Genomic DNA, 110,404 nt, shown 5'->3' with positions numbered 1-110,404 from the left:
GATCGGGCAGGGCGCGGCGACGCGGACCACCTCGAGCAGGACCCCGCCGATCTGCAGGCGTACGCCGGGACCGCGCGGGACCGGCCCCGAGATCGTCACGTTGCGGCGGGTGGCGGCCGGGAGCACGGGGCTCCCGAGGCGCTGCGCGGCGTCGGCCAGGGCGTCGGCCGACTGCACGCTGACGTGCCGGTGCCGGCTGCCGTGGAACCGGTCCCCGACGATGCCGGCGCCCGCCTCGACCTCGATGCTGCTCCGGGCCTCCATGGGCCCGTGCCGGTGCCGGGCGACGTACAGCGCGGTCACGAGCACGTCCTCCGCCATGCCCCCATCCTCCCCGATAGCCTCCAGGCATGCCCACGCTCGCGGACGTCGTCGCCCTGCTGCACGGGTGGTACCCGCCCGACACCGCCGACTCCTGGGACGCCGTCGGGCTCGTCTACGGCGACCCCGCGGCGCCGGTGCGCAAGGTGCTGTTCGCGGTCGACCCGGTGCTGCCGGTGGCGCAGGAGGCGGCCGCGTGGGGCGCGGACCTGCTGGTCACCCACCACCCGCTGTTCCTCAAGGCCGTCCACGGCTTCGCGGCGACCACGCCCAAGGGGCGCACGCTGATGACCCTGGCCGGTGCCGGGTGCGCGTTGCTCGCGGCCCACACCAACGCCGACCAGGCGGTGGGCGGGGTGTCCGAGGCGATGGCCCAGGCCCTGGGTCTCACCGACGTCGCCCCGATCGTGCCCGCCGCCGCGGACCCTCTCGACAAGCTCACGGTCTACGTCCCCGCGGGCGATGCCGAGCGGCTGCGCGCGGTGCTCGCCGAGGCCGGGGCGGGCCGGATCGGCGACTACGACCACGCGTCGTTCTCGACGCCCGGCGAGGGCCGGTTCCGTCCGCTGGCAGGCGCCCAGCCCACGATCGGCACCGTCGGCGAGGTCGAGGTGGTGGACGAGGTGCGCATCGAGGTCGTGCTGCCGCGGCACCGGCGTACGCCGGTCGTGCGCGCCATGCTGGCCGCGCATCCCTACGAGGAGCCGGCGTACGACGTCGTCGAGCTCGGCGACCCGGGGCTGACGAGCACCGGCACCGGCCGGATCGGATCGGTGCCCGAGATGTCGCTGGAGGAGTTCGCCGCCCGGGTGGCCGCCGCCTTGCCGGCGACTGCGCAGGGGGTGCGCGTGGCGGGTGACCCGTCACGGCCGGTGCGCCGGGTCGCGCTGTGCGGCGGGGCGGGCGACTTCCTGCTCGACACGGTCGCGCGGACCGACGCCGACGTCTACGTCACCAGCGACCTGCGGCACCACCCGGCGAGCGAGTTCGTGGAGCGGGAGGGGCCCGCGCTCGTCGATGTCGCGCACTGGTCCGCGGAGTCGACCTGGCTCCCGGTCGTGGAGGCGCGACTGCGCGGTGCACTGGACGGGGCGGCGGGCGATACGGTGGAGACCCGGGTGAGCACCATCCGGACCGATCCCTGGCAGTTCCGCATCTGAGGAGCACACCCTGAAAGCCGACCCGTCCGCCCAGCTCCAGCTCCTCGACGTGCAGGCGCTCGACGCCCGAGCCGACCTGCTGCGCCACCAGCGGGCGAGCCTGCCCGAGATCGCGGAGATCGCGACCCTCCAGGCCAGCCGCACCGACCTCGACAACCGCGCCCGCGACGCCCGGATCACCGTCGACGACCTGAGCGTCGAGCAGGAGAAGGTCGACGCTGACGTGGAGGCGGTCAAGTCCCGCCGGCGCCGCGACCGTGACCGGATGGACCAGGGCCTGGTCACCAACCCCAAGGACCTCGAGCGGATGGGCCACGAGCTGGAGTCCCTCGAACGCCGCATCTCCTCCCTCGAGGACGAGGAGCTGGAGCTGATGGCCCGCCTCGAGGACGCCCAGCGCGACCTCGACGGCCTGACCGCCCAGGTGGCCGAAGCCGACCAGCGGCTGGCCGAGCTGACCGCTGCCCGCGACGAGCGGCTGGCCGTCATCGACACCGAGCTCACCGCGCTGCAGGCCGAGCGCGCGCCGGCGGTCGAGGGCCTACCGGCCGATCTGTTCACGCTCTACGACAAGCTGCGCGCACAGAAGGGCGGCATCGGTGCCGCCGAGCTGCGCCAGCGCCGCTGCACCGGGTGTCAGCTCGGCATCGACAACGCCGAGCTCGCGGTCATCAAGGCGAAGCCCGCCGACGACGTCGTCCGATGCGAGGAGTGCAGCCGGATCCTGGTCCGCACGCCCGAGTCCGGGTTGTGACCGAGCGGTCGATCACGCGCGTCGTCATCGAGGCCGACGGCGGGTCGCGCGGCAACCCCGGCCCGGCGGCGTACGGCGCGGTGCTGCGCGACGCCGACACCGGTGCGGTGATCGCCGAGGAGGGCACGACCATCGGGGTCGCCTCCAACAATGTCGCGGAGTACTCCGGGCTGATCGCGGGGCTGCGGTTGGCCGGGCAGTACGCGCCGGACGCCGAGATCGAGGTCCGGATGGACTCCAAGCTCGTCGTCGAGCAGATGTCGGGCCGCTGGAAGATCAAGCACCCCGACATGCGGCCGCTGGCGAGCCAGGCGACCGAGTTGGCGCCGTTCGGCACGACGTACACCTGGGTGCCGCGGGAGCAGAACACGCACGCGGACCGGCTGGCCAACGAGGCGCTCGACGGCAGGCGCAGCGGGGTCAGCGTCGCGGGCGAGGCGCAGGAGCCGGACTCGTTGATCGAGGAGGTCGAGGCGCCGGCGGCGTCGATCCAGACCCAGTCCCGCGGGTGGGGCGGCGGCGGTGCGCCGACGACGGTCGTGCTTGTCCGTCACGGCGTCACCCCGCACACGACCGCGAAGCGGTTCTCCGGTGGCCTCGCCAGCGCCAACCCCGGGCTCAGCGACGAGGGCAAGGCGCAGATCCGCGCGGTCGCCGAGTGGCTCGGCCCGATCGCCGAGCGCATCGACGCCGTGGTCGCCTCGCCGGTGCGGCGCACGCAGGAGTCCGCCGCGATCATCGCCGAGGCGCTCGGCCGCTCGGTGGAGACCGAGCCGGGGTTCGCCGAGATGGAGTTCGGCTCCTGGGACGGGCTGACGTTCGCCGAGGTGGGGGAGCGCCACCCCGAGCAGCTGAACGCGTGGCTGGGCTCGCTCGACGTCGCGCCCGGTGACGAGGGGAGCGGCGGCGAGTCGTTCCGCGTCGTGCAGGAGCGGGTGCTCGCCGGGCTGGCGCGGCTGCTCGAGACCCACGCCGGCAAGACCGTCGTGGTCGTCAGCCACGTCACGCCGATCAAGACCCTGGTCGCGCACGCGGTGGACGCCCAGCTCGACGCGGTGTTCCGGATGGAGCTCACTCCCGCCTCGGTGACGGTCATGTCCTACTACGACGACAAGCCGTCGCTGCGGATGTACAACGCGCTGCCGCCCGGCAACGACGTGTTCGCGGCCGGCGCCACGAAGTGGTGACTACAGCTCGCTGACCACCACGTCCAGGCGGCTGCCGTCCTCCTCGACCACCCAGCCGAGATCGCGCAGCGCGTCGGCCAGTCGCGCGGGGGTGCGCGGATCGGCGCCGGACTCGAGCAGGGCGCGGACGATCCGCCCCTTGGTCGCCTTGTTGAAGTGGCTGACGACCTTGCGTGTGCCCGCGTGCTCGTGGAGGACCCGCACGGTCGCCGTACGGACCCCTTCCGGGCGCCAGAAAGCGACGTACGTGCCGCTGCGCAGGTCGACGAGCAGCCCGCCGCCGACGGCCTCGGTGAGCACCGGCCCGAGCTGCTCGCGCCACACGCCCGCGACCGGGCCGAGGCCGGGCAGGGTGGTGTCGCCGGAGAGCCGGTACGCCGGGATCCGGTCCGCGGTGCGCACCACCCCGAACAGGCTGGACGTCACCGCCAGTCGGGTCGCCGCGCGGCGCTTGGCCGCTGCCGAGAGCGTGGCGACGTCCAGAGCGTCGTAGAGCACACCGGTGTAGACCTGGTCGGCCCGCTGGGTCGGCGCGGTCCGCAACCCGGCGTTGAGGCTGACGAGGTCGTGCTGGGTGGCGCCCAGGCCGAGGGTCTTCGCCGCGACGTCCGGGTCGCCCTCGCACAGCTCCTCCAGCGCGCCGAGCACCCGCTCGCGCGCGCCGGTCAGGGCCGGGAACGACAGGCTCTCGAGGTCCAGGGCACGCCCGCGGCGCGCGCCCGCCTTGCCCTCACTGGGCGGCAGCAGCATCAGCACGGTGGTTATGGTGCCGGTATGCCGAGTAGCCGTGTCGTCCGGGTCCGCTCCGTCCGCGACGGGGTGGCCGCGGCCGCGCTGCGCGACGGCATCGCACAGATCCAGGCGGATCTCGAGGTCACCGCGGAGTTCGCGCCCGAGGTCGAGGCGGCGGCCGCCGCCGCGGCCACGGCGCCGCGACTGCCCGAGCTGGATCGCACCGAGGTGCCGTTCCTGACGATCGACCCCGCGGGCGCGCTCGACCTCGACCAGGCGCTGCACCTCGAGCGCGACGGCGACGGGTACGTCGTCCACTACGCGATCGCCGACGTCGCTGCCTTCGTCACCCCTGGCGACCCGGTCGACGTCGAGGCCCACCGGCGCGGCGAGACGCTCTACGGCGCGGACTCGAAGATCCCGCTGCACCCGCGCAGCCTGAGCGAGGACGCGGCGTCGCTGCTGCCCGGCCAGGTCCGCCCGGCCCTGCTGTGGACGATCCGCGTCGACGCCGACGGCGGCCGCACAGACGTGCACGTCGAGCGGGCGCGGGTGCGCTCGGTCGCCCAGCTCACCTACGAGGAGGTGCAGCGCGCGATCGACACCGGCACCGGCGCGCCCGTGTTGGCGCTCCTCAAGGAGGTCGGCGAGCTGCGGCTCGCCCGGGAGGCCGCCCGTGGCGGGGTGTCGCTGCCGCTGCCCGAGCAGGAGGTCGACGTCGAGGGGGAGGAGTGGCGCCTGGAGTTCCGCGAGCAGCTTCCGGTGGAGCAGTGGAACGCACAGATCTCGCTGCTCACCGGCTTCGCGGCCGCCTCCCTGATGGTCTATGCCCGGGTCGGCCTGCTGCGCACGCTCCCGCCGCCGGACCCGCGCGACGTGCAGCGGTTGCACCGCACCGCCCGCGCGCTCAAGATCGCGTGGCCGGCCGAGCAGCTCTACCCCGACTTCATCCGCTCCCTGGACCCCTCGATCCCCAGCCACGCCGCGATGGTCAACGCGTGCACTCGGCTGCTGCGCGGCAGCGGGTACGTCGCGTTCGACGGCGAGGTCCCGGCTGACCCGCAGCACTCCGCGCTGGCCTCGGAGTACGCCCACGTGACCGCGCCACTGCGCCGGCTCGGCGACCGGTATGCCGGCGAGGTCTGCCTCGCGCTGTGCGCCGGCACCGACGTGCCGGCGTGGGTGCTCCAGGCGCTGCCGGGTCTGCCGAAGACCCTCCAGGCCTCCGCGGCCAGGTCCCGCTCCTACGAGCGCCAGGTGGTCGACCTGGTCGAGGCCGGTGTGTTGCGCGGACGGGTCGGCGAGGTCTTCGACGGGGTCGTGGTCGACGTCGACGAGTCCGACGAGCGCCGCGGCGTGGTCGTCATCCACGATCCCGACGTCGAGGCGCCGGTGGTCGGCGGCGAGCCGCTCCCGCTAGGCACCGACGTGCGGGTCCGGCTCACCACAGCCGACCTCGCCACCCGGAAGGTCGAGCTCACCCTGGAGTGAGCACCGGCCAGGCGAGCTCGGTGCGCCAGGAGGCGGGGTCGGGGTCGTCGTGCGGTCCGATCAGGTAGATCTCCTGGACGGGCCCGTCGGTCCCGATCGAGTGCGTTGCGACGTGGGTTCCGAGCGCAGCGTAGGACACGTCGATGTCGTCGTGGGCTCCGAGGTGGGTGACCACCGCGACCTGGCGGTCGGGGAGCGTCAGGCGCTCGGCGCGGCCCCCGGCCGGGTCATCCTCGGTGGGCACGTAGACGAGCGCCTGGCCGCGCCCGTGGGTGAACAGCTCGTGGTCATAGCACCCGCCCGGCGGGCCGGTGCGGGTCAGTGGCGCCAGCTCGGCCATGGCGCCGTCGTACCAGTCCAGGACGGACTCGTGATCGACGCTCTCCCGCACCCCGACGACGTGCGTGGCAGGCATGTACCGCAAAGTGACCTCGAGGTCGGGTGCAGGCGCCAGGATGCGGCGCAGGGCGTCGACAGCCAGGCGGGTGCGGTCGAGCTGGTCCTCCAGGCGGGCGAGGTGCGCGCCGAGGACGGCGTCCCGGTCCGCCGTGCTCGCTGCCGTCAGCAGCTCGCGGATCTCGGCGATCGGCAGCCCGAGCTCGCGGAACCGGTGGATGCTCAGGGCCGCCGGGACCTGTGCGAGGGAGTAGTGGCGATAGCTCGAGAACGGGTCCACCTCGTCGGGGACCAGCAGGCCGGTGTCGTGGTATCGCCGGAGCTGACGGATGCTGAGGTGGGTGACCTGCGAGAACTCGCCGATGCTCAGTCGCCTGCCCGGTTCATCAGTCACGGACGGATCGTAAGGGCCGCGATCCGGCCGTCGTCGTCGAAGCGGAAGGTGTAGTGGAGGTCGACGGGGCTGCCGGGGAAGTCGCCCGTCACCTCGGCCACCGCGTGCCAGGCGTTCCCTGCCGGCTCCACCCGCCGGACGGCGTACGTCACCGGCGGGACCTCGCGACGCCAGGCGCGGACCGCCTCGACGCCGTGGTGCTCGTGGCCGTCGTCCACGACCACCACCTCGGGCGCGAAGAGGGCGACGTATGCCTCGCGGTCGGGGTCGACGGCGCGGGCGAAGTGCTGATCGATGAGTGCGGGTGCGTCCATGCCCTCAGCCTGGGGTCTCTCCCCGGGGGAGACTCAAGGGGAGTCGCTCGCACCTGCCGCAGCGGCTGTCTTCCTGCGGCTACCCGTTGGCGGTCGACCCCGAGCGGTCGACCACGAACGCGACCGCCGAGCCGAGGGTCGCCAGCGCGGGGTAGTCGGTCTCGTCGATGCGGACGCCGGCGCGGGTGCTCAGCTGCTCGACGAAGGAGAGGAAGTCCAGCGAGTCCAGCTCGAGCTCGTCACGCAGCGGCGCGTCCTCCGGGACGGTGTCGATCTGGGCGTCCGGCACGATCGCGGTCAGCGCCGCGGCCACGGCCGCGCGTGCGTCCTGGGCGTTCATAGGTCCTCCGGTTGCTGTAGGTGGCGGTCGATCAGGTCGAGGAAGCGCGCGCCGGTGAACCCGTCGGTGACTCGATGGTCGGCGGAGAGCGTCATCGTGGTGACCGGTCGCGCACCGACCATCCCGCCTGACGCCCACGGACGCTCGACGACCCGGCCGACGCCGACCAGCGCCACCTGCGGGGCGTGGATGACGCCGAAGACCGCCTCGACGCCCTGGTCGCCCAGGTTGGTCACCGTGATGGTCGGCTCGTTGAGCTCACGGCCCCGGAGCCGACGGCCCCGCGCCCGGACCACCAGGTCCTTGAGCCGCGCCATCAGCTCGTCGAGCGGCACCTGGTCGGCGTCGAGGAGTGCTGGAGCGACCAGCCCGCCGCCGCGCAACGAGATCGCGACGCCGAGGTGCACGCCCGACCCGGGCTGGAACGCGCCCTCGATCCAGAACCCGTTGAGCGCGGGATTGGCGGCCACGGCGAGGGCGGTGGCCTTGAGCACCAGCGCGGCCGGCACCAGTCGGCGGTCGACCGGGAGGTCCTTGTTCCGTTCGTGCATCCAGCCGAGGGCGCGGGAGAGGTCGACGGTGTTGGCCAGGTAGTAGTGCGGCACCTCCCGCTTGGAGCGACTCATCGCGGCCGCGATCGTGGCACGCATCGGGTCCGCGGCGGGCGCCGGCCCGGGAGCGGGGGTGCCGGCAGGGGCGGGGGACGGCGGCGGCGCAGGGGCGGGGGAGACCTGACTCGCCGCGCGGACGTCCTCCGCCCGGATCGTGGTGCCGTCCGCCGCGCGCACGGTGTCGAGGTCGACCCCGCGCTCGGCGGCGAGCCGGCGGGCGTACGGCGTGACGCGTGCCCGACCGTCCGTGGGAGGCGGGGCTGCGGACTCGGCGGCGTGGCGGCGGACGTCCTCGCGGGTGATCTCCCCGCCGTCCCCGGTGCCGTGCACCCGGGCCAGGTCGACGCCGAGGCGCTCGGCGTCGCGGCGCACCAGCGGGGAGTGGACCCGCGCAGCCTTGGTCCCGCGCCGTGTCCCGGTCGCACGCTTGGCCGGGGGCGCGACGGGAGACGGTTCGGCCGGCGCTACGACCGCAGCCTCGGGCACGGTCTCGGGCACGAGTTCGGCTGCCGGTCCGGGCACGCGAGCCGATGGGCTCGGTGCCTCGCCGGGTGCCGCGAGCGTGGCGAGCACGGTGCCGACCGGGACGGTGGTGCCCGGCTCGACGAGCAGGGCGTCGACGACACCGGCCACGAAAGACTCGACCTCGACCGCCGACTTCGAGGTGTCGACCACGGCGAGCACGTCCCCCTTGCGGACCGTGTCACCGGGGTGCACCAGCCACTCCAGCAGGGTGCCTTCGTCCATGTCGGCGCCCAGCGAGGGCATCGTGAACTCGGCCATGGTCAGCCCTTGGTCCGGTGCGCGGCCGCGACGATGTCCTCGACCTGGGGGAGCGCGGCCTGCTCCAGGTGGCGGGCGTAGGGCATCGGGACCTCGGCGGAGCAGACCCGCTCGACCGGCGCATCGAGGTCGTAGAACGCCTGTTCCTGAATACGGGCCGCGATCTCCGCGGAGAGGCTCCCGGTGCGCCAGCCCTCGTCGACGACCACGGCGCGATGGGTGCGGCACACCGAGCCGAGGATCGTCGCGTCGTCGAGCGGGCGCAGGGTCCGCAGGTCGACGACCTCGGCGGAGAGACCCTCGGCGTCCAGCGCCTCGGCCGCCTCGAGTGTCCGGGCGAGCATGCCGCCGTAGGTGATCAGCGAGACGTCGGTGCCCGGGCGCCGGACGGCCGCGTGATCGATGTCGACGATCCCGGCGTCCTCGGCGAGCCGTCCCTTCATCGGGTAGAGCGATCCGTGCTCGAACAGCAGCACCGGGTCGGGGTCCGCGAGTGCCGCGGCCAGCATGCCGCGGGCGTCCTCGAGGGTGGCCGGGGTGACGATCCGGAGCCCGGGGATGTGGGCGAACCACCCCTCGAGGCTGTGGGAGTGCTGGGCGGCGAGCTGCCGCCCGGCACCGGTGGTCATCCGGATCACCAGCGGCACGTCGTACTGCCCACCGGACATGTGCAGCAGCGACGCGGCGTTGTTCATGATCTGGTCGAGCGCGAGGAGGCTGAAGTTGACCGTCATCACCTCGACGATCGGGCGCATGCCCTGCAGGGCGGCGCCGATGCCGGCGCCGACGAACGCGGACTCCGAGAGGGGCGTGTCGCGGATCCGCTCGGGCCCGAACTCCTCGAGCAGGCCGAGGCTGACCGCGAAGCAGCCGCCGTAGCTGCCCACGTCCTCGCCCATGAGGAATACCCGTTCGTCGTTCTGCAGCGCCTCGCGCAACCCCGCGCGCAGTGCGTCGCGGTAGGTGGTCTCCACCATCCGGGTCATCGCGCGCCTCCCGCCGCCGTGGCCGTCGAGCCGTCGGAGTAGACGAAGCGGGTCAGGTCCTCGACGGGCTCCTCGGTCTCGGAGGCGGCCTGTTCGACCGCGGCCGTGATCCGGGCGGCGATCTGCTCGTCCATCACGGCCAGGCTCTCGTCGGTCAGCCGGCCCGCGGCGCGCAGCTGCTCGCCGAGCGCGTCGATCGGGTCACGCCCGCGCCACTGGGCGACCTCGTCCTTGCTGCGGTAGCGGTCCGGGTCGTACATCGAGTGTGCCCGGAACCGGTAGGTCTTCAGCTCCAGGAACACCGGTCCGCCGCCGCCGCGGATCTCCGCGACCGCCTGCTCGGCGGCCGCAGCGACCGCCACGGCGTCCATCCCGTCCACCGGCCAGGCGGCTGCGCCGTACGACGCCGCTCGCAGCGCCAGCTCGGTGCGTCCGTGTTCCTTGCCCAGCGAGGTGCCCATCGCATAGCCGTTGTTCTCGCAGCAGAACAGCACCGGCAGCCGCCACAGCACCGCCAGGTTGAGGCTCTCGTGGAACTCGCCCTCGGCCATCGCGCCGTCGCCGAAGAAGCAGGCGGTCACCGCCGGCCGGTGCTGCAGGGCGTCGCCGAGCGCGAGACCGACGGCGAGCGGCAGGCCGCCGCCGACGACGGCGTTGCCGCCGACGAAGCGCCGGGACCGGTCGAATAGGTGCATCGACCCGCCGCGGCCCCGACTGCACCCGGTGACCTTGCCGAACATCTCGGCCATCAGTGCCTCCGGGTCGGCCCCGCGGGCGAGCGCGTGCCCGTGCTCGCGGTACGTCGAGACCACGGAGTCCTCGGCGCCCAGGGCACTGCACACGCCGGTGGCGACGGCTTCCTCGCCGACGTAGAGGTGCAGGAAGCCGCGGATCTGGCCGCCGCTGTAGAGCTCCGCGCAACGCTCCTCGAAGCGGCGGATGAGCAGCATCGTCGCCAGCAGGTCCAGCGGGTCGGCACTCATGGCTGACGCTCCATCGTCGACACGTCGCCCTCCGGGAGCCCGAGCGCGCGGGCCTTGAGCACCCGTCTCATCACCTTGCCGCTGCTGTTGTGCGGCAGGTGCTCGTCGAACACGATCTCCTTGGGTGCGAGCCCACCGAGCCGCCGCCGCGAGAAGGCCACGAGGTCCAGCCGCAGCTCCTCGTCCGCTGCGACCCCTGCGCGCACCGTGACGTAGGCGCGGACCAGCTCGCCCGCCAGCTCGTCGGGCATGCCGATCACCCCGGCCTCCACGACCGCCGGGTGCTCGAGCAGCGCCGACTCGACCTCGAACGGGCCGATCAGGTGGCCGGCGGACTTGATCACGTCGTCGGCGCGGCCCACGAACCACAGGTAGCCGTCGGCGTCGATGCTGGCCAGGTCGCCACTGAGGTACCAGCCGTCGGCGAAGCACGAGCGGTAGCGCTCCTCGTCGTCGAGGTAGGTGCGGAACATCGACGGCCAGCCGGCGCGCACCGCCAGCTCCCCGGACTCACCGACGGCCGCGGGGGTCACCCGGCCGGCCTCCACCCGGGCGCGCCCGTTGTCGCCGAGCGCCAGCGTCGTCACCTGGACGCCGGGCATCGGGCGACCCATCGAGCCGGGCCGGATCGGCATGCCGGGGTAGTTGCTGACCATGATCGCGCCGGTCTCGGTCTGCCACCAGTTGTCGTGGATCGGCAGCCCCAGAGCCTCCTGGCCCCACCGGACGACCTCGGGGTTGAGCGCCTCGCCGACGCTTGCCACGTGCCGCAGCGCGCTGAGGTCGTGGGTGCGCGCGAGGTCGGCCCCGTAGCGCATCAGCATCCGCAGCGCCGTGGGCGCGGTGTACCAGACGTCGACCTGCTGCTCGGCGAGGATCCGGTACCAGGCCCCGGCCTCGAACTCGCCGGCGTAGCTGACGAGCGTGGCGCCGATGGTGAGCGGCGCGATGATGCCGTACGACGTGCCGGTGACCCAGCCCGGGTCCGCGGTGCACCAGAAGACGTCGCCGGGGCGCAGGTCGAGGGCCAGCGCGGCGGTCACCCGGTGGGCGATCACCGCGTCGTGCACGTGGACCGCGCCCTTGGGCAGGCCGGTGGTGCCGCTGGTGAAGTGCAGGAGCGCCGGGTCGGAGGGATCGGTGGGCGCGATGACGTACTCGGTCGGCTGCCCGGCCATCGCGTCGTCGAAGCCGATCAGCATTCCGTCCGGAGCGGTCTGACCGTGCGCGGGTCGGCCCACCAGCACGACGTGGCGCAGGTAGGGCAGCTGCTCGAGCTGGGGAGCGATCTTGCGTCGGTAGAGCGACTCGGTGGTGACCAGCACGGGAGCGCGGCTGCGCAGGAGCCGCTCTCGGACCGGGTCGGGTCCGAAGGAGGAGAACAGCGGGGAGAAGACCGCGCCGGCCTTGAGCGTGCCCAGGCAGACGACGTACTGCTCGTGCTGGCGGCCGAGCAGCGAGACCACGGGCTCGCCGCGTCGCACTCCCAGGGAGCTCAGGAGATGGGCGAACCTGCTGGTCTCCTGGCGCAGCTGCGCGTAGGTGATCGGTGTCATCGCGCCGTCCGCGGCGACGCAGCGGATCGCGACCTGGTCTCCGCGGCCCTCGTCGACGTGGCGGTCGACCGCCTCGTGCGCGATGTTGAGTCCACCCCCGCCCGGGAGCCGGGCGAGTGCCTCACGGGCACGCTCCCACGTGAAGTCCCGGTTGAGTTCGGCGTAGTCGGGTGCTGCCGACTGTGCCGGGTCGAGCTCTGGTCGGGTGCTGGACATCGCCTCCGACCTCCTTCGGTCGTCTCTCGCCAGTGTGCGAAGTCACAGCCGCCGATCGGCAAGAGGCGAAAGTCCTCGCTCGACGGGCGCGTGGGGCCCGGATCGGCTGGAGCCGCCGACGCGTGGCCGTGGGGACCTAGGTCTCCCGGGCCCCGGGCCGCGGGCCCCTGTCGGCGTAGCCGGGGGAGGGCGAACGTGGTGACAGAGGTCTCACGATGCTCCTCGCCCGCCCCTCGTCCGCGACGCATGTGCTCGATGAGCCCGCACATCCGGCGGGTCTCGGGAGGTCGCGCGTGACCTCGTCCGAGCCCACCTTGCCTCGGCGGTGGCGCTCGGCGCCCACGAGAGGAGACGACGATGAGTGTGTGGCTGACGGTGCTGGTCGTGATCGGGGTGCTCGCAGTGGTCTTCCTGCTGGCATCGCTGCGGGTCGTGCAGCAGTACGAGAAGGGTGTGCAGTTCCGGCTCGGCAAGCTGCACCGGGTGCGCGAGCCCGGCCTGCGCCCGATCATCCCGGTGATCGACACCATGCGGAAGGTCTCGCTGCGGACCGTGACGATGCCGATCCAGTCCCAGGGGATCATCACCAAGGACAACGTCAGCATCGACGTGGCGGGGGTGGCGTACTTCCACGTGATGGACGCCGTGAAGTCCGTGCTAGCGATCGAGAACGTCGGCTCCGCGATCAACCAGATCGCCCAGACCACGCTGCGCAACGTCGTCGGTCAGCACACGCTCGACCAGACCCTGACCGACACCGACGCCATCAACGTCAACATCCGCGAGATCCTCGACCGCACCACCACCGACTGGGGCGTCCTGGTGACCTTGGTCGAGCTCAAGGACATCACGCTTCCCGAGAGCATGAAGCGGGCGATGGCCCGCCAGGCCGAGGCGGAGCGCGAGAAGAGGGCCAAGATCATCGCCGCGGAGGGTGAGGCGGCGGCCGCCGCAGCCCTCGGCGAGGCCTCGGACATGATGGTGGAGCACCCGCTCGCACTGCAGCTGCGCAACCTCCAGAGCCTGGTGGAGATCGGCGTGGACAAGAACACCACGGTGGTCTTCCCGGCGCCCCTGATGAGCACGATCGGGGACCTCGGGGCCTTCCTGCGCCGTGAGACGCAGGCGGCAGGCGAGACGGCCGCGGCAGCCCCCTTGCGGGCCGCCGTGTCCTCCGCGAACGGGTCCGCCCAGCCCGTCGAGTAGTCCCTCGGGGCGGCGCCGGAGGCCCCGCCAGGTTGGGCAGAAGGTCTCGGGCCCCTGGGCCGTGGGGCTCTGTCTGGCTTCGGTGGCCCCGGGAGACCGTGGTGAGGACAGGGCAGGAGGTGTCCCAGATGTTCCTCGACCGGATCGATGGTGGTCGTCGGCTGGCTGCGCTGGTGTCCCACCTGGCGGGCACCGACGTGGTCGTGCTCGGGCTGCCCCGGGGAGGCGTGCCGGTCGCTGCCGAGGTGGCTCACGAGCTGCGCGCGCCCCTGGACGTGATCGTCGTGCGCAAGCCCGGCCTGCCCGGCGAGCCCGAGCTCGACGACCAGGAGCGGGCGCTGCTGCGCGATCGTGCGACGCAGCTGCGCAGCGGACGCGCCCCCCTGGACCTGACCGGTCGGGTGGCCCTCATCGTCGACGACGGCATCGCCACGGGCGCCACGGCCGCAGCCGCCTGCCAGGTCGCGCGCGAGGTGGGAGCGGCGTACGTCGTGGTCGCGACGCCGGTCGTCGCGCCGGGCATCAACGCGCGCTCGCTGGGGGCCGACGAGGTCGTGTACGTCGAGATGCCGGCGGAGTTCACCACCGTCGCCGCCCACTACCGGGACTTCCGGACCACCACCGACGACCAGGTCGTCCGGCTGCTCGATCAGGGCCGCGGAAACGGCTCCGACCCGGGCGGTCGGACGGTCCGCATCTCCACGGGGGGCGCGCTGCTCGCCGGCACGCTGCGGATCCCCGACGACCCGCGCGGCATCGTGATCTTCGCCCACGGGAGCGGCAGCAGCCGGCACAGTCCCCGCAACGTGCACGTTGCGCGGCGGCTCTCCCGCGCCGGGTTCGCCACGCTCCTGCTCGACCTGCTGACGCCCGCCGAGGAGTCCTCGTGCACGCGCGTCCTCGACGTGGACGAGCTCGCGGCCCGGCTCAGCGCCGCGACCCGGTGGCTCGCGGCCTCCCCGGAGCTCGCGGGGCTGCCGGTGGGCTACTTCGGCGCCAGCACCGGTGCCGCGGCCGCCCTCCGCTCGGCTGCCGAGCTCGACGGGCTCGTCCGGGCCGTCGTGTCCCGCGGCGGTCGCCCGGACCTGGCCGGCGACGCGCTCGCACGCGTGACCGCACCGACCCTGCTGGTCGTGGGGAGCGCCGACCCGACCGTGCTGGAGCTCAACCGCTGGGCGGCGGCACGCATGCAGTGCCGCACCCGCATGTCGGTCGTCTCCGGGGCCACCCACCTGTTCACCGAGCCCAACGCGCTCGAGCGGGTCTGCGAGCTCGCGAACGACTGGTTCGCCTCGCACCTGGCGGCCGCGCCGGCCGCCCTGAGCGCCACCAGCTGAGCGCCACCAGCTGAGCGTCGCCCAGCCGAGCCGGCGACGGGCGCCCGCGCGGGCCCGAAGGAGCCCCGGCGGGTGAGCCGTGAGCGCGCACCGGGCCGGGGCCCGACAGCACCGACTAGGGGCGGCGCCGTCGACTTCCATGCTCGTCCTGGACCTGCCCGGTGTCGTCCCCCACATAGGGGATCTCGAGCACCTCGGCAGAACTGCCCGGAGGGCCCCGCTGGTGCGAGGACTCGGGCCTCGATGGCCTACATTCGGCGACCGTGAGTGCCCAAGCCCCGTCCGCTGTCATCCTGGTCCGCGCCGAGCGATTCGTCCCCAACCCGGCCACGGCCGCCGACAACGCGTTCCAACGCGACGTGCCCGCCGGCCAGTCCGAGGACGCGACGTCGACCAAGGCGCTGGCCGAGATGGACGCGCTGGCGCAGGCGCTTCGCGACGCCGGCGTACGCGTCCACGTGTTCCGCGACGAGGACCACACCCGGCCCGACAGCGTGTTCCCGAACAACTGGCTCTCCACCCACGCGGGCGGCTATGTCGCGGTCTACCCGATGTACGCCTCGAACCGCCGCCACGAGCGGCGCGCCGACGTGCTGGAGATGCTCAAGTCGGAGTACCGCACCCAGACCATCGTCGACTACTCGGGTCTCGAGCCGGACGGCATCTTCCTCGAGGGCACCGGCGCGATGGTGCTCGACCACGTCTCGCGGGTCGCGTACACGGCCGTCAGCCACCGCGCCGACACCCACGTCCTGGAGCGGTTCTGCAGCGACTTCAACTACGAGCCGATGGCCTTCGAGGCCGTCGACTCCGACGGCGTACCCGTCTATCACACCAACGTCCTCGCCTGCGTCGGCACCGACGTCGCGCTGATCGCGCTGGAGATGATCCCTGACCACCAACGCCGCGAGCAGGTCCGCGAGCGGTTGAGCGTCAACGGCCGCACGATCGTGGAGCTCACCGAGCAGCAGATCCGCGACTTCGCCGGCAACGCGGTCGAGCTGTGCGGGCGTACGCCGGAGGGCAAGCGCCGCTACGTGATGGCGATGTCCGGCCGCGCCCGCCGCAGCCTGCGGCCCGAGCAGGTCGCGGCGATCGAGGAGTCCTGCGAGATCCTCGCCGTCGACATCCCCACGATCGAGCTCGCCGGCGGTTCGGTGCGCTGCATGATCGCCGGCATCCACCTCGACCGCCGCCCGCAGGCCACCGACGTCGAGCTCACCGAGGCCGTCGAGGCGATCAACGAGGAGCACCCCACCACTGCCGACGGGCAGGACGTCGCCGAGGCGGACGTCGAGGGCTGAGCGGGCCGGCGAGAACCTTCGCCGAGCGCGTCAGTCGCGATCCCAGGGTGCGGTGTCGTCCATCTTCGCGTAGTACTTCGCCAGGTGGCTCTTGACCCGGTCGACATCGCGATCGGGCAGGTCGACGCCACCGCGGGAGCCCTGCATCACGTTCCCCGCGGCCATCACGCCGCGCGGGACCGCAGTCAGCCTGCCGTCGACGACGTCGGCGATCAGCAGCTTGTACGCCGTGAAGTTGTCCTTGTTGTCCGCGTCGTACCAGACATGAGCATCGCGGTACTTCTCGTTGGGTTCGTCCTCGGCGCCCGCCCACTGGCGCACCCGCTTCTCGGCGGCCGCGCCGTCCCACTCGCGCTCGCGGTCGGCCAGGGGCAGGTCCTGGAAGCTCGTGACGGCCATCTCGATCTCCTCTCGTCGTGCCGGTCTGATGAGCACCCAGGTACCCAAGATGCAATCGGGGAACCGTCCGAACGGTGACAGGCGATCGCCGAGGTCGAGCTCGTCGGCCGTGCAACCCGCCGTACAGCCGGGGCCGTACGTCGGCCCGCGGGTCGGCTCCGGTTGCGGTGGTTGAAGAACGAGGAGACGTGGTCGCCGTTCGCTGTGGTCACCCGAGGGTGGTCGTCGTCGGCGCTTGGCACGAGGTGGGCGTGTGGTTGCTGTGCTGTGGTCGTCGTTGCAGACCCGGGATTCCTCCTGCCGATTCCACCGCGTCGGGGCGTCCGGTTGGGTGACGGGGTTTCGAGGCTCGCTTCGCTCGCACCTCAACCGCCGTCGCGGTGCCGGAACACGGTGGTTGAGGTGTGAGGAGCGCTGATGAGCCTCGAAACCACGCTGGCGGGCGCCGTCGGGGCGGGGGCATGGGAGTGGCCCCGCGGGCCGTGGCCGGCGGGGTCGGGTGGGTCAGGTATGTCGGGTGTAGGTCCGGCCGTGGGGGCTGGTCCACACCAGCAGCCGGTGGCCGACCCTGTGGAGGGTCCAGCCGCCGTGGGTCTTCAAGCGGTGGTGGAACCGGCACTCGGGCACCAGGTTGCAGCTGCACGTCGGCCCGCCCTCGTCCCAGGCGATGACGTGGTCGAGGTCGCAGCCACGGGAGGGGCGGCTGCAGCCAGGGAACAAACACGTCGGGTAGGTCGCGATGATCTGCTCGCGCAGGGTCTTCGAGGGCGTGTAGCCGGGGACCTCGATGTGCTCGTTGAGGTCGAGGACCGGTCGGATGGTGACGGGTCCGCTGGCGGTGGCGCACCAGCCCTCGACCTGTGAGACCACCACGTGGGTGCGGGTGTTCTCCACCCCGGCGAGCGCGGACTCTGAGAGGTGCACGTAGACGACCAGCTCCCGCTGCTTCCTGGCCGGCTGGACGCTCACGGCCGTGGTGTCGGGTGCGAGCATGAGGTCGCCGCGGGCCAGCGCTCCGGCGGCCAGGGCGCGGCGCACGTTCAGGGACTCGGTGCAGCCGAGGTCGGCGAGCTGCTGCGCACCCGTGGCCAGGGCGTGGTCGAGGTCGAGGGCGTCGGCGAGGTCGAGCTCACCGCGGATCGTGGCGGTGCCCTCCAGGGTGGCGTGGTGGGTGTCGATGTCGAAGAACCGGCCCTCCGCGGCCAAGAGGCGTTGGTGCTCGGCCTCGATCGGGTCGAACAACCCCCGGGCCGCTTCCACGGTCCGGTCGAGCTGGGCCCAGGTGAGCCGGTGCGCGAGCGGGGCGAGGTGCGTGTCGACGTGGTCGGCCGCCTCGGGCGGGAGGGACATCGTGCTGGTGGCGATCCGCCGGGCCCGCCACACCGGCACCTGCCCGGCCATCACCCGGGCCCACAGGCGGGGGAGCCGGTGGCGGACCTCGACCGCATCCCCCAGATAGGAGCGGCCGGCGTCGGTGGTCATGCCCAGGGCGAGGGCGAAGTCCGCGACGCAGAACTCCGCGACCAGGGGTGCACCGGGACCGGCGATCGCGAGCTCACCCTGTGTGCCCTCCACGGTGGCTGCGTCGTCCAGGGCGTCGGCGGGGTTTGCGGTGGCCCAGTCGACGGCCATCTCGAACTGGCGGACTTCCCGGTCGGTCAGCTCTGCGTGGTTGGTCTCGAGGGCAGCCAGGACCCGGGCCGGGGTGTCCGGTCCGGTGGTCTCGATCGGGGTGGCTGCCATGGACCTATCCCAGCACTGGCCGCCGACAGTCGAGGGCCCAGAACCCGGGTATCCACAGGGTTCTGGGCACTCCGAAGGTAAAATCCGCGAGTACCCGTCGGGGTCAGGGTCGGCAGGAGGAATCCCGGGTCGTCAACGACGACCACAGCACAGCAACCCACCACGGACCTGGTGCCGAGAGACCGCGGTGACCACCCTCGGGTGACCACAGCGGACGGTGACCACGTCCCTCGCCTTTCAGCAACGACGACCCGGGCGTACCTGTAGGCCGGCGTGCATCCGGCGCCCTGCCGACGCTGCGGTGGTTTCGAGGCTCGGGCCTAGCGGCCCTCGCACCTCAACCACCGTGCTCCGCGGGCCTAGCGGCCCTCGCACCTCAACCACCGTGCTCCGCGGGCCTAGCGGCCCTCGCACCTCAACCACCGTGGTCCAGCGCCCTGCCGACGCGGTGGTGGTTTCGAGGCTCGGGCCTAGCGGCCCTCGCACCTCAACCACCGTGACTCCGCGGGCCTAGCGGCCCTCGCACCTCAACCACCGTGACTCCGCGGGCCTAGCGGCCTCGCACCTCAACCACCGTGCCAGGGCCGGCGGCGTACGCGCTCATCTCGTGATCCACAGGTCAGCGTCCCAGCCGAGGCGTCTCAGCTTCTCCACGAGCTCCTGTCCCACCTGGGCACGGTCGGGGCCGGAGAGGTGGAACCGCCACCGCCATGGCTCGGTGCCCGTGCGCGAGTACCCGTGCCCCGTTCGCTGACCGGCCGCCGTGAGCAGGTCGGCGACCTCGCGCGGCAGATGCTCCTCCGACCCCACGCCTGGATCCACCGGCACCCGGGGCGTCACCGCGAGCAGGACGGTCGTGGACATGGCCCGCAGACTACGGCGCCCCGCGATGCCTGGTGCTCTTCGCCGGTGCAAGGTGGTGGTGCGGACGGGCTGGCCTGTAGGCCGGGTTCTGTCCCCGGCGAGCCGGGGGGCGACCATCCATCTACGGGTGCCGTTGCCGACACCCTCCAGCGGTCTACCCGCGCACTCGGGCGGGCCGCCCTCGAACATGCGCGCATCTCGTGCAAGCACGGGACTTCTTGACCTTGCTCCAAGTGGGGTTTACCGAGCCGGCCGGGTCACCCCGGTCGCTGGTGGTCTCTTACACCACCGTTTCACCCTTACCCCTCCTCGCCGGAGCGGGGAGAGGCGGTTTGTTCTCTGTGGCACTGTCCCGCGGGTCACCCCGGGTGGGTGTTACCCACCACTCTGCCCTGTGGAGCCCGGACCTTCCTCGGGGAGTTGCCTCCACGCGGTCGCCCGGCCAGCCCATCCGCGGCTCAAGGATAGCGGCGAACCCGGGCCTGCGCTTCGGCGTACGACGTCGCCGCGGGCGGGGCATCCCCGTCGCGCACCGCGGTAGCCACCCGGACGGCCGCGTCGATGGCGGCGCGGTAGGGCAGCGAGCCCGTGCTGACCCGGCGAACCCCGAGGTCAGCGAGGTCGCGCAACGCCAGGCCGGGGGTGACGAGCAGGTTCAGCGGCGCGGGTACGGCGGCCGCGACGTCGCGGATCGCGTCCGGATCGGTCAGGTCCGGCACGAACACCCCGTCGGCACCGGCCTCGACGTACGCCAGCGCCCGCTGCACCGTCGCGGGGACCGTGTCGTCCTCGTGGAACCAGTAGGTGTCGACGCGAGCGTTGACGAACACGTCCGGGCTGAGGTCCTTGACCGCAGCGACCTTGGCGGCGAGCAGGGCGGGATCCACCAGGCGGCCCGCGGCGCTGTCCTCGAGGTTCACCCCGGCAACGCCCAGCTCCGCCAGTGCGGCGACGTACGCCGCGACCTCGTCGGGATCGTCGGAGTAGCCGTCCTCGATGTCGACCGAGACATGCACCGGCAGCCGCGCCAGCCGCGCGGCGAGGACGAGGTTGGCCTCGCGGGTGACGCCGTCGCCGTCCGGATAGCCGGCGGACGTCGCCACCCCGAAGCTCGTCGTCCCGACGGCCGGGAAGCCCGCCTCGACGAACCCGAGCGCCGACGGCACGTCCCAGGCGTTCGGCAGCAGCAGGGGCAGCTCGGCGTGGTGCAGCGCGCGGAACGACATGGGAGGAGTCAACCAGCGTCAGGGGTGCAGCGCGCGATGCCGGCCGACCGCCCTCCTGCCGACCCGGTCGACCGGGCCGTGCGCGCGGCGGGCCAGCAGCCGCATCGCGATCACGACCACGATCGTGGTCAGCAGGCTGGACAACAGCACCTCGTCGCGGGTGAGGCCACCGACGTACGGCTGCAGGTCCTGCTCGGTCGACGACCCGAACACCCACTCGCTCGTGATCAGCCCGACGGCGAAGCAGGCGACGCCGTCGACGGCCACCGCCCTCGCCCGCCGCGAGCGGTCCCCACCGACCAGCAACGCGGCGGCAACGGCGAAGACGAACGCGATGGCGCCGAGCAGGGCCAACCCTTCCAGTCCCAGGTCCCACTGCATGGCAGTGCCTCCCTTCCGGGTCTCCTCCCAGCGTGGGCCTGAGGGCGGTGGCCGCGGTAGAGGACTACGGCCCGGACGGTCGCCGGAGGAGGGACGGCCGGCCGGTCGGGAATCGGCCGCCACCGGACGGGGTTGGAGGGTTGTGAACGACTTCGACCAGCAGATGAGCCAGCTCCAGGCGCCGGTCGTCTTCCCGGGTCAGACCGGCCCGGAGTCGGCGTACCGCACGGCGTTCGACCTCCTCGCCCGCCGGGCACCGCGTGAGGCCCTCGATGTCATCGAGCCGGCCCTCGCCGAGGACCCCGCCAACACCGGCCTGCGCACGCTCCGCGCGTGGGCGTTCCTGATGCGCGCCCAGCTGCAGCGCGCCGAGGCCGAGCTCGGCGACCTCGTCGACGAGAACCCGGCCGACGACTGGGTGCGCCACGCCCTCGGGCGTTGCCTGGAGCGCCAGAGCCGGTACGCCGAGGCACTCCCGCACCTGCGGCTCGCAGCGACCATGACCGGCGACCCCGAGCACGAGGTGGCCGTGCTGCGCGTGGAGCGCCGCCTCGCCGAGACCGGCGTGTCGTCGTACGACGACCTGGTCTGAGGCGGATCGGGTCGTGTGCCTGAGGACTGTCCATGGACCGTCCTCAGGCACACGACCCACCCATCGGTCGGGCGGGCCTCAGGGCAGCGTCAGCACCTCGGCGCCGTCCGGGGTGACCAGCAGCGTGTGCTCGAACTGCGCGCTGCGGCGCCGGTCGCGGGTGAGCACAGTCCAACCGTCGTCGGCCATGTCCCACTCGTGGGTGCCGAGGTTGAGCATCGGCTCGATCGTGAACGTCATCCCGCCCTCGATCACCGTGTCGTAGGCCGGGTCGTCGTAGTGCGGCACGACCAGCCCGCTGTGGAACGCGGTACCGATGCCGTGGCCGGTGAACTCGCGGACCACGCCGTACCCGAACCGCGCGGCGTAGGACTCGATGACCCGGCCGATGACGTTGATGCGCCGGCCCGGGCGGACCGCCTTGATGCCGCGAGCCAGCGCCTCGCGCGTGCGCTCGACGAGCAGCCGGGACTCCTCGTCGACCTCGCCGGCGAGGAACGTCGCGTTGGTGTCGCCGTGGACGCCGTCGAGGTACGCCGTGACGTCGATGTTCACGATGTCGCCGTCCTCGACGACGCGGTCGCCGGGGATGCCGTGGCAGACGACCTCGTTGACGCTGGTGCACAGCGACTTGGTGAACCCGCGGTAGCCGAGCGTCGAGGGGTAGGCGCCGTGGTCGCAGAGGAACTCGTGCCCCACCCGGTCGAGCTCGTCGGTGGTCACGCCCGGCGCGACGTGCGACCCGACCAGGTCGCGGGCCTGCGCGGCAAGCCGGCTCGCGAGGCGCATCCGCTCGATCGTCTCGGCGTCCTTCACCTCGCTGCCGTTGAACCGAGCGGGCGCGTCCTTGCCGACGTACTCCGGTCGCGGGATCGACGCGGGCACGGCGCGGAGCGGGGGAGTCACCCGACGAGTGTAGTTTCGGTCGGCATGAGCCAGTTCTGGTACTGCGTGCGCCACAAGCGCGTCGAGGACGAGTCGAACCTGTGCCCGCCGATCGACCGCCTGGGGCCCTACGAGTCCCGCGCGGAGGCGGAGCACGCGCTCGAGACCGCGGAGCTGCGCAACGAGGACTGGGACAACGACCCCAACTGGAACGACGACGTCGAGAAGTAGGTCCGGACGTGACCAAGCCGGGGCGGCGCCCCCGCGGGCGCCCCGACGTCTCCCCGTGGCCGTTCGTGGGGATGGCCGGGATGGCGTGCGCGTTCTTCCTGTACGCCGCGAGCGGGCTGGTCGCCCCCTGGTGGGCGGTCGTGGTGCTGCTCGGGGTGTGGGTGGTGCTCTTCGTGGTGGCCTGCGCCTGGTGGTCGCCGCACCCGCGCTGGGTGCCGGTCCTGGCGGTGTTCGCGGTGGTGTTCTGGTTCGCGGCCGTCACGCTCGGCGCCGCGGTCCTGGGCTGGAGCGCCTGAGGCGGCTGCCGGTGACTCAGGCCTCGTGCGGGCGCACGCGCAGCCGGGTGATCCGGTGCCGGTCGACGGCCGCGACCACCAGCTCGTGGTCGCCGACCACCACGGTGTCGCCGGGGACGGCGAGCCGGCCGAGGAGGTGGACGACGAACCCGGCTGCGGTCTCGTAGGGGCCGTCCTCGAGCAGCACGCCGGTGCGTTCGGTGAACTCCTCGATCGTCAGGCCGGCGTCGACCTCGCCGTCGACCTCGGGCTGGGCCAGGTCGTACTCGTCGTGGATCTCGCCGATCAGCTCCTCGACGAGGTCCTCGAGCGTGACGATCCCGTCGGTGCCGCCGTACTCGTCGACGACCACGGCGATGTGGCTGCCCTCCGCGCGCATCCGCGACAGCGAGGGCAGCAGCCGGTTGGTGGCGGGCAGGTGCGGGATCTCCCGGGTCAGCGCCCGCACCTGCAGCGCAGGGTCGGCACCGAGCAGGTCGCGCACGTGGAGGAAGCCGCGCACGTCGTCGAGGCCGGACCCGATGACCGGGAAGCGTGAGTAGGGGCTGGTGCGTGCGGTCTCGACGGCGTCGGCGACGCTGAGGCTCGCGGACAGGAACGTGACGTCGCCGCGCGGCCGCATCACCTCGCTCAGCGACCGGTCGCCGGCGTCGAACACGTCCGCGAGGATGCGCCGCTCGTCGTCGGCGAGCCCCTCGTGGCGGTCGACCAGGAAGCGCAGCTCCTCGTCGCTCAGGTCCTCCGCGGCCGCGCCGGGGTCGCCTCCGAAGACTCGTACGACGGCGTCGGTCGAGACCGACAGCAGCCACACCACGGGTCGCATCACGGTCGCGAACCGGTCCAGCGGCGCACCCACCAGGTAGGCGACGCCGGCGGCCCGCTGCAGGGCGAGACGCTTGGGGACCAGCTCGCTGAACACCAGCGAGAGGTAGGCGATGAACAGCGTGAGCAGGACCAGCGCGACGGTGTCGGCTGCGTCCTCGCCGAGCCCGGCGTGCTCGAGCACCGGCGCGAAGTCCGGCGCCAGCGTGGAGGCGCCGTACGCCGCCGAGAAGAACCCGGCCAGGGTGACCCCGATCTGCACGGCAGCCAGGAACCGGTTGGGGTCGCGCGCCACGGCGGCGACGCGGGCGCCGCGCGCCCCGCGCTCCGCGAGCGCGTTGACCTGCCCCTCGCGCAGCGAGACCAGCGCGATCTCCGTGCCGGCGAACACACCTCCCACCAGGACGAACAGCACGACCAGGGCGAGGTTGATCAGGGTCTGCTGGTCCACCGGGTGGTCGTCACCGCTCTCTCGTCGTCCTGATCAGGGTCTAGGACGGACAACGAGGATCGAGTCGTCACCGTTCCCGTTGTCGGTGGTGACGTAGATGACCGAGCCCGGGCCGTCGACGACCGTGCGGATCCGGCCGAAGTGACGCAGCGCGGCCGGGACCCGCACCTTCTGCAGCTTGCCGGCGGCGGAGAACTTCAAGAACAGCACCCGTTCGGCCTTGAGCGCGGCGACCGCGAAGCTGCCGTTGTAGGCGCCCCAGCCCTTGCCGTAGACGAAGCCGCCGCCGGAGGTGGCCAGGGTCGGGTCGCCCGAGTGCCACGCGGCGGGGATCTGGTGCCCGGGAAGCGACTGGTCCGTCATCGGCACGGACTCGTTGTAGCCGGGCACCGGGTTGTAGCCGTAGTCGCCGCCCGTGCGCAACCGGTTGACCTCGTCGTCGCGGTAGGTGCCCTGCTCGACCGACCACAACGTGCCGTCGCGACGCTGGTCGAGCCCCTGGACGTTGCGGTGGCCGTAGGTGTGCACGTAGCGCTTGTCGTGGTTGGCCGCCCGCACGAACGGGTTGTCCGGGCACGGCTTGCCGGTCTCGGCCAGCAGGCACAGGGTCTTGCCGCCGAGCGACAACTTGTTCTCCGGGTTGGTCCCGGTCGCGGCGTCGCCGGTGCCGACGTAGAGCCGGGGTCCGACGGCGAGGAGCCGGCAGCCGCCGTGCCGGCCGCTCGTGGCCGGGAACCCGCCGAGGAGCTCGCGCCCGCCGGTCACCGAGAGCAGGTCGTCGCTCAGCGTCCAGCGCATCACGCGTACGTCGTGCCCGCCGCTGGTGGTGCCGCCCTGGCAGGTGAAGAACCGGTGGTTGGTGGCGAATGCCGGGTCGACCTCGAGCCCCAGCAGGCCGGTCTCCCCGGACACCCACACCGAGTCGGTGGGGAAGTCGCGGATCGTGCGCGCCCGGCCGTCGGCCCACAACGACACCGTCGCCCGGTCACGCTGGGTGAAGAGCAGGCGGCCGCCGCCGATCGGGCGCACGTCCCAGGGGTGGTCCAGGCCCGTGACCAGCTTCGTCACGCGCAGCGTCGGCACCGCGGCCCGGTCGGCTGTCTGCCGAGGTGCACGGTCGGGGGCGGGGGCCTGCGCGTGGACGGCAGGCGTGATCAGCGTGGCGGCCAGCGCGGCCAGGGTTCCGAGAGCGAGGGTGCGCATGGTCCGACCGTTCCCCGTCCGCGACGTCATAACCATCCGTTGCCCTCCGCGGTGATGACGGCCTCGGCCCGGTTGGTGGCGCCGGTCTTGCCGATCGCGGCCGAGAGGTGGTTGCGCACGGTGCCCTCCGAGAGGAACAGCCGGGTGGCGATCACGGCCACCGACGAGCCGTCCCGGGCGGCCTGGAGCACCTCGGTCTCCCGTGCCGTCAGCGGTGACTCGCCCGCGACGAGGCTGTCGGTCGCCAGGGCCGGGTCGACGACGCGCAGTCCGGCGTGCACCCGGCGTACGGCGTCGGCGAGCTGGGCCGCCGGGGTGTCCTTGACGACGAACCCCGAGGCGCCGGCCTGCAGGGCGCGGCGCAGGTAGCCGGGCCGGCCGAACGTCGTCACGATCAGCACCCGGGTCTCCGGGGCCGCGCGCCGGAGCTCCGCGGTCGCGGTGATGCCGTCCATGCCGGGCATCTCGACGTCGAGGAGCGCCACGTCGGGATGGTGGGTGAGCGCGGCCGCGACCACCTGGTCGCCCGAGCCGACCTCCGCGACGACTTCCAGGTCGGGCTCCAGGCTGAGCAGCGCGGAGAGCGCGCCACGCACGAGAGCCTGGTCGTCGGCGAGCAGCAGCCGGATCATCGGAGCACCTGCAGACTGAACCCGGGGGAGAGGTCCCGGGTGACCACGGTGGCGCCGATCGCGGCCGCCCGTTCGCGCAGACCGGCCAGGCCCGAGCCGCCGGCGGCCGCGCCGGGGCAGCCCTGTCCGTCGTCACGCACCTCCGCGGCCGACGGGGTGAGCCGCACCTCGCACGTGCGGGCGCGGGAGTGGCGGATCACGTTCGTCACGCCCTCGCGCACCGTCCATGCGAACAGCTCGCGCAGCTCGGTCGGCACTTCGTCGGCGGAGTTCGGCAGCCGGGCGTCGATCTCGGCTGCCGTGAGAGCGGCGCGGGCGCGGGCCAGCTCCCCGGGCAGCGTCAGGTCCCGATAGCCCTCGACGGCACGGCGTACGTCGGCGAGCGCGTCGCGGCTGAGCCGCTCGAGGTCGGCGAGCTCCGCCCGGGCCCGTTCGCGGCCCTCGAGCGTGTCCTGGTCGAGCAGCCGCTGGGCGAGCTCGGCCTTGACCGTGATGACCGTCAGCGAGTGGCCCAGGATGTCATGGAGGTCGCGGGCGAAGCGGGTGCGCTCGTTCTCGACCGCGAGGCTGGCGTTCTCCTGCTCGGCGCGGAGCAGCGCGATGTTGCGGCGCATGACGGTCCGCATCCCGAAGATCGCCACCGAGGCCGCCATGATGCCGAAGGCCAGGCCGATCTGGCTGCCCCAGTCCTCGACGGCACTGAGCCCGAGCGACCCCGCCATCAGGGCGACGACCACCGGCACCGCCAGCCGGAGGGGGAAGACCATGACCGCCGCGACCGCGATGTAGACGACGCTCGCGAGGCCCTTCTCGCCCAGGCACGCGACCATCACCGCGCCGAGCAGGGCGAGCGTTGCGAGGTAGGGGGCGGTGAACGACAGCGGTGGCTCGCCGTCCAGGCGGGTGCGGTCGTAGCGCATGCGGGTCCACAGCGTCATGTAGACCGTCGCGAACACGACCGTGGACACGATGCCCAACACGCCGCTCAGCTGGTCGCGGTGGGTCCACCCCTCCAGCAGCGGGTCGACCAGGAAGAACAGCCAGATGCCGGCGAAGAGTGGTGCCGCCCGACCGGCGCGGTTGGGCGGCACCTCGCTCATGCTCGGAAGACTAGTCACCTCGATGCCTCAGACGCGGGCGGTGTCCTTGCTCATCCGCCACGCGGCGCCGATGACGAACACCAGGAGCCAGCCGACGGCGTTGACGAGCGCGTACCACGGGAGCTCGTGGGTCAACGGGGAGCGCGCGACCTCGGCGACGCCGTACATCGGGGTGAAGACCGCGACGTGCCACAGCCCGCTGCCCTCGTTGAGTGGCCAGAAGACGCCACCGAGGAACGACAGGAGGGCCAGGCCGGGACCGAGCAGCTGCATGGCGTTCTCGCCCGGGACGATGTAGCCGATGAACACGCCCAGGGCGGCGAACGTCAGCGTGCAGCACAGCGTGACGGCCGCCGCGCCCAGCCACACACCGCTCGGCATGTCGGCACGGCCCTGCAGGACACCGCAGGCGTTGACGACCGCGATCGCGAGCGCGCCCATCACGAGGGCCACCAACGCCTTCATCGTCACGTAGGCGACCGGGTTCAGCGGGGTGAGGCGCAGCTGGCGCGACCAGCCCAGGGCCCGCTCGGTGGCGACCATCGCGCCGCACGCAGCCGCGATCAGCGCAGCGCCGTACAGCGACATCGAGATCAGGATGTACGCCGCCTCGTTGCCCGACCCGATCGGGGTGTTCCAGGTCGTGTCGCTGCCGGTGATCGCGAAGTAGAGCCCGGCCGGGAAGATCATCGTGAAGATCACCGTCCGGCGGTTGCGCAGCATGCGCAACAGCTCGATGCGCAGCACCTTGCGGCTGAAGCCGCCGAGCGGGGGCACCCGCCGGGCGGTCGGGTCGATCGTGATGGCGCTGGTGGTGGTCATCGGGCGTCTCCGGTCAGGCTGATGAACGCGTCCTCGAGGCCGTGCGAGGTGATCTCGAGGTCGCGGGCGGGGGTGTGGGTCAGGAGGTGGCGGGCGACGGCGTCGCTGTCGCGGGTGTGCACGAGCACGGTGTCGCCGCGGAGCTCGACGCCGGTCACGCCGTCGATCGCCGCGAGCGGTCCGGGGTCGGCACCGGGGAGCGTGGCGCGCACGGTCCGGCCCGAGGCCAGGGCCTTGATCTGCGAGGCGGTGCCGTCGGCGACGATGCGGCCCTGGCTGATCAGCACGATCCGGTCGGCGTACTGGTCGGCCTCCTCGAGGTAGTGCGTCGCGAACAGCACCGTGCGGCCCTGCTCGGCGTCGCGCCGGATCGCGGACCAGAACGCCCGGCGGCCCTCGACGTCCATGCCGGTGGTCGGCTCGTCGAGCAGCAGCAGCGCGGGGTCGGAGAGCAGGGCCATCGCGAAGCGCAGCCGCTGCTGCTCGCCCCCGGAGCACTTGGCGACGCGGCGGTCGGCGATCGCGGTGATGCCGGCGTCCTCGAGCACCTCCGCGGCCGGGCGGGTGTCGGCGAACAGGCTCGCGGTGTACTCCACGGTCTCGCGGACCGTGAGGTCCTTGAGCAGCCCACCGGTCTGCATGACCGCGGACACCAGGCCGCGGGCGATGGCCTCGCGCGGCTGCAGCCCGAGGACCTGCGCGGTGCCGGTCGTGGGGTGGGAGAGCCCCAGGATCATGTCGATGGTGGTCGTCTTGCCGGCGCCGTTGGGGCCGAGGAACGCGACGATCTCGCCCTGCTGGAGCTCCAGGTCGATCCCGCGCACGGCGTGCACGGAGCCGAAGTCCTTGGTCACTCCCGACAGGCGGACCGCCGGGTGCGGGCCGGATGCGGCCCGCTGGGAACCCGTGGTGAGGGTGTCGGTCGAGGTCATGGCCCCAGCCTGGCGGCTGCGACCGGCGCGACCCTCGCCCGAGCGTCACGAGGACGGCATGACAAATGTCAGGCAACTTCCGCGGCCAGGGGCCCGTCCCAGCGGCATGGTGCGCGCTCGGGCTCTGGCCCTGTTCCTCTCCGTGGCTGCGGTCCTGAGCTGTGCAGCGTGCCAGGACGACCGGCCGACGGGTCCCGCCACGACGGTCGCCGACCAGGCCCGGTCGCTCGTCGTCTCCGAGGTCGCGTCCTGGCCGGTGGACCCGCACCGGGTGCAGGTGCTCGGGCTGGGCCCGACGTACGTCGCGTGGCTCGTCGCCCGCACCGACGACTGGGGGGACGGGGCGCGGCGGGTGGTCGTGGCCGACCTCGACGGCGGCACGCCTCGCACTCTCTACCGCTCGGCGTACGACGGCGGGGAGATCACCGGGGCGGCGGAGCTCGCCGGCCGGGTCCTGGTCGTGGACACGCGGCCGGGGACGCTGGACGCCGGTCCACCGGCCGCGTGGAGGCTCGTGGCCGTCGGCCTCGACGGTGGCCGGCGGGTGCTCGCGCAGTCCGTGCCGGGCATCTCGAGCTGGGCACCCTCGCCGGTGACCGCGGACGGTGGCGCCGGGTGGGTGCTGCAGCCGAGCGACCCGTCGCTGGGCGGGGTCGCCTACACGTGGGAGCCCGGCGCGGACCCGCAGCGTCGGGGGAGGGTCGGCCGGTCGAACCTGGTCGGCATCGTCGACGACGCGATGGTGCTGGAACGGATCTCGAGCGTGGAGGTGCGGGGGATGGACCGGGAGGACCTGGTGCTGCGCGCGCGGGGCGGCGTACGGGATCTCACCCGGGACGGGCTCGTCGTGGAGGCGGACGTCGACGGGTCGACGCTCACCTGGTCCGAACGTGCCGACGGCGGGCACCAGCTGGCCGACCCCGTGACGATCCACTCCCTCGACCTGGCGCACCCGGATCAGGCCGCGGTGGTCCGCACCGCTCCGACGGGGTACGCACTGCGCGCCGGCGACGGCTTCGTGCTGTGGTCGGCGCCCGCGCAGGGTCTGCTCGTCGCGCCGGCGGGGGGTGGCGACGCCGTACGGCTGCCGGGGGCCCGCGTGCCCGGAACCGTGGGCGCACCGGTCGCCGACGGCCACCGGGTCGCCTTCGTCCGCCGGTCCGACGACGGCGTGCGGCTGGTCGTGCTCGAGGTGCGCTGAGCGCTAGAAGGTGTGCTCGGGGCCGGGGAAGGTGCCGGCCTTGACGTCCGCGGCGTAGTCACGGGCAGCCTGGAGGAGCACACCGTGCAGGTCGGCGTACTGCTTGACGAACTTCGCCATCCGGCCCGAGCGGAGGCCGAACGCGTCCTGCCAGACCAGCACCTGACCGTCGCACTCGACGCCGGCGCCGATGCCGATCGTCGGGATCGAGACGGCCTCGGTCACCTCGGCGGCCACGTCGCCGGGCACCATCTCCATCACCACCGCGAACGCCCCGGCCTCCTCCATCGCGCGGGCCTCCGCGACCACCTTCGCGGCCGCGTCGCCGCGCCCCTGGACCCGGTAGCCGCCGAGGTTGTGCTCGGACTGGGGAGTGAAGCCGATGTGCGCCATCACCGGGATGCCGCCCTCGGTGAGCTTGCGCACCTGGGGGACCATCTCGATGCCGCCCTCGAGCTTGACCGCGTGGGCGTTGGCCTCCTTCATGAACCGTACGGCGGTCAGGTAGGCCTGCTCGGGCGAGGCCTGGTAGGAGCCGAAGGGCAGGTCGGCCACGACCAGGGCGCGGCGCACGGACCGGGTGACCGCGCGCGCGAGCGGGATCAGCTCGTCGACGGTCACCGGCAGCGAGGTCTCGTTGCCGTAGACGTTGTTGGAGGCGCTGTCACCGACGAGCAGCACCTCGATGCCGGCCTCGTCGAAGGTCTGCGCGGCGTACTGCTCGTAGGCGGTGAGCATCGCGAACTTCTCGCCGCGCTGCTTCATCTCGCGCAGGTGGTGGGTGCGGATCCGCTTGATCGGCGCGGCGCCGGCGGTCGATGCGGTCGAGACCCCGGAACCGTACGGGGGCGTCTCTTCGGTGCTCATGCGTGCTCCCTGACGTCATCTCGCAGCTCCCTGGTGGAGTCCACGGACCGCTCGTCAGGCTAGCCGCGTACCGGCGGGTTCACTCCTGTGTCGATCGTCACCCGGCGGTGCCGGCGGCGGCATCGGCAGCGGCCTCCATCTCGGCGATGACGATCTTCTCCATCTGCATCATGGCGTCGGAGGCGGCACCCGCCCGGGCGCGATCGGGGTCGGACAGGAGCTCGTAGAGCCGGGTCGGGATGATCTGCCAGGACAGTCCGAACCGGTCCTTGAGCCACCCGCACTGATCGGGCCGGCCGCCGTCGACCAGCGTGTCCCAGTAGTAGTCGACCTCGGACTGGTCGGCACAGCTGACGCTGATCGAGATCGTCTCGGTGAACCCGGCGTAGATCGGGCCGCCGTTGATGCCGCGGAACGGCTGTCCGTCGAGGGTCCACTCCGCTGCGAGCACCCGGCCGTCGTCGTAGTGCGCAACCGATCGGATCTCGGAGTTGGGGAAGACCGCGGTGTAGAGCTCCACGGCCTCCATGAGGTTGTCGTCGAACCACAGGCAGGTGCTGATCTCGGGCATGACCGTCTGACCGGCGCGCCGGTGAGAACTCATCGCAACTGGCCCCAACCCGACGGGGGCGTGCGAGCGTTCAGGGAGTGAGGAGGCCGATGAACGAGCAGGAGTTCACCGCATGGGCGGCCGGCGTCGAGCGCCGGCTGCTGCGTTCGGCGTACCTGCTCACCGGTGATCTTCATCGAGCCGAGGATCTCGTCCAGGAGGCGCTCGTGAAGGTGGCGATGCGGTGGGACCGCCTGCGCGAGGGCAACCCGACGGCGTACGCCCGGACCATCCTCGTCCGTGACCAGATCTCGTGGTGGCGACGACGCCGGGAGGTCCCGGTCGAGGAGGTGACGCTTGCGGCGGTGGTCTCGAGCGACCCCGACGCTGCGATGGTCGTACGCCGCGCACTCCAGCGCCTCACCCCCGCGCAGCGGGCGGTGGTGGTGCTGCGCCACTTCGACGACCTGTCGGTCGAGGAGACCGCCGCGATCCTGCGGGTCGCGCCGGGCACGGTGAAGAGCCAGAACGCCGCCGCCCTGGCGCGCCTGCGCGACGGCGCCCCGGAGCTGCTCGACCTCATCGGGAGGACGCGATGAAGGGGCTCGAGGATCTGCTCGACCGGGCGACCGACGCGATCGAGTCGCACGTCGACCACGCCGGAGTGCTCGCCCGGGCGCGCCGCCGGCGTGCTCGCCAGCGAGGGCTCGTCGCCGGTGTCGCGGCGGCAGCGGCCGTAGTCGCGGTAGTCATCTCCCTGCAGGTCGTCGGCGGCGATGACCCGCAGACCCGCGAGCTGCCTCCTGCGTCGCACACCCAGTCGGACCCGGCTCGCGAGGCGCCCTGGGACCCGCGTGGGGTGGAGAGCCTTCCGGCTGCCGCGGCGGACGTGGCGACGCTGCTTCCGGATGAGCTGCAGGTCCCTGAGGTTGCACCACACGTCGAGGACGACCCGGTCGACGCGGCTGTGCTCGCCGTCGATGACGGCGCCGACGTCCTGCTCCTCGGCATCGACGGGCGGTGGCACTGCGTCGTGGTCGACGGCAAGACCCAGCCGTCACCGGCGCTGTCACCGGCAGGTACGCGGCTGGCGGTGGCGGACGCGACCGGCGTCGTGATGGTCGACCTCGCGACGGGGACTCAGAAGCACCTGCCGCTGCCGGCCGGTTACCGTCCGGCCCGCAACGTGCCCGGCCTGGGGATGCAGTGGCTCGACGAGGGAGACCTGCTGGTCACGGACGGTGACGGCGCGTGGGTGCTCGACGTCGATCGGGGGACCGACAAGCAGGCGACCGACCGCCTCGTGCGCGCCCAGGCATGGACCCTCGGGCTCCCTGTTCTCAGCGACGAGGCCGCCCGCTGGGACGTGCGGCCTATGAGTGAGCTCAACGACGGGTCCGCACTCCTACGCGTGGCCCCACCGACAGGCGGCGACCGCGCCCGATGGTGGGTCGTGCAATGGAACCCGGTCTCGGGTGACCTGGCTCTCGTCACGTCGGTGGACGGCGACCCCGACAGTGCGGCGAGCTTCGCCCGAGACCTCGTCACCTTCGCCCCGTCATGAGACTGGTGGGCGCGACGGTCGCGCTGGTGCTCACCGGCTGCTCGGCCGCAGCGCCCCAGGACCCTGCGCACCGGGTCGCGCCGCCGTCCGCCCCGACACCAACGGTCGCGTCTGCGCCCGGGCGGGTCGTCGCGCCGACGCACTTCGACCCGCGCGGCGTCGGCGACCTGCCGCCAGCACCCGCCGACGTCGCGCGTGGACTGCCGAGGGTCATCGACCCGCCGGCCGCCGCGCCGCGCCTGGCGGACCGGCCCGTCGCGGCCGCGGTGTTCAGTGCGTACGTCGGGGACGTGGTGCTCCTGCTGACCCCCGACGGGTCGTGGCGCCGGGTCCCCGCTCCGCCGAAGCGCAGCTTCGGGGGCACCGAGCTCACGCGGGACGGGACCCGGCTCGCGGTCGAGACCGCAGTGGGCGTTGACGTGTGGGACCTGGGCTCGGGTCGCCGCACCCAGATCCCGATGCCGGCACGCGCCCACCCGTGGGACTACTCGAGCTGGCGCTGGGTCGACCGCCAGACGCTGTTGCTCGACGACAAGGCGGGCGGGTGGCTGGTCGACGTCGCGTCCGGTGCGGCCGAGCGCACGCCGTACCCGAGCAGCTCCAGCTTCTGGTGGACGGTGGACCCGGACGGCGCCGTGGTCGAGAGCGCCGACTGGCGCTACCCCAACCGGCTCACGGACTGGGCCACGGAGGAGCCGCGCCGGGTCGTCATGGCTCAGACCGGACGCCTGATGCAGCTGCGGGCCGGACGTGCCGTCGTGGTGGGCACGTCGTACGACGGCCATCCGTTCGGGGTGTACGTGGCCGAGCGAGGGGACCTGACGCCGCGCCGTGTGCTCCGGGTGCGCGACCACGACGCGAACTACAGCAACGGGGGGCTCGGGGTGCTCGCGCTGCTCGAGGACGGCACCGTGCTGCTGCGGGTCGCGGTCCTCGGTGACGACCCCGGGATCCCGTGGCGGGTCGTGGCGTGGCAGCCCGCGTCCGGCCGCCTCTCACTCGTCAGCCGGGTCGCCGGGACCGTCGAGCTGGAGTCGCTGGCCCCTGACCTGGCGGGGTGATCGGGCTTACAGTCGCCCATGGCCTTCGACGTCGCCGCGGACTCCTACGCCCGCTTCATGGGTCGCTACTCCGAGCCGCTCGCCGACCGCCTCGTCGAGATCGCCGGCGTACGTGCCGGGCAGCGCGTGGTCGACGTCGGCTGCGGGCCTGGCGTCCTGACCTCCCGCCTCGTCGAGCGCTTGGGCCCGGACAACGTCGACGCGATCGACCCGTCGCCGTCGTTCGTCGAAGCCGCACGCGTGCGGTGCCCGGGGGTCGACGTCCGGTACGGCAGGGCCGAGGCGCTGCCGTTCGCGGACGCGGCGTACGACGTCGTGCTGGCCAACCTCGTCGTGCACTTCATGTCAGACCCGGTGCAAGGCCTGCAGGAGATGGGTCGCGTCGCGCGCGCCGACGGCCTGGTCGCCGCGACCGTCTGGAACCACGCGACGGCGACGGGGCCGCTCTCGACGTTCTGGCAGGCGGCCAAGGACCTCGATCCGGAGGCGGCGGACGAGGCGGCGCTCCCCGGCACCGGCGAGGGAGACCTCGGCACGCTCGCTCGCGAGGCAGGACTGCGCGACGTGCGGGAGGGGACGATCACGGTCACGGTGCCCTACGCCTCGTTCGAGGAGTGGTGGGAGCCCTACACGCTCGGGGTCGGCCCCGCCGGAGACCACGTCAACAGGCTGGGCGAGGAGGGGCGCGAGCGGCTCCGCGCGCGGTGCGCCGAGCTGCTCCCGGACGGTCCGTTCACCGTCGACGCCACCGCGTGGTCGGTCCTGGCGCGGCCGCCACACTGACGCCAACCAGATCGCCCTCCACGGCTGTCGGGTCGTGTGCCTGAGAACGACCCATGGCCCGTGCTGAGGCACACGACCCGGACGGGCTCGCGCACCGGCCCGTGGCCGCGTGACACCACGGGTGCGACCTGGCGCTCGCTGGACCACACGAGTCCGGCATGTGTGGGGGCCGGGCGCGTGGGAAACTCCGACTCGTGGACTTCTACTCCGCCTATGCCCATGGCTTCGCCCGGGTCGCCGCCTGCACGGTGCCGATCCGGGTGGCTGACCCCGCGACCAACGTCCGCGCCGTGATCGACCAGGCGCGCGCCTGCTCCGAGGACGGCGTCGCGGTCGCCATCTTCCCCGAGCTGTGCCTGTCGGGGTACGCCGTCGACGACCTGTTCCTGCAGGACACGCTGCTGCGGGCGGTCGAGGACGCGGTGGCCGAGCTGGTCGAGGAGTCCGCCGACCTGCTGCCGGTGCTCGTCGTCGGTGCTCCCGTGGTGCACGGCAACCGGGTGCTCAACGCCGCGGTCGTGATCCACCGCGGGCGGATCCTCGGTATTGCGCCGAAGTCCTACCTGCCGACGTACCGCGAGTTCTACGAGCGCCGCTGGTTCGCCCCCGGGGACGACGTACGCGGCACGACCGTGCTCGCCGGCCAGGAGGTGCCGATCGGGCCCGATCTGCTGTTCGAGGCCGAGGACGTGCGCGGCCTGGTCCTGCACGTCGAGGTGTGCGAGGACATGTGGGTCCCGATCCCGCCGAGCGCCGAGGCCGCGTTGGCGGGAGCAACCGTGCTCGCGAACATCTCCGGCAGTCCGATCACCATCGGCCGGGCCAGTGACCGGCAGCTGATGGCGCGCAGCGCGTCGAGCCGCTGCCTGGCGGCGTACCTCTATGCCGCGGGCGGCCAGGGTGAGTCGACCACGGACCTGTCCTGGGACGGCCAGACGATGGTCTACGAGAACGGCGAGCTGCTGGTCGAGACCGAGCGGTTCCCCGACGGGCCGCGAGCCTCGGTGGCCGACGTCGACCTGGACCGACTGCGCATGGAGCGGATCCGGATGGGGACGTTCGACGACAACCGGCGTGGTTTCGAGGCTCGCTTCGCTCGCACCTCAACCACCGAGTCCACTCGCTTCGCTCGCACCTCAACCGCCGAGTCCGCTCGCTTCGCTCGCACCTCAACCACCGGAAGCCCGTTCAGGACGGTCGGCTTCGAGCTCGCCCCGCCGGCCGGCGACATCGGGCTGCGTCGCAAGGTCGACCGGTTCCCGTTCGTGCCGGACGACCCCGAGCGGCTGGCCCAGGACTGCTACGAGGCCTACAACATCCAGGTGTCCGGCCTGGAGCAGCGGCTCGAGGCGATCGGGGGCGGGGACTTCCAGCCCAAGGTGATCATCGGGATCAGCGGGGGGCTCGACTCCACCCACGCGCTGATCGTCGCGGCCAAGGCGATGGACCGCCTCGGGCGACCGCGCACCGACATCCACGGCTTCACGCTGCCGGGCTTCGCGACCGGTGAGCGCACCAAGGGCTACGCCTGGCGGCTCGCGGACTCGCTCGGCATCACCATGGAGGAGATCGGCATCACCGGCGCGGCCCGGGAGATGCTCACCGACCTCGGCCACCCGTTCGCCCAGGGGCAGGAGGTCTACGACATCACGTTCGAGAACGTCCAGGCGGGCCTGCGCACCGACTACCTGTTCCGGCTCGCCAACCACCGCGGCGGCATCGTGCTCGGCACCGGCGACCTCTCCGAGCTCGCGCTGGGGTGGTGCACGTACGGCGTGGGCGACCAGATGTCCCACTACAACGTCAATGCCGGCGTACCGAAGACGCTCATCCAGCACCTGATCCGGTGGGTGGTCGCGAGCGATCAGTTCGGCCAGGAGACCAACGACGTCCTCATCGAGATCGTCGGGCAGGAGATCACTCCCGAGCTGATCCCGACCCGCGAGGACCAGCTGCCCCAGTCCACCGAGCAGTCGGTCGGGCCCTACTCCCTGCAGGACTTCTCGATCTTCCAGACGCTGCGCAACGGCTTCGTGCCGAGCAAGGTCGCGTTCCTGGCCTGGCACGCGTGGCACGACGCCGACGCGGGGGAGTGGCCGCCGAACTACCCCGAGGACCGGCGCGTCGAGTTCGACCTGGAGACGATCCGACGCTGGATGGTGGTGTTCGTGAAGCGGTTCTTCGCCAGCCAGTTCAAGCGCTCGGCGCTCCCCAACGGTCCCAAGGTCAGCCACGGCGGCACCATGTCGCCGCGCGGCGACTGGCGGATGCCGTCCGACGCGAGCCCGGCCGCCTGGCTCGCCGAGCTGGAGGCGAACGTCCCCCTGTCGTGACCGGTTCTCGATCGGGTGCAACACCAGGGCCGGGTCGAGGCGTCTCCCTCAAGTGGGCACCATCCGGTGCCCCAGGACACCAGGAGAGACACATGCGCACGATCTCGGGACGACGTACGGCGACCATGCTCGCGGCCCTGACAACGGGACTGGGGGCGCTGGCGGGCACCGTCGCCGTCGGCGGCACGGTGGAGAGCACCCACGCGGCCGCGGCCGCGCCGCGGCAGGCGGTCCACCGGACGGACCTCACCGTGGTCCTCCAGGGGTGTGACGACTGCTCGGTCGGCTTGCAGCACGCGATCAACGGCGCCGGTGACACGGTCTGGACCTCCCGGGTCCGCAAGGTCGGTGCCGACCACGAGGTCACCTTCCGGATGCCGACGCGTCTGACGCACGGGCTGTCGTTCGTGCTCGACGCCCCGTGGGCAGGCAGCATCGGCGCCGTGCCCAACATGGTCACCCGCTACGCCGGCCACTCGGTCGGCAGCGCGATCGGGCGCGCCGAGGCCCGCCACGGGCGTCGGGCCGAGGGCTGCTGGGCCGGCACCGCGGACGGCGCGGCCCGGCTGACGTTCCGCGTGGACCGGGTGCGGGCGAAGACCCCCGACGGCCACCCCACCCAGATCGCCCTCTCCTACAGCGCGCACACCCTGCCCAGCTGGAAGCCGATGGTGCGGACGTTCAAGGGCACGATCGGCAACCAGGACGCCTTCTACTGCGACAGTCCGCACTGATCCCGGTCGGGATGCAACCGAACGCCCGGGTCGGACGTCTCCTCGGTGACACACCGAACCACCACCTCCGAGGAGACACCCCATGAGCAGCATCAGCCCGGTCCGTCGTCGCGTCGCCGCAGCGGCCGCCGTGGTCGCCGGCCTGGCCGGTGCCGTGGCGACCGGCGGCACGGCTGCGGACGCGACCGCACCCGTGCCGTCCGGGGACCGCGCGGTGCCCAAGACGACGATCACCTTCGAGATGCCCGGGTGCGACGGCTGCCAGGTCCGCCTGGTGCAGGCGCGCTGGGACGACTCGACCAGCTCCGGCGTACGCGTCTGGACCAGCGGCCAGCGCACCGTCGAGGACGGCAGCGTCGTCTACACGGTGCCGAGCAAGCGCATCCAGGGGATGTCGATGACGGTGATGGCGCCCTGGGAGGGGCACACGGGCTACCTCACCACCACGGTCTTCCGGTACGGCGGCACGCGGGTCGGCGACGAGGTCGGGTTCGGCGAGGCGCGGACGAAGTCGCGGGGCACGGCGTGCTGGGCCGGCACCGACGCGGACGCCGTGTCGATCCCGCTGACCGTCCGCAAGGTGTGGGTCGAGGGTGTCCGGCACCGGGTCCGCGGGTCGATCGCCTACGCCGACGTGACCCAGCCGTGGATGGCCCCGATGCGGACCGTCTGGGACGGCGTGATGGGCTCCCAGGACGTCAACATCTGCGGGAAGCAGCCCCAGGGCTGACCCCATCTGTTGCGCGAGTCGGCGCGTCTGCTCGCGCTGAGGGGTCGAGTCGGCGCGTCTGCTCGCGCTGAGGGGTCGAGTCGGCGCGTCTGCACGCTCCTCTTGTCAGCTCACGCGTGCAGTTGCGCCGACTCGGGGGTGCTGACGCGTGCAGTTGCGCCGACTCGGCGGTGTGGGGCGTGCAGTTGCGCCGACTCGGGGGTGCTGACGCGTGCAGTTGCGCCGACTCGGCGTCTGGTGGGTGGCGGATGCGCCGATAGGGTGCGGCCATGGGAAAGCAGGAAGAGTTCGTGCTCCGCGCTCTCGAGGAGCGGGACGTCCGGTTCGTCAGGCTGTGGTTCACCGACGTCCTGGGGTTCTTGAAGTCGGTGGCGGTCGCACCGGCCGAGCTCGACGGGGCGTTCTCGGAGGGCATCGGGTTCGACGGCTCCGCGATCGAGGGCTTCGCCCGGGTCTACGAGGCGGACATGCTCGCCATGCCCGACCCCTCGACGTTCCAGATCCTGCCCTGGCGCGGTGAGGGACCGTCCACCGCGCGGATGTTCTGCGACATCGTGATGCCCGACGGCTCCCCGTCGTACGCCGACCCACGGCACGTGCTCAAGCGCACGCTGAGCAAGGCGGCCGACCAGGGGCTGACGTTCTACACCCACCCCGAGATCGAGTTCTACCTGTTCAAGGACTCGCCGGTGGCCGGCGCCGAGCCGGAGCCCGTGGACCGCAGCGGCTACTTCGACCACACCGCGACGTCGATGGGTGCGGACTTCCGCCGCGAGGCGATCAGCATGCTCGAGTCGATGGGCATCTCGGTGGAGTTCAGCCACCACGAGGGCGGCCCGGGCCAGCAGGAGATCGACCTGCGGTACGCCGACGCCCTGACGACCGCCGACAACGTGATGACGTTCCGCACCGTGATCCGCGAGGTGGCGCTCGGCCAGGGCGTGTGGGCGACGTTCATGCCCAAGCCGTTCACCACCCACCCGGGCTCCGGCATGCACACCCACGTCTCGCTGTTCGAGGGCGACCGCAACGCGTTCTTCGAGGCCGGGGCGGAGTACCAGCTCTCGACGACGGGCCGGCAGTTCATCGCCGGCGTGCTGCGCCACGCCAGCGAGATCAGCGTCGTCACCAATCAGTGGGTCAACAGCTACAAGCGGCTGATGTTCGGCGGCGAGGCGCCCTCCTACATCTGCTGGGGCCACAACAACCGCTCGGCGATGATCCGGGTCCCGATGTACAAGCCCAACAAGGGCCAGTCCACCCGCATCGAGCTGCGCACCATCGACGCGGCCTGCAACCCCTACCTCGCGTTCGCGGTCACGCTGGCAGCGGGCATGAAGGGTATCGCCGAGGGCTACGAGCTGCCGCGCGAGGCCGAGGACGACGTGTGGGCGCTGACCGAGCGCGAGCGCAAGAGCCTCGGCATCGAGCCGCTCCCCAAGAGCCTGTCGGAGGCGATCGCGGTGGCCGAGCACTCCGAGCTGCTCGCCGAGACCCTCGGGGAGCACGTGTTCGACTTCTTCCTGCGCAACAAGCGTGCGGAGTGGGAGGAGTACCGCGGCCAGGTCTCGGCCTTCGAGCGTGACCGCATGCTGCCGGTGGTCTGACGGTGCGGCCGACGGTCCTCGTGGTCGAGCACGATGCGGAGTGCCCGCCGGCGTGGGTGGGGACCTGGCTCACCGACGCGGGCTGCGACCTCGACGTACGCCGTCCCTATGCGGGTGATGAGCTGCCCGGGCCGTCCGAGGCTTCGTCGTACGACGCCCTCCTCGTGCTGGGCGGCCCGATGGGCGCGAACGACGACGCCCGGCACGCGTGGCTGGGACCGCTGAAGGAGCTCATCCGCGACGCGCGCGCCACCCGGCTGCCCACCCTCGGCATCTGCCTGGGGCACCAGCTGATCGCCGCCGCGCTCGGCGGCACGGTCGAGCGCAACACCCACGGCCAGCAGGTCGGCCTGCTGGACGTCGGCTGGACGGACGCGGCCGCCGACGACCCGCTCTTCCGGCCGCTGGCGACCCCGCGGCGCGGGGTGCACTGGAACGACGACGTCGTCACGGCGCTGCCGAGCGACGCCGTGCTGCTGGCGGCCGCACCGGACGGCGAGGTCCAGGCCGTGCGCTACGCCTCCCGGATGTGGGGGCTCCAGCTCCACCCCGAGGTCGACCTCGCGGTGCTGCAGCCGTGGGCCGACGACGACCGCGGATCGCACGAGACCCGCGGCATCGACACCGACGCGATGCTGCGTGAGATCGACGCGGCTCGTGCGGAGCTCGACGACGCCTGGCGGCCGCTCGCGAGCGGGTTCGCCGCGCTGGTGGCGGAGCCGGCGGGACGATGAGCCGGTCGGTGACCAGCACGGGCAACCTGCTGCGTCTGGGCTTCCGCGATCCCGAGGCAGCGCTGCCCGCGCTGGAGCGTGCGGGCGACGCGGCGCCCCCGCTGCTCGCGCTGCTCGCTCGCACCGCCGACCCCGACGAGGCGACCGCCGGGCTGCTGCGCCTGATGGAGGCGGTCAGCGACCCCGAGGAGATGCTCGGTGCCCTCGTCGACGACGAGGGCACCGCGATGCGGCTCCTCAGCGTCCTGGGCGCCAGCCCGGCCCTCGCCGACCACCTCGCTCGCCACCCCGACCACTGGCGCGAGCTGGCCGACCCGCTGCTGGGCTCGACGCGGCCCGCGGCCTGGGCGCTGCGCGAGAGCCTGCTGGCCGTGGTGGGCGCCGACGCCGGAGACAGCGAGCCCGTCGCGACGCTGCCGGACGAGGTCGCGGTCGACGCCCTGCGCGTGGAGTACCGGCGTCTCCTCCTCCGGCTGGCGTCGCGCGACCTGTCCCATCACCTCGGCGTCGACGACGTCGCCGCCGAGCTGTCCGACCTCGCCGCCGGCACCCTGGACGCCGCTCTCGCAGTGGCCCGGCAACGCGTCGGCGAGGACGCGTCCCTGGCCCGGCTGGCGGTGATCGCCATGGGCAAGTGCGGTGGGCACGAGCTCAACTACGTCTCGGACGTGGACGTGATCTTCGTGTGGGCACCGGCCGACGGAGTGCCTGACAGCGCCGTCGAGAACGCCGCTCTCCGGGCCGCGACCCAGCTCGCCAGCAACCTGATCAGGATCTGCTCCGACCACACCGGTGAGGGCACGATCTGGCCGGTCGACGCCGCGCTGCGCCCCGAGGGCAAGGCCGGGCCACTGGTGCGCACGATCGCCAGCCACCGCGGCTACTACGAGCGGTGGGCGAGCACCTGGGAGTACCAGGCGCTGCTCAAGGCGCGCCCGGTCGCCGGCGACCTCCCGCTGGGCCGTGAGTTCGTCGAGATGACCCGGCCGATGGTCTGGAGCGCCGCCGAGCGCGACGGCTTCGTCGAGGACACCCAGGCGATGCGCCGCCGGGTCGTCGACCACATCCCCGCCCGCGAGGCCGAGCGCCAGCTCAAGCTCGGCTCCGGCGGCCTGCGCGACGTGGAGTTCGCCGTGCAGCTGATGCAGCTCGTGCACGGACGGGCCGACGAGCACGTGCGAGCGGGCGCCACGCTGAGCGCCCTGGCCGAGCTGACGCGGGGCGGGTACGTCGGGCGCGACGACGGCGTCTCCCTCCACGAGGCGTACGCGTTCCTGCGCACCCTCGAGCACCGGATCCAGCTGCACCGGCTGCGGCGTACGCACGTCGTGCCTGAGGACGAGGTGTCGCTGCGGCGGCTCGGCCGGAGCCTCGGTTTCCTCAAGGACCCGGTCGGCGTCCTGGACAAGACCTGGCAGCACCACCGCCGCGAGGTCCGGCGGCTCCACGAGAAGCTGTTCTACCGCCCGCTGCTGGCCGCGGTCGCCAAGATCTCCGGCGACGAGGCCCGGCTCTCGCCCGAGGCCGCCGGCAAGCGGCTGGCCGCGCTCGGCTTCCTGGACCCGCCTGCGGCCCTGCGGCACTTGGAGGCCCTGACGTCCGGGGTGAGCCGGGCGGCGCAGATCCAACGCACCCTGCTGCCGGTGATGCTCGGCTGGTTCGCCGACGCACCCGACCCGGACGCCGGGCTGTTCGGCTTCCGCCGGATCAGCGAGTCGCTGGGCACGACGCCGTGGTACCTCTCCACGCTGCGCGACGAGGGCGAGGTCGCCGAGCGGCTGGCCCGGGTCCTGGCCACCTCCCGCTACGCCACCGACCTCCTCGAACGCGAGCCGCAAGGGGTGCGGATGCTCGGCGGCGACCTCACCCCGCTCTCCTCGGAGGTGCTGACCGAGGAGATGCTCTCCCTGGCCGGACGCCACGAGGCGGCCGAGTCGGCGGTGCTCGCCATCCGTGGGGTACGGCGCCGGGAGCTGCTGCGGATCGCCGCGGGTGACCTGCTGGGGCTCACCGACGTCGCGGTGGTGGGTGCCGGACTGTCCCGGCTCACCGACGCCACCCTCGAGGCGACCCTCGACGTGGCCGGCCGCGCCGTGCGCCGGCAGCGCGGACTGGCGGAGGCGCCGACCCGGATGGCGATGGTCGCGATGGGCCGGTACGGCGGGTTCGAGCTGTCCTACGGCAGCGACGCCGACGTGCTGTTCGTCCACGACCCGCAGCCGGAGGCCGACCCGCAGGCGGCGTCGTCGTACGCCCAGGCGGTCGCCAACGAGCTGCGCCGGCTGCTGGCCCTCCCCGGGCCCGATCCCGCGCTGGAGATCGACGCTGACCTGCGCCCCGAGGGCAAGCAGGGCGCGCTGGTGCGCACGCTGGACTCCTACGCCGCCTACTACGCCCGGTGGTCAAAGGTCTGGGAGGCCCAAGCCCTGCTGCGTGCCGACGCCGTGGTCGGCGACCTCGAGCTGCGCCGCCGGTTCGAGGAGCTGATCGACCCGTTGCGCTACCCCGCCGACGGGCTGAGCGCGAACGATGTGATCGAGGTGCGCCGCATCAAGGCGCGGGTCGACGAGGAGCGGCTGCCGCGCGGCGCCGACCCGCACACCCACCTCAAGCTCGGCCGCGGCGGCCTCGCCGACATCGAGTGGACCGTCCAGCTGCTGCAGATGCGGTACGCCGGTTCGGTGCCGGGGTTGCGCACCTCGCGCACCCTCGACGCCCTCGCGGCGGCCCGCGAGGCGGAGCTGGTCACCGAGGAGGACGCGGCGGTGCTCCAGCAGACCTGGCGGCGGGTGAGCCGGGTGCGCAACGCCGTGACGCTGGTGCGCGGCAAGGCCGCCGAGGAGCTGCCGCGCGACATCCGCGAGCGCGCGGCGGTGGCCGCGGTCCTCGGCTACCCGGCCGGCTCCTCGGACGCGATGGTCAACGACCAGCTGCGCTACACCCGGCTGGCGAGAGCGGTGGTCGACCGGGTCTTCTGGGAGTAGCGGCAGAAGGGCGCCGACTCGGCGGTTCGGAGACCTGAAGTTGCGCCGACTCGGCGGTCCTGGGACCTGCAGTTGCGCCGACTCGGCGGTCCCGGGACCTGGCTAGGCTCGGCCCATGAGCGACGACCAGATCAAGGCCAAGGCGACCACCCTCCTGCGTCTGCACCAGGCGCCCGAGCTCCTCACGGTGGTCAACGTGTGGGACGTGATCTCCGCGAGGGTGGTGGCCGACGTCCCCGGCACCACGGCTCTCGCGACCGCCAGCCACTCGATCGCCGCGTCGTACGGCTATCCCGACGGTGAGCAGATCCCCGTCGACCTGATGCTCGAGGCGGTCGGCCGGATCGTGGCCGCCACCGAGCTGCCGGTGACCGCCGACCTCGAGGGCGGGTACGGCGACCCGGCGGAGACGGTGCGCCGCGCGATCGGCCTCGGCGTCGTCGGCGCGAACGTCGAGGACCAGATGCGTCCGATCGCGGAGGCCGCGGCGAACGTCGAGAAGATCATGCGCGTGGCCGAGCAGGAGGGCGTCGACTTCGTGCTCAACGCCCGCACCGACGCCTTCGTCAAGGGGCGCGACCGTGACCAGGCCGAGGTGCTCGCCGAGGCTGCCGAGCGCGGCCGGGCCTTCCTCGACGCAGGTGCTCCCGTCGTGTTCGTCCCCGCGAAGCTCGACGAGCACCAGGTCACGACGCTCGTCGAGGCCTATGGGCCGCAGCGGCTCACGATGATCGGCATCCCCGGCGTGCCCGCCCTTGCGCGTCTCGAGGAGCTCGGCGTCGCCCGGGTCTCCTACGGTCCGATGGCTCAGAACGTGGCCCTCACCGCCCTCCAGGAGCTGGTCGAGGAGGTGCACCGCGGCGGGGGAGTGCCCGCCACGATGCGCATGCTGAACTGACGCGTCGCCGGCGTCCGGTGCCGGGGCGACCCCCGGCCTCAGGATCCTTGCTGGTTCCTTGCGCAAACCGCGCGCTTCGCCTGGAGGTCGCTTGAACCTGGCGGAGCAGAGTGCTGGTCATCACCCGAAACCGACCAGCAGCGAGACCCGCCGAGCTGGTCACCAGCAAAGGAATCAGCAATGCGTATCGGCACCCACACGATCACCGGCAAGATCTTCGCCTCCGTCGTCCTCGCCGGAGCGGCCGCGGGGGTGGCCGGCCTCGGCACCTACGGCTCGTTCACCTCGTCGACCAGCGCCACCGAGGACGTCAGCAGCGGGAAGGTGGTGCTGTCCGCAGCCGAGGGTGCGCACGGGCTCTCGATCGACGCCACCAACCTGGTGCCCGGCGACACCGTTCAGCGCTCGATCGTGCTGACCCGGTCCAGCGACTCCGAGCGCTTCGGCTCGGTCAAGCTCACCACCACGGGGTCGACCGCGAACCTGCTGACCTCCGACGCGGCCAACGGCCTGCAGCTCAAGCTCGAGCAGTGCACGGTCCCGTGGACGCAGGTCGGGACCACGCACGACCTGACCTGCGCCGGCACGGCGTCGACCGTGATCGCCCAGCGGGCGGTGATCGGGAGCGACCTCGACCTCGGAGCGGCGACGACCGCGCTCAACAGCGACGCGGCGACGGCGAACCTGCGCGCCACCGTGACGCTGCCGGTCTCGGCGGACAACACCTTCCAGGGTCTGTCCAACACCGTGTCCTTCGCGTTCCTCGCCACCCAGCGCGCCGCCGAGTCGCGCTGACCTGAGCCCGGCTGATCTGGGCCTGGCTGATCTGGGCATGGCTGAGTCTCCGGTGCGGTCGCTCGCCGAGCGGGCGGCCGCACCGGTTCGTCATCACGACCACCACGGAGGGACACCGCGATGAGCAGCACCACGCACACCGGACGGCACCGCGCCCCCGTCGTCCCGGACGCTCCGGCTCCGGCACGGCGTACGACGGCCCGCCGAGCACTCGCCGTGCTCACCGACCTGGCCCTGGTCGGCTGCCTCCTGCTGTTCGCGCTGCTCGCGGTCGGCCCGCACGTGCTGGGCTATCGCACCTCGACCATGCTCACCGGGAGCATGGAGCCGGGCATCTCACCCGGCGATGTCGTCGTGTCCGTGTCCAAGCCGGTCTCGCAGGTCGAGGTCGGCGACGTGATCACCTACCAGATCCCGGTGGAGGACCACCGGGTCGAGACCCACCGGGTCATCGAGGTGCTCCGCCACCACGACGGCACGGTCGCGATCCGCACCCAGGGCGATGCCAACGACGATCCCGACCCGTGGACCGCGACGCTCCAGGGTGACCAGGTCTGGCAGCTGCGGGCCGTGGTGCCCGAGCTCGGCTCGGCCATCCGCGTGCTCCGGTCACCGGCGGTCCAGCACGGTGTGTTCTGGGTGGCGTTCGGCGGCATGCTGCTGCTCGGGCTCGGCACCATCTGGCGCAAGGACCACGACGCCCCGGCCGACGAGGAAGGCCGTTCCCGTGAGGAGTGAGGTCATCGCCACGCCGCCCGTCTTCGACCCGGTCGCGCTCACCGGCCTGACCGGCCATGCGAACGACGGCGAGCTCGCGCTCGTCCTGGCCGGGCGCTACCTGCGCATGTTGCCGGGCCGGGTCGGGAGGGTCCTGGCGGCGCTCAACGCCTACGACCCGGACGAGGCCATGGACGCGGTGCTGAGCCTCAAGGTCTCCTCCGACACGCTGGGCGCCCACGAGCTCGCGTCCCTGGGTGCCGCCCTCGAGCGTCACCTGCGCGGCCTGGACCTGCCGGGCGCGCACGCGGCGGCTCGCGCACTCGGGCCCGCGGCCGAGCGGCTGAAGCAGGCGCTCGAGGCCTACCTCGCCGGCTGAGCGCGGCCACCCGCGCCGGGTCTTACGCCGGCAGGTCTCACGCCGGCAGCTCCATGCGGTAGCCGACCCCGCGCACGGTCCGGATGAACCGGGTGGTGCCGTCGGTGCCCTCGGCGAGCTTGCGGCGCAGGTTGCCGACGTGGACCTCGACCAGGTGGGTGTCGGAGGCCCAGTCGGTGCCCCACACGGTGCGCAGCAGCGCCTCGCGCGACCAGACCCGCGACGGCGTGCGCATCAGCTCGGTGAGCAGGTCGAACTCCGTGCGGGTCAGCACGAGCTCGTCGGCACCGCGGAACGCCCGGCGGCTCTCCACGTCGACCCGCAGCGGCCCGTGGAGGAGCACCTCGTGGGCGTCCTCGTGCGTCTCCGGCACGTGCACTCCGCCGACCGTGCGCGGCCGGCGGAACATCGCGTTGACGCGGGCCTTGAGCTCACGGGCGCTGAACGGCTTGGAGATGAAGTCGTCGGCGCCGGTCTCCAGACCGAGCAGACGGTCGATCTCGTCGGCGCGGGCGGTGATCATCACGACGTACGCGTCGCTGATCTCGCGGATCCGCCGACAGGCCTCGATGCCGTCGATGCCCGGCAGCCCGAGGTCGAGCGTGACCAGGTCCGGGCGGTGCTCCCGCACCGCCTCGACCCCCTCGAGACCCGACGTGACGGCGATCACCTCGAAGCCCTGCGTCTCGAGCGTGAACTCGATGAGCGCGCTGATGTCCTCGTCGTCCTCCACCACGAGCGCGACCCGTCCCTCCGAGACGGGCCCCACGTCGGTCTCCATGCGCCGATGATGTCATTTCTTGAGGGAGTCTTGAGACGGGTCCGCGGGCTCCTTGAACCGGCCGCGGCATCGTGGCTGGTGCAGCACCCCTCACGTCTGGAGCACGCCGATGACCAGGATCGACCACAGCCGCCGCCTCGCGGTGGTGGTGCTCGTGGTCGTGAGCCTGCTCCTGGTGCCCTCGGTCGCGACCGCGAGGTTCACCGCCACCCGGACGCCCACGCTCACAGTGGGCACGGACCGGATGGAGGTCCCGGCGGCGGTGACCGGCACCTACCGGTGCGCGCTCCCGTTCTTCACCGAGGGCGTCGACGTCTCGGTCACCTCGTTCACCGACGCCGGCCCGGCGGGTGCGTCGTACGACTACACGCTCACCGGCCGCGGCGTGTCGCGGAGCACCTCGTCGACGACCCCCCGTGCCTCGCTGTCCTCGGGGAGCGTGTCCAACGACCTCGCCGCGACCCAGTGGACCCTCACGATCCGCTCGCACCTCGGGGAGTGGACGGGGCCGGTGTACACCCGCACGATCAGCTGCCCGGCCGCCCGTTCGAGCAGCGGCTCTCTCTGACGAGCGGGCTCACGAGGCTGCCAGGGCCGGGCGAAGCCCGGCCGCCACCAGGTCGGTGAGGCGGCGCCGGGCGATGCTCTCGCACGTTTCCAGCTGCAGGTCGGGCGGGACCCGGTCGCGTACGACGACCACGTAGGCACGGCACACCGTGGCGGTCACCCGCCCCGGCGCCAGCGCGCCGCTGTACTCGACGACCAGGTGCTCCGCGAGGTCGCGGACCGCCTTGCGCCCGAGGGACCGACGCCGGTGCACATCAGCATCGGTCCCCCGGGCGGCCCGACGCTCGCCGCTCTCGTCACGAAGCGTATTCGTGGATCCCTGCATGCTGCCCTCCAGCGATGTGGGTCGGTGCGGTGCTGCGTCGGTGGTCCGACCCTGACCCGTGCCTCCGGGCCGAAACAGGGACCAAGGACCCTGGTCCGAGCGCCGCAGCGGCCCGGGTCGAAGGTCCCGGTGCGGGTGCCCGCCAGACACTGGTCTCCCCACGGAGCGGGCGGCACCCTGAGAGGTGAAGGCGCCGACCGACGAGGTGACGGCGAGATGATCAGGATCTACCTGCTCGACGACCACGAGATCGTGCGGCAGGGCCTGCGCTGGTTGCTGGAGAGCGACCCCGAGTTCGAGGTGGTCGGCGGATCCGGTTCGGCGGCGGAGGCCGCGGCCCGAATCCCGGCGCTCCGGCCGGACGTAGCCATCCTCGACGCCCAGCTCCCCGACGGCTCCGGCATCGAGGTGTGCCGCCAGGTCCGATCCGTGGACCCGTCGATCAAGGCCCTGATCCTCACCGCGCACGGCGACGACGAGGCCATGCTCGCGGCGATCATGGCAGGTGCTTCTGGCTACGTGCTGAAGTCGGCGAGCTGTGCGGGGCTGGGTGCCGCGGTGCGCGAGGTGGCGGCCGGCGGGTCCTTGATCGACCCCGTCCAGGCCGCCCGGCTCGCCGAGCGGGTGCGCTCGCCGATCCAGGTCGGCGGGCGTCTGACCCAGCTGTCACCCCAGGAGATCGTCGTGCTGCGGAACATCGCCGAGGGGTTGTCGAACCGGCAGATCGCAGAGCGCATGTTCCTCACGGAGAAGACCGTCAAGAACTACGTCTCCAACGTCTTCGCGAAGCTCGGCGTCGAGAGGCGCACGCAGGCAGCGCTCCTGGCGCGGCGGCTGCTGGGAGACGACCGTCGGCCCCCTCCGACTGACCCGGGCTGAACCGTGCGCGCCGCAGGCACGACCGGTCGCTCCCTCCTCGCCCCCGGGGTGAGGTGGCCGGCCATCGGCGCCTGGATGGGCGCGATCTTCCTGTTGTGTGTCGGCGCGATCCGAGCGACCCCCACTTCGGCGCAGATCGCCGCGTGGTGGCCCGCCGCGGGCATGTCGGTCGCGCTGCTGCTGCTCACCCGGCCGTTGCGCTGGCAGGTGCTCGTGCCCGCACTCGCCCTGGTCACCGCGCTCGGCAACCTGGCCGGCGGCCGCCCGCCACTGGTCGCCGTGCTCTTCGGTCTGGTGAACGCGACCGAGGCGGTGGTGATAGCGGCGCTGCTGACCGGCGGTGGACGCGGCGCGGCACGTCTGGAGACCTTGGCCGACGTCCGCCGGCTGGTCGTGGCGACCGCTGCCGGCGTAGGAGTGCTCGGGATCCTCGGCGGCGCTGTGGTGAGCCTCGTCGAGGACGGGTCCTTCTGGGGAACCTGTCGCGCCGGCGCCGCATCGCACGCGGCCGCGGACCTGGTCGTCGTCCCGCTGATCATGCTCGCGGCGAGCCGCAACCGCGACGAGCCGGGAGGGCACGTCTGGAGGGCGCCGGGCACGGGGCGGCTGGAGGCCGCGGCCCAGCTGCTCGCGACCGGGCTCGTCCTGCTGGTGATCTTCGTGCCGGGGCCGAGCTGGCCGACCTCCTCGCTGAGCTACGCGGTGTTCGTCTGGGCCGGACTGCGCCTCACGTGCGTGGCCGCCATGACCGAGGTGTTGTCGGCAGCGGTCGTCGCTGCCTCCTTCTCGGCGTACGGACGCGGGCCGTTCGGTGACATCGTCCTGCAGTCGCCGACGGGCGAGGCTGTCGGTGCCATGCTCGAGGCGTTCATCGCGACCTTGGCGTTGGTGACGCTGACGCTGGGCATCTCGGCCAGGCAGCGCCGCGCCGCCCTCACGTCGGCGACCCGGGAACGCGACTTCATCGCCTCCCTCGTGGACACCACCCGGGCGCTGCTGCTGGTCCTGGACGCCGATCTGCGGGTGGTCAGCCTGAACGAGGCGGCCCGGCGGGCGAGCGGTCGCGCGCTCGACGACGTGCTCGGGCGCCCTCCGTGGGAGACCGTGCTCAGGCCCGAGGACGAACGCCGGGTCCGGGACCTCGTGGCGCGCGGTGCGCACGACGAGGTGGAGCTGCCCTGGCTGACCGGCCCGTCTATGTGGCACGTCGTGGCGTGGACCGCGGCCCGCCTGAGCGGCGAGGACCGGGCGATCGTGATGACCGGGATCGACGTGACCGGGCACCGCGACTCCGAGAGGCTGCTGAGGACCGTGCTCGACGCCAACACGGGTACGGCGATCCTGGGACTCACCCCGACCGGCCGGATCGTCTTCGCGAACACCGGCGCCGAGCACCTGTCGGGCCGCCCGGCGGACGAGCTCGTCGACGGGATGCGGCTCACCGACCTCCACCGCGAGGAGGAGCTGCGCACCCGGGCCGACGAGCTGGGAGCACCTGTCGGGTTCACGACCCTGGCCTCGAGCATCGAGCGGCTCCCCGGCCCCGGGCACCACGAATGGACCTGGCTGCGCGGGGACGGCACCGAGCTCGCGGTCCTGCTCACGCTGAGCCGGACCGGCGAGGACAACAGCGGGGTCGCCTACGTCTGCTTCGCCGAGGACGCCGGCGAACGGCGACGCGCCGAGCAGGCGTTGCAGGACGCTCTCGCCCATGAGCGGGAGGCCGTCGAGCACCTCCACGAGGTGGACCGGATGAAGTCGACGTTCGTGGCTTCCGTCAGCCACGAGCTGCGCACCCCGCTGACCAGCATGCTGGGGTTCATCCACGTGCTGGGCTCCCCGCGCGGTGATCCGCTCACCCCGCGTCAACGGCACCTGTTGTCCCGGCTCGACCGCAACGGGCGGCGCCTGCTCGCGATGGTCGAGGACCTGTTGGTGCTGACCCGGATCGAGGCCCGTCCCGTGCTCGTCGAGGGGACCGCACTCGACCTGCGTGCCGTGATCGACGATGCCCTTCAGCTCGTCGGCGAGACGCTGGAGGGTCGCGACCTGCGCCTGGTCGTTCCCGACCACGGGCCGTGCGTGACCTGGGGGGAGAGCTCCCAACTGGAGCGCGTGGTGGTCAACCTGGTGTCCAACGCGGTCAAGTTCACCCCCGACGGCGGCGAGGTCCGGGTCGAGTGCCGGGTCGAGGACGGGTCGTGTGTGCTGCTCGTCTCGGACACCGGCGTGGGCATCGCCGAGGACGCGCTCGCACACGTCTTCGAGGCGTTCTACCGAGCACCCGCGGCCTCGGACGCCCAGGTCTCCGGCACCGGCCTGGGACTGGCGATCGTGGCCAGGGTCGTCGAGGCCCACGGAGGCACCGTGGCGTGCCGGTCCACCCTAGGTGCCGGCACCGTCGTCGAGGTCCGGCTGCCCGCGGTGCGCGACGACGGACTGGACCTGTGAGAGCAGCCGGTCCGGAAGGAACGGCTTGATGACATAGGCCTCGGCGCCCGTGGCAAGGCCCGCGGCGACGTCGTCCTCGTGTGCCCGCGCACTGACGAGCAGGACCGGCAGCGACCGGGTGCGGGCGTCGCCCTTGAGGGCGCGGGTGAGGGCGAGGCCGTCGATGCCTCCCGGCAGGCTCACGTCGATCATCGCCAGGTCGAAGCCTCGGACCCGGCATGCGGCGAGGGCCACCTCGCCCGTGGCGACGAGCAGGACCTCGTGCCCGGCATCCTCGAGCAGCAGGGTGAGCGCCTCACCCACGTCGGGGTCGTCCTCGACCAGCAGGATCCGGGCCATCACCGTCACCTCGGGCCGCAGGCCCGCATGGTCTCGTCCAGCTCATTCGCGAGCTCGAGCGCCCGACCGACCATGTCCTCGAGTCGCGCCAGCACGGCAGCGGGGGTCGGCGGGTCTGCCGCGTCGAGGTCCGCGACCGGTCGGAGGTGGGCGTCACCAGCCGTCGCGGTGAACGTACGTCGGGCCATGAACAGGTGGATCTGTGCCGCGGCGAGGACGTTGACGAGCTCGTGGGTGGTCCGGGCCGGGTCGGCGGCGTCGGGCACGAGCTGTGAGCTTTCGTCGGACATCCAGGCTCCTCCACGCTTGCTCCCGAGCCGCCTTCCACAGTACGCGTCGACGCTCTCGCACATCGTGTGACGTCGACCGATCGACGCGTACGGCGCGCCCGGTCGCGGGACGGGGTCCGGCCCCGGTCTAGAACGCGCCGCGCGGCCTCATCCAAATGGGGTAGCGGCACGAACGGCCTGGTCCCGCCCCGCTTCCGGGAGTCCTACGTTGACGGCGTCCAGGGGGCATGTCGCCCGGAGGAGCGTCGAAGCCGGCATGCGCCGCCGCCCTCAGCGAAGGACCCGACATGGCTCGACGATCGGTACTCCTGCTCGTCGCCCTCGCCACCGCGGCCGTGGGTGCGGCGATGATCATCGTCTACGTCCAGGGCATCGATGCCCGGGCTACCGAGGGACAGGACCTGGTCACCGTCCTCACCGCCACCGACGTGATCGAGCCGGGTGAGGCGGTCGCGGACGCCGCGGCAGCAGGGCGGATCGGGGAGACGCAGGTGGTCCGCGACGACGTCGTCGACGGCGCGTTGACGTCCACGAGCGGCCTCGGCGACCTGGTGGCGGTGAGCACCCTGTACCCGGGCCAGCAGGTCCTCGCGCAGGCGCTCGGCGACCCGGGCTCGGAACAGACGCTCTCGATCCCCGACGACCGGCTCGCGATCAGCGTCGAGCTCACGGACCCGGCTCGGGTCGCGGGCTTCGTGACCCCGGGATCGTGGGTCGCGATCTTCGCGTCCGGCGACCCGGAGATCTACCGGGCGGACGGCAGCTCGCAGATGCTGCCGCCGTACACCCGGATCCTGCTGCCGCGGGTCCAGGTGATCGGGGTGGGCGACACGTCGGTGAGCTCACGCACCACGAAGGAGGGCGACGGCACCGAGACGACCGAGGAGGTGCCGCGCACGATCCTCACCATCGCGGTCGACCAGGAGCAGGCCGAGCGGGTCATCTATGCGGCGCGCAACGGCGAGCTCGCGTTCGCGTTGCGGACCGAGCGGTCGCACGCGGAGGACAACCCCGGCGTGACGGCCGAAGACATCATGCCCGAGGCCTTCGGGAGCACCCGATGACCGCGATCGTCGAGAACGACCCGGTCCTCGCCGAGGTGATCCGGTCCGCCGTACGCGGCTCGGTGTCCCTGCTCGCCACGATCGAGCAGCTCGGCCCGCACCTCGACCGCGATCCCTCCGAGCACGCCGTCGTGCTCGGTCCGTCGGTCGCCGTCGACCGTGCGGTCGAGGTCGCCGCGCGCAACCGGATCGTCCGCCCCGCCCTGGGCGTCGTGCTCGTGCGTCCGGCGGTCGACAGCGACCTGCTCGCCCGGGCCATGCGCGCGGGGGTGCGCGAGGTGGTCGAGACCGACGACCTGCACGGCCTCGCGGTAGCGGTCCGGCGGGCGCAGGCGGTGGCGCGGGCGATGACGACGACCGGTGTGCGGGGCGACGGCTCGGCGCCTCCTGGTGCGCTGGTGACGGTGTTCTCCACCAAGGGCGGCGTGGGCAAGAGCCTGCTCGCCACCAACCTGGCGGCGGCGCTGGCCGACCTCGGCCACCGGGTGTGCATCGTCGACCTCGACGTCGAGGGCGGCGACGTGGCCGTGATGATGTCGCTGGCTCCGCAACACACGCTCGCCGACCTGGCGCGGCTCCACGGGGCAGCGGACGTCAGTGGCGTCGAGTCGCTGCTGACCCGGCACTCCGAACGGCTCTCGGTGCTGGCCGCGCCGATCCACCTCGGCACGAGTGTCTCCGCCGACCAGGTCGGCGAGGTCCTCGGGATCCTCAAGGGCATGTACGACGCCGTGGTGGTCGACACCGCAGGCGCCTTCGACGACCACGCGCTCCAGGCCCTCGACCACAGCGACCTCCTCGTGCTCGTCGGCACTCTGGACATCCCCTCGCTGAAGAACCTCAAGCTCGCGGCCGGCACCCTCGACCTGCTCAACGTGCCGCGCGACCTGTGGCGGCTCGTGGTCAACCGGGCGGACCCGCGCATCGGGCTCTCGCTCGACGAGGTCGCGAAGACCCTGGGTCTGGGCGTGGCGGCGGCGCTCCCGTCGAACCGCGACGTGCTCACCTGCGTCAACCGGGGGGTGCCGATCGTGCGGGCCCAGCCCGGTCACGAGGTGAGCCGCAGGCTGACGGCGTTCGCGGTGCGGGTCGCCCGGGACGTCGCGCTGCCCGGGGCGGTGGGCACGGCCCAAGGCCGGGGCGCGCGCCTGCGCCTCCACCTGCATCCGGGGAAGGTGGCCTGAGATGTCGCTCGCCGAGCGGTTGGTCGCGGCCCAGCGGGTGCGGACCCGCGAGCACGACGTGCCCGAGGTCCGCACGTCCCTGCCGTCACGGCCGGTCGCACGAGCGCCGGCCAGGGCGGTCCGCGACCCGTTCGCCGACCTCAAGCGGCTGGTCCACCTGCAGCTCGTCAGCGAGCTCGGGCCGCGGCTGTACGACGTCGACATGACCCAGGGCGAGCTCGAGCGGCTGGTCCGCTCGGCGCTCCAGTCCGCGGTCGCCGGCAGCGACCAACCCATGTCAGGTCTCGACCGGGGCCGCGTCGTCCAGGAGATCGCCGACGACATCTTGGGCTACGGCCCGCTCGAGCCCTACCTGCGCGACCCCGACCTCACCGAGGTGATGGTCAACGGTGCCGGGGACATCTACGTCGAACGGGCCGGCCGGCTGGCCCGCGTCGACGCGGCGTTCGTCGACGAGGCGCACCTGCGGCGCACGATCGACAAGATCGTCGCCCGGGTGGGCCGGCGGGTCGACGAGACGAGCCCGATGGTCGATGCCCGGCTGCCCGACGGCAGCCGCGTCAACGCGATCATCCCGCCGCTGGCCCTGGACGGCTCCAAGCTCACCATCCGCAAGTTCGCCGCCGACGCGTTCACCGCGGAGGACCTGGTGGCCTCGGGGACCCTCACTCGGCAGGCCGCCGACGTGCTCGCCGCCTGCGTCGCCGGCCGCCTCAACCTGCTCGTCTCCGGCGGCACCGGCGCGGGCAAGACCACCACGCTCAACGTGCTCTCCTCGTTCATCGCACCCGACGAGCGGATCGTGACGATCGAGGACGCGGCCGAGCTGCGGCTCCACCAGGACCACGTGCTCCGGCTGGAGGCGCGGCCGGCCAACATCGAGGGCCGGGGGTCGGTCACGATCCGCGACCTGCTGCGCAACACCCTGCGCATGCGCCCCGACCGGATCGTCGTGGGCGAGATCCGCGACGCGGCTGCCCTGGACATGCTCCAGGCGATGAACACCGGTCACGACGGCTCGCTCTCCACCGTGCACGCGAACTCTCCGCGGGACGCGCTGGCGCGGGTCGAGACCATGGTGATGATGGCGGGCATGGACCTGCCGGTGCGGGCGGTCCGGGAGCAGGCGTCGAGCGCGATCGACCTCATCGTCCAGCAGGTGCGGCTCAAGGACGGCACGCGGCGGGTCACCGCGATCACCGAGGTACTCGGGATGGAGGGTGAGATCGTCACGCTCCAGGACATCTTCCTGTTCGACTTCAGCGCCGGGTTCGACGCCGACGGCATGGCTCGCGGCCGGCTGCGGGCGACGGGGCTGCGGCCCGTGTTCGTCGACCGGCTGGCCGAGCGCAACGTCCACCTGGACCCGGAGGTCTTCGCCCAGGAGGTGCCGGTGCGATGAGCACGAGCGCACCGGAGCTCCTGGTGGGAGGCGCCGCAGCCCTCGCGGCCGGGCTCACGCTGCTGCTCGGCGTTCTCCTCCTCGGTCGCCGAGCCGTCCCGACGGCGGACCGCCGGCTGGCGGCGTACTTCGGGGAGCCGGGTGGCCGCACCCCGGCGGACCTGCGGGGCTCCGCGGTCGCCCTCGTCGGCGCCGTGGTCCCGGCGGACCTCGAGACCCGCCTCAACCGGCTCCTGGCCGGCGCCGGCCTGTCGATCCGTCCGGCGGAGTGGGTGCTGCTGCAGGCGGCGGCCGACGTCGCGCTCGCCGCCACCGGCCTCCTGGTCGGCGGGCCTGCGCTCATGGTGGTCCTGCTCCTGGCGGCCGTGCCGGCGCCGCTCCTCCTCCTGCGGATCCGGCGCGGCCGGAGGCTCGCGGCGTTCGCCGCCCAGCTGCCCCCGACGCTCGGCGTGATCGCCAACAGCCTCTCGGCCGGGCTGTCCGTGCCGCAGTCGATCGACAGCGTCGTCCGCGAGGGCGAGGAGCCGATGGCGGGGGAGCTGCGACGGGCCCTGGTCGAGCAGCGGCTGGGGGTCGACCTCGACGACGCGCTCGAGGCGGTGGCGGCGCGCATGGGCAGCACCGACTTCGGCTGGGTCGTGATGGCGATGCGCATCCAGCGCGAGGTGGGCGGCAACCTGTCGGAGGTCCTCATGACGGTCTCGGAGACCCTGCGGGAGCGGGAGTTCGTACGCCGGCAGGTGCGCTCTCTGAGCGCCGAGGGGCGGCTCTCCGCCTGGATCCTCGGGGTGCTCCCGGTGGCGATGCTCGGCTACCTGCTGCTCACCAACCGCACGTTCGTGCGTCCGCTCTACGCCAGCGCCGTGGGCCAGCTGATGCTCGCTGTGGCCGGGCTGCTCCTGGGCGCGGGCGCCTGGGTCATGTCGCGCCTCGTGCGGGTGGAGGTCTGAGATGACGCCGATCGTCCTGCTCCTCGGCGGTGCTCTGCTCGTGCTCATCGGCGCCACCCTCGCGCTCGCGGTCGTGGGCGGACTGGCGTCCGGGCGGCGTGACGTCGCGGCGTCGTTGGCCGCGGTGCGCGCCCTGGACGGTGCGCCTGGTGAGGAGAGCGAACACGTGGCCGGCGGCACGTTCGTCGAGCGGGTGCTCGCCCCGGCGGCCGCCCGCCTCGCAGGACCGGGACGCCGGCTGGCGCGGGCGGGAGCGCCGACGAGGATCCAGCGTCGGCTCGACATCGCGGGCAATCCCACGGGGTGGGACGTCGACCGGGTCGTCGGCGCGAAGCTCCTGGCGGTGATCACGCTCGGCGGTCTCGTGCTCTGCTACGCGGCCGCCACCGGTGCGTCGCCGACGCGGGTGCTCGTCCTCGCGACGGTCGCAGCCGTCGCCGGGTTCGTGCTTCCCGACGTCCTGCTCTACAACGCCGGAGAGAAGCGCGAGGCGCTGATGCGTCGGTCGCTGCCCGACGCCCTGGACCTGCTGACGATCTCGGTCGAGGCGGGCCTGGGCTTCGACGCCGCGGTGCTCCGAGTGGCCCGGCACACCACCGGTCCGCTCGCCCAGGAGTTCTCCCGGCTGCTCCAGGAGATGCAGATCGGGGTGGGACGCAAGGACGCGATCCGGGCGATGGGGGAGCGCAGCACCATCCCCGAGCTGCGGTCGTTCTGCCAGGCGATGGTCCAGGCCGCACAGCTCGGAGTGCCGGTCGGCCGGGTGCTGCGGATCCAGAGCAGGGAGATGCGGTTGCGGCGGCGGCAGCGCGCCGAGGAGAAGGCGCAGAAGGTGCCGGTCAAGATCATGCTGCCCCTGGTGGCGTTCATCCTGCCCAGCCTGTTCATCGTCGTGCTGGGGCCCGCCGGCATCCGAATGGCGGGGGTGTTCGGATGAGCGTCTGGACACGACGGCGAGCGACCCGGGCGGGGGCCCGTCGGCTCGACTTCCTCAACGACGACTCCCAGCAGGACGTCCTCGCGCTGGAGCGGGAGCTCCTGCTCGACGACGCCCGCCGGTCGGCGCGGTCCGAGGAACGTCGGCGGCTCGCACGCGAGCTGCACGACGGGGTCGGCCAGCGGATCGTGGCGCTGGGCTACCTCGCCGACGATGTCCGTGCCCAGGTCGCCGGGAGTGCGATCGAGGAGACCGTGGAGACGCTCCGCGAGGAGATCACCGGTATCGCGCGCGACCTGCGCACCTCGGTGCTCGACCTGCGCGAGGACCCCGGTGCCGAGAGCCGGGTCGCCGAGGCGCTCGCGACGTACGCGCGCGAAGCCGGACGACGCGCCGGCATCCGGGTCCACCTCCGCTTGGGTCCCGTCGCCGACCTCTCCTCGTCGGTGGAGCGGGACGTCCTTGCGATCGGGCGGGAGTCCGTCGTCAACGCCGTGCGACACGCGGGCTGCTCCGACCTGTGGGTGACGCTCGCGCAGGACGCATCGGGTCTGCGCCTGTGCGTCGAGGACGACGGGGAGGGCGGTGCAGCGTCGCGCGCCGGGCACTACGGGCTCCAGGGCATGCGCGAGCGCGCGCAGCGGATCGGTGGCCGGCTCGAGGTCGCCGGCCGACCCGGCCACGGGACGACGGTGACGCTCGTGCGGGCGAGCGCCCCGATGAGCACGAGGGGAGCCGACCATGACCACCACCGTCTTGCTCGTCGATGACCACGACCTGGTCCGGCAGGGCCTGGCGCGCGCGTTCGAGCGCGCGGGCGACTTCGACGTCGTCGGCCAGGCCGAGACGGTCCACCAAGCGCTCTCGATGTGGGCCGCGCTCCACCCCGCGGTCGTCGTGACCGACCTGCAGCTGCCCGACGGGTCCGGCCTGGACGTCGTGCGCACGGTGCGCCGCGACAGCCCCACGGTCGGCGTCGTCGTGCTCACGCTGTACGCCGGGGACCCCCAGATCTTCGCGTCGATGGAGGCCGGTGCTTCGGCCTTCCTCGGCAAGGAGTCCCGGGGCGAGGAGGTCGTCGCGGTCGCCCGGCACGCGACCCGGTCGGCCCGCGGCTTCGTCTGCACCGGACTGGCCGGGGCGCTGGTACGCCGGGCCTCGGCGTCCACCGTGCGGCTCTCGGAGCGCGAGCTCGAGGTCCTCCGGCTGGTCGGCGAGGGTCTGCGCACCGTGGACATCGCCCGCGAGCTCCACCTCGGTGAGTCCACCGTCAAGCTGCACCTGAGCCACGTCTACCGCAAGCTCGGCGTCGAGAGCCGCACCGAGGCGTTGGCCGCGGCGCTGCGTCTCGGCCTGGTGCTGGCGCCGCTGCCGCGCGCCGGCTGACCCCTCTGGACAGGGTGCTCCGTGGTTGCCCCCGAGTAGCCCGAAATGACTAGCAGGCCGAGACGAAGGTCGAGGCTCCGGGGCCGGCGGTGGTCGGAGGATCAAGTCAACGGCACGGGTCCGCAGGGGCTCGTCACCGGGACCGAGACGCGGTCCTGGGCAAACGACGAAGGGGAACTTCGATGATCGAGAAGATCCAGCTCATGGCCCTGATGTTCGTCACGGACCTCAAGACCAGGCGCGACGAACGCGGCGCCACCGCGGTCGAGTACGGCCTGTTGATCGCCCTGGTCGCGGGCGCGATCGTCCTCGCGGTCACCACGCTCGGCACGAGCATCAGCGCTGCCTTCACCGCCATCGCCGGCAAGATCAAGGTCGCCTGAGATCGACCGACGGGCCGAGATGACGGGGCCGACGCCCGCACGGGGGAGGGCGCCGGCCTCGTGGTGCGAGGGGAGGCAGCTGTGAGCGGGGGCTGGCGAGCGCGTCGCGCGGACGAGCGGGGAGCCGCCGCGGTCGAGTTCGCCTTGGTCGTGGTCCCGTTCATCACGCTGGTGTTCGGCGCCATCGACTTCGGGTGGGCGATCGACAACGACGTGCTCGTCAACAACGCGGCCCGGGAGGGCGCGCGCGAGGGCAGTCTCAACCCGGACGCCGCGGACATCACGGCCGTCGTCCGGTCCTCCCTCTCCGGGGCCTCGGTCACGGTGTCGTGCCGCCGGCCCACCGGCGGCACCTGCACCCTCGCCACGGCCACGCCCGGCGACACCGTCGTCGTGAGAGTGAGCGTCCTCCACCAGTGGATCACCCCGCTGGGTCAGGTGTTCTCGCCGGGTGGGATCACCCTGAGCAAGACCTCGGAGATGAGGATCGAATGACCAGGCGCGCAGCCGTCCGCGACGAACACGGGGCGATGGCGGTGCTCGCGGCCCTGGTGACCGTGGTGCTCGTCGGGTTCGCCGCGCTCGCGGTCGACGTGGCCCAGGTGGTCGACCAACGCCAGGAGCTGCACGACGCCCTCGACTCCGCCGTCCAGACCGGCGTGGGCCTGCTCCCGGGGGACGGCGCCGGTGCCCGCCGGGCGGCGCTCGACAGTGCCGCCCGCAACGACGTCGGCGCGAGTCCGGAGATCGACTTCTTCTGCGTGGTCGGCTCGCTCGCGGCCGGCACGACGTACGTCGTCGACGCGACCCACATCCCGTTGACGTGCAACCCGGGCCCGGCGCCGTACACCGCCGGGACCTATCCGGGGCTGGTCTGCAACGAGCGGATCTGCGCGATCCCGTGCGTGCCGGAGCAGGGCGACCAGTGCAACACCATCCGCGCCCGCGACGAGCTGGGCGTGCCGTTCGTGTTCGCCCCCGTCGTGGGGGTCGACGACGGCAGCACCGGACTGGTGACCTCCGTGGCCTGCCAGGGCCCGTGCGGCACCATCCCGCCCAACCCCATCGACCTGGTCGTGATCGGCGACCGGACCCTCAGCATGGGCGGTTTCATCGCGAACCTCGAGGACGCGATCGAGAACCTGCTGGAGTACCTCACGCCTTCGCAGCACCGGGTGGCGCTGGGGACCATCGGCCGCAGCTCCTCGAGTGCACCGGCAAGCTGTCCCAGCAAGCCGAGCACCTCCAAGACCGAGGGCCCGTGGATCCCGGTCGGGTTCAGCAGCGGCTACGACAACACCGACGTGCAGCCTCCGAGTCGGCCGCCGGTGCTCAACCCCAACGATCCGCTGGCCCGTGCCGTGGACTGCCTGGGGGACGCCAACTCCAGCGGCCAGGTCGGTACCTACTTCGCCGCTCCCATGCGGGCGGCCCGCGACCTCCTGACCGGGTCGACCGCCCGGCCCGCGCCGGTGCGCAAGGCGATCATCTTCATGACCGATGGCGAACCGCGGGAGTCCGAAGACCTGACTGTCCGCCGCCAGCAGGGCGAGAGCTGGTGCACCAATGCGGTCAACGAGGCGGTCGCGGCCAAGAACGCCGGCATCATCGTCGTCACGATCGCGTTCCGCCTCGAGAACGTCCGCTGCGCCTACGACAGGGGCTCCTACGTCACCGAGCGGCTCGCCACCATGGCCTCGCCGCGCAGCGACGGCACCCCCAGTCGCGACGACGGGGGTGGGGCCGGCGCCGGCTGCAACACCGCGGCCGAGGTGGCCGGCGAGAACGCCGACGGGGACTTCTTCTTCTGCACCCCGAGCCCCGAGGCTCTGGCGCCGATCTTCCAGTCCGCCGCCGCCTCGATCGTCCAGAGCACCCGGCTGATCCGGCTGCCCTGACGATCGCCCTGACGATCGCCCCGATGCGGCCGGGACCCGGCGATCCAAAGGGCCCGAGTCTGGTGACCTGTGTCCCTGGCCGCGGCTGCGCCGCGACGACCAGACTGGCAGCGAGGCTCGTGGGCCTCAGGGAGACGCGATGGACACCCGGATCCTGACCACGGATGGACTGCAGGCGCTGGTCGACGCCCTGCGCGGCCGGGGCTTCGAGGTGTTCGGGCCGGTGGTCCGCGACGGGGCGATCGCCTTCGGGCCGGTGCGCGCGGTCGCCGAGCTGCCGGCGGGGTGGGGCGACGAGCAGGACGCCGGGCGCTACCGGCTGCACCGCCGCGACGACCCGCTGCTGTTCGGCTACGCGGCGGGCGCGCAGTCGGCCAAGCCGCTGTTCTTCCCGGCCCAGGAGGTCCTGTGGCGGGCGCGGCACGAGCCGGACGGCCTGCACCCGGTCGCTGCCCGGGGGCCGGACGAGCCCGAGGAGCAGGGGCCCGTCGCGGTCCTGGGGGTCCGCTCCTGCGACCTGGCCGCGATCGCGATCCAGGACGCCGTCCTCCTCCGCCGGACGTACGGCGACGCCGCGTACGCGTTGCGCCGGGAGGGGACGTTCGTGGTCGCGGTGACCTGCAGCCACCCCGCGGGCACCTGCTTCTGCGTGTCGATGGGCACCGGGCCGCGCCCCGGGGCGGGCCCGGGCCCGGCAGCGCCGTACGACCTCGCGATGACCGAGGTGCTCGACGAGCGGGGCCACCGGTTCGTCGTCGAGGTCGCCAGCGAGCGCGGCGCCGACCTGCTCGCCGAGGTCGCGACGCGGGGAGCCGGCGTGCCCGAGGCGGCTGCCGAGGACGTCGCGGCCGCCGACGAGGTCGTCGCCACGGCGACCGGGCGCATGGGACGGCGGCTGGACACCGACGGTCTGAAGGAGCTGCTCTACGCGTCGGCGGAGAGCCCGGTCTGGGACGACGTCGCGACCCGCTGCCTGGCGTGTGCGAACTGCACGCAGGTGTGCCCGACCTGCTTCTGCACCGACGTTCGTGACGTCACCGACCTGACCGGGGGCCTCGTCGAGCGCGAGCGGGTCTGGGACTCCTGCTTCGACGCCGAGTACTCCTACATCCACGGCGGCTCGGTCCGGGCGTCGACCCGGGCCCGCTACCGCCAGTGGCTGACGCACAAGCTCGCGTCCTGGGAGGACCAGTTCGGGATGTCCGGCTGCGTCGGGTGCGGCCGTTGCGTCACGTGGTGCCCGGCCGCCATCGACCTCACCGCGGAGGTGGCGGCGCTGCGGGACGCGGGAGGGGAGAGGAGCGGATGAGCGATGCCGAGGATGACGATCGAGCAGTACCTCCCGCACCACCCGTTCCTCGCCGGGCTCGACGAGGACGCGTTGGCGCTGCTGGCCCGGTGCGCCACGCTCGTGCACTTCGCCCCGGGGAAGTACCTGTTCCGCGAGGGTGAGGCTGCCGACGCGTTCTACGTCCTGCGGACGGGGCGGGTCGCGCTGGAGACCCGGCTGGGCACCGGCCCCCAGGTGCTCGACACCGCCGATGCCGACGACGTGGTCGGGTGGTCGTGGCTGGTGCCGCCGTACCGCTGGACCTTCGACGCCCGCGCTGTGACCGACACCAGCGCGGTCGCGTTCGACGGCGTCTGCCTGCGAGCGAGGTGCGAAGACGACCCGGTGCTGGGCTACGCGCTGATGCGGCGGGTGGTCGACGTGATGTCGATCCGGTTGCACTCGGCGCGGGTGCGGCTGCTCGAGCTGTACGGCGGCCCGTCATGAGCACCGCCCCGCAGGTGACCCCGGACGCGACGGAGCACCCGATGGTGCCGCGGCGGTTCCGGGTCGCCTCCACCCGGCACGACAACCACGACACCCTGACCGTCCAGCTCGAGCCGTGCGACGGTGACCCGCTGGTCTTCGCGGCGGGCCAGTTCACGATGCTCCAGGTGTTCGGCGTCGGCGAGGTGCCGATCTCGATCAGCGGGGACCCGCGGGGCACCGGGGCGCTCCAGCACACGATCCGCGACGTCGGGTCGGTGTCGCACGCGCTGGCCTTCGCGGCACCCGGGCAGGTGCTCGGCGTCCGCGGGCCGTTCGGCACCGGGTGGGAGGTGGCCGACGCCAAAGGCGGCGACGTGGTCGTGGTGGCCGGTGGCATCGGCCTGGCCCCGCTGCGGCCGGCGCTGCTGGAGATCTGTGCCGAGCGCGGGGACTACGAGCGGGTCTCGTTGCTGTACGGCGCGCGCACCCCCTCGGACGTCCTGTTCGCCGACGACCTGCGCTCCTGGGCGGAGGACCACAAGATCACCGTCGAGGTGATCGTCGACCGGGGCGAGGCCGGGTGGGCCGGCCGGATCGGGCTGGTCACCCAGCTCATCGGCAAGGTCGCCTTCGGTGCCGACCGGCGGACGGCGCTGGTCTGCGGGCCCGAGGTGATGATGCGCTACTCCGCCGTCGCGCTGGTGGCTCGCGGCGTGGAGCCGTCGCGGATCCGCCTCTCCATGGAGCGCAACATGAAGTGCGGCATCGGCCTGTGCGGTCACTGCCAGCTGCGCGAGCTGTTCCTCTGCCTCGACGGCCCGGTGCTCCCGTTCGACCGCCTGGAGCCCCTGATGACCAGAGCGGAGCTGTGACATGACCGCCCGACCGAAGCTCGCCGTCTGGAAGTTCGCGTCCTGCGATGGCTGTCAGCTCACGCTCCTCAACTGCGAGGACGAGCTGGTCCCGCTCGCCGGCGAGATCGAGATCGCCTACTTCCCCGAGGCCACCCGTGCCGTGGTCGAGGGACCGTACGACGTGTCCCTCGTCGAGGGGTCGATCACCACGCCGGACGACCTCGAGCGGATCCACCAGGTCCGCGCGGTCTCGCGGCGGCTGGTGACGCTCGGGGCGTGCGCCACCAGCGGCGGCATCCAGGCCCTGCGCAACTTCGCCGATATCGCGGAGTTCCGCTCGGTGGTCTACGCCCACCCCGAGTACCTCTCCACGCTGGACCGCTCGACGCCCGTGGCGGCCCACGTCACCGTGGACTTCGAGCTGCGCGGGTGCCCGGTCGACCGGCACCAGCTGCTCGAGCTGCTGGCGGCCGAGCTCACCGGGCGCCGGCCCCGGATCCCGACGTACAGCGTGTGCGTGGAGTGCAAGCGCCGCGGCTCCGTGTGCGTGATGGTCGCCGACGGCACCCCCTGCCTGGGGCCGGTCACTCAAGCCGGGTGCGGTGCGCTGTGCCCGGCGTTCTCCCGCGGCTGCTACGGGTGCTTCGGCCCGCAGGACACGCCGAACACCCGCTCCGAGGCGGACCGGCTGCGCGCGCTCGGCATGGACGAGGCCGAGGTCCTGCGGGTCTTCCGCACGTTCAACGCCGCCTCGGAGCCGTTCCGTCAGGAGAGCCGACGGCACGAGCCGCCTCGCTCGGAGCCCACACGGCAGGAGGTGACGCGATGACGCACAAGCTCACCGACGGCGGGCGGGTCCTGCAGGTAGGCGCGCTGGCCCGGGTCGAGGGCGAGGGCGCGATGCGGATCTCCTTCCAGGACGGCGACGTGGCCGAGGTGCAGCTGCAGATCTACGAGCCACCGCGGTTCTACGAGGCGTTCCTGCGCGGGCGTGCGCACACCGAGCCGCCCGACATCACCGCCCGCATCTGCGGCATCTGTCCGGTCGCCTACCAGACCAGCGCCTGCTGGGCCGTCGAGGACGCCTGCGGGGTGGAGGTCACCGAGCAGATCCGTCTGATGCGCCGCCTCCTCTACTGCGGGGAGTGGATCGAGAGCCACGCCCTGCACGTCTTCCTGCTCCACGCCCCGGACTTCCTGGGCTACGACGGGGCGATCGAGATGGCGGCCGACCACCCCGCCGTGGTCGAGCTCGGGCTGCGGTTGAAGAAGGCGGGCAACACGCTGATGGAGCTGGTCGGCGGGCGCTCGGTGCACCCGGTCAACGTGCGGGTCGGTGGCTTCTACCGCTTCCCGCGGGCGGCCGAGCTGCGCGGGTTCCGCCCGGTGCTCGAGCGCGCCCTCGACGACGCCGTGACGGCCGTGGAGCTCGTGTCGGGCTTCGAGTTCCCCGACTTCGAGCAGCCCCACGAGTACGTCGCGCTGCGGGCCCAGGAGGGCTACCCGATCGAGTCCGGCTCGGTGGTGTCCACCGCCGGGCGGTCGTTCCCGGTCGGGGAGTTCGCCGAGCGGATCGAGGAGGTGCACGTCGCGCACAGCAACGCGTTGCACGCCCGGCTCGTGGGCAGCACGGCGCCGTACGTCGTGGGGCCGCTGGCCCGCTACAGCCTCAACTCCGATCGGCTCTCCACGCTCGCCCGCGATGCGGCGCGGGACGCGGGGCTCGGCGAGACGTGCCGCAACCCGTTCCGCTCGATCGTCGTGCGCGCCGTCGAGATCGTCGAGGCGTGTCACGAGGCGCTGCGGATCATCGACGGCTGGGTCGACGGGTCGCCGCCGGCGGTCGACGTCCCGCCGCGGGCGGGGGAGGGGTACGGCGCCAGCGAGGCGCCCCGGGGCACGTTGTTCCACCGCTACGTGCTGGACGCCGCGGGCATCATCCGCGACGCGCAGATCGTCCCGCCGACCTCGCAGAACCAGGCGAGCATCGAGGCCGACCTGCGGGCGATGGCCACCGCCTGGGCCGGCCTCGACGACCATGCGCTGCAGCACCGGTGCGAGCACGCGATCCGCAACTACGACCCGTGCATCTCGTGTGCGACCCACTTCCTGGACCTGAGGGTGGAGCGGTCATGACCGCCCTGGTCGTCGGGCTCGGGGACCCGGCACGCGGTGACGACGGGGTCGGGGTGGCCGTGGCGCGCGGTGTGGCGGCACGGGCCCTGCTGGGGGTGTCGGTCAGGGTGCACCGCGACCCCACGCTGCTCATCGACCTGTGGCGCGGCTACGAGCCGGTCGTGGTGGTGGACGCGGTGCGCTCCGGCGCGCCCCCCGGCACGGTGCACCGTCTCGTCGTCGGTGCCGTGCAGTCGGTGCCCCCGTCGGCGTCCTGGGCATCCACCGGCCGCGGCACCCACGCCTTCGGGCTCGCGGCCATGGTCGAGCTCGCCCGGGCGCTGCGGCGGCTGCCGGAGGACCTGGTGATCATCGGTGTCGAGGCCTCGTCGTTCGGTCACGGGGAGCAGTTGTCCGAGCCGGTGCGGGCCGTGGTGCCCGCGGTGGTCGAGCGGGTGGTCGAGGAGGTGCGCAGCCGTGTGCCTCGGTGACCTCGGCGAGGTGCTGCGGGTGCGCGCTCCCGCGGAGGCCGACGTGCGCGTCGGCACCCGGACCCTGACGGTGTCCCTGCTGACGCTCACCGGCGACGAGGACCCGGCGCCGGGCGACTGGCTGCTCGTGCACTGCGGCTACGCGCTGGCCCGGCTGACCGCGCAGGAGGCCGCCGATGCGGAACGGATCAGGGAAGGGAGCCCGCGATGACCGCGAGGATGCGGGGGATGACGCTCGCGCTGTGCACCGCTCTGGTGAGTGGCGTCTCGGTGTGGGTGAACGCCTCCGGGGTGAGGGAGTTCGACGACGCAACGGTCTACACCACTGCCAAGAACCTGGTGGCGGCGACGGTGCTGGTCACAGTCGTCGCGGTCACCGGCCGGAGCCGGGTGCGACTGACCCGCCCCGCCGGGCCCCGGCAGTGGCTCGGGCTCGCGGTGGTCGGTGTCGTCGGAGGCAGCGTCCCGTTCGTGCTGTTCTTCGAGGGCCTGGCCCGAGCCGGGTCCACGGACGCGGCGCTCCTGCACAAGACGCTCGTGGTGTGGGTCGCGCTGCTCGCCGTCGCGCTGCTCCACGAGCGGCTGCGGTGGGGGCACTGGCTGGCCATCGCGGCGATCCTCGCCGGGCAGGCGGGCCTGCAGGGCGGGATCCCCACCGCGGTCGGTGGCCCCGAGCTGCTGATCCTCGGTGCCACCGTGCTGTGGTCGGTCGAGGTGGTGGTGGCCAAGCGGCTGTTGTCCGAGCTCTCGTCGTGGACGGTCGCGGTCGCCCGGATGACGGTCGGGTCGGGGGTCCTGGTCGGCTGGCTGGCCGTGCGGGGCGACCTCGCGCCCCTCGGGTCCCTGAGCCGCTCGCAGGTCGGGTGGGTGCTGCTGACCGGCCTGCTGCTCTCGGCGTACGTCGGGACCTGGCTGGCCGCGCTGGCGCGCGCCCAGGCCGTCGACGTGACCGCGGTCCTGGTGCTGGCCGTCCCGGTGACGGCGGTCCTGCAGGCCGTGGCGGACGGCGCCGGCCTCGGCACCCAGGCCGGCTGGCAGCTGCTCCTGGTCGCCGGTGCCGGGCTGGTGTGCTGGCTGGGCGTGCGGCCGCACCCCCAGGAGGTCAGGACGCGTGGCTGAGCGGAGGAGCGGCATCGCGACCGACAGCGGCCCGCTGCGGTTCGCTCGCTATGCCTACCCGCCCAACGCGCTCGGATACTGCGGCCCGGACGCGGCGGACCAGCTCCTGGAGCAGGCCGCCGCCGGTGCCGACGACCCCGACCTGAGGCGGCTGCTGCGCGGCTTCGAGGGGGCGTGGCCCTACCTCGAGCTGATCGCGGTCGCGAACGGTCTGCGGGACCCGCTGGACGCGCGGGTCGTCGAGGCCTACTGGGTGGGCAACGCGCTGCTCGACCGGGTGGGGCCGCGGCTGCTGGGGGACTCCGTGGAGGACAGGTTCCGTACGCGCACGTCGCGGCGGTCCTGGGCGCACCTCGCGGCGGTCGTCCCGGAAGGGGCCGTGCCTCACCACTCCTTCCACGTGCTGGGCGTCTACCCCTGGGTGGGGCTGCTGCGCGGGGGCCGCGGTGGCGACGAGCCGTTGCGGGTGATGGACCGGTGCCGGGTGCGTTGGGGCCAGGTGCTGGCGACCACGGGCCCGACCGCCGTGGTCCGCTCGCAGCCGCTCGCCTGGGACGGGCGTCACCTCACGCTCGCCGCCCCGGTCGAGGAGACGGCGCTGCTCCGCGTCGGCGACCGCGGCCTCGCCGGGACCGTCGAGCCCGGCGACTGGTGCTCGCTGCACTGGGACTGGGTGTGCGAGCGGCTCGACGTCCGGCAGGTGGTCACCCTGCGCCGCCGTACCCTCGACCAGCTCGCGGTCGTCAACGCGGTCACGGCGGCCACGCCGCTGGCTCTGCTCGGGTGACGACCGGCTCAGGTTGTGATGAGTTCGGCAGCAAGGTGAGAGTTCGGCAAACAGTTTGGGTGAAGGGCGCCAATTTCGGCCCCATCCGCGATCGGGTCGGAACCGGTTCAAGCGCTGAACGCGGCGTGTCATGGCGAGATCGGGTGTCTCTGAACCGTGGGCAGGCACCATGACTGTCATGCTCGGGGTAGGCGCCTGTACGTCATCTTCTCGTCGCACCTTCTCGGCGCGCGCGGCTGTTGCCGCGCTGACGGTTGTGCTCCTCGGAGGCACGTCGGCGTGCACGAGCAGCGCTCCGCCCGCCGACTCGGGGCCGATCACCGAGTCGGCGACTCCAACCTCGTCACCGCAGCACACGGATCAGCAGATCTCGATCCACACGGTTGGCAGGTTCCATCTGGCCGGCAGAGTGGTGGGGCCGCTGGCGGTCGACGGTCAACGCGTCGCGTTCCCTTTCAGCAAATCGGTTGACGTCGACTGGGACCGCGTCGGCACCGTCGACCTCGCCGACGGGTCGCGGCGAACGGTGGCCCGGAGCCAGTGGTCCACCGGGCTCATCAACTGGGTTGCCGTCACCGGCGACTGGATCGCTTGGGTCGATCAGAGCCACCGGCAAGGCGAAAGTGACCCCCGGGTGCTGTGGCGCGTGTGGGCGCTCAACACCTCCACCCACGAGCGGCGCCTTCTCGCCTCCAACGGGACCAATCCCGACCCGTACGTGCCCCAGATTCACGGGCGCGGCGACTACTTCTTCTGGACGCAGGCCGAGGCGGATCGGTCGGCCCGCGAGAAGGCGTGGCGCATCGACTCCACGCAGCCGCCCCGGGATCTGCTGCGGCACAATGAGATGACCCCCGGGAGCGAGAGCGCAGCAGACGAGCAGTTGATCTACTTGGGTCCCGCCGGCGACGGCAGTCACCGCCACACCGTCGGCGGTGACTGCTGGAGCCTGCCGCTCGACGGGTCTGCGGACCCACGTCCCCTCACGAGTTCCGCACTCGCCATGGGCTGCGCCGCCGCCGGAGACTCCGTGGTGTGGACCGAGCACATCGACCCTGCCGGCCCTCTGCCGGACGACGGCGTGTTGGACGACCCCTACGAGGTTCACGCCTCTCCGGTCGAGACGAGCTCGGACCGCCTGCTCCACCGGGGCTACTTGCCAACCGGGTACCCGGTCACCGGGGCGGACTTCACCGTGTGGCACAGCTACCAGGGCGCGCCCGTGGTCCACAGCCTGACCTCGAACGCAGCCGCGAAGCTCCCTTCGCTGGCAGACGGCGGACGCCTGACCTCCGACGGGGGTCAGATCGTCGCCTACAGCACCGCCGCGGGACCGGACGCCACGCTCACAGTCGTTCGGGTGCAGATCCAACCTTGACGCGAGCCCGCAGCCGGACGGCGTGGCCCCCGGCGGGCGAACGACCGGGACCGTCAGGCACTGAGCTGCCACCCGGGACGACGACACGCCCGGGGTTCCGCAGACGCCCAACCAGACGCTCCCTCAACTGGCACTCTGAACGTTCTCCGCCCCACAAGGAACCGTTCGTTGCAGGAAATCGGCGCCGCTGGCGACTGTTTGCCGAACTCTGCAAGGTGTGATGGATGGGTCAAAGCCCACCTGACCGTCCAAGTTGGGCCGCCGCCAGATCCGGCACCGGCGCGCGCTGCCGCGTGTCGCGTACGGGCGAGGCGGGCTCTGTTCGGAAGATCGCGCCCCCGTGCCGCAACCGTCGGGCATGATGCTTCGTCTGACGGTCATGAAGCCCCTACTCGCCGCGCTCGTGCTCCTGCCGCTCTTGGCTGCCTGCGGCGCGGACCAACACGCCTCAGGCCAACTCCGACGGCGGTGGAACCGCCCCTGAGCCATGACGAGGTAGCCAAGGCGGAGGCAGTCGCCCGCCAGGTGGCGGAGGATCAAGGGGCCTCCGTGTCGAGCGCTTCGGTCATCGCCCGGTCGGGGACCGTCAAGGACTCGAACACCGGCCACCCCTGCACGTCGGGTCGCCAACTCGAGATCCTGCTGATCGGCGAGTTCCCGCACACGGTCACGACCAGCCATCCGGTGGCGCCCGGCAGCCCGGCGCCCGACTTCACGGTTCGGGCCATGGGCATCACCGTCGACGCCGAGACTGGCCGCGCCTGTTTGATCGGCGTGCAGACCGGAGACAACGGCGCCATCAAGCCCCCGGCGGGCTCAACTACTCTCTCGGTCGGTCAGAGGTAGCGCCCATTCTCGCGCATCGGGGCTGACCCGCCGGTCCCGAACCCGACGCTGGTCCTCCTGAGCAGGAGGGTGCTGCGACGGTCAGCCGCAGCACTTTCACCCATCGCATCACACCTTGCTGCCGAACTCAGCCTGTGACGACCTCGGACTCCTCGGGGAGGGTGGGTCCGCCGGAGGTGCCGAACGCGATGGGCAGGCCTCGGGCACGCTCCCAGTCGGTGCTGTCGGTCGCCTGCAGGTGGACGTGTGGCTCGGTGCTGTTGCCGGAGTTGCCGCACGCACCGAGGACGTCGCCCGTCCGCACGTGGTCGCCGACGGCGACCCCGACGGAGCCCTCCCGCAGGTGGGCGACCAGGACGAACGGCCCCTCGGGGCCGATCGCGACCACGACGTGGTTGCCGGCGAGGGCCGCCGGCCCACGACGGAGCCGGCGCGCCTGGCCGAGCGCGTAGGGGACCAGCGTCAGCTGGGACCGCCGGGCCACGTGGTCGGGCTCCCCGTCGTGGGCGCCCACGACCCGGCCCGCGCACGGAGCCAGGACCGGTACGCCGAAGCCCACGAACCTCTCGGGCGGCTCGGTGGCCAGCACGGCGCGCCAGCTCCGCGGCCCGGACCGGCCGTGGGTGTCGACGGCGATGAAGTCGATGGCGTACGTCGTGCCCATCAGGTGGGTGCCGTGGCTGGGCACGCGTCTCGCGGGGCTGTTGCGCGCCCGCCACCGACCGGTGAACGGGTAGGCGAGCACGAGCGGACCTCGCGCGGCGACGGCCATGGCCCAGTCTGGCACCCGGCCAGCGGCCGCGTGAGCACCGCCACCCTCACCGGCGCCGTGACCGGCACGGGTGCTGGACGTTACGACAGCGACACCTTCGCCGCCCGGCGTCCGACCCGACACCATCGAGGAGACCTGACATGCGCCGACCCCGTGGCCGACGGATCCTTGCGCTGGTGGCGGCGCTGGCGGCGGTCGCGGCCCCGGCCGGGCTGGTCGCCGGTGCCGGCACCGCGCCGGCCGCCGCGGCGGCCGACCCGTGTGCGGCGTGGATGGACGCCTCCGACTCCGCCGACCACCGCGCGGACGCACTGGTGGCGGCGATGACGCTGGACCAGAAGCTGCACATGCTCACCTTCGGCGACCCGCCGTGGTTCACCTACTGGGGTACGGCGGGCCACGTCGACGGCATCCCCGGGCTCTGCATCCCCGACCTCGTGCTGAGCGACGCCGGGTCGGGTGTCGCGGGCCTGCAGATCGCCACCACGGTCTTCCCCTCCGGGGTGGCGCAGGCCGCCACCTGGGACCCGGGCCTGCAGCGGCGGATCGGCAGCACCATCGGCGCCGAGGCCTTCGCCAAGGGCATCAACGTGATGCTCGGGCCCGGCATGAACATCGCCCGCACGCCGTACAACGGCCGCAACTTCGAGTACTTCGGCGAGGACCCCTACCTGGCGGCCAGCACCGCCGTCGCGGTGATCAGGGGCATCCAGTCGCACCCGGTGCTCGCGGACGCGAAGCACTTCGCGTTCAACAACCAGGAGACCGACCGGATGACGGTCGACGCCCACGTCGACGAGCGCACCCGGCGTGAGATCTACCTGCCGGCGTTCGAGGCCGCGGTGAAGAAGGCCCACGTCGGCTCGGTCATGTGCGCCTACAACAGGGTCGGCGGCACGTACGCGTGCGAGAACCCCGGCCTGCTCACCGGCTACCTGCGCCACGACTGGGGATTCGACGGCTTCGTGGTCTCCGACTGGGGCGCTGTGCACTCGACCGCGCCGTCGGCGCGCGCCGGTCTCGACCTCGAGATGCATGCCTTCGCGGCGGGTGTCCCGGCGACCCCGGTGACCGGCAGCGCCGGCCGCTACTTCGGCGCCGACCAGCTCAGGGCCGCGATGGCCGGAGGCGCACTCAGCCAGGCGCGCATCGACGACATGGTGCGCAACATCGTGCGCCCGATGTTCGAGCACGGTCTCTTCGACGACCCGGTGGCGCCGGGCGCGGCGCCGTTCCTCTCCGACGTCTCCACGCCCGCGCACCTCGCGGTCGCGCGTCGCGCCGCCGCGGACGCGACGGTGATGCTGAAGAACCGTGCCCACCTGCTCCCGCTCGACGCCGTCGACGGCGGCCGGACCATCGCGGTCATCGGCTGGGCCGCCAACCCGGTCGGTGCGGCCAACGCGGTCTCCGGCGGCGGGTCCTCGCACGGCAGCGGCCTGCCGCCGCGGGTGGTCTCGCCGCTCGAGGGCATCACCACCGCCGCCCGCGAGCACGGCGACCGGGTCGTGTACGTCGAGGGCTCCAGCGTCGCCGACGCCCGGGCAGCGGCTGCGGTCGCCGACGTTGTGGTGGTCGTCGCGACCGACGGGTCGACCGAGGGCAGCGACCGTGCGGACCTCGGCCTGCGCCCGGAGGCGTGCCTGACGGTGTTCTGCCAGGCGATCCCGGTCGAGCAGGAGGACATGATCGCCGCGGCGACGGCAGCGAACCCGAACACCGTGGTCGTGCTCGACGTCGGCGGTCCGGTGCGGATGCCGTGGCTGGATGACGCCGGGGCGGTGCTGGTGCCGTGGTACGGCGGGCTCCAGCACGGCAACGCGCTCGCGGACGTGCTCTACGGCGTCCGCGAGCCCGGCGGCCGCCTTCCGCAGACGTTCCCGGTCGACGAGGCGCAGCACCCGTTCGCGCCGACGGCGTACCCCGGCGTGAACGGCAAGGAGACCTACGACGAGGGGCTGCTGGTCGGCTACCGGTGGTACGACGCCACCGGGACGACGCCGCTGTTCCCGTTCGGCTACGGCCTCGGGTACACGACGTTCGGCTTCCGCGGACTCCGGGTCGACCCGGCCGGCGACGGCGCCCGGGTCAGCTTCGTGGTGCGCAACACCGGGCGCCGCGCCGGAGCGGTCGTGCCGCAGCTGTACCTCTCCGCCCCGGCGCGTGCCGGTGAGCCGCCGCAACAGCTCAAGGGGTTCACCAAGCTGACGCTGGCGCCGGGGGAGTCCCGCCGGGTGAGCCTCGACCTCGACCGGCGTGCGTTCTCGGTCTGGAGCACCCGCCGCGACCGGTGGGTCGTGACGCCGGGGAGCTACGGCATCGCGATCGGCACGTCCTCGCGCGACCTGGTGCTGCACGGACGCCTCGACCGCTGAAGGCTCTGTGTGACCCAGGTCACCGGCCGGTCCAGGATAAACACGAGTATGGTCGTTACAAATGTGCTAACGCGCGTACTTCGTGGAGAGGCAACGTCATGGGTCTGGTCATCTACTCCGACTTCGGTTCCCCGGCCGGCTACCTGGCGAGCCGCAGGGCCGACGTGCTCGGCGCGGCCGGTGTCCGGGTCGACTGGCGTGCGGTCGAGACGAACCCCCGGGCGCCGGTCGGCGCCGCGCCGCTGGGTGTCTCGGGCCGGGAGGCACTCGAACGCGACCTGGCGGCACTGGGAGACCTGCTGGTCCCGGGGGAGGAGCTGCCCCGGTCGCTGCCGGCCTTCGGGCTCAACACCCGTGGGGCGGTCGCCGGCTACGCCGAGGCGCGGGGAGCCGGCGTCGCGGACGACGTACGCCGCCTGCTCGTCGCGGCGTACTGGGAGCGGGGACTCGACATCGGCAACCCCGAGGTGCTCCGCCGGCTGCTCGTGGGGCCGATGCTGCGCGGCCACTCCACGTCGGTGCCGTTGAGCGAGTTCGGCCTCGCGGTCAGTCCCAGCCGGGGTCCGATCACCATGGGGGCGTTCCGTCGCATCCGGGACTGGTCGTCGCAGTGGCAGGCGCACGTGGCGGCGATCCCGCCGCTGGCGCCCACCCTGGGGCTGGTGCTGGTCGTCGACGGCTCGCTGCCCGTGGCCGGCGAGACGGCACTGCGGCGGCTCGAGAAGGAGATCGATCGGGCCGATGCCGCCCTCGACCCGGCGCTGCCCGATCCGGGTCGGTTCCCCCAAGTGGCGGACGCTCCTGACCTGCCGTGGATCTCGGCGAACGGCGGGCACCAGCGACATGCCTGGATGATCCCGGCCTGACCCCCGGCGCTCGCCCGGTCTCTGACCCTCGCCACTTCTGGCCCACCGGCTCGCCCCTGCGAGCGGGTGGGCCAGAGCTGTGTCCAGCTGGAGCTGGGTCCAGCCGGGACGATGTCTAGGGGGCCTCGACGCGTCCGATGCGGACCCGCCAGACCTCGGGGCCCTCCTCGAGGTAGTCCCAGGCGAACTGACCCTGGTGCTCGGCGGCCAGCTGGTAGTAGAGCGGCTTGGGGTCGTGGTCGTTGACCAGGACGAAGCCGTCCCCGGGGTTGAGGTCGTGGTAGGTGCTGAAGATCAGCTCGTGGCGGCGTGCCGGGATCTCCTCGCGGACGTCCAGCTGGCGATCGGTCATGCTCGTCTCTCCTTGGTCGGTGAACTGCTGACAATAAACACGATATCAACCGTGTTTAAAGATCCACTCACCGCGTGACGTTGAAGAAGCCGTGCGCACCGCGCTCCGCGTCGACCATGAGGTGCGACACGAAGGGGTAGTGCCCCGGCTCGTGGAACGCGAGCTCGACGAACCCGCCCTGGGCGGGCCCGAGCGAGAGCACCTGGCTGGCACCGTGCTCCGGGTTGTCGCGTCGCAGGAGGTAGGCGCCCTCGGCGAAGACGGTGTCGAACTGACCGCCCACGACGTGGAAGTCGCTGGGACGGTTGGGCCCGGCGTCGAGCACCCAGATCCGCACCCGGTCGCCGACCTTCACGTCGAGCTGGTCGTGGTCGTACTGGTTGGCGTAGCCGTTGAAGACCACGGCGTCGGGCCGCTCGCCCATCACCTTCGTCGCGTCGGCCGGGCCACCCTGGTCGCCGAGGTAGAGCTCGGACTGCACCATGAGGAAGCTCTTGTCGACCCGGGGCAGGTTCGGCGGGTCGATCACCACGGCGCCGAACATGCCGTTCGCGATGTGGACGGACATCGGCATCGTCGAGCAGTGGTAGAGCCAGATGCCGGAGTGGGTGGCCGTGAACCGGTAGGTCAGCGACCCCCCGGGTGCGATCGTGCGCATCCGCTGGTCCGGTGCCGTCTCCCCGGCGTGGAAGTCGATCGAGTGCCCCATCTGCGTGTCGTTGACCAGCCGGATGACGAACCGGTCGCCGACCTGCCCGTGCAAGGTGGGGCCGGGCAACGTCCCGTTGTAGGTCCACAGCTGTTGACGCACGCCTGGCGCGACCTCGGCCTGCACGTCGGAGACCCGGAACGTACGACGATGCACCCGTGACGCCTCGACCGGGGGCAGGACGGGGTCGTGCGCCCGGAAGCCCGGGCCGGGGGACGCACCGGGATCGAGCTCGGCCGCGACGCCACCGGCGGTGTCGCTGGTGCCGCCGCCGGTGCCGTCGCTGGTGGAGTGGGAGTGGTCCATCCCCGGCATTCCCGCCATCGAGGAGTCGGGCTCGGCCCGGGCGGCGTCGGCCAGCCCGGTCACGCGCACGTGGAAGACCATGCCCATCTGCCGGTGCCCCACGACCGAGCACCAGCCCTCGATGTCACGACCTACGACGCCGACGTCCACGACCGTGCTCTCGCCCGGCGAGAGCCGGCCGCTGTCGGCCCCGGAGTCGAGCACGAGGTCGTGGACGTTCGAGTCGTCGGTGTTGGTCAGCTCGATCACCAGGCGGTTGCCCGCCGGCACCTGCACGGTGTCGGGGGTGAACCGCATGTTCGCCGCGCTGACCTCGACGCGCGTCGTCTGACCCGTCGGAGCGATGCCTCCCGCCGACGACTCGTGCTTGGTCCCGGCCAGCGCGCTCGGGTCCACGGCCACCCCCGTGGCGACGGCGAGCACGACCAGGGCGACGCCGGTCGCGGCGAGGCCGGTGAGCTGACCTCGGGGACGGTCCGCGGCCACCGGCGCGGGCCCGCCGCGTCGCCCCGCTGGCGCGGCCTCCACCGGCTGCTGCCGCGCCCGGCGCGCGGCCCGGAAGGCGCGGAACATCAACGGCAGGAAGGCCGCCAGCGCCGCGAGCACGGCCGCGGAGACCACGACCCGCACGGGGCTCGGCGCGGGCAGCAGGAAGACGACCAGGCCGGCGTTGATGACCGCGACGCGCAACGCGCCGCCCCGGTCCATCTCGACGTTCGCCGCCCGGGTCCCGGACGGACCCCGGCCGACGACGACCGGGACCAGGTAGGACATCGCGCCGAGCAGCACCTGCGCGCCGAAGCCGGCAGCCAGGCCCGGGGTCAGCGCGCTGGCCAGCTCGTGGGCGTCCATCCAGCTGGGCGCGACGATGACGCCCACCCCGAGGGTCGTGACGAGCACGGCCAGCCACGCGATCGCGGCCGCGACCGACCAGGTGGCGTAGTGCATCGGGGGCTTGGTCCGGGCGACGCTCACGAACGGCCGGGCGAGCAGGCCGAGCGCACCGGCGTACACGAGCAGGCCCACGCCGGTCAGGGGGCGTACGTCGGCGAGGCAGCCGGCCACGCCCAGCAGCAGCCCGGCGAGCAGAATCGGCAACGCGCGCCGGGCGGTGTGCTCGGCGCCCTCGGCGATCCGGGTGCGCAGCATCGTGGGCCAGAGCGTGACCACCGTGCCGAGCACGGTGAGACCCATCCAGCCGAGCACGTTGACGATGACGTGGGCGAGCATGATCCGCACGTGCCACTGCTCGGAGAGCCCGCGGGCCATCAGGACGCCGAACAGTGCCCCCAGAGGGAGCAGCGCGGCGGACGCGACGTAGTAGCGGACGGTCACGGCGAAGCGTGAGCCCAGGCCGTGCCGCAGCTGGACGACCAGGGACACGGCGTGCCAGCCGGCGGCGAGAGCGACCGACGACGCACCCACGGCGGCGACCTCCCACCGCTCGGTGGGCACCGCGACCACGACGAGCAGCGCGCCTGCGTTGCAGAGGAACAGGCGGACCGAGCGGGTGCGGTAGGCCGTCCGCGTGGGGGCGTTGTGCAGCAGCGCGTCGGCGAAGTGCTGGCTCCAGACCAGGATCGAGTGGGTCACCGCCCCGAGCAGGAACAGGTGGATCAGCAGCCAGCGCGGCGCCGGCAGGTCACGGTGCAGCAAGGACACGACGACGACCGCCATCAGCCACAGCAGCGCGGGAAGGTCGCGCAGTGGTGAGAACCCTCGGCGGGCGGTGCCGGTCGGCCGGCTCCCGGACACGGTGAGGCTCATGCTGCGACCTTCGTCGCGACCTTCGTGCTCGGACGTCGTGCCGCGGTGAGCACCGACCAGGCGCTGAGCGCGAAGAACGACAGCAGCGCGACCACGTTCGCGGCCCCGCCGATCTGCCAGGCCAGGTGCACGTCGAGGGCGTCGCCGAGCCACAGCCGCAGCGCCAGCGAGGCGTGCAGCAGCACCAGCGGCGCCCACAGCACCGTCCGGTAGGGCAGCGGCCGGCGCAGGACCGCGGGCAGGATCACCGGCGCGTGGGCCATGATCATCGAGATCGTGAAGCCGAGGAACGTCGCGTGGATGACGACGTCGTACGCCGGGCCGGACAGCGCGGCGCCACTCAGCATCCAGGTGCCGGCGGCGACCAGCAGCCAGAAGTAGCCGGCCAGCATGCTGGCGGCCATGAACCTGGTCAGCCCGGCTCGCCGTACGGTCCGCCAGGCGACGTCGTGGGCGACCAGCCAGCCGGTCAGTCCGGCGAGCGCGAGGCCGAGCAGCGGGTAGCCGGCGGTCGGCCACAGCAGGGACGCGACGGTCGCGGCCATCAGGCCGGTGGACAGCAGCACCAGGGTCGGACCCGCACTGGGCCCCATGGCGAGCCGGGCCAGCTCGAGACGCTCCCCGGCGATGGTGAGCACCAGGAAGCCGGCCAGCCAGGGGACCAGCAGCGCCATGTCGGTCCCGCCGATCCACATCGCGGCCGCGCCGGCGCCGAGGACCGCGCCGAGTGCCTGCACGAGCACGGCGTCGTCGCGCTGGCGGCGCCACAGCGGCACGTAGAGGAGCGTCATCGCCAGCATCCCGAGCAGCAGGCCGGTCTTCCCGACGGCCAGCGGGACTGGGGCGAGCAGCAACAGGCTGCCGGCGCCGAGCAGGCCCGGGGCCAGGTAGCCGAGTGGCCGGGCGAGTGCCACGGCGCGCTCGAGGCACACCAGGGTGCCGACGAAGCCGAGCGCCATCAACATCCCGTGCACGTCGGGCAGCCGGTCGGTGGTCACCGGCGCCGGCACCCCGATCAGCAGCAGTGCGGCGTCGAGCCCGGCCAGCATCGCCAGGCCGGCCGGGATCAGCAGCACGCCGCGCGGGCTCGAGGTCCGACCTGGACGGGGCCTATTTGTCACAAGGAAAGTGTAAACAATTAGGCGAGGTTCGGCGAGTTCAGGTCGCCCGTCGCGGACGCAGGCTCGCCACGCACAGGTTCGGGGTCACGAACGGTTGCAGCGACGTCGCGACCACGGGGGCGTCGAGCTCCTCCAGGGCGCCCTGCATCAGGCCGAGGTGGATGGCGCAGACCACGTCGGTGTGCTTCGTGGCGACCTCGCGGAACGGGCAGCGGTGCAGCTGCACCTCGACGCCGGACTCGGTCGCCTGTGCTGTCGGCTGGAACCCCACCGCGTCCAGCAACCGCTGGAGGCGGGCGACCGCCTCGTCCTCGTCCATGCGCTCCGACGGCGCGGCGCGTTCGATCAGGTGACGCCCCCACGCCTTGCCGAGGTCGACGGTACTGGGCCCGGCATCCTTCAAGGAGGAGACGAAGCCGGTCAGCATCTCCGCCAGCAGCTCATAGCTGCGCGGTCCGACCGCGGGGCCCTCGGAGGAGTAGAGGATCCGCGGGCGCCCGGGTGTGTCTCGCGGCTCGGTCGTGCGGTCCGCGAGGCCGTCCTCGACCAGGCTGTCCAGGTGGAACCGCGCCGTGTTCACGTGCAGGCCCATCGCGTCGGCGACCTCGGCGACGGACATCGGCTGGTCGGCCTGGCGCAGCAGCTCGAGCACCTCGGTGCGCCGGCCGGGCGGCAGCTGGGCGGGCGGATCCGCGAGCGTCGGTCCCGTCATGCCATGATTGTCACACGCACCATTGTTAGAAACAACATGCCCCGAACCCTGGAGGGTGGCCGATGGCTCCCGAGAACGTCCGCCGGCAGGCCGTCCGCGAGCGCCGGGTCCGCAACGCGTGGATGGCTGAGACCGACTTCGACCGCGCGCCGTTCACGATCGCCTGGGAGGTCACCCGCGCCTGCGCGTTCTCCTGCGTGCACTGTCGCGCGGATGCGCAGCACCGGCGCGACCCCGCGGAGCTCACGACCGAGGAGGGCTTCGCCCTCATCGACCGGCTGACCGAGTTCGGCTCCCCGATCCTGGTGTTCACCGGCGGCGACCCGATGATGCGCCGCGACCTGTTCGACCTCATCGAGTACGCCGACGCGGCCGGACTGCGCTGCTCGCTGACGCCGACCGCGACCGCCCTGCCCACGGTCGCCCGGCTGCGTCGGGCCCAGGAGGCGGGCGTACGCCGGATCGCACTCAGCCTGGACGCGCCCTCACCGGAGGTGCACGACGACTTCCGCAAGGTCGCCGGGTCCTGGGAGCGGACCATGACGATCCTGCGCAACGCCCAGTCGCTGGGCATCAGCACGCAGGTCAACACCACGGTGACGACCCACAACGTGGACCTGCTCCCCGAGATGGTCACCTTCGTGCAGGAGGTGGGCGCGGTGCAGTGGAGCGTCTTCTTCCTGGTGCCGATGGGACGAGGACAGCAGCTCAGCATGATCAGCCCCGAGCGCCACGAGGAGGTCTTCGCCTGGCTGCACGAGCTGTCGGTGACCGGCGGCTTCGACATCAAGGCGACCGCGGCGCCGATGTACCGCCGGGTGGCCGCCCAGCGCAGCGCCGGCGGTTCCGCGACCGGCGCCGGGTTCGCCTTCCACGACGGGCTCGACCGCCCGACGCAGGGCGTCAACGACGGGCGCGGGTTCCTGTTCATCTCCCACCTCGGCGACGTCATGCCCTCGGGGTTCCTCCCGATCTCCGTCGGCAACGTGCGGCGTGACGACGTGGTCGACCTCTACCGCAACGACCCGCTGTTCCGGGGGCTGCGCGACCCCCAGCGGCTGACGGGCAAGTGCGGCGCCTGCGAGTTCCGCGAGGTCTGCGGCGGGCAGCGCGGTCGGGCGTACGCCGTGACAGGTGACCCGTTCGCCTCCGACCCCGCCTGCGCCTACGTGCCCAGCGGCTGGACCGCCTGATGGGCCGAGTCGGCGGCTGACCGACTCGCCGTTGGGGGGAGCGATCGCCCTCAGGTGAACTGGTGCGGCTGCCCGGTCGTCTCCAGCACCGACAGCCACAGGTCGCCCTGGGGGTCGACGTGGTTGCGGCGGCTGACCGCCAACGGCATCGGGATGTGCACGAACCGCCGGCGGCGGCGCCCCACGAGCACCTCGGTGCGGCCGGCCATCGCCGCGTGCACGGCGGCGTGCGCGAGCCGCAGGCAGTAGGCGCTGTCGAAGGGGTTCGCCGGGACGCTGCGGATCGAGTAGCTCGGGTCGAAGTAGCGGACGTTGTGCTCGAGACCGTGGGCGTCGAAGTCCTCGACGATCTTGCGTCGCAGCAGCCGGCCGATGTCGCCGAAGCGGATGTTGCCGGACGCGTCGGTCCCCGGAGCCTCGGTCTCGATGTACTGCTGGCCGGCGCCCTCGGCCACGACGACGACCGCATGGCCGCGGCTCTGCACCCGGGTGCGCAGGTGAGCCAGGAAGCCGTCGGGTCCATCGAGGGTGAACGGCACCTCGGGGATCAGCACGTAGTCGACGTCGTCCTTCGCCAGCGTCGCGTAGCAGGAGATGAACCCGGAGAAGCGGCCCATCAGCTTGACCAGGCCGATGCCGCCGGGGGCGGAGCGGGCCTCGACGCTCGCGGACTGGATCGACTTGGTGGCCTCGGCGAGCGCGGTCTGGAACCCGAAGCTCTGGTCGATGTGGGGGATGTCGTTGTCGATGGTCTTCGGGATCCCGACCACGGCGACCTTGAGACCGCGCTCGGTGACGACGCGGACGATCTCCATCGCGCCGCGGATCGTGCCGTCGCCGCCGATCACGAACAGGATGTTGATGTTGAGCCGCTCGAGGGCGTCCACCATCTCCTCGGGGTCCTGGCCGCCGCGCGAGGTGCCGAGGATCGTGCCGCCCTCGTCGTCGATGCGCTGGACGTTCTCGGGCGTCAGGTCGAGCACGTCGTCGCCGAACGACGGGATCATGCCGCGGTAGCCGTTGCGGAACCCCACGATCCTGGTGACGCCGTAGTGGCGAGACAGCTCCAGCACGAGTCCGCGGATCACGTCGTTGAGGCCGGGGCACAGACCGCCGCAGGTCACGATGCCGACGCGGGTCTTGGAGGGGTCGAAGTAGATCTTCTTGCGAGGACCGCCCGGCTCGAGGCTCGGGAGCTGGTCGATCGGCACGCCGCGCATGCTGGCCAGCGCGACGGTGTCGTCGAAGAGCAGCCGGTCCTCCTCGACCACCGAGTGCTGCGTCGTACGCCGCGACATCAGCGTCTCCGCCAGGGGCGAGTCCACCCGGCACGGCCCCAACGTCCGCACGATCAGGTCCTCGGCGGTCACGCCGTCGGAGATCAACGGGCTGGCTTCGTCCTCAGGCGTCACGACAGCAAACGGTATCGGCCGCCCGCCGTCGGGCACCGGCAGGCCGACGGACCGCGAGATGGGGCACGCGGTACCCTCCGTGCAGCCAGTCGTACTCCGCCACACGGAGTCAGGGAATCCGGTGCGAATCCGGAGCTGACGCGCAGCGGTGAGGGGACGGGACGGACACGCCGGCAACGGCAGCCACTGGGGCACCTGCCCTGGGAAGGCGTCCGCGCCCGGTTGATCCGAGTCCGAAGACCTGCTGGCCCTGACGACGCCCGTCGTCGGGTCACAGTGGGTCCCGCGAACGGACCCGGACTCAGAACGTGGTGACTCCCGTGAACCGTCTTCGTCCCGACCGCTGCCCCGGCGCGCTGCGCCCCTGGCCCGCCGACGACGGGCTGCTCGTGCGGCTCCGTCTCCCGGGTGGGCACGTGCGCTCCACCTCGCTGCGCGCGCTCGTCGACCTCGCCGAGGAGTACGGCGACGGCCACGTGCACGTGACCGGCCGCGCCAACCTCCAGGTCCGCGCCCTGCCCGGCGCCGACGACCTCCCGGGCCACCTGCCCGACCACGTGCTCGGCGCGGTGGAGGCCACCGGCCTGCTGCCGAGCCGCGCCCACGACCTGGCGCGCAACATCATGTCCTCGCCGCAGACCGGCCTGGCCGGGGGACGGGTCGACCTGCGACCAGCCGTGGCGGAGCTCGACCGTGAGCTGTGCGCCGACCCCGACCTGGGCCGCCTCCCGGGCCGGTTCCTGTTCGTGCTCGACGACGGCCGCGGAGACCTGGTCGAGCGGCCGTGCGACCTCGGACTCGTGGCGCTCGACGCCGACCGCGCCCAGCTGCGCATCGGTGACGGCTGGGGTCCGGTCATGCTGCTGGCCGACGCACCCCGGCGGCTCGCCGACCTGGCCCGGCGCTTCCTCCAGGTCCGGGGTGCCGGCGACCGCGTGCCGTGGCACGTCCGGGAGCTCACGGCGCCCCTGGTGCCGGCGTACCCACGGCATCCGGACCTGCCGCCGCCGCTGCCGGCGCTCGCGTTCGGGCCGGTGCCGGGCGGGACGCACGTGCCGGTGCCGGACACCGGGCTCGGCCGCGGCGCCGTCGAACGCCTCACCGCCGCGGCGCCGGAGCTCATCGTCACGCCCTGGCACGGGGTGCTCGTCCCGGGGGAGGCCCGATGAGTGCGCCGCGCCGGCCCGGCCGGCACTTCCAGTACGCCGACCGCGGCGCCGACATCTACCTCGAGTCGTTCGCGACCATCCGGCGCGAGGCCGACCTCGCGACGGTGCCGGCCGGCGCCGAACGGCTCGCGGTGCGGATGATCCACGGCAGCGGGCAGGTCGACCTCGTCGAGGACCTCGTCATCGACCCGCGCGTCGTGCCCGCCGCCCGGGCCGCACTCGAGGCCGGGGCGCCGATCCTGTGCGACGCGACGATGGTGATGACCGGCGTCACCCGCAGCCGCCTGCCGCTCGACAACGAGGTGCTCTGCACCCTCAACGACCCGCGGGTGCCCGGCCTCGCCCGGGAGTGGGGGACCACCCGCACCGCGGCCGCGGTCTCCTTGTGGGGGCCCCGGCTGGAGGGTGCGGTAGTGGCGATCGGCAACGCGCCGACCGCGTTGTTCCACCTGCTGGAGATGTTGATCGACGGGGCGCCCCGACCGGCCGCGATCGTCGGCTGCCCGGTGGGGTTCATCGGCGCCGCCGAGTCCAAGCAGGCCCTCGTCGACCTGGCGCCGGCGTACGCCATCGACATCCCGTACGTGACCGTCCGCGGCCGCCGCGGCGGCTCCGCGATGACGTCCTCGGCCCTCAACGCACTGGCCCAGGAGGAGGAGTGAGGACCGGCCGGTTCAGCGGTGTCGGCGTCGGCCCCGGCGACCCCGAGCTGATCACCCGCAAGGCGGCGCGGCTCATCGAGCAGGCCGACGTCGTGGCCTACCACGCCGCCGCCGGCAAGCGGTCCAACGCGCGCCGGATCGCCGCCGGCCTGCTGCCCGACGGCGTCCTCGAGGAGGAGCTGACCTACCCGGTGACGACCGGGACCACCGACCACCCGGGCGGGTACGCCGGCGCGATGGCGGAGTTCTACGAGGAGGCGGCCGCGCGGCTCGCATCGCACCTGGACGCCGGGCGCGACGTGGTGCTGCTCGCCGAGGGCGACCCGCTGTTCTACGGCTCCTACATGTACATGCACGATCGGCTCTCGGCGCGCTACGAGACCGAGATCGTCCCGGGGGTGCCGGCGTTCCTCGCGGCGACGGCGTACGTCGCCAGCCCCCTCGTGCGGCAGGACGACGTGCTCACCGTGTTGCCCGGCACCCTGCCCGAGCCGGAGCTCGCGCGCCGGCTGGCCGGCACCGACGGGGCGATCATCATGAAGCTCGGCCGGACGTTCCCGGCCGTGCGCCGCGCGCTGGCCGCGGCCGGCCGGCTCGAGCATGCGCTGTACGTCGAGCGCGCCTCGATGCCCGAGCAGCAGTGGCGCCCGGTCGCCGAGGTCGACGCCGACACCGTGCCGTACTTCTCGCTGATCGTGGTCACCGGCGACAGCCGCAACGGGCGCCGGTCCCGCGACGACGTGACGGCGCCCGATCTGTCGACACCCGTGGCGGAGAGCACCGAGCTGCTGGTCGTCGGTCTGGGCCCGGGACCCGACGGCTGGCTGACCCCCGAGGCGAGCACGGCGCTGGCGGAGGTCGACCACGTGGTCGGCTACGGCCCGTACGTCGACCGGGTGCCGCAGCGCGCCGGCCTGACCCGGCACGCCTCGGGCAACACCGTCGAGGTCGACCGGGCCCGGGTCGCGCTGGACCTCGCGTTGCGCGGCGAGCGGGTCGCGGTGGTCTCCGGCGGTGACGCCGGGGTGTTCGGGATGGCGGCCGCGGTGTTCGAGGCCGCCGAGGACCCGGCGTACGCCGACGTCCGCGTGCGGGTGCTGCCCGGCGTCAGTGCCGTGCAGGCGGTGGCCGCCCGGGCCGGTGCTCCGATCGGCGCGGACTTCGCGGTGCTCAGCCTCTCGGACCGGCTCAAGCCGTGGGAGGTGGTCGAGCGCCGGCTGCGCGCGATCGCCGAGGCCGACCTGGTGCTCGCGATCTACAACCCCGCCTCGCGATCGCGCACCGACCAGGTGGCGACGGCCCGGAAGTTGCTGCTCGAGCACCGCAAGCCCGACACGGTCGTGGTCGTCGGTCGCGACGTCGGCCGGGCCGAGGAGTCGCTGACCGTGACCACGCTCGGCGAGCTCGATCCGGCCACGATCGACATGAGGTGCCTGCTGATCGTGGGTGCCTCGGCGACGCGGGTGTCGGCCGCGGGCGTGTGGACCCCGAGGTACGTCCGGTGAGCGTCCACTTCGTCGGCGGCGGTCCGGGCGCCGCCGACCTGCTCACGGTCCGGGCGACGCGGCTGCTGGCGGCTGCGGATGTCGTGCTCTACCCGGGGACCTACCTCGACCCGGGCGTCCTCGAGCACTGCGGGCCCCGGGCTCGGCTCGTCGACACCCAGGACCTCGACCTCGACCAGATCACCGTGGAGCTCGTGGCGGCTTCGCGGGCGGGGGAGCAGGTGGTGCGGCTGACGTCCGGCGACCCGTCCCTCTACTCGGCGCTGCACGAGCAGACCCGGCGGCTCGACGCCGCGGGCGTGAGCTGGCAGGTGACGCCGGGCGTGCCGGCGTTCGCCGCCGCCGCCGCGCTGGTCGGCCGCGAGCTGACCGTGCCCGAGGTCGCGCAGTCGGTGGTGCTCACCCGCACCCGCGCCCGCTCGACGCCGATGGGTCCGGGGGAGTCGCTCGCGGGCTTCGCGGCGACGGGCGCCACGCTGGCGCTGCACCTGGCGATCACCCGCATCCGCGAGCTGATGGCCGAGCTCGCCGACGTGCTCGGCGCGGACTGCCCGGCGATCGTCGTGCACCGCGCCAGCCAGCCCGAGGAGCTCGTGCTGCGCGGCACGGTCGGCACGATCGCCGACCTCGTCGAGGACGCCGGGCTCCGGCAGGCCGCGGTGATCCTCGTCGGCCGGGCGCTCGCGGACGACCTGTCCGCGGCCGAGTCGTTCCTCTACAGCCCGGCCCGCGACAGGACCTGAGGACACATGGATCTGTACGACGCCATCGCCCGCCGCCGCGACACCCGCGCCGAGTTCACCGGGCCACCGCAGCCCGATGTCCTGGAGCGCGTGCTGAGCGCTGCGCACCGGGCACCCAGCGTGGGCATGTCGCAGCCGTGGGTGTTCGTCACCGTCCGCGACCCCGACACGCTGCGGGCGTTCCATGCCCACGTGGAGGACGAGCGGCAGGTCTTCGCGTCCTCGCTGGCCGGCGAGCGGGCCGAGACGTTCGCGCGCATCAAGGTCGAGGGCATCGTCGAGTCCGGCCTCGGCGTGGTGGTCGGCTACGACCCGACGACCGCGGGGGAGCAGGTGCTCGGCCAGCACGCGATCGCCGACACCGGGCTCTACTCGGTGTGCCTGGCGATCCAGAACCTCTGGCTGGCCGCGACCGCGGAGGGGCTCGGCGTGGGGTGGGTCAGCTTCTACCGCGAGGAGTTCCTCCGCGACCTGGTCGGCTTCCCCGAGCACGTGCGTCCGGTGGCGTGGCTCTGCGTCGGCGAGGTCGACGCACTGTCCGACGTACCTGACCTCGAGCGCTTCGGCTGGCGTGGCCGCAGCCCGCTCTCGGCGGTGCTGCACGACGAGCGCTACGGCGTCAGAGGACCAGGCACAACTGGGTGACGGTGCGCGCCGGCGTCCAGCCGGTGAAGCCGCCCACCGGGGCGGTCGTCTCGACGGCGATCCGGGTGAGCTCGCCGCCGTGGGCGCGGTGGGCGCCGGCGAGCAGCTGTTCGGTCTCCAGCGTGACGCCGTGCACGACGAGGCGTCCCCCGGGGCGCAGGGCGGCGAGGCAGGCGTCGAGAACACCCGGGCGGGTGGCGCCGCCGCCGATGAACACGGCGTCGGGAGCCGCGAGCCCTGCCAGTGCGTCGGGGGCGCGGCCCTCGACGACGGTGAGGTCGGGCACGCCGAGAGCCCTTGCGTTGACAGCGATCCGCGCCGCGCGGGTGGGGTCGGTCTCGACCGCGGTCGTGCGACAGGTGGGGTGCGCGCGCATCCACTCGATGCCGATCGACCCGGCGCCGGCACCCACGTCCCACAGGTGCTGTCCGGGCACCGGTTGGAGCCGGGCAAGGGCCGAGGCGCGCAGGTCGCGCTTGGTGAGCTGGCCGTCGTGCTCGAAGGCGTCGTCCGGCAGGCCGGCGACCCATGCTGAACGCAGACCCGCACCGTTGACAGGGATCTGCACCGCCAGCACGTGCAGGGCCGGCACCTCGGAGGCGGGTACGTCGAGCCACTGCGCGGCCGGCCGCGTCGTCCGGGTCTCGCGCCCGCTGCCCAGGTCGGCCAGCAGCGTCACCTCCGCGTCCGAGTGCCCGGACTCCACGAGCAGCTCGGCCACGACGGCGGGTGCCTCGGGCCCCGACGTGAGCAGCAGCATCCGACGACCCGGCGCGACCTCGCGCAGCAGCCGGGCCTCGTGGCGGCCGACGAGCGTGACGACCACGGACTCCTCGGCCGACCAGCCCATGCGGGCCCGGGCCAGTGCGACCGACGACACCGCGGGGAGCACCCGCACGACGTCAGGACCCCACGCGCGCACCAGCGTGCTGCCGATCCCCGAGAGCATCGGGTCACCCGAGGCCAGCGCCACGGCCCGGCGACCCCGCAGCTCCTCCCGCAGCGCGGGGAGCGAGTCCGCCAGCGGGGACGGCCACGTCCGGCGTACCTGCCCGGCGACCTCGGGCACCTCGGCCAGGTGGCGGGCGCCGCCGAGGAGCACCTCAGCGTCCCTCACCAGAGCGGCCGCGGCGTCGTCGAGCAAGCCGTCCGCGCCGACGCCGACAACGGTGATCTCCGGTCCAGGGTGCGGATGTGTCGGGTCGGGCACGGACGGGACGCTATCGTGACGCCCACACACGTGAGGTGCCCCTGCGGCCCAGCCACCGGAAACGGTGGGGACGGACAACGGGGAGAATCTGGGAAGCCGGTGAGAGTCCGGCGCAGGCCCGCTGCGGTGAACCGAGCACTCCTTCGGGGAGTGACCCGGCAAGTCCGAAGACCGGCCTCGCGTGGCCAGCACCACCCATGGCCTAGCGAGCGGGAGCCTCACACGTGCCAACGACGTACCCCTTTTCTGCTGTCCTCGGCTGCGGCCACGACACCGAGCTCGACAGCCTGGGGCTGGACCACATGGGTCTCGCACTCGTGCTGACCGCGATCAGCCCCGCCATCGGCGGCGTGCTGGTGCGCGGCGAGAAGGGCACCGCGAAGTCCACGACCGTGCGCGGCCTCGCCGACGTGCTGCCGTGGATCGAGGTGCACGACGGCGACCGGTTCTCGATCGACCCGCGCGACCCGGGTACGACCTCGCCCGACGGGCCCTTCGCGCCCGGCACCGAGACCCGCCGGCCGGTGCGGCTGGTGGAGCTGCCCGTCGGTGCCACTGAGGACCGGGTGCTCGGGTCGCTGCACCTCGAGAAGGCCCTGACCACCGGAGCCGTCGAGTTCGAGCCGGGCCTGCTGGCCCGCGCGCACCGCGGGGTCCTGTACGTCGACGAGGTCAACCTGCTCCACGACCACCTCGTCGACCTGCTGCTCGACGCCGCGGCCACCGGCTCGGTCAGTGTCGAGCGCGACGGCGTCTCGCTGAGCCACGCGGCGCGGTTCGTGCTGATCGGCACGATGAACCCCGAGGAGGGCGAGCTGCGCCCGCAGCTGCTCGACCGGTTCGGACTGACCGTCGAGGTCGCCGCGCCGCGCGATCCCGCGCTGCGCGTCGAGGTCGTCCGCCGCCGCCTCGCCTTCGACCGCGATCCGGCCGCCTTCGTCGGGTGGTACGCCGAGTCCCAGGAGGACCTGACCCGGCGCATCGTCGATGCCCGGGCGCGGCTCGACGACGTGGTGCTCAGCGAGGCCGCGCTGCTCAAGGTCGCGGAGGTGTGTGCGGCCTTCGAGGTCGACGGGCTGCGCGCCGACATCGTCACCGCCCGGGCCGCGGCCGCCCACGCCGCGTGGGTCGGGCGCGACCAGGTGACCCGCGCGGACATCCGGGTGGCCGCGCTGCTGGCGCTGCCGCACCGCCGCCGGCGCGACCCGTTCGACGCGCCCGGGCTCGACGAGGACCTGCTCGACCAGGTGCTCGGTGATGACGAACCGGAGCCGCAGCCGCCAGAGCCGCCGGCACCACCATCGCCGCCGGAGCCCGAGCCCGATCCCGCACCGGAGGGCGAGGACGTCTCGGACGCCCCGGAGGCCCCGCCCGCTCAGGCGCCGGCACCGTCCGGTCCGGGCGGAGCGGACACCACCGATCGGGCCCGGGCGGCGTACCGCCCGCGACTGTTCACGGTCGAGGGCGTCGGCCAGGGCAGTCCCGGCCGCCGCAGCCGCGCGCTCGGGGCGAGCGGCCGTCGGGTCGGCAGTGGCACCGGCCCAGGACCCGTGCACCTGGTCGAGACGCTGCGCGCCGCGGCCGAGCGCTCCGTCATCCGGCCTGGGGCAACGCGACCGGCGGCGGGTGGTGGCAGGGTCGTGCTCGAGCCGGCCGACCTGCGCACCGCCGTACGCGAGGGACGCGAGGCCAACCTGCTGCTGTTCTGCGTCGACGCCTCGGGGTCGATGGCCGCGCGCCGGCGGATGGTCGCGGTCAAGACCGCGATCCTGTCGCTGCTCACCGACGCCTACCGCCGTCGCGACAAGGTCGCGCTGATCAGCTTCCGCGGCGACGGCGCCCGGCTCGCGCTCCCGCCGACCGGGTCGGTCGAGGTGGCCGCCGCGCTGCTCGACGACCTGCCGGCCGGCGGACGTACGCCGGTCGCCGAGGCGCTGGTCGAGTCGCACCGGGTGCTGACCCGCGAGCGCCTCCGCGACGCGCGGCTGCGGCCGCTGCTGATCGTCGTCACCGACGGCCGCGCGACCTCGGGCGCCGACGCCGTGGCTCGGTCGCAGCAGGCGGCCAGCCACCTGGCCGGCCTGCGGGTGCCGTCGGTCGTGGTCGACTGCGAGCAGGGACCGTTGCGGCTGGGCCTGGCCCGCACGCTCGCCGGTCATCTGCGCGCGGAGCACGTGCCGATGGAACGCGTCGACGCCCGCGGCCTCGTGGGTGTGGTCGCCAGTCGGTCGCAGGGCCGGGTCGCCTGATGGGCACCCTCGAGACCCTCCGCCCCGGCACGGTCGTGCTGGTCGGAGGGGGACCCGGTGACGCCGGGCTGATGACGGTCGCCGGCCGGGCCGCGGTCGAGCAGGCCGACGTACTGCTCGTCGACCATCTCGCGCCCGCCGACGCCCTCGCCTGGGCCCGGCCCGACGCGCAGGTCGTGGACGTATCCAAGCTGCCGCGCGGGCCGTTCACGTCCCAGGAGCGGATCAACGAGCTGCTGGTCGCCCACGCGCGGGCTGGCTGCCGCGTGGTCCGGCTCAAGGGCGGCGACGGGTTCGTGTTCGGCCGCGGGATGGAGGAGCTGCTGGCGTGCACCGCGGCCGGCATCCCGGTGCGGGTGGTGCCCGGTGTGAGCTCGTCGGTCGCCGTACCGGCCCTGGCCGGCATCCCGGTCACCCACCGCGGGCTGGTGCAGGGCTTCAGCGTGATCTCCGGGCACGTGCCGCCGGGGCACCCGGACAACCGGCTCGACTACGCCGCCCTCGCGGCGAGCCGCACGACGCTCGTCGTGCTCATGGGCGTCGCCAACCTCCCCGCGATCACCGCCGAGCTGCTCGCGCACGGCCTGGACCCCGCCACCCCGGCCGCCGTCGTCTCGCGCGGCGGCCACGCCGACCAGCAGGTGCACCGCGCACCCCTGGCCGGCATCGCGACCGTCGCGTTCGCCACGGTCGCGCCCGCCGTCACCGTCATCGGCGAGGTCGCCCGCTTCGCCGCCGTACTCGAGGAGACCCACTGATGCCCCAGGGACAGCCGCTCACCGTGCCCGACGACGGGCTCACCACCCGCCAGCGCCGCAACCGGCCGCTGCTGATGGTCCACACCGGCGACGGCAAGGGGAAGTCCACCGCCGCCTTCGGCCTCGCCCTGCGCGGCTGGAACCAGGGCTGGGACATCGGGGTCTTCCAGTTCGTGAAGTCCGCGAAGTGGCGCATCGGCGAGCAGACCGTGCTCGAGCGCCTCGGCGAGCTGCACGCCGACACCGGCGAGGGCGGGCCCGTGGAGTGGCACAAGATGGGCTCGGGCTGGTCGTGGAGCAAGCGCCAGGGCGACGAGGAGGACCACGCCCGCGCCGCCGCCGAGGGCTGGGCGGAGATCAAGCGCCGACTGGCCGCGGAGACCCACGACCTGTACGTGCTCGACGAGTTCACCTACCCGATCGGCTGGGGCTGGGTCGACCTCGACGACGTCGTCACCACGCTGCGCGACCGGCCCGGCCACCAGCACGTCGTGGTCACCGGCCGGCGGGCGCCGGAGGAGCTGATCGCGGTCAGCGACCTGGTCACCGAGATGACCAAGGTCAAGCACCCGATGGACGCCGGCCAGAAGGGCCAGCGAGGTATCGAGTGGTGAGCCTGCCCCGGGTGGTCGTCGCCGCACCCGGAACTGGCCAGGGCAAGACCACGGTCGCCACCGGGCTGATGGCCGCGCTGCGCTCGCGCGGATTGGTCGTGTCGGGCCACAAGGTCGGCCCCGACTACATCGACCCCGGCTACCACGCGCTCGCCACCGGCCGACCCGGCCGCAACCTCGACCCGCACCTGGTCGGCGAGGACCGCGTGGCGCCGCTGCTGCTGCACGGCGCCCGGGGTGCCGACGTCGCCGTGGTGGAGGGGGTGATGGGGCTGCACGACGGCCGCATCGGCACCGACGGGTTCGCCTCGACCGCGCACGTCGCCCGGCTCACGCGTACGCCGGTGGTGCTGGTGGTCGACATCGCGCGGATGTCGCGGTCGGTCGGCGCGGTGGTCGCCGGCATGGCCTCCTACGACCCGAGCGTCGAGGTGGTCGGCGTCGTGCTGAACCGGGCCGGCTCGGCCCGCAACGTCGCCGAGGTGACGCGCTCGCTGGAGGTCCCGGTGGTGGGCGTGCTGCCCCGCGACGACGCGATCTCCTCGCCGTCGCGCCACCTCGGGCTGGTGCCCGCCGGCGAGCGCGACGGTGCGGCGGAGGTGGTGGCCCGGCTGGGGGAGCAGGTGGCTCGCCACGTCGACCTCGACGCCGTTCTCGCGCTGGCGTCGGCCGCTCCCGACCTGGACGTGGCGCCGTGGGATCCGGCCGCCGAGGTGCGGCCCGTCGCCGGGGCGCCGGCGGTCGCGGTGGCCGCCGGGCGCGCGTTCACGTTCGCGTACGCCGAGACCGCGGAGCTGCTCACCGCCGCCGGCTGTCGCGTCGTGCCGTTCGACCCGCTGACCGATCCTGCTCTGCCGGACGGCACCCGGGCGCTGCTGCTCGGCGGCGGCTTCCCCGAGGTGCACGTGCGCCAGCTGGGCCGCAACGCCCCGCTGCTCGCCCAGGTGCGCGAGGCGGTGACCGCCGGGCTGCCGACGGTGGCCGAGTGCGCGGGTCTGCTGTACCTGCTCGACGCGCTCGACGGGACGCCGATGGCCGGCGTGGTCGGGGCGGAGGCGGCGATGACCCACCGGCTGACGCTGCGCTACCCGGTCGCCCGGGCGGCCGGCGACAACCTGCTGAGCCGGGCGGGGGAGGAGGTCCGCGGGCACGAGTTCCACCGCACCGCGCTGACCCGGCCGGCCCGCGGGTGGACGCCGGCGTGGGAGATCGACGGGGAGCTGATCGGCGTCGCCTCGCCGACCCTGCACGCGTCGTACCTCCACCTGCACTGGGCGGGGAGCCCCGCCCTGGCGCAACGGTTCGCCGAGGCCGCCGACGTTGCCTCTCCCGTGTCTGCGGAGTCGCAGCCTGTCGGGCCGGTCGTGACGGTCGTCGAGCAGCCGCCGGCCGAGCCACTGCTGCACCACGGCGACCGCGAGACCGGGCCGGGGCTGGTGGACTTCGCGGTCAACGTGCACCCCGAGCCGCGGCCCACGTGGCTGGAGGCCGCGCTGCTCGAGGGCGTACGCGACTCGGTGCGCTACCCCGACCCGGCCCCGGCGCGGGCCGCGATCGCGGAGCTGCACCGCCGGCGTACCGACGAGGTGCTGGTGACCGCCGGCGCGGCCGAGGCCTTCGAGCTGGTCGCGCGGTGGAAGCAGTGGCGCCACGTCGTGGTGGTGCACCCGCAGTTCACCGAGCCGCACGCCGCGCTCGAGCGGGCCGGGCACCGGGTGACGGTGGTGCCGTGCCGCGCGGAGGACGGCTATCGGTTCGACCCCGACGCGGTGCCCGCCGACGCCGACCTCGTCGTGCTCGGCAACCCGACGAACCCGACCGGCGTGCTGCACCCCGCCGCGGACCTGCTGCGGCTGCGGCGGCCCAAGCGGGTGGTGGTCGTCGACGAGGCGTTCATGGACACGGTGGTGGGGGAGCGCGAGTCGCTGGCGCGCGACCGGCGCCGCGGGCTGCTGGTGATCCGCAGCCTCACCAAGCACTGGTCGATGCCGGGCATCCGCGCCGGCTACGTCCTCGGCAGCGAGCGCAGCATCGCCGGCCTCGCGGCCCGCCAGGTGCCGTGGTCGGTGTCGGGCCCGGCGGTCACCGCCGCGGTCGCGTGCACCGCGCCCGCCGCGCTCGCCGAGGCCACCCGCCGCGCGGAGCGCATCACGACCTGGCGCTCGAAGCTGGTGGCCGGGCTGGAGGAGCGCGGGGTCGAGGTGCTGCCGTCGGAGACGTCGTTCGTGCTGGCCCGCCTGGGCGCCGGCACCCGCGAAGCCCTGCGGGAGCGGGGTGTCGCCGTACGCCGTGCGGACACGTTCCCCGGCCTCGACGCCACCTGGGTCCGGATCGCCGTCCGCCCACCGGAGACCTGCGCGCGGCTGTTCGCCGAGCTGGACGCGATCTCGTGAGCCGCTCCCGAGCGGTGGGGCTGCTCCTCGGCTTTGTGGCGGACCGGGCGTTCGGAGACCCCCGCCGCGGCCACCCGGTCGCCTTGTTCGGCACGGTCGCCTCGCGGCTCGAGTCCAGGCTGTACGCCGACTCCCGCGCCCGCGGCGTCCTGCACAACGCCGTGCTGGTGGGGGGCTGCGCGCTGCTCGGCGTGGGCGTCGAACGAGCGACCCGCGGCCGCCCGGTGCTGCACGCCGGCGCCACGGCGCTGGCCACCTGGACGGTGCTGGGCGGGAAGAGCCTCGAGCGCGAGGCCATGGCCGTCCACGCGCTGCTCACTGCGGGTGACCTCCCCGGGGCTCGCCACCGCCTGACCTACCTGGTGGGTCGCGACACGAGTGAGCTGTCGCCCGACGAGATCGCCCGCGCGGTCGCCGAGTCGGTCGCCGAGAACACCTCCGACGCCGTCACCGCACCTCTCTTCTGGGGAGCCGTCGCCGGCATCCCAGGGCTCCTGGCTCATCGCGCGGCGAACACGCTGGACGCGATGGTCGGCCACCGCAATGCTCGCTACGAGCGCTTCGGCTGGGCCTCCGCCCGCCTCGACGACCTGCTGGGCCTGCCGGGATCCCGGTACGCCGCCCTCGCGGTCCTGGTCGCGAACCCGTCGCGAGCGGGCGAGGCGTGGCGTACCTGGCGCCGCGACGCCCCCACCCACCCCAGCCCCAACGCCGGCGTCATCGAGGCCGCCTTCGCCGGCTCGCTCGGCCTCACCCTCGGCGGCACCAACCGCTACGGCGACCGCGTCGAGCACCGCCCCACGATGGGAGATGGTCGGCCGGTCACTCCTGCCGACATCCCGCGCGCCGCGACTCTCGCGCGCGGGGATGGCCGGATCGCTCTGAGTGGGGGCGTGCTCGGGGCCGCGATCCGTCGCCGCTGACCCGCGTGCCTGGCGGTCTCATCGACGTCTATCTCAGTGAAGACCTCAGATGAACGCACAGTCCGCACGCACATGGCGTGGTCCCGGTGCTGCCCGTCTGAGGCATCCCGCCGCCAAATGGAGCAGCGAGCCACCAACCGAACATCGTCTCCGGTCAGTTGCCGGCTTGCCGCTGCGTCGAGCGGGATGTTCCGCCCGTTGTCTGACGTCATTCGAGTGACCGCAGGCTGTCCGGGGCAGGGAACGGCAGCTCGAACGCTTCCGGGTTGGCCCCGACCGACGAGGCGCTACCTAAGTCATCGGCAAGGACGACGATGTGCGAGGAGCTCACCTCGCTGATGCGAACGCGTTGCTCCGCACCATCCGAAAGCCGCAGGCTGTAGCGATTGGCCAGGTAGCCGATGCCGAGCGTCTCGAACATCTCCTCGGCGTCAAGCCAGCCGACTGGGCTCTCCGTGCGCTGACGGCCCAGCAGATCGACGACGTGGAACCCGTCGCCCGAGGGCACCATCCAGCCGACGTGCTCACCGTCGGAGCGCAGGTGCTCGATCCAGGCAGCGGCAGGCACGACGCGCAGCCTACGGCTTGGGCGTCGGTCCCGGTCGGTCAGAATCGATGTCAGGTCGACCTGTCCCCCTTTCAGCGCAAGTGACCTGCCGATCAACGCGCGCTGGCGAGGTCAGGCCAAGTCGGGGTAGTCGGGGTCGATCTCGATGCGGATGGGTGAGTGCCAGAGCTCGAGGACCGGCGGGTTCCCCGGGCTCGCGAACTCGCTCACCTCCGGCACACCCGGACCACCCAGTTGGCGTGCCTGCTCCCGCCCCGGCAACCGGGCCTGGGCCGGGTCGAGCCGGTCAGCGGAGTGCAGCACTGACCACTGATAGGCAGCCCGCAGCAGGTCCACCTCAGCTCGCCAGGCGGCCTGCGCGCAGGCACCGGCGAAGTCGAGGACCGGGTCCTCCGACATCTCCTCCAGCACCCGAGGTTGCTGCATGGGAACAGTCAAACAGGGACCTCCGACAGTGGTTCGGCGTCGCTACCGTGGACGAGGACGTCGTCGGTCTGCGGACTTGTGCTGGCGAGATCCGGCGCGACGCGCCGTACTCGCCACCTATGCGGCGATCGGGTGTGTCAAACGGTGACAGTTCTCACCAGCGCAGCTCGGAACAGACCCGAGCGGCGGGAGCGCTGTGCCAGGTATGGCTGATCTCTTCGACTCTCTGACCGTTGGACCGTGGACGCTGCCGAACCGGCTCGTGATGGCGCCCCTGACCCGCAACCGTGCCGAGGGGACCGTGCCCGGCGACCTCGCGGTGGAGTACTACTCCCAGCGCGCCTCCGCGGGGCTGATCATCACCGAGGGCAGCCAGCCCACCGCCGAGGGCCAGGGCTACCTGAACACCCCCGGGTTCCACTCCGCGGAGCAGCTCGCCGGCTGGCGCCGGGTGGCGGACGGGGTGCACGCGAACGGCGGCCGGATCGTCGCGCAGCTGATGCACGTCGGTCGCATCTCCCATCCCGACAACACCGGCGGCCAGGAGATCATCGCGCCGAGCCCGGTCGCCGCCCCGGGGGAGATGTTCACTGGCGGCGGGATGAAGCCCTTCCCGACCCCGCGCGAGATCTCCGCCGAGGAGATCCCCGCGATCGTCGAGGGCTACGTCCAGGCCGCCCGCAACGCCGTCGAGGCCGGCCTCGACGGCGTCGAGGTGCATGGCGCCAACGGCTACCTCATCCACCAGTTCCTCGCGCCCGGCTCCAACCACCGCACCGACGAGTACGGCGGCTCGCCGGAGCACCGGGTCCGCTTCGCGCTCGAGGTCACCCGTGCGGTGGCCGAGGCGATCGGACCCGACCGGGTCGGCATCCGCATCTCGCCGGCCCACAACATCCAGGGCGCCACCGAGGAGGACCCGGCCGACGTCGCGGCGACGTACCGCCTGCTGGTCGAGGGCATCGCCCCGCTCGGACTGGCCTACCTGAGCGTCCTCGCCGACCCCAAGCAGGACCTCATCCAGGACCTGCGCCGCTCCTTCGGTGGCGTGGTCATCGCCAACGACGGCTTCGGTGAGATCACCACTCGCGAGTCGGCCCAGGAGATCCTCGACAAGGACCTCGCCGACGCGGTCGCCGTCGGTCGGCTCTTCCTGGCCAACCCCGACCTGCCCGCCCGATGGCAGGCCGGCGCCGAGCTCAACGAGCCCAACGGCGACACCTTCTACGGCGGCGGCGCCGAGGGCTACACCGACTACCCGTTCCTCGACGACTGAGCAGATCTCGAGGCGGAGCACCGGTCCGGTCGTTGCGCCGGACCGGTGGGGTCCACGTGCGGTCGCGGGCCCGCATCTGCCGATGAGCGTGCGCGGCACACCACGTCGGTTGGACTCACGGGGACGTGCGCAACCGCTCCAGCAGCGCCCGCATCTCTGCAGCGTCGGTGCGGATCTTGTCCCTGTCTGAGCGCGTGACGCGGCGAAACTGAGCGTCCATGACGGCGGTCGCCTGGATCGTGTCTAACCCGAACTCAGTCTTCAGAGCCAATCGGCCAGCCTCGGCGTCCTCCGCTTCAAGGAGTACATCCAGCACACGATGTGGCTGTTCAAGCGCTTGGAGGATCGGTTCGAGGATGTGTAGGCGTTGAGCCACCTCCTCGAGCTGCCGGTCAATCGACAACTCGTCGTTGGGCGTCATCGAGCGAGCGTTGCACACTCGACCGCCATGCGGTCACAGCACGCCGACGAAGCGTCCGCTCATGCCGCGAAAGGTGCGTCGTACCGCTGCCTTGCCGAGGCGTCAGAACCTGCGCAGATGCGGGCTGTGCATTCGTCGATGCGTGCTCTGCCGGGGTTTCCTCGATGAGGAGCATCGCCGCTACGGTCTAGCCATGAGTCGTCCTGACCTTCTCGCGCCGCGAGATGTCGGTCCTGTGTCGATCATCGTCCTGGTCGTCGCTGACGTAGGTCTGTGGATGGCTTTGAAGCCTGCCTCCGAGCCTGGCGTCGCCTACTTCGGTCAGCTGGTGGGCGCTGTGTCGATTCTGCTGCTGTCGGCGGCGCTGGTGCTGATCAGCTCCCTACCGTGGGTGGAGCAGTGGTTCGACGGCATTGACCGGGCAGCTATCTGGCACCGACGCATGGCGATCACCGGCCTAGTGCTCCTGGCGCTGCACATTCCCTTGTCCTCCAGCCCCATCCATTCTTCATGGGGCGGACCGCTGGGCGCCATCGGAGCGATTGGAATGGTTGCCCTTGCGGTGTGGGCCATCCTGCCCCGCTGGCAATCGGTAGTGCCCTCCGCGTTCCGCGGCACGATCCGGGCATTGAAGGACGCCCCGGTCATCAGGGACGTCCGCAAGCTGTTCGGGGGCTACGACAGGTGGCGTCAACTCCACCGACTCACGGGCCTCTTCGTCGCGGCGTCGTTCTTCCACGGCCTCCTCGACGGCTCACCTTTCCCCAAGTCCCCGACGCTGCGCTGGTCCTACGTCGCCATCGGCGGCATTGGGCTCGCGTTCTACCTCTACCGCGAGCTCATCGCATCTTTCGTTCGGTCTCTGCACGACTACGAGATCGACACCATCGCGCCGGCGGCGGAGGGCTTGACGGAGGTCACGCTCCGGCCGTTGGGCAAACCCATGACATTCGCCCCCGGCCAGTTCGCCCTGGTCTACGTCGAGGCCAAGGACGGCTGGCACCGGCACCCGTTCACCATTGCCAGCGCACCTCACGAGAACAAGGTTCGCTTCACCATCAAGGCACTGGGCGACTACACCTCCTCCTTGAACGACCTCCTCGAGCCAGGAATGCCAGCTGTCATCGGCGGACCCCACGGTCGCTTCGACCATGCCAAGGGCACCGAGCGACAGGTGTGGATAGGCGGCGGGGTTGGGATCGCTCCCTTCCTGAGCTGGATGCGCGCGCTCGACACCCACCCGCCGCGCGGACCGGTCGACCTCTACTACGCCCACAGCGGGACCCCCGCAGCTTTCGCAGACGAGCTCACCCAGGCCGCGGGTGATCACCCTCAGGTGACCCTGCACCTGGTCGACTCCACCCTCCGCGGCAGGCTCACCAGCGCCGAGGTCGTCGAAGACCTGGGCAGCAGCGCGTCAAAGGCCTCAGTGTTCCTGTGCGGTCCCGAAGCCATGCTCCGTGACCTGGTCCGCGGCTTCCGCGACGCCGGAGTGAAGTCCCGCAACATCCACCGCGAGTACTTCGACTGGCGCTGACACACCCGCTTGCCGAACAAGTGCGCCAGGCCAGAGGTCACAACTGGCGCAGCGTCCTGGCGTGTCTACCAGCCGGAGGTTCCCGGTGCTCCCTTGAAGGGGCCCGTCACCTTGCTGGTGATCCAGCCGCCGTAGAAGTCACCAGGCTGCGCGACCACTGTCTCGCCGTCGACAGAGCATCGGTCGACCACTCCGGGATAGATGGCGACGTGGCCGACCAGCGCCTCGTAGCCAGCGGTGGGATCGGGATAGTGCCAGGCTGCGCGAGCCAGCACCCGACCGCTGCGGCCCACGACGTCGAAGTACGACGCCACGCCCTTGAACTCACACCACGTCGTGCCGGACACGGGCCGGAGCAGGCCGGACCGGACGGCGTCGACCGGGAGGTAGTAGACCGGGGGATGGCTGGTCTCGAGCACACGAACCGATCGCCGGGTGTCGACCACGACCTCGCCGTCGAGCTCGACGACCACGTGCTCGTCCGAGGGGACGACGATCGGCGGCCGCGGGTAGTCCCACACCGATTCGGGTGTCCCTCGACCGGCGTCATCGCTCATGACGCCATCGTCTCTCGGCGCGGCAACTCGCGCGGGCTCGCATCGCGTCGACCACCGCGTCGCGGACGACGATGTGGGGAGGTGGAGGCAGCTCGTCGAGGCCGAACCACTCGACGAGGTCGTGCTCCTCGGGTGCGACGTTCGCCGGAGTGCCCTGCCACGTCTCCACCAGCCAGGCGCTGATCGACACCGGATCATCTTCGGGGCCTGCGATCACCCGAGCCAGGGGCGAGACCGAGTCGAGCGACACCTGGACGCCGAGCTCCTCACGCAGCTCCCGGGCGAGCGCATCCAGCTCCGACTCGCCCCGCTCGACGACACCGCCAGGCAGGTCCCAGAGCGCCGGGCGAACCGGCTTGTCCTTGCTGCGCAGCACGAGAAGGACACGGCCCTCACTGACCAGCGCACCGACAACGACCTCGTGCATGCCGGCATCGAAGCACGCGGGTCCGACGGCGTAGGTGCCCCGACCCACCAGGTGCCCAGCGACGATCTCCCCGGCGGCGGTGGCGCTGAGGGCTACCCGGACTACCCGTTCCTCGACGACTGACCTGCCGGCCGAGCAACCATCTGACGCCGTCCCGGTTGTCCGGGACGGCGTCAGATGCGCTCGCCAGCCGCTAGACGGTGAAGCGGCTGACGCCCGCGCGCAGCTCGGCGGCCATGCGCGAGACGTCGTTGACGGCCGTCTGCGTCTGGGCGAGCGCCTCGGTCGTGGACTCGGCGGCAGCCGAGACTCCGATGATGTTCGAGGCGATCTCGTCGGAACCGGTGGAGGCCTCGGCGACGCTCCTCGCCATCTCGTTGGTGGTCGCCGTCTGCTCCTCGACCGCGGCGGCGATCGTGTTCTGGTAGTCGCTGATCTTCGTGATGATGGTGGCGATCCGGCCGATCGCGTCGACCGCACCTCCGGTATCCGCCTGGATGGCCTCGACGCGCCGGGAGATGTCCTCGGTGGCGCGGGCGGTCTCCTGGGCGAGTTCCTTGACCTCGTTGGCGACCACGGCGAAGCCCTTGCCGGCCTCGCCGGCGCGGGCGGCCTCGATGGTGGCATTGAGGGCCAGGAGGTTGGTCTGCTCGGCGATCGAGGTGATGACCTTGACGACGTTGCCGATCTCCTGGCTGGAGGTGCCAAGCTTGCCCACGGTCTCGTTGGTCGACTCGACGGTGGCGACGGCGTCGGACGCCACCCGGGCGGCGTCGTTGGCGGAGGTCGCGATCTCACGGATCGAGGCGCCCATCTGCTCCGCGCCGGCGGCGACGGTGCTGACGTTTCGCGAGACCTCCTGGGCAGCCCCGGACACCACGCCCGACTGGACGCTGGTCTCCTCGGCGCCGGCGGCGATCTGGTGGCTGGAGGCCGAGAGCTCCTCCGAGGCGGCGGCGAGCGAGTCGGACGAGGCGAGCACATCGGCCATGAGCTCCCGGAGCCGAGAGTTCGCGCTGTCCAAGGACGCAGCCATCTGCCCGACCTCGTCGCGCACGGTGACGTTCGCGGAGTGGGTCAGGTCGCCCGCGGCGAGCGCGTCGGCCACGCTCTTGACCTTCGCCAGGTTGCGAGCGATCGTCGCGGCCACCATCCACCCCAGGCCGAGGGCAAGCAGCGCGCCGATCACGAGGATCGCGATCTCGAGCGTCCGCAACGAGTGGTACTTGTCGGTCGAGCTGGCCGCACTCGCCTTCGCTGCGGACATCTCCAGCTTCACGTCCTGGTCGAGCGCGTCGAGGGCCTGGTCGAAGGAGTCGTTCTTCTCCGACGCGGCGTACCAACCTGCCGGGTCGTTGCTGACGGCCAGCGGGGTCAGCGTCGTGTTGACGTAGTCGAGCCCATCGTCGAAGGCGGCCCGCGCCTGGGAGATCAGCTCCGGGGTCCCCGCGGTGGTGGGGGTGCCCTTGTAGGCGGTCTCGTCCTTGGTGTACTGGGCTGCGGCGGCCTTGAGCTTCTCGAGGATCTGCTTGGTCGTCTCTGCCGACGGAGTCAGCGCGGCCTGTTGGGACAGGGAGCGGATGTCGCCGATGTCGGTGCGCATGGCCGCCGCGTAGGCGATGCCCAGGGTGTTCTGCTCGTAGGAGTGCTGGCTGCGGTCAGCGAGGCTGCCCATCCCGACCATGCCGGCGAGTCCGACGACCAGCGCGGCCACGACCGCCGCGCCCACCGCGGCCAGGACCTTCGCCTTGACCGGCAGGTCGCCCACGCGAAGCGACCTCCGCGGCGCAGCTACTTCTGACGTCACAGTCCCGCTCAGCGAACTCGACATATCGGCACTCCAGTCTCGGGGCCTGCCGACTAGTGGCACGCCATCGTGAGACTCTCGGCCAGTCGAACCGAACCCTGAGAGGTTGGGATCGACCAGACGAGGCCGGGACCTCACGCCGCGATGGCGTTCAGCCGCCTCGGACCTGCCGCCGCAGTCGCACCCGCTCGACCGGCTGACCACCGGCCAGGTGTCCGGCGACGATCTCCTCGGCGGCGCCGGCGTCGACCGCGCCGTACCAGACGTCGTCGGGCTGGACGGTCACCACGGGGGCGTGGTTGCAGGGGAGCTGGCAGCCGGTGTGGGTGACGAGTACGTCGTCGTCGCCGAGGTCGTGGCGCATCAACGCGAGCACGAGGGCGACCCAAGAATCCTCGGCGCCGGAAGCGGTGCAGCGCGGGCCGCGACAGACCAGCACCTGGCGACGGTGGCGGTTCACGTCCTCCCAGGCGGGGGAGGTGAGGCCGGGGCCGCCGTGGGTGATCGGGCGGGCCCGGGCGACCAGGTCGCCGAAGGACGCCTCATCGGTCAGCGCACCTGGGGTGGTGGCGAGCTCGGGGACGTCCTCGCCGTACGCCCGCCACCAGTGCGCGGCGATCCGGCGCACCCAGGAGGCGCCCGGGCCGTCGTGGCCGCCGGCGACCGGCACCAGGACCACCCGCGGGGTGCCGTCGTCGGCGAGCCGGTCGAGCACGGTGACCAGCGACGGGGTCGCGAGCTGGAGGAACGCGAGCTCGGCGCCCAGGCGGTCGGCCTGCGACCGCAGCTCGTGGCGGCGGGTGGCGTCGGTCGGCGAGGTGCCGACCAGGACGTACGTCGTCATCGTGCCGGCAACGTACCAGCCGGTGAGCCGGTGAGCCGGTGAGCCGGTGGCCGGACGGCCCGTTCGCCCCGTAGGCTGCGTCCAGCGAACGCCAATGGAAGCCGGTGTGAATCCGGCACAGTCGCGCTGCTGTGACACCGCCTCGGCGGTGAAGTCAGACCCGGGCGTTCGTGATCACTCACACCACCAGGGCGCATCACCCTGAGGAGGACCCCATGTCGCAGTCGACGACCGCACCGGCCAGCACCGCCGTCGAGGTGCCCACCATCCCGCTCGGCGAGCTCGCCCCCTGGGCGCTGTTCTTCGGGCTGCTCGGGGCGCTGGTGTTGTTCTTCATCAGCGCCGACCAGGGCGCGGTCTCGCTCCCGGCCGGCACCGCGATCCACGAGTGGGTGCACGACGGCCGGCACCTGCTCGGGTACCCCTGTCACTGACCCGGCGCCCGCGTCTCCCACTCGTCGCTGCCTCCCGCTGCCCGCAAGCCGGGACAGCGGTCGTCGAGGCACGCCTTCTGAACGGACAGCTCCCGTGAACCCACGCGCCTTTCTCATCCGTGGCCTGCTGGCGGGCCTGGTCGCCGGCCTGGCCACGTTCTTCGTCGCCCACCAGGTCGGTGAGCCTCACGTCGAGGCCGCGATCGCCCTGGAGGAGGCCGGCGAGCACACCCACTCCCACGACGAGGCCCACTCCCACGACGACGGCGACCAGGTCTCCCGTGACACCCAGCGCACCTGGGGCCTGCTGACCGGCTCCCTCGCGGTCGGCGTCGCACTCGGCGGCATCGTCGCCCTCGTCGCGGCGGCCCTGGTCGGCCGCACCGGCCGGCTGCTGCCCGGCCAGACGGTCGCGCTGGTCTCCCTGCTGGGCTTCGTGGCGGTGGCGCTCGTGCCCTTCCTGAAGTACCCCGCCGCGCCGCCCGGCGTCGGCAGCGGCGACACCATCGGTGAGCGGACCGCGCTCTACTTCGGCTTCCTGGCCGTGTCAGTGCTCGCGGCCGCGGTCGCGACGTACGCCGCGGTCCGGCTGCGTGATCGGTTCGGCACGTACACCGGCACCGTTGCTGGCGTGGGCGGCTACGTCGTCGTGATGGTGGTCGCGGGTCAGGTGTTCGGGAGCATCAACGAGATCAGTGATTTCCCGGCCGACACGCTCTGGTACTTCCGGCGCGCCTCGCTGATCACGCTGGCCACGATGTGGGGCGTCCTCGGGTTCGCCCTCACCGGGCTGGTGTCGCGCCTGTTCCGCCAGCAGACCGCCGACGCCGACCGGCGGGCGCTGGCCGCCAGTCTGTGACTGACGTGTCTGCCCGTTGCGCGGAGACCGCCCAGAACTGAACTCCTACGCACCCTCGGGCCTAGAGTCCGTTGTCCCACCGCACAGGCGCTCCCTCGCGCCTTCGGCCCTAGGCTGCTAGTTCAGCGCAAGACCGTGTTCAAGTCGAGTCGGACACCTGCGTTTGATGGCCGCGGGAGCCCCGACTGGCCATCGTCAGGGAGCGTCGTGCCGCCCCAGAGGTACACGGTGTCCGAATCGGATACCGCACCTGGCGTGGTCTCCTCGCGGGGACCAAGTTCCCCGCCCTTCGCCGCGTTCGCGCAGGAGACGTCGGAACCGTCCCACCAGCACCAGCCTCGATCAGTCGCCCAGAGGGAGAAGTTCTCCGTGTTGACCGGCGGGTAGGTGGACGAGGAGGGAGCGAAGTCGCCTTCGGCCGCCTGCGCCCATCCGGTAGCCGAGAATCGCCAGAGGGCACCTGCTCCGGCCCCACCGGCCCGTCCGACCGCGATCAAGTCGCCGGCCGCCGAGCCGAGGACCGGCCTCTGCCCTCCGCTCCAGTCTGGGAGCCCCTCGAGTTCATGCCAGCTGTGTCCCTTCAACTCGGCGACTCGCCCGGAGTCGTCGACAGCCACCGCCGTGCCCTTCCAAGCGACGAGCTGGACGATGTTGTGGAGGCCGGTGGGCGACAGCGCTGTCCATCGAGATGTTGCTGGGTCGAAGATCGACGAGTCGTGGCCGTCGGCGGGGCAGCGGCCGGTGGTCACGATGACGTCGTCGACCAGTGCGGCCAGCGAAGGACAGTTCGGCGAGTCCGCGACGGCCTCCCACTGACCCGACATGTCGTAGACCGCTGCATCCGATAGCGCCATGGATCCAGAGCGTCCACCAGCGACGAGTACACCGTTGCCGATCTCGACCGCCACAGCGCCGCTACGTGCCTTGAGCGGGGATTCGGGGAGCGCCGTCCAGGCACCGAGGTCGGGGTCGTAGATCGCGCCGTCCGAGGCCGCACCGGTGTCAGTGGTGGTCCCTCCTTCCGGAGACGAACTGACACCGGTGTTGCTCTGCGCATCGGAAGCCGCACCGCCCCACACGAACAACCCGCCGCGCTCCCAGGTGACTGCGGGATCGGTGCGCGCCGTCAGGTCGACAGCGGGAAGAAGCGTGACGCCCGCCGGTGGTTGTTCTGCCGTCGGGGCGGTGGGCTGATGAGGAAGGTACGCCGAGGCGAGCACGCCGCCGAGGGCTGCAACGGCGACGGTCGCACCGGTAGTGGCCAGTCGCCGCCGGCGAATCGCGCGCGAGCGACGCAGCGTTTGCTGAAGCGCATCGGACGGATCGACTGCCAGCACTGCTGCATCAGCGGGCGCGGTCTCCCGGGCCGTTCGCCAGCAGGTCGCCGAGACGGAGCGACGGGCGCGGGCCGCCTGCCTCTGACCTGCCCCGAGACGTCATACGGAAGATGGAACCGCTTGCTCCGTCCGTATGACGTCCTGGGGAGCGGCCGGCCCACGTTCAGCCCGGCGCCCGCATCGGGCAACCTTCGAACTCCCGGCCGGTAGCGTCCAGGGGTGCCTCTGGAACTGTGGTCCCTCATCGTCGACGACTACGACTCGGCGATCGACTTCTTCACCCGGACGCTGGGCTTCGAGCTCGCCGAGGACTCGCCGTCCGTGACCACCGACGGCCGCCCGAAGCGCTGGGTCGTCGTACGCCCGGCCGATGGTGGGCCTGGGCTCCTGCTCGCTCGGGCGGACGGGCCGGAGCAGGTCGCTGCCATCGGGCGCCAGTTCGCCGGACGGGTGGGGCTGTTCCTCCGGGTCTCCGACTTCGACGCCACCCTCGACCGCGTCATCGAGAGTGGGTGTGAGCTGGTCCGACCGCCCCGCGCGGAGAGCTATGGCCGGGTGTGCGTCTTCCGTGATCCGTGGGGCAACCTCTGGGACCTCCTCGGCGAGGGCGGCTAGTACCGCCCTCATGGGCAGGGCCTGTGATGCCGTGCCCGTCGACCATCGTGGACGAGACCACAGCTCGCTTCAGGTAGCGTTCGGGTGCGGTCATCTCAGCGGTAACGGACGCGCGGGGTCCTCGGCGAAGCCGAGAACTGAGGCTGAGTGAAGTCCCGGCGTCGCTCTCACCAGTGCCTTCCCGGAAGGCGCCGCGCTCCGGGCTCAAACGGTGCGAGACGAACGGATCCGCCGGGGCCCGTGCGTTCGCACATGTCGATGTCAGTTCGTTCCCAGCCAGGCCGCTGCAGGCAAGATTGCGGAGTGACGCAGTCCGAGATGAGCGATTCGCACGAACCCGCGGTTGATCGGTCTGAGCGGGCGCTGCTTGCTCACCTGGACACGATTGCGGCCTGGCTCGCGCTGGAGGACCCCTGGCCGGGGTACGTCGACCTGATGCTGCTCTTCGGTGGCTCGATGCCACCCACGTGGAAGACCGCAGTTGACGCCGTGACTGCCAACGAGGTCGGCACGTTGATGGTGGTCGGCGGCCGCGGACACACCACCGACGCGGTGCTGGTCACGATGGGACTTGACCCAACCTCGTCGCAGGCGCAAGGAACCTCCGAGGCGGAGTTGATCGCTACGTGGCTGCGCGAGCATCACGGCATCGAGGACGTGCTGCTCGAGGCCCGATCCACGAACTGCGGAGACAACGTCACCCTCGCCGAACAGGTCGCAGCTCAGCAGGGTCTGCGACCACGCACCGTTGCACTCGTCCAGGACCCCACCATGCAACGCCGGATGGATGCACGCTTCCGACGTGCCTGGTCACTGGGGGACGCGATTGCCGTGAACCGGCCAGGCCCAGACAGCCGCGACGCGTGGCCCTGGCACCGATGGGTGTCCCTCGTGATGGGCGAGGTCCCGCGACTCCGTGATGACACCGACGGGTACGGGCCACGCGGACGCGACTTCATCGCCCACGTCGATCTGGCCCAGGACGTCGAGAACGCCTACCAGGCGCTGCAGGCCGCCCGCCCGGACTGGCTCCGCACGATCCCGTGACGACAGACGCACGCTCGTGCTCCGCTCGGGCGCGCGCTCATGTCCATGTGCGGGTGGGAGGGCACCGACTACGTGTTCCCGTGGAGCGTGTCGGTGAGGCCCGCCCTGCGAAGGATCTCGTCAACGACGTCGGGGAGCGGTCGGGTGGCGTCGATGACCACCCCGACCCGGGGGATGTCGGCTTTCGAGCCGTGCAGTCGGACGATGAGGTCGCGTTCGGATCGCGTGGAGCCCCACTCGTCCGGCGGCCGTTCGTCGAGACGTCGGTGCAGGGTGTCGATGTCGATGTCGAGCACGAAGACCTCGTCGAACAGGTCGAGGAACGCCGAGAAGTTGCGGGAGCCTCCGCAGAAGAAGGTCGCGCGGTCCTGCCGGTCGGTCACCATCGCGCGCACCCGATCGACATCCCAGATGTGGTGCTCGTGGTCGGCGGTGTCGGTCGGCTCTCCGGTCTCGGGATTGCCTTGGTACGCCAGTTCCCTGTCACCGTTGACGGCCTGGTAGCCGCGCCGGTTCAGCTCTCGGCACACCGAGGTCTTGCCCGTGGCGGAGACGCCCTCGACCAGGTAGTTGCGAAGGCCCACGCAGGAAGTATCGCCCGGCGCTTGGTCGACCGACATCCGAAGCTGCCGCGACCGGCGCGGGTCTGCCCTTACCCAATCTCTGCATGCCTACCGATCTGGACGGCCGCGCGTCGGCCCGTACTCCACCCACGGGTGCGAAGGATCGAGTGCCGGATCCTGGCCGGGCCCCTGGACGAGATCGACTGAGATCCCGAGCGCTCGACAGAAGTCGTAGACATGCGTCGACAGCAACCGGGCTCGAAGGTCGATCACGTGGTCAGTTGCTGACCCCAGGTGGGTATGAGGAAAGGACGTCACGACGTCACCTGTGTCTCGCCTGAACACGATCACGTCACAGCATCTCCGAGGGTCGAAGTCGCCCGCCAGCAAGCCCAAGAGGCCAGGCGAAGCAGCCAGTCGCGCGCAACCAGCATCGCCATCCGGCGTCGACTGACTCGCCCATACTCACCACGGACGCCGAACCATCGGGCCGCGAGAGCGCCTTCCTCCGACATGACCATGATCTTGCCGCTCGTCGACGCGCCCCGACGGCAATCCTCCCGGATCTCCACATCCCGTGCGCAGCCGGGCTGCGCCTCGGCGTGGCGAGCCGAGGCGTCAGCCGCGCGCCCGCACCCAGGCGACGGCATCGTCGACGGAGGGCACGGTGGTGACACCGGCGGGCGCGGGCGGGCGGCGTACGACGACGACCGGGACGCCCAGCTCGGCGGCGGCCCGCAGCTTGGGGAACGTCGCGGCCCCGCCGGAGTCCTTGGTGACGAGCACGTCGCTCTCGTGGCGCCACATCAGCTCGCGCTCGCCGTCCAGGGTGTAGGGCCCGCGGCTGAACAGGACCTCCCACGTCTCGGGCAGGTCCATCTCCGGCGGATCCACCACGCGGGCGAGGACGTGCCGGTCGCCGAGCGCCGGGACGTAGCGGGCCAGCTCCTGCCGCCCGACCGTGAGGAACGGGCGCCGGCCCAGGGCTGCCGCCAGGGTCGCCGCCTCGTCGTTGCTGTCGGCCACGTGCCACGCGGGATCCAGGTCCCACCCCGGCCGCTCGAGACGCAGCAAGGGGACGCCCTCGAGCGCGCAGGCGGCCACTGCGTTCGCGGTCATGCCGGTCGCGAACGGGTGGGTCGCGTCGACCACGACGTCGTACGACGCCAGCGCGGCCCGCAGCCCGTCGACGCCGCCGAACCCGCCGATCCGGGTCTCGCCGACCGGCATCCGCGGCCGGGCCACCCGACCCGCGAGGGACGTCGTGACGTCGACGCCGGCGTCGACCAGCAGCCGGGCGAGCTCGCGCGCCTCGCCCGTGCCGCCCAGCAGCAGCACCTTCATGACTCTCTCCCTATCGTCAGGGTCGGCAGGTCCGGTGCGCCGGCGCGCGCCAGCGACAGCAGCGCATCGACGTCGAGGTGCTCCTCGACGAGGTCGGCCAGCAGCTCGAGCCGCCGCTCGCGCGCCGCGGGGAACGACGCGGAGCTGGTCACGCCGAGGGCCTGCGCGAGGTACGCCGCACGGTGGGCGTCGTCCTCCAGCGCCCCGTGGACCATCGTGCCGGTGACCGGTCCGGCGGTCCGCTCGCCCACCACGCGGCCGTGGTGGATCTCGTAGCCCGCGGGCTCGTGGCGGCGCAGCACCTTCTCCGGGGTGAACGTCGTGGCGAGGTCGAGCAGGCCGAGGCCGTCGACCGTGCGCGGTGCCCCCTCCACGCCATCGGGGTCGGCGATCGTGCGGCCCAGCATCTGGCAGCCGCCACAGATGCCGAGCACCGGCCGGCCCGCACGGGCGTGCGCGAGGATCGCCTGGTCCAGCCCCCGCGACCGCAGCCACGCGAGGTCGCTGATCGTCGCGCGGGTGCCGGGCAGCACGACGAGGTCGGCGTCGGCGAGGTCGCGTGGACGCGCCGCGAACACGACGTCGAGGTCCGGCTCCAGGCCGAGCGCGTCGACGTCGGTGAAGTTGCTGATCCGGGGGAGTCGCACCACCGCGACCCGCATCCGCGCGGTCTCCTGGTTGCGCCGGCCCTCCAGGTCGAGCGCGTCCTCGGAGTCGAGCCAGAGGTCGGGGTGCCACGGGAGAACGCCGTGCACGGGCCGCCCGGTGATCGACTCCAGCTGTCGCAGCCCGGGCTCGAGCAGCCCGAGGTCGCCGCGGAACTTGTTGACGACGAAGCCCGCCACCAGCGCCTGGTCGGCCGGCTCGAGCAGCGCCAGCGTGCCGACCATCGACGCGAACAGCCCGCCGCGGTCGATGTCGCCGACCACGACCACCGGCAGGCCGGCGTGCCGGGCGAGCCCCATGTTGACGTAGTCGCTGGGCCGCAGGTTGATCTCCGCCGGGCTGCCAGCTCCCTCGGCGACGACGACCTCGAACCGGCCGGCGAGGTCGTCGTACGCCGCGTGCGCCACCCGCGCGAGGTGGGCGCGGCCGGTCTCCCAGTCGGTGGCCG

General features: G+C 72.5%; 113 protein-coding genes, 1 other RNA gene and 2 riboswitches (2 of these 116 cut by a window edge). Of the genes, 68 read left to right on the top strand and 46 right to left on the bottom strand.

What is annotated here, in order from left to right; all coding sequences use genetic code 11:
• Positions 1-321, bottom strand: partial view of an MOSC domain-containing protein gene (locus AC3ANS_RS13575; protein WP_488292120.1) — the 5' portion only. 135 nt of this gene lie to the left of the window's left edge; 321 of the gene's 456 nt are visible here — the first part of the coding sequence; it begins with the start codon at positions 319-321; its stop codon lies beyond the left edge, outside the window.
• A 29-nt stretch (positions 322-350) separates the two neighbouring features.
• Here AC3ANS_RS13575 and AC3ANS_RS13570 point away from each other — a divergent pair, with 29 nt between their 5' ends.
• From AC3ANS_RS13570 to AC3ANS_RS13560, 3 genes are read left to right on the top strand one after another with little or no spacing between them, the layout of a single operon-like run.
• Positions 351-1,481, top strand: coding sequence for a Nif3-like dinuclear metal center hexameric protein (locus AC3ANS_RS13570; RefSeq protein WP_488292119.1), 1,131 nt, complete (start codon positions 351-353; stop codon positions 1,479-1,481).
• 49 nt (positions 1,482-1,530) lie between these two features.
• Positions 1,531-2,235 (top strand): zinc ribbon domain-containing protein, encoded by a 705-nt coding sequence (locus tag AC3ANS_RS13565; protein ID WP_488292118.1) that lies wholly within the window; start codon positions 1,531-1,533, stop codon positions 2,233-2,235.
• Complete coding sequence (locus AC3ANS_RS13560; RefSeq protein WP_488292117.1) at positions 2,232-3,422, top strand: bifunctional RNase H/acid phosphatase; 1,191 nt, start codon at positions 2,232-2,234, stop codon at positions 3,420-3,422. The genes AC3ANS_RS13565 and AC3ANS_RS13560 overlap by 4 nt, the downstream gene beginning before the upstream one ends.
• Here AC3ANS_RS13560 and yaaA read toward each other — a convergent pair whose 3' ends face one another.
• On the bottom strand, positions 3,423-4,172 hold the full coding sequence (gene yaaA / locus AC3ANS_RS13555; protein ID WP_488296496.1) for a peroxide stress protein YaaA: 750 nt from the start codon (positions 4,170-4,172) through the stop codon (positions 3,423-3,425).
• A 24-nt stretch (positions 4,173-4,196) separates the two neighbouring features.
• Between yaaA and AC3ANS_RS13550 the strand changes: the two genes are divergently transcribed.
• On the top strand, positions 4,197-5,645 hold the full coding sequence (locus tag AC3ANS_RS13550) for an RNB domain-containing ribonuclease (protein ID WP_488292116.1): 1,449 nt from the start codon (positions 4,197-4,199) through the stop codon (positions 5,643-5,645).
• Here AC3ANS_RS13550 and AC3ANS_RS13545 read toward each other — a convergent pair.
• From AC3ANS_RS13545 to acsA, 7 genes are all read right to left on the bottom strand, one after another.
• On the bottom strand, positions 5,632-6,435 hold the full coding sequence (locus tag AC3ANS_RS13545; protein WP_488292115.1) for a MerR family transcriptional regulator: 804 nt from the start codon (positions 6,433-6,435) through the stop codon (positions 5,632-5,634). The genes AC3ANS_RS13550 and AC3ANS_RS13545 overlap by 14 nt on opposite strands.
• Complete coding sequence (locus AC3ANS_RS13540) at positions 6,432-6,749, bottom strand: nuclear transport factor 2 family protein (protein ID WP_488292114.1); 318 nt, start codon at positions 6,747-6,749, stop codon at positions 6,432-6,434. Before AC3ANS_RS13540 ends, AC3ANS_RS13545 begins: the two co-directional genes overlap by 4 nt.
• Before the next feature lie 79 nt (positions 6,750-6,828).
• Positions 6,829-7,089, bottom strand: coding sequence for an acyl carrier protein (locus AC3ANS_RS13535; protein ID WP_488292113.1), 261 nt, complete (start codon positions 7,087-7,089; stop codon positions 6,829-6,831).
• Positions 7,086-8,483: a dihydrolipoamide acetyltransferase family protein gene (locus AC3ANS_RS13530; protein ID WP_488292112.1), complete on the bottom strand. Its 1,398-nt coding sequence runs from the start codon at positions 8,481-8,483 to the stop codon at positions 7,086-7,088. Before AC3ANS_RS13530 ends, AC3ANS_RS13535 begins: the two co-directional genes overlap by 4 nt.
• Positions 8,484-8,485: 2 nt before the next feature.
• Positions 8,486-9,457, bottom strand: coding sequence for an alpha-ketoacid dehydrogenase subunit beta (locus AC3ANS_RS13525; protein ID WP_488296495.1), 972 nt, complete (start codon positions 9,455-9,457; stop codon positions 8,486-8,488).
• A gap of 8 nt (positions 9,458-9,465) precedes the next feature.
• Complete coding sequence (gene pdhA / locus AC3ANS_RS13520) at positions 9,466-10,452, bottom strand: pyruvate dehydrogenase (acetyl-transferring) E1 component subunit alpha (protein WP_488292111.1); 987 nt, start codon at positions 10,450-10,452, stop codon at positions 9,466-9,468.
• Complete coding sequence (gene acsA, locus AC3ANS_RS13515) at positions 10,449-12,224, bottom strand: acetate--CoA ligase (RefSeq protein WP_488292110.1); 1,776 nt, start codon at positions 12,222-12,224, stop codon at positions 10,449-10,451. Before acsA ends, pdhA begins: the two co-directional genes overlap by 4 nt.
• A gap of 357 nt (positions 12,225-12,581) precedes the next feature.
• Here acsA and AC3ANS_RS13510 point away from each other — a divergent pair, with 357 nt between their 5' ends.
• The 3 genes from AC3ANS_RS13510 (at position 12,582) to ctlX (ending at position 16,071) form a co-directional block, all read left to right on the top strand.
• Positions 12,582-13,430 carry a slipin family protein gene (locus tag AC3ANS_RS13510; protein ID WP_488292109.1) on the top strand — a complete coding sequence of 283 codons (849 nt, stop codon included), beginning with the start codon at positions 12,582-12,584 and terminating at the stop codon, positions 13,428-13,430.
• Between the two features lie 128 nt (positions 13,431-13,558).
• Positions 13,559-14,767, top strand: a complete 1,209-nt coding sequence (locus tag AC3ANS_RS13505; protein WP_488296494.1) for a phosphoribosyltransferase family protein — start codon at positions 13,559-13,561, stop codon at positions 14,765-14,767.
• Positions 14,768-15,030: 263 nt separating this feature from the next.
• Positions 15,031-16,071 (top strand): citrulline utilization hydrolase CtlX, encoded by a 1,041-nt coding sequence (gene ctlX, locus AC3ANS_RS13500; protein ID WP_488292108.1) that lies wholly within the window; start codon positions 15,031-15,033, stop codon positions 16,069-16,071.
• Positions 16,072-16,101: 30 nt separating this feature from the next.
• Here the strand turns inward: ctlX and AC3ANS_RS13495 are convergent, their stop codons facing one another.
• The 6 genes from AC3ANS_RS13495 to AC3ANS_RS13470 form a co-directional block, all read right to left on the bottom strand.
• Positions 16,102-16,470 (bottom strand): hypothetical protein, encoded by a 369-nt coding sequence (locus tag AC3ANS_RS13495; protein WP_488292107.1) that lies wholly within the window; start codon positions 16,468-16,470, stop codon positions 16,102-16,104.
• 504 nt (positions 16,471-16,974) lie between these two features.
• Positions 16,975-18,213: an HNH endonuclease signature motif containing protein gene (locus AC3ANS_RS13490; protein ID WP_488292106.1), complete on the bottom strand. Its 1,239-nt coding sequence runs from the start codon at positions 18,211-18,213 to the stop codon at positions 16,975-16,977.
• Positions 18,214-18,813: 600 nt separating this feature from the next.
• Positions 18,814-19,077, bottom strand: coding sequence for a hypothetical protein (locus AC3ANS_RS13485; protein WP_488292105.1), 264 nt, complete (start codon positions 19,075-19,077; stop codon positions 18,814-18,816).
• Positions 19,078-19,138: 61 nt separating this feature from the next.
• Positions 19,139-19,527, bottom strand: an RNA gene (gene rnpB / locus AC3ANS_RS13480) — RNase P RNA component class A.
• Between the two features lie 8 nt (positions 19,528-19,535).
• Entirely contained in the window at positions 19,536-20,303 is a 768-nt protein-coding gene (locus tag AC3ANS_RS13475; protein WP_488292104.1) for an isocitrate lyase/PEP mutase family protein, read from the bottom strand.
• An 18-nt stretch (positions 20,304-20,321) separates the two neighbouring features.
• Positions 20,322-20,684 (bottom strand): hypothetical protein, encoded by a 363-nt coding sequence (locus AC3ANS_RS13470; RefSeq protein WP_488292103.1) that lies wholly within the window; start codon positions 20,682-20,684, stop codon positions 20,322-20,324.
• A gap of 142 nt (positions 20,685-20,826) precedes the next feature.
• Between AC3ANS_RS13470 and AC3ANS_RS13465 the strand changes: the two genes are divergently transcribed.
• Positions 20,827-21,276, top strand: a complete 450-nt coding sequence (locus tag AC3ANS_RS13465) for a tetratricopeptide repeat protein (RefSeq protein ID WP_488292102.1) — start codon at positions 20,827-20,829, stop codon at positions 21,274-21,276.
• Positions 21,277-21,354: 78 nt separating this feature from the next.
• Here AC3ANS_RS13465 and map read toward each other — a convergent pair whose 3' ends face one another.
• Entirely contained in the window at positions 21,355-22,182 is an 828-nt protein-coding gene (gene map / locus AC3ANS_RS13460; protein WP_488292101.1) for a type I methionyl aminopeptidase, read from the bottom strand.
• A 24-nt stretch (positions 22,183-22,206) separates the two neighbouring features.
• Between map and AC3ANS_RS13455 the strand changes: the two genes are divergently transcribed.
• Positions 22,207-22,392, top strand: a complete 186-nt coding sequence (locus tag AC3ANS_RS13455; RefSeq protein ID WP_488292100.1) for a hypothetical protein — start codon at positions 22,207-22,209, stop codon at positions 22,390-22,392.
• 8 nt (positions 22,393-22,400) lie between these two features.
• A complete protein-coding gene (locus AC3ANS_RS13450) occupies positions 22,401-22,688 on the top strand; it encodes a hypothetical protein (RefSeq protein WP_488292099.1) in 288 nt (95 codons plus the stop codon).
• Positions 22,689-22,704: 16 nt separating this feature from the next.
• Here the strand turns inward: AC3ANS_RS13450 and AC3ANS_RS13445 are convergent, their stop codons facing one another.
• Genes AC3ANS_RS13445 through AC3ANS_RS13420 form a run of 6 tightly spaced genes read right to left on the bottom strand, consistent with a single transcriptional unit; the run spans position 22,705 to position 28,650 of the window.
• Positions 22,705-23,961, bottom strand: a complete 1,257-nt coding sequence (locus tag AC3ANS_RS13445) for a hemolysin family protein (protein WP_488292098.1) — start codon at positions 23,959-23,961, stop codon at positions 22,705-22,707.
• 33 nt (positions 23,962-23,994) lie between these two features.
• The gene (locus AC3ANS_RS13440) at positions 23,995-25,164 is read right to left on the bottom strand and encodes a PQQ-dependent sugar dehydrogenase (RefSeq protein ID WP_488292097.1); all 1,170 of its coding nucleotides are present in this window, start codon (positions 25,162-25,164) and stop codon (positions 23,995-23,997) included.
• Between the two features lie 26 nt (positions 25,165-25,190).
• Entirely contained in the window at positions 25,191-25,796 is a 606-nt protein-coding gene (locus AC3ANS_RS13435) for a response regulator (RefSeq protein WP_488292096.1), read from the bottom strand.
• Positions 25,793-26,896: a sensor histidine kinase gene (locus AC3ANS_RS13430; protein ID WP_488292095.1), complete on the bottom strand. Its 1,104-nt coding sequence runs from the start codon at positions 26,894-26,896 to the stop codon at positions 25,793-25,795. Before AC3ANS_RS13430 ends, AC3ANS_RS13435 begins: the two co-directional genes overlap by 4 nt.
• Positions 26,897-26,923: 27 nt before the next feature.
• A complete protein-coding gene (locus AC3ANS_RS13425) occupies positions 26,924-27,718 on the bottom strand; it encodes an ABC transporter permease (RefSeq protein ID WP_488292094.1) in 795 nt (264 codons plus the stop codon).
• Positions 27,715-28,650, bottom strand: a complete 936-nt coding sequence (locus AC3ANS_RS13420) for an ABC transporter ATP-binding protein (RefSeq protein WP_488292093.1) — start codon at positions 28,648-28,650, stop codon at positions 27,715-27,717. The genes AC3ANS_RS13425 and AC3ANS_RS13420 overlap by 4 nt, the downstream gene beginning before the upstream one ends.
• 106 nt (positions 28,651-28,756) lie before the next feature.
• Here AC3ANS_RS13420 and AC3ANS_RS13415 point away from each other — a divergent pair, with 106 nt between their 5' ends.
• Complete coding sequence (locus AC3ANS_RS13415; protein ID WP_488292092.1) at positions 28,757-29,851, top strand: hypothetical protein; 1,095 nt, start codon at positions 28,757-28,759, stop codon at positions 29,849-29,851.
• Positions 29,852-29,854: 3 nt separating this feature from the next.
• Here the strand turns inward: AC3ANS_RS13415 and panB are convergent, their stop codons facing one another.
• Together panB and AC3ANS_RS13405 are read right to left on the bottom strand one after the other, a co-directional pair.
• The gene (gene panB, locus AC3ANS_RS13410; protein WP_488292091.1) at positions 29,855-30,718 is read right to left on the bottom strand and encodes a 3-methyl-2-oxobutanoate hydroxymethyltransferase; all 864 of its coding nucleotides are present in this window, start codon (positions 30,716-30,718) and stop codon (positions 29,855-29,857) included.
• Positions 30,719-30,815: 97 nt separating this feature from the next.
• Positions 30,816-31,289, bottom strand: a complete 474-nt coding sequence (locus AC3ANS_RS13405) for a VOC family protein (protein WP_488292090.1) — start codon at positions 31,287-31,289, stop codon at positions 30,816-30,818.
• An 89-nt stretch (positions 31,290-31,378) separates the two neighbouring features.
• Here AC3ANS_RS13405 and AC3ANS_RS13400 point away from each other — a divergent pair, with 89 nt between their 5' ends.
• The 14 genes from AC3ANS_RS13400 (at position 31,379) to AC3ANS_RS13335 (ending at position 46,587) form a co-directional block, all read left to right on the top strand.
• Positions 31,379-31,867 carry a SigE family RNA polymerase sigma factor gene (locus tag AC3ANS_RS13400; protein ID WP_488292089.1) on the top strand — a complete coding sequence of 163 codons (489 nt, stop codon included), beginning with the start codon at positions 31,379-31,381 and terminating at the stop codon, positions 31,865-31,867.
• Positions 31,864-32,832, top strand: a complete 969-nt coding sequence (locus AC3ANS_RS13395) for a hypothetical protein (protein WP_488292088.1) — start codon at positions 31,864-31,866, stop codon at positions 32,830-32,832. Before AC3ANS_RS13400 ends, AC3ANS_RS13395 begins: the two co-directional genes overlap by 4 nt.
• The gene (locus AC3ANS_RS13390; protein WP_488292087.1) at positions 32,829-33,893 is read left to right on the top strand and encodes a hypothetical protein; all 1,065 of its coding nucleotides are present in this window, start codon (positions 32,829-32,831) and stop codon (positions 33,891-33,893) included. The genes AC3ANS_RS13395 and AC3ANS_RS13390 overlap by 4 nt, the downstream gene beginning before the upstream one ends.
• 18 nt (positions 33,894-33,911) lie before the next feature.
• Positions 33,912-34,676, top strand: a complete 765-nt coding sequence (locus AC3ANS_RS13385) for a class I SAM-dependent methyltransferase (RefSeq protein ID WP_488292086.1) — start codon at positions 33,912-33,914, stop codon at positions 34,674-34,676.
• Positions 34,677-34,870: 194 nt separating this feature from the next.
• A complete protein-coding gene (locus AC3ANS_RS13380; protein ID WP_488292085.1) occupies positions 34,871-37,009 on the top strand; it encodes an NAD(+) synthase in 2,139 nt (712 codons plus the stop codon).
• A 92-nt stretch (positions 37,010-37,101) separates the two neighbouring features.
• Complete coding sequence (locus AC3ANS_RS13375) at positions 37,102-37,743, top strand: hypothetical protein (protein ID WP_488292084.1); 642 nt, start codon at positions 37,102-37,104, stop codon at positions 37,741-37,743.
• A gap of 82 nt (positions 37,744-37,825) precedes the next feature.
• A complete protein-coding gene (locus AC3ANS_RS13370; RefSeq protein WP_488292083.1) occupies positions 37,826-38,473 on the top strand; it encodes a hypothetical protein in 648 nt (215 codons plus the stop codon).
• 269 nt (positions 38,474-38,742) lie between these two features.
• Complete coding sequence (locus tag AC3ANS_RS13365; protein WP_488292082.1) at positions 38,743-40,080, top strand: glutamine synthetase family protein; 1,338 nt, start codon at positions 38,743-38,745, stop codon at positions 40,078-40,080.
• A gap of 2 nt (positions 40,081-40,082) precedes the next feature.
• Positions 40,083-40,814, top strand: a complete 732-nt coding sequence (locus AC3ANS_RS13360; RefSeq protein WP_488292081.1) for a type 1 glutamine amidotransferase — start codon at positions 40,083-40,085, stop codon at positions 40,812-40,814.
• Between the two features lie 8 nt (positions 40,815-40,822).
• Complete coding sequence (locus tag AC3ANS_RS13355; RefSeq protein WP_488292080.1) at positions 40,823-43,798, top strand: bifunctional [glutamine synthetase] adenylyltransferase/[glutamine synthetase]-adenylyl-L-tyrosine phosphorylase; 2,976 nt, start codon at positions 40,823-40,825, stop codon at positions 43,796-43,798.
• Positions 43,799-43,913: 115 nt separating this feature from the next.
• Positions 43,914-44,696: an isocitrate lyase/PEP mutase family protein gene (locus AC3ANS_RS13350; protein WP_488292079.1), complete on the top strand. Its 783-nt coding sequence runs from the start codon at positions 43,914-43,916 to the stop codon at positions 44,694-44,696.
• A 180-nt stretch (positions 44,697-44,876) separates the two neighbouring features.
• A complete protein-coding gene (locus tag AC3ANS_RS13345; RefSeq protein ID WP_488292078.1) occupies positions 44,877-45,491 on the top strand; it encodes a TasA family protein in 615 nt (204 codons plus the stop codon).
• A gap of 120 nt (positions 45,492-45,611) precedes the next feature.
• Positions 45,612-46,229: a signal peptidase I gene (locus AC3ANS_RS13340; RefSeq protein ID WP_488292077.1), complete on the top strand. Its 618-nt coding sequence runs from the start codon at positions 45,612-45,614 to the stop codon at positions 46,227-46,229.
• Positions 46,219-46,587: a hypothetical protein gene (locus AC3ANS_RS13335; protein WP_488292076.1), complete on the top strand. Its 369-nt coding sequence runs from the start codon at positions 46,219-46,221 to the stop codon at positions 46,585-46,587. Before AC3ANS_RS13340 ends, AC3ANS_RS13335 begins: the two co-directional genes overlap by 11 nt.
• A gap of 37 nt (positions 46,588-46,624) precedes the next feature.
• On the opposite strand, the gene AC3ANS_RS13330 is transcribed toward AC3ANS_RS13335, so the two are convergent.
• On the bottom strand, positions 46,625-47,368 hold the full coding sequence (locus AC3ANS_RS13330) for a response regulator (RefSeq protein WP_488292075.1): 744 nt from the start codon (positions 47,366-47,368) through the stop codon (positions 46,625-46,627).
• A 109-nt stretch (positions 47,369-47,477) separates the two neighbouring features.
• On the opposite strand from AC3ANS_RS13330, the gene AC3ANS_RS13325 reads away from it, so the two are divergent.
• Positions 47,478-47,936: a hypothetical protein gene (locus AC3ANS_RS13325; protein WP_488292074.1), complete on the top strand. Its 459-nt coding sequence runs from the start codon at positions 47,478-47,480 to the stop codon at positions 47,934-47,936.
• Between the two features lie 9 nt (positions 47,937-47,945).
• Here the strand turns inward: AC3ANS_RS13325 and AC3ANS_RS13320 are convergent, their stop codons facing one another.
• Complete coding sequence (locus AC3ANS_RS13320) at positions 47,946-48,188, bottom strand: hypothetical protein (RefSeq protein WP_488292073.1); 243 nt, start codon at positions 48,186-48,188, stop codon at positions 47,946-47,948.
• 288 nt (positions 48,189-48,476) lie between these two features.
• On the opposite strand from AC3ANS_RS13320, the gene AC3ANS_RS13315 reads away from it, so the two are divergent.
• The gene (locus AC3ANS_RS13315; protein WP_488292072.1) at positions 48,477-49,139 is read left to right on the top strand and encodes a response regulator; all 663 of its coding nucleotides are present in this window, start codon (positions 48,477-48,479) and stop codon (positions 49,137-49,139) included.
• Positions 49,140-49,142: 3 nt separating this feature from the next.
• Complete coding sequence (locus AC3ANS_RS13310) at positions 49,143-51,590, top strand: ATP-binding protein (RefSeq protein WP_488292071.1); 2,448 nt, start codon at positions 49,143-49,145, stop codon at positions 51,588-51,590.
• Here AC3ANS_RS13310 and AC3ANS_RS13305 read toward each other — a convergent pair.
• Both AC3ANS_RS13305 and AC3ANS_RS13300 read right to left on the bottom strand, forming a co-directional pair.
• A complete protein-coding gene (locus tag AC3ANS_RS13305; RefSeq protein ID WP_488292070.1) occupies positions 51,525-51,929 on the bottom strand; it encodes a response regulator transcription factor in 405 nt (134 codons plus the stop codon). The genes AC3ANS_RS13310 and AC3ANS_RS13305 overlap by 66 nt on opposite strands.
• Before the next feature lie 5 nt (positions 51,930-51,934).
• A complete protein-coding gene (locus AC3ANS_RS13300; RefSeq protein WP_488292069.1) occupies positions 51,935-52,219 on the bottom strand; it encodes a hypothetical protein in 285 nt (94 codons plus the stop codon).
• A 287-nt stretch (positions 52,220-52,506) separates the two neighbouring features.
• On the opposite strand from AC3ANS_RS13300, the gene cpaB reads away from it, so the two are divergent.
• The 21 genes from cpaB (at position 52,507) to AC3ANS_RS13195 (ending at position 70,772) form a co-directional block, all read left to right on the top strand.
• Positions 52,507-53,283, top strand: a complete 777-nt coding sequence (cpaB, locus tag AC3ANS_RS13295; protein ID WP_488292068.1) for a Flp pilus assembly protein CpaB — start codon at positions 52,507-52,509, stop codon at positions 53,281-53,283.
• Positions 53,280-54,467, top strand: coding sequence for a CpaE/TadZ family protein (locus AC3ANS_RS13290; RefSeq protein WP_488292067.1), 1,188 nt, complete (start codon positions 53,280-53,282; stop codon positions 54,465-54,467). The genes cpaB and AC3ANS_RS13290 overlap by 4 nt, the downstream gene beginning before the upstream one ends.
• 1 nt (position 54,468) lies before the next feature.
• Positions 54,469-55,869, top strand: a complete 1,401-nt coding sequence (locus AC3ANS_RS13285) for a TadA family conjugal transfer-associated ATPase (protein ID WP_488292066.1) — start codon at positions 54,469-54,471, stop codon at positions 55,867-55,869.
• On the top strand, positions 55,866-56,819 hold the full coding sequence (locus tag AC3ANS_RS13280; protein WP_488292065.1) for a type II secretion system F family protein: 954 nt from the start codon (positions 55,866-55,868) through the stop codon (positions 56,817-56,819). The genes AC3ANS_RS13285 and AC3ANS_RS13280 overlap by 4 nt, the downstream gene beginning before the upstream one ends.
• Before the next feature lies 1 nt (position 56,820).
• Positions 56,821-57,756, top strand: coding sequence for a type II secretion system F family protein (locus tag AC3ANS_RS13275; protein ID WP_488292064.1), 936 nt, complete (start codon positions 56,821-56,823; stop codon positions 57,754-57,756).
• Positions 57,753-58,526, top strand: coding sequence for a sensor histidine kinase (locus tag AC3ANS_RS13270; RefSeq protein ID WP_488292063.1), 774 nt, complete (start codon positions 57,753-57,755; stop codon positions 58,524-58,526). Before AC3ANS_RS13275 ends, AC3ANS_RS13270 begins: the two co-directional genes overlap by 4 nt.
• A complete protein-coding gene (locus AC3ANS_RS13265) occupies positions 58,498-59,142 on the top strand; it encodes a response regulator transcription factor (RefSeq protein WP_488292062.1) in 645 nt (214 codons plus the stop codon). The genes AC3ANS_RS13270 and AC3ANS_RS13265 overlap by 29 nt, the downstream gene beginning before the upstream one ends.
• Positions 59,143-59,324: 182 nt before the next feature.
• The gene (locus AC3ANS_RS13260; protein WP_488292061.1) at positions 59,325-59,525 is read left to right on the top strand and encodes a Flp family type IVb pilin; all 201 of its coding nucleotides are present in this window, start codon (positions 59,325-59,327) and stop codon (positions 59,523-59,525) included.
• 81 nt (positions 59,526-59,606) lie between these two features.
• Complete coding sequence (locus tag AC3ANS_RS13255) at positions 59,607-60,020, top strand: TadE/TadG family type IV pilus assembly protein (RefSeq protein ID WP_488292060.1); 414 nt, start codon at positions 59,607-59,609, stop codon at positions 60,018-60,020.
• Positions 60,017-61,423, top strand: coding sequence for a TadE/TadG family type IV pilus assembly protein (locus AC3ANS_RS13250; RefSeq protein ID WP_488292059.1), 1,407 nt, complete (start codon positions 60,017-60,019; stop codon positions 61,421-61,423). The genes AC3ANS_RS13255 and AC3ANS_RS13250 overlap by 4 nt, the downstream gene beginning before the upstream one ends.
• A gap of 139 nt (positions 61,424-61,562) precedes the next feature.
• A complete protein-coding gene (locus AC3ANS_RS13245; RefSeq protein ID WP_488292058.1) occupies positions 61,563-62,732 on the top strand; it encodes a 4Fe-4S dicluster domain-containing protein in 1,170 nt (389 codons plus the stop codon).
• Positions 62,733-62,735: 3 nt separating this feature from the next.
• Positions 62,736-63,200: a cyclic nucleotide-binding domain-containing protein gene (locus AC3ANS_RS13240; RefSeq protein WP_488292057.1), complete on the top strand. Its 465-nt coding sequence runs from the start codon at positions 62,736-62,738 to the stop codon at positions 63,198-63,200.
• Positions 63,197-64,054 (top strand): FAD/NAD(P)-binding protein, encoded by an 858-nt coding sequence (locus AC3ANS_RS13235; protein WP_488292056.1) that lies wholly within the window; start codon positions 63,197-63,199, stop codon positions 64,052-64,054. The genes AC3ANS_RS13240 and AC3ANS_RS13235 overlap by 4 nt, the downstream gene beginning before the upstream one ends.
• Before the next feature lies 1 nt (position 64,055).
• Complete coding sequence (locus AC3ANS_RS13230; RefSeq protein ID WP_488292055.1) at positions 64,056-64,865, top strand: NADH-quinone oxidoreductase subunit B family protein; 810 nt, start codon at positions 64,056-64,058, stop codon at positions 64,863-64,865.
• A complete protein-coding gene (locus tag AC3ANS_RS13225; RefSeq protein ID WP_488292054.1) occupies positions 64,862-66,172 on the top strand; it encodes a Ni/Fe hydrogenase subunit alpha in 1,311 nt (436 codons plus the stop codon). Before AC3ANS_RS13230 ends, AC3ANS_RS13225 begins: the two co-directional genes overlap by 4 nt.
• Positions 66,169-66,642, top strand: coding sequence for a hydrogenase maturation protease (locus AC3ANS_RS13220; protein WP_488292053.1), 474 nt, complete (start codon positions 66,169-66,171; stop codon positions 66,640-66,642). The genes AC3ANS_RS13225 and AC3ANS_RS13220 overlap by 4 nt, the downstream gene beginning before the upstream one ends.
• Positions 66,629-66,853, top strand: coding sequence for a HypC/HybG/HupF family hydrogenase formation chaperone (locus AC3ANS_RS13215; RefSeq protein ID WP_488292052.1), 225 nt, complete (start codon positions 66,629-66,631; stop codon positions 66,851-66,853). The genes AC3ANS_RS13220 and AC3ANS_RS13215 overlap by 14 nt, the downstream gene beginning before the upstream one ends.
• The gene (locus AC3ANS_RS13210; RefSeq protein ID WP_488292051.1) at positions 66,850-67,761 is read left to right on the top strand and encodes a DMT family transporter; all 912 of its coding nucleotides are present in this window, start codon (positions 66,850-66,852) and stop codon (positions 67,759-67,761) included. The genes AC3ANS_RS13215 and AC3ANS_RS13210 overlap by 4 nt, the downstream gene beginning before the upstream one ends.
• Positions 67,754-68,548, top strand: a complete 795-nt coding sequence (locus tag AC3ANS_RS13205; RefSeq protein ID WP_488292050.1) for a DUF6390 family protein — start codon at positions 67,754-67,756, stop codon at positions 68,546-68,548. The genes AC3ANS_RS13210 and AC3ANS_RS13205 overlap by 8 nt, the downstream gene beginning before the upstream one ends.
• Positions 68,549-68,717: 169 nt before the next feature.
• A complete protein-coding gene (locus tag AC3ANS_RS13200) occupies positions 68,718-69,926 on the top strand; it encodes a hypothetical protein (protein WP_488292049.1) in 1,209 nt (402 codons plus the stop codon).
• A 549-nt stretch (positions 69,927-70,475) separates the two neighbouring features.
• Positions 70,476-70,772 (top strand): hypothetical protein, encoded by a 297-nt coding sequence (locus tag AC3ANS_RS13195; protein WP_488292048.1) that lies wholly within the window; start codon positions 70,476-70,478, stop codon positions 70,770-70,772.
• 127 nt (positions 70,773-70,899) lie between these two features.
• Here AC3ANS_RS13195 and AC3ANS_RS13190 read toward each other — a convergent pair whose 3' ends face one another.
• The gene (locus AC3ANS_RS13190; RefSeq protein WP_488292047.1) at positions 70,900-71,544 is read right to left on the bottom strand and encodes a M23 family metallopeptidase; all 645 of its coding nucleotides are present in this window, start codon (positions 71,542-71,544) and stop codon (positions 70,900-70,902) included.
• Between the two features lie 140 nt (positions 71,545-71,684).
• On the opposite strand from AC3ANS_RS13190, the gene AC3ANS_RS13185 reads away from it, so the two are divergent.
• Complete coding sequence (locus AC3ANS_RS13185) at positions 71,685-73,919, top strand: glycoside hydrolase family 3 C-terminal domain-containing protein (protein WP_488292046.1); 2,235 nt, start codon at positions 71,685-71,687, stop codon at positions 73,917-73,919.
• 98 nt (positions 73,920-74,017) lie between these two features.
• A complete protein-coding gene (locus AC3ANS_RS13180; RefSeq protein ID WP_488292045.1) occupies positions 74,018-74,785 on the top strand; it encodes a hypothetical protein in 768 nt (255 codons plus the stop codon).
• 115 nt (positions 74,786-74,900) lie between these two features.
• Here the strand turns inward: AC3ANS_RS13180 and AC3ANS_RS13175 are convergent, their stop codons facing one another.
• The 4 genes from AC3ANS_RS13175 to AC3ANS_RS13160 form a co-directional block, all read right to left on the bottom strand.
• Positions 74,901-75,137, bottom strand: coding sequence for a DUF2249 domain-containing protein (locus tag AC3ANS_RS13175; RefSeq protein ID WP_488292044.1), 237 nt, complete (start codon positions 75,135-75,137; stop codon positions 74,901-74,903).
• 67 nt (positions 75,138-75,204) lie between these two features.
• Positions 75,205-77,919: a multicopper oxidase domain-containing protein gene (locus AC3ANS_RS13170; protein WP_488292043.1), complete on the bottom strand. Its 2,715-nt coding sequence runs from the start codon at positions 77,917-77,919 to the stop codon at positions 75,205-75,207.
• The gene (locus AC3ANS_RS13165) at positions 77,916-78,995 is read right to left on the bottom strand and encodes a hypothetical protein (RefSeq protein ID WP_488292042.1); all 1,080 of its coding nucleotides are present in this window, start codon (positions 78,993-78,995) and stop codon (positions 77,916-77,918) included. The genes AC3ANS_RS13170 and AC3ANS_RS13165 overlap by 4 nt, the downstream gene beginning before the upstream one ends.
• Before the next feature lie 82 nt (positions 78,996-79,077).
• Positions 79,078-79,752: a helix-turn-helix transcriptional regulator gene (locus tag AC3ANS_RS13160; protein WP_488292041.1), complete on the bottom strand. Its 675-nt coding sequence runs from the start codon at positions 79,750-79,752 to the stop codon at positions 79,078-79,080.
• A gap of 62 nt (positions 79,753-79,814) precedes the next feature.
• Between AC3ANS_RS13160 and AC3ANS_RS13155 the strand changes: the two genes are divergently transcribed.
• A complete protein-coding gene (locus AC3ANS_RS13155; RefSeq protein WP_488292040.1) occupies positions 79,815-80,945 on the top strand; it encodes a TIGR04053 family radical SAM/SPASM domain-containing protein in 1,131 nt (376 codons plus the stop codon).
• A 50-nt stretch (positions 80,946-80,995) separates the two neighbouring features.
• Here the strand turns inward: AC3ANS_RS13155 and AC3ANS_RS13150 are convergent, their stop codons facing one another.
• On the bottom strand, positions 80,996-82,357 hold the full coding sequence (locus AC3ANS_RS13150; RefSeq protein WP_488292039.1) for an ATP-dependent 6-phosphofructokinase: 1,362 nt from the start codon (positions 82,355-82,357) through the stop codon (positions 80,996-80,998).
• A 69-nt stretch (positions 82,358-82,426) separates the two neighbouring features.
• Positions 82,427-82,620, top strand: a riboswitch (cobalamin riboswitch).
• A gap of 57 nt (positions 82,621-82,677) precedes the next feature.
• Here AC3ANS_RS13150 and AC3ANS_RS13145 point away from each other — a divergent pair.
• From AC3ANS_RS13145 to bluB, 5 genes are read left to right on the top strand one after another with little or no spacing between them, the layout of a single operon-like run.
• Positions 82,678-83,526, top strand: a complete 849-nt coding sequence (locus AC3ANS_RS13145) for a nitrite reductase (RefSeq protein ID WP_488292038.1) — start codon at positions 82,678-82,680, stop codon at positions 83,524-83,526.
• Positions 83,523-84,188, top strand: a complete 666-nt coding sequence (locus AC3ANS_RS13140; protein ID WP_488292037.1) for a precorrin-8X methylmutase — start codon at positions 83,523-83,525, stop codon at positions 84,186-84,188. The genes AC3ANS_RS13145 and AC3ANS_RS13140 overlap by 4 nt, the downstream gene beginning before the upstream one ends.
• Positions 84,185-85,693, top strand: coding sequence for a precorrin-2 C(20)-methyltransferase (locus tag AC3ANS_RS13135; RefSeq protein WP_488292036.1), 1,509 nt, complete (start codon positions 84,185-84,187; stop codon positions 85,691-85,693). Before AC3ANS_RS13140 ends, AC3ANS_RS13135 begins: the two co-directional genes overlap by 4 nt.
• Positions 85,690-86,436 (top strand): cobalt-precorrin-4/precorrin-4 C(11)-methyltransferase, encoded by a 747-nt coding sequence (locus AC3ANS_RS13130; protein WP_488292035.1) that lies wholly within the window; start codon positions 85,690-85,692, stop codon positions 86,434-86,436. The genes AC3ANS_RS13135 and AC3ANS_RS13130 overlap by 4 nt, the downstream gene beginning before the upstream one ends.
• Before the next feature lie 6 nt (positions 86,437-86,442).
• Positions 86,443-87,081 carry a 5,6-dimethylbenzimidazole synthase gene (bluB, locus tag AC3ANS_RS13125; RefSeq protein WP_488292034.1) on the top strand — a complete coding sequence of 213 codons (639 nt, stop codon included), beginning with the start codon at positions 86,443-86,445 and terminating at the stop codon, positions 87,079-87,081.
• Here the strand turns inward: bluB and cbiE are convergent.
• Positions 87,056-88,291, bottom strand: coding sequence for a precorrin-6y C5,15-methyltransferase (decarboxylating) subunit CbiE (gene cbiE, locus AC3ANS_RS13120; RefSeq protein WP_488292033.1), 1,236 nt, complete (start codon positions 88,289-88,291; stop codon positions 87,056-87,058). The genes bluB and cbiE overlap by 26 nt on opposite strands.
• A gap of 27 nt (positions 88,292-88,318) precedes the next feature.
• Positions 88,319-88,475, top strand: a riboswitch (cobalamin riboswitch).
• A 40-nt stretch (positions 88,476-88,515) separates the two neighbouring features.
• Between cbiE and AC3ANS_RS13115 the strand changes: the two genes are divergently transcribed.
• The 5 genes from AC3ANS_RS13115 to AC3ANS_RS13095 are packed head-to-tail and all read left to right on the top strand — an operon-like array spanning position 88,516 to position 95,228.
• Positions 88,516-90,540, top strand: a complete 2,025-nt coding sequence (locus AC3ANS_RS13115) for a VWA domain-containing protein (protein ID WP_488292032.1) — start codon at positions 88,516-88,518, stop codon at positions 90,538-90,540.
• Entirely contained in the window at positions 90,540-91,298 is a 759-nt protein-coding gene (gene cobA / locus AC3ANS_RS13110) for a uroporphyrinogen-III C-methyltransferase (RefSeq protein WP_488292031.1), read from the top strand. The genes AC3ANS_RS13115 and cobA overlap by 1 nt, the downstream gene beginning before the upstream one ends.
• Positions 91,298-91,912 carry a cob(I)yrinic acid a,c-diamide adenosyltransferase gene (gene cobO / locus AC3ANS_RS13105; protein ID WP_488292030.1) on the top strand — a complete coding sequence of 205 codons (615 nt, stop codon included), beginning with the start codon at positions 91,298-91,300 and terminating at the stop codon, positions 91,910-91,912. The genes cobA and cobO overlap by 1 nt, the downstream gene beginning before the upstream one ends.
• Entirely contained in the window at positions 91,909-94,305 is a 2,397-nt protein-coding gene (gene cobBC / locus AC3ANS_RS13100) for a bifunctional hydrogenobyrinic acid a,c-diamide synthase/histidinol phosphate aminotransferase CobBC (RefSeq protein ID WP_488292029.1), read from the top strand. Before cobO ends, cobBC begins: the two co-directional genes overlap by 4 nt.
• Positions 94,302-95,228: a cobalamin biosynthesis protein gene (locus AC3ANS_RS13095; protein ID WP_488292028.1), complete on the top strand. Its 927-nt coding sequence runs from the start codon at positions 94,302-94,304 to the stop codon at positions 95,226-95,228. Before cobBC ends, AC3ANS_RS13095 begins: the two co-directional genes overlap by 4 nt.
• Positions 95,229-95,436: 208 nt before the next feature.
• Here the strand turns inward: AC3ANS_RS13095 and AC3ANS_RS13090 are convergent, their stop codons facing one another.
• Complete coding sequence (locus tag AC3ANS_RS13090) at positions 95,437-95,796, bottom strand: hypothetical protein (protein WP_488292027.1); 360 nt, start codon at positions 95,794-95,796, stop codon at positions 95,437-95,439.
• Positions 95,797-95,907: 111 nt separating this feature from the next.
• Positions 95,908-96,222 carry a hypothetical protein gene (locus AC3ANS_RS13085; RefSeq protein WP_488292026.1) on the bottom strand — a complete coding sequence of 105 codons (315 nt, stop codon included), beginning with the start codon at positions 96,220-96,222 and terminating at the stop codon, positions 95,908-95,910.
• A 205-nt stretch (positions 96,223-96,427) separates the two neighbouring features.
• On the opposite strand from AC3ANS_RS13085, the gene AC3ANS_RS13080 reads away from it, so the two are divergent.
• Positions 96,428-97,498 (top strand): alkene reductase, encoded by a 1,071-nt coding sequence (locus AC3ANS_RS13080; protein WP_488292025.1) that lies wholly within the window; start codon positions 96,428-96,430, stop codon positions 97,496-97,498.
• 115 nt (positions 97,499-97,613) lie between these two features.
• Here the strand turns inward: AC3ANS_RS13080 and AC3ANS_RS13075 are convergent, their stop codons facing one another.
• The gene (locus AC3ANS_RS13075) at positions 97,614-97,919 is read right to left on the bottom strand and encodes a hypothetical protein (RefSeq protein WP_488292024.1); all 306 of its coding nucleotides are present in this window, start codon (positions 97,917-97,919) and stop codon (positions 97,614-97,616) included.
• 193 nt (positions 97,920-98,112) lie between these two features.
• Between AC3ANS_RS13075 and AC3ANS_RS13070 the strand changes: the two genes are divergently transcribed.
• On the top strand, positions 98,113-99,456 hold the full coding sequence (locus AC3ANS_RS13070; RefSeq protein WP_488292023.1) for a ferredoxin reductase family protein: 1,344 nt from the start codon (positions 98,113-98,115) through the stop codon (positions 99,454-99,456).
• Positions 99,457-99,521: 65 nt separating this feature from the next.
• On the opposite strand, the gene AC3ANS_RS13065 is transcribed toward AC3ANS_RS13070, so the two are convergent.
• The 4 genes from AC3ANS_RS13065 to AC3ANS_RS13050 form a co-directional block, all read right to left on the bottom strand.
• A complete protein-coding gene (locus tag AC3ANS_RS13065) occupies positions 99,522-100,013 on the bottom strand; it encodes a DUF427 domain-containing protein (protein WP_488292022.1) in 492 nt (163 codons plus the stop codon).
• Positions 100,003-100,440, bottom strand: a complete 438-nt coding sequence (locus AC3ANS_RS13060) for an NUDIX domain-containing protein (protein ID WP_488292021.1) — start codon at positions 100,438-100,440, stop codon at positions 100,003-100,005. Before AC3ANS_RS13060 ends, AC3ANS_RS13065 begins: the two co-directional genes overlap by 11 nt.
• Before the next feature lie 193 nt (positions 100,441-100,633).
• Positions 100,634-102,208, bottom strand: coding sequence for a methyl-accepting chemotaxis protein (locus AC3ANS_RS13055; protein WP_488292020.1), 1,575 nt, complete (start codon positions 102,206-102,208; stop codon positions 100,634-100,636).
• Between the two features lie 190 nt (positions 102,209-102,398).
• Positions 102,399-103,091: a (2Fe-2S) ferredoxin domain-containing protein gene (locus AC3ANS_RS13050; RefSeq protein ID WP_488292019.1), complete on the bottom strand. Its 693-nt coding sequence runs from the start codon at positions 103,089-103,091 to the stop codon at positions 102,399-102,401.
• A 215-nt stretch (positions 103,092-103,306) separates the two neighbouring features.
• Between AC3ANS_RS13050 and AC3ANS_RS13045 the strand changes: the two genes are divergently transcribed.
• A complete protein-coding gene (locus AC3ANS_RS13045; RefSeq protein WP_488292018.1) occupies positions 103,307-103,525 on the top strand; it encodes a CbtB domain-containing protein in 219 nt (72 codons plus the stop codon).
• Positions 103,526-103,619: 94 nt separating this feature from the next.
• Entirely contained in the window at positions 103,620-104,384 is a 765-nt protein-coding gene (locus tag AC3ANS_RS13040) for a CbtA family protein (protein ID WP_488292017.1), read from the top strand.
• Positions 104,385-104,506: 122 nt separating this feature from the next.
• On the opposite strand, the gene AC3ANS_RS13035 is transcribed toward AC3ANS_RS13040, so the two are convergent.
• Positions 104,507-105,721 (bottom strand): Kelch repeat-containing protein, encoded by a 1,215-nt coding sequence (locus tag AC3ANS_RS13035; protein WP_488292016.1) that lies wholly within the window; start codon positions 105,719-105,721, stop codon positions 104,507-104,509.
• Positions 105,722-105,940: 219 nt separating this feature from the next.
• Between AC3ANS_RS13035 and AC3ANS_RS13030 the strand changes: the two genes are divergently transcribed.
• Complete coding sequence (locus tag AC3ANS_RS13030; protein WP_488292015.1) at positions 105,941-106,336, top strand: VOC family protein; 396 nt, start codon at positions 105,941-105,943, stop codon at positions 106,334-106,336.
• A gap of 303 nt (positions 106,337-106,639) precedes the next feature.
• Positions 106,640-107,383 (top strand): YdcF family protein, encoded by a 744-nt coding sequence (locus tag AC3ANS_RS13025; RefSeq protein WP_488292014.1) that lies wholly within the window; start codon positions 106,640-106,642, stop codon positions 107,381-107,383.
• Positions 107,384-107,451: 68 nt separating this feature from the next.
• Here the strand turns inward: AC3ANS_RS13025 and AC3ANS_RS13020 are convergent, their stop codons facing one another.
• The 3 genes from AC3ANS_RS13020 to AC3ANS_RS13010 form a co-directional block, all read right to left on the bottom strand.
• Positions 107,452-108,003 (bottom strand): nucleoside/nucleotide kinase family protein, encoded by a 552-nt coding sequence (locus AC3ANS_RS13020; protein WP_488292013.1) that lies wholly within the window; start codon positions 108,001-108,003, stop codon positions 107,452-107,454.
• 561 nt (positions 108,004-108,564) lie between these two features.
• On the bottom strand, positions 108,565-109,290 hold the full coding sequence (locus AC3ANS_RS13015; RefSeq protein ID WP_488292012.1) for a cobalt-precorrin-6A reductase: 726 nt from the start codon (positions 109,288-109,290) through the stop codon (positions 108,565-108,567).
• Positions 109,287-110,404 carry the 3' portion of a cobyric acid synthase gene (locus AC3ANS_RS13010; protein ID WP_488292011.1) on the bottom strand. 307 nt of this gene lie beyond the right edge of the window, so only the last 1,118 of its 1,425 coding nucleotides appear in the window; the start codon falls outside the window, past its right edge; the stop codon is at positions 109,287-109,289. The genes AC3ANS_RS13015 and AC3ANS_RS13010 overlap by 4 nt, the downstream gene beginning before the upstream one ends.

This window comes from Nocardia sp. 149-1B (assembly GCF_057747975.1).
The sequence above is the reverse complement of the archived record's forward strand: the minus strand, read 5'-3'. Positions and strand labels throughout refer to the sequence as shown.

Bases quoted from the DNA above. Each gene is read 5' to 3' on its own strand.
- AC3ANS_RS13435 (WP_488292096.1), bottom strand. From the start codon at position 25,796: ATGATCCGGCTGCTGCTCGCCGACGACCAGGCTCTCGTGCGTGGCGCG.
- AC3ANS_RS13315 (WP_488292072.1), top strand. From the start codon at position 48,477: ATGATCAGGATCTACCTGCTCGACGACCACGAGATCGTGCGGCAGGGC.
- AC3ANS_RS13510 (WP_488292109.1), top strand. From the start codon at position 12,582: ATGAGTGTGTGGCTGACGGTGCTGGTCGTGATCGGGGTGCTCGCAGTG.
- AC3ANS_RS13220 (WP_488292053.1), top strand. From the start codon at position 66,169: ATGACCGCCCTGGTCGTCGGGCTCGGGGACCCGGCACGCGGTGACGAC.
- AC3ANS_RS13345 (WP_488292078.1), top strand. From the start codon at position 44,877: ATGCGTATCGGCACCCACACGATCACCGGCAAGATCTTCGCCTCCGTC.
- AC3ANS_RS13155 (WP_488292040.1), top strand. From the start codon at position 79,815: ATGGCTCCCGAGAACGTCCGCCGGCAGGCCGTCCGCGAGCGCCGGGTC.
- AC3ANS_RS13370 (WP_488292083.1), top strand. From the start codon at position 37,826: ATGAGCAGCATCAGCCCGGTCCGTCGTCGCGTCGCCGCAGCGGCCGCC.
- AC3ANS_RS13280 (WP_488292065.1), top strand. From the start codon at position 55,866: ATGAGCACGAGCGCACCGGAGCTCCTGGTGGGAGGCGCCGCAGCCCTC.
- AC3ANS_RS13050 (WP_488292019.1), bottom strand. From the start codon at position 103,091: ATGACGACGTACGTCCTGGTCGGCACCTCGCCGACCGACGCCACCCGC.
- AC3ANS_RS13045 (WP_488292018.1), top strand. From the start codon at position 103,307: ATGTCGCAGTCGACGACCGCACCGGCCAGCACCGCCGTCGAGGTGCCC.
- AC3ANS_RS13420 (WP_488292093.1), bottom strand. From the start codon at position 28,650: ATGACCTCGACCGACACCCTCACCACGGGTTCCCAGCGGGCCGCATCC.
- AC3ANS_RS13535 (WP_488292113.1), bottom strand. From the start codon at position 7,089: ATGAACGCCCAGGACGCACGCGCGGCCGTGGCCGCGGCGCTGACCGCG.
- AC3ANS_RS13270 (WP_488292063.1), top strand. From the start codon at position 57,753: ATGAGCGTCTGGACACGACGGCGAGCGACCCGGGCGGGGGCCCGTCGG.
- AC3ANS_RS13390 (WP_488292087.1), top strand. From the start codon at position 32,829: ATGAGACTGGTGGGCGCGACGGTCGCGCTGGTGCTCACCGGCTGCTCG.
- AC3ANS_RS13530 (WP_488292112.1), bottom strand. From the start codon at position 8,483: ATGGCCGAGTTCACGATGCCCTCGCTGGGCGCCGACATGGACGAAGGC.
- AC3ANS_RS13385 (WP_488292086.1), top strand. From the start codon at position 33,912: ATGGCCTTCGACGTCGCCGCGGACTCCTACGCCCGCTTCATGGGTCGC.
- AC3ANS_RS13505 (WP_488296494.1), top strand. From the start codon at position 13,559: ATGTTCCTCGACCGGATCGATGGTGGTCGTCGGCTGGCTGCGCTGGTG.
- AC3ANS_RS13200 (WP_488292049.1), top strand. From the start codon at position 68,718: ATGACTGTCATGCTCGGGGTAGGCGCCTGTACGTCATCTTCTCGTCGC.
- AC3ANS_RS13060 (WP_488292021.1), bottom strand. From the start codon at position 100,440: ATGCACGAGGTCGTTGTCGGTGCGCTGGTCAGTGAGGGCCGTGTCCTT.
- AC3ANS_RS13170 (WP_488292043.1), bottom strand. From the start codon at position 77,919: ATGAGCCTCACCGTGTCCGGGAGCCGGCCGACCGGCACCGCCCGCCGA.
- AC3ANS_RS13330 (WP_488292075.1), bottom strand. From the start codon at position 47,368: ATGGAGACCGACGTGGGGCCCGTCTCGGAGGGACGGGTCGCGCTCGTG.
- AC3ANS_RS13075 (WP_488292024.1), bottom strand. From the start codon at position 97,919: ATGACGCCCAACGACGAGTTGTCGATTGACCGGCAGCTCGAGGAGGTG.
- AC3ANS_RS13375 (WP_488292084.1), top strand. From the start codon at position 37,102: ATGCGCACGATCTCGGGACGACGTACGGCGACCATGCTCGCGGCCCTG.
- cobO (WP_488292030.1), top strand. From the start codon at position 91,298: ATGCCCCAGGGACAGCCGCTCACCGTGCCCGACGACGGGCTCACCACC.
- AC3ANS_RS13455 (WP_488292100.1), top strand. From the start codon at position 22,207: ATGAGCCAGTTCTGGTACTGCGTGCGCCACAAGCGCGTCGAGGACGAG.
- AC3ANS_RS13250 (WP_488292059.1), top strand. From the start codon at position 60,017: ATGACCAGGCGCGCAGCCGTCCGCGACGAACACGGGGCGATGGCGGTG.
- AC3ANS_RS13425 (WP_488292094.1), bottom strand. From the start codon at position 27,718: ATGACCACCACCAGCGCCATCACGATCGACCCGACCGCCCGGCGGGTG.
- AC3ANS_RS13185 (WP_488292046.1), top strand. From the start codon at position 71,685: ATGCGCCGACCCCGTGGCCGACGGATCCTTGCGCTGGTGGCGGCGCTG.
- AC3ANS_RS13400 (WP_488292089.1), top strand. From the start codon at position 31,379: ATGAACGAGCAGGAGTTCACCGCATGGGCGGCCGGCGTCGAGCGCCGG.
- AC3ANS_RS13260 (WP_488292061.1), top strand. From the start codon at position 59,325: ATGATCGAGAAGATCCAGCTCATGGCCCTGATGTTCGTCACGGACCTC.
- AC3ANS_RS13275 (WP_488292064.1), top strand. From the start codon at position 56,821: ATGACGCCGATCGTCCTGCTCCTCGGCGGTGCTCTGCTCGTGCTCATC.
- AC3ANS_RS13365 (WP_488292082.1), top strand. From the start codon at position 38,743: ATGGGAAAGCAGGAAGAGTTCGTGCTCCGCGCTCTCGAGGAGCGGGAC.
- AC3ANS_RS13240 (WP_488292057.1), top strand. From the start codon at position 62,736: ATGCCGAGGATGACGATCGAGCAGTACCTCCCGCACCACCCGTTCCTC.
- AC3ANS_RS13160 (WP_488292041.1), bottom strand. From the start codon at position 79,752: ATGACGGGACCGACGCTCGCGGATCCGCCCGCCCAGCTGCCGCCCGGC.
- AC3ANS_RS13020 (WP_488292013.1), bottom strand. From the start codon at position 108,003: ATGTCGGTCGACCAAGCGCCGGGCGATACTTCCTGCGTGGGCCTTCGC.
- AC3ANS_RS13415 (WP_488292092.1), top strand. From the start codon at position 28,757: ATGGTGCGCGCTCGGGCTCTGGCCCTGTTCCTCTCCGTGGCTGCGGTC.
- AC3ANS_RS13015 (WP_488292012.1), bottom strand. From the start codon at position 109,290: ATGAAGGTGCTGCTGCTGGGCGGCACGGGCGAGGCGCGCGAGCTCGCC.
- AC3ANS_RS13440 (WP_488292097.1), bottom strand. From the start codon at position 25,164: ATGCGCACCCTCGCTCTCGGAACCCTGGCCGCGCTGGCCGCCACGCTG.
- panB (WP_488292091.1), bottom strand. From the start codon at position 30,718: ATGAGCACCGAAGAGACGCCCCCGTACGGTTCCGGGGTCTCGACCGCA.
- AC3ANS_RS13080 (WP_488292025.1), top strand. From the start codon at position 96,428: ATGGCTGATCTCTTCGACTCTCTGACCGTTGGACCGTGGACGCTGCCG.
- yaaA (WP_488296496.1), bottom strand. From the start codon at position 4,172: ATGCTGCTGCCGCCCAGTGAGGGCAAGGCGGGCGCGCGCCGCGGGCGT.
- AC3ANS_RS13405 (WP_488292090.1), bottom strand. From the start codon at position 31,289: ATGCCCGAGATCAGCACCTGCCTGTGGTTCGACGACAACCTCATGGAG.
- AC3ANS_RS13175 (WP_488292044.1), bottom strand. From the start codon at position 75,137: ATGACCGATCGCCAGCTGGACGTCCGCGAGGAGATCCCGGCACGCCGC.
- cobA (WP_488292031.1), top strand. From the start codon at position 90,540: ATGGGCACCCTCGAGACCCTCCGCCCCGGCACGGTCGTGCTGGTCGGA.
- AC3ANS_RS13475 (WP_488292104.1), bottom strand. From the start codon at position 20,303: ATGTCGTTCCGCGCGCTGCACCACGCCGAGCTGCCCCTGCTGCTGCCG.
- AC3ANS_RS13430 (WP_488292095.1), bottom strand. From the start codon at position 26,896: ATGAGCGAGGTGCCGCCCAACCGCGCCGGTCGGGCGGCACCACTCTTC.
- AC3ANS_RS13300 (WP_488292069.1), bottom strand. From the start codon at position 52,219: ATGTCCGACGAAAGCTCACAGCTCGTGCCCGACGCCGCCGACCCGGCC.
- AC3ANS_RS13180 (WP_488292045.1), top strand. From the start codon at position 74,018: ATGGGTCTGGTCATCTACTCCGACTTCGGTTCCCCGGCCGGCTACCTG.
- AC3ANS_RS13190 (WP_488292047.1), bottom strand. From the start codon at position 71,544: ATGGCCGTCGCCGCGCGAGGTCCGCTCGTGCTCGCCTACCCGTTCACC.
- AC3ANS_RS13290 (WP_488292067.1), top strand. From the start codon at position 53,280: ATGACCGCGATCGTCGAGAACGACCCGGTCCTCGCCGAGGTGATCCGG.
- AC3ANS_RS13245 (WP_488292058.1), top strand. From the start codon at position 61,563: ATGGACACCCGGATCCTGACCACGGATGGACTGCAGGCGCTGGTCGAC.
- bluB (WP_488292034.1), top strand. From the start codon at position 86,443: ATGGATCTGTACGACGCCATCGCCCGCCGCCGCGACACCCGCGCCGAG.
- acsA (WP_488292110.1), bottom strand. From the start codon at position 12,224: ATGTCCAGCACCCGACCAGAGCTCGACCCGGCACAGTCGGCAGCACCC.
- pdhA (WP_488292111.1), bottom strand. From the start codon at position 10,452: ATGAGTGCCGACCCGCTGGACCTGCTGGCGACGATGCTGCTCATCCGC.
- AC3ANS_RS13225 (WP_488292054.1), top strand. From the start codon at position 64,862: ATGACGCACAAGCTCACCGACGGCGGGCGGGTCCTGCAGGTAGGCGCG.
- AC3ANS_RS13570 (WP_488292119.1), top strand. From the start codon at position 351: ATGCCCACGCTCGCGGACGTCGTCGCCCTGCTGCACGGGTGGTACCCG.
- AC3ANS_RS13085 (WP_488292026.1), bottom strand. From the start codon at position 96,222: ATGCAGCAACCTCGGGTGCTGGAGGAGATGTCGGAGGACCCGGTCCTC.
- AC3ANS_RS13350 (WP_488292079.1), top strand. From the start codon at position 43,914: ATGAGCGACGACCAGATCAAGGCCAAGGCGACCACCCTCCTGCGTCTG.
- cpaB (WP_488292068.1), top strand. From the start codon at position 52,507: ATGGCTCGACGATCGGTACTCCTGCTCGTCGCCCTCGCCACCGCGGCC.
- AC3ANS_RS13235 (WP_488292056.1), top strand. From the start codon at position 63,197: ATGAGCACCGCCCCGCAGGTGACCCCGGACGCGACGGAGCACCCGATG.
- AC3ANS_RS13470 (WP_488292103.1), bottom strand. From the start codon at position 20,684: ATGCAGTGGGACCTGGGACTGGAAGGGTTGGCCCTGCTCGGCGCCATC.
- AC3ANS_RS13340 (WP_488292077.1), top strand. From the start codon at position 45,612: ATGAGCAGCACCACGCACACCGGACGGCACCGCGCCCCCGTCGTCCCG.
- AC3ANS_RS13325 (WP_488292074.1), top strand. From the start codon at position 47,478: ATGACCAGGATCGACCACAGCCGCCGCCTCGCGGTGGTGGTGCTCGTG.
- AC3ANS_RS13070 (WP_488292023.1), top strand. From the start codon at position 98,113: ATGAGTCGTCCTGACCTTCTCGCGCCGCGAGATGTCGGTCCTGTGTCG.
- AC3ANS_RS13285 (WP_488292066.1), top strand. From the start codon at position 54,469: ATGTCGCTCGCCGAGCGGTTGGTCGCGGCCCAGCGGGTGCGGACCCGC.
- AC3ANS_RS13230 (WP_488292055.1), top strand. From the start codon at position 64,056: ATGACCGCCCGACCGAAGCTCGCCGTCTGGAAGTTCGCGTCCTGCGAT.
- AC3ANS_RS13490 (WP_488292106.1), bottom strand. From the start codon at position 18,213: ATGGCAGCCACCCCGATCGAGACCACCGGACCGGACACCCCGGCCCGG.
- AC3ANS_RS13065 (WP_488292022.1), bottom strand. From the start codon at position 100,013: ATGAGCGATGACGCCGGTCGAGGGACACCCGAATCGGTGTGGGACTAC.
- AC3ANS_RS13305 (WP_488292070.1), bottom strand. From the start codon at position 51,929: ATGGCCCGGATCCTGCTGGTCGAGGACGACCCCGACGTGGGTGAGGCG.
- AC3ANS_RS13140 (WP_488292037.1), top strand. From the start codon at position 83,523: ATGAGTGCGCCGCGCCGGCCCGGCCGGCACTTCCAGTACGCCGACCGC.
- AC3ANS_RS13485 (WP_488292105.1), bottom strand. From the start codon at position 19,077: ATGTCCACGACCGTCCTGCTCGCGGTGACGCCCCGGGTGCCGGTGGAT.
- AC3ANS_RS13265 (WP_488292062.1), top strand. From the start codon at position 58,498: ATGACCACCACCGTCTTGCTCGTCGATGACCACGACCTGGTCCGGCAG.
- AC3ANS_RS13495 (WP_488292107.1), bottom strand. From the start codon at position 16,470: ATGGCCGTCACGAGCTTCCAGGACCTGCCCCTGGCCGACCGCGAGCGC.
- AC3ANS_RS13550 (WP_488292116.1), top strand. From the start codon at position 4,197: ATGCCGAGTAGCCGTGTCGTCCGGGTCCGCTCCGTCCGCGACGGGGTG.
- AC3ANS_RS13210 (WP_488292051.1), top strand. From the start codon at position 66,850: ATGACCGCGAGGATGCGGGGGATGACGCTCGCGCTGTGCACCGCTCTG.
- AC3ANS_RS13395 (WP_488292088.1), top strand. From the start codon at position 31,864: ATGAAGGGGCTCGAGGATCTGCTCGACCGGGCGACCGACGCGATCGAG.
- AC3ANS_RS13540 (WP_488292114.1), bottom strand. From the start codon at position 6,749: ATGGACGCACCCGCACTCATCGATCAGCACTTCGCCCGCGCCGTCGAC.